The 115343-nt window shown below is 36.2% G+C and carries 117 protein-coding genes, 5 pseudogenes and 5 other annotated features (1 of these 127 running past the window's edge); of the genes and pseudogenes, 92 read left to right on the top strand and 30 right to left on the bottom strand.

The window, feature by feature from the left end; all coding sequences use genetic code 11:
• From thiI to BAQ49_RS30425, 5 genes are all read left to right on the top strand, one after another.
• Positions 1-1119: the 3' portion of a tRNA uracil 4-sulfurtransferase ThiI gene (thiI, locus tag BAQ49_RS30445; protein ID WP_071748325.1), read on the top strand. The gene continues 96 nt to the left of window position 1, outside the view; 1119 of the gene's 1215 nt are visible here — the last part of the coding sequence; the start codon falls outside the window, past its left edge; the stop codon is at positions 1117-1119.
• A 79-nt stretch (positions 1120-1198) separates the two neighbouring features.
• Positions 1199-1393 carry an alpha/beta-type small acid-soluble spore protein gene (locus BAQ49_RS30440; protein WP_000168891.1) on the top strand — a complete coding sequence of 65 codons (195 nt, stop codon included), beginning with the start codon at positions 1199-1201 and terminating at the stop codon, positions 1391-1393.
• A gap of 192 nt (positions 1394-1585) precedes the next feature.
• Complete coding sequence (mbcS, locus tag BAQ49_RS30435; RefSeq protein WP_071748324.1) at positions 1586-3172, top strand: acyl-CoA synthetase MbcS; 1587 nt, start codon at positions 1586-1588, stop codon at positions 3170-3172.
• A gap of 105 nt (positions 3173-3277) precedes the next feature.
• On the top strand, positions 3278-3709 hold the full coding sequence (locus tag BAQ49_RS30430; protein WP_071748323.1) for a VOC family protein: 432 nt from the start codon (positions 3278-3280) through the stop codon (positions 3707-3709).
• A gap of 87 nt (positions 3710-3796) precedes the next feature.
• Positions 3797-5365 (top strand): amidohydrolase, encoded by a 1569-nt coding sequence (locus BAQ49_RS30425; RefSeq protein ID WP_071748322.1) that lies wholly within the window; start codon positions 3797-3799, stop codon positions 5363-5365.
• 274 nt (positions 5366-5639) lie between these two features.
• Here BAQ49_RS30425 and BAQ49_RS30420 read toward each other — a convergent pair whose 3' ends face one another.
• Positions 5640-6443: an NAD kinase gene (locus BAQ49_RS30420; protein WP_071748321.1), complete on the bottom strand. Its 804-nt coding sequence runs from the start codon at positions 6441-6443 to the stop codon at positions 5640-5642.
• A gap of 204 nt (positions 6444-6647) precedes the next feature.
• Here BAQ49_RS30420 and BAQ49_RS30415 point away from each other — a divergent pair, with 204 nt between their 5' ends.
• From BAQ49_RS30415 to ackA, 5 genes are all read left to right on the top strand, one after another.
• Positions 6648-7286, top strand: a complete 639-nt coding sequence (locus tag BAQ49_RS30415) for a DUF2953 domain-containing protein (RefSeq protein WP_071748320.1) — start codon at positions 6648-6650, stop codon at positions 7284-7286.
• Between the two features lie 12 nt (positions 7287-7298).
• A complete protein-coding gene (gene ytfJ, locus BAQ49_RS30410) occupies positions 7299-7694 on the top strand; it encodes a GerW family sporulation protein (RefSeq protein WP_000350005.1) in 396 nt (131 codons plus the stop codon).
• A 133-nt stretch (positions 7695-7827) separates the two neighbouring features.
• The gene (gene tpx, locus BAQ49_RS30405; protein WP_071748319.1) at positions 7828-8328 is read left to right on the top strand and encodes a thiol peroxidase; all 501 of its coding nucleotides are present in this window, start codon (positions 7828-7830) and stop codon (positions 8326-8328) included.
• 199 nt (positions 8329-8527) lie between these two features.
• Positions 8528-9514, top strand: a complete 987-nt coding sequence (locus BAQ49_RS30400) for a class I SAM-dependent methyltransferase (RefSeq protein WP_071748318.1) — start codon at positions 8528-8530, stop codon at positions 9512-9514.
• Positions 9515-9813: 299 nt separating this feature from the next.
• Positions 9814-11007, top strand: a complete 1194-nt coding sequence (gene ackA, locus BAQ49_RS30395; protein WP_071748317.1) for an acetate kinase — start codon at positions 9814-9816, stop codon at positions 11005-11007.
• A 23-nt stretch (positions 11008-11030) separates the two neighbouring features.
• Here the strand turns inward: ackA and BAQ49_RS30390 are convergent, their stop codons facing one another.
• Complete coding sequence (locus BAQ49_RS30390; protein WP_071748316.1) at positions 11031-11465, bottom strand: NUDIX hydrolase; 435 nt, start codon at positions 11463-11465, stop codon at positions 11031-11033.
• A 180-nt stretch (positions 11466-11645) separates the two neighbouring features.
• Between BAQ49_RS30390 and BAQ49_RS30385 the strand changes: the two genes are divergently transcribed.
• Entirely contained in the window at positions 11646-12479 is an 834-nt protein-coding gene (locus BAQ49_RS30385; protein ID WP_071748315.1) for an EcsC family protein, read from the top strand.
• Between the two features lie 30 nt (positions 12480-12509).
• Here the strand turns inward: BAQ49_RS30385 and BAQ49_RS30380 are convergent, their stop codons facing one another.
• A complete protein-coding gene (locus BAQ49_RS30380) occupies positions 12510-13172 on the bottom strand; it encodes a YitT family protein (protein WP_071748314.1) in 663 nt (220 codons plus the stop codon).
• Positions 13173-14026: 854 nt separating this feature from the next.
• On the opposite strand from BAQ49_RS30380, the gene BAQ49_RS30375 reads away from it, so the two are divergent.
• The gene (locus BAQ49_RS30375) at positions 14027-14221 is read left to right on the top strand and encodes a hypothetical protein (protein WP_071748313.1); all 195 of its coding nucleotides are present in this window, start codon (positions 14027-14029) and stop codon (positions 14219-14221) included.
• 28 nt (positions 14222-14249) lie between these two features.
• On the opposite strand, the gene BAQ49_RS30370 is transcribed toward BAQ49_RS30375, so the two are convergent.
• Positions 14250-14567, bottom strand: coding sequence for a radical SAM protein (locus BAQ49_RS30370; RefSeq protein WP_071748312.1), 318 nt, complete (start codon positions 14565-14567; stop codon positions 14250-14252).
• A 166-nt stretch (positions 14568-14733) separates the two neighbouring features.
• Here BAQ49_RS30370 and BAQ49_RS30365 point away from each other — a divergent pair, with 166 nt between their 5' ends.
• Together BAQ49_RS30365 and argH are read left to right on the top strand one after the other, a co-directional pair.
• Entirely contained in the window at positions 14734-15939 is a 1206-nt protein-coding gene (locus BAQ49_RS30365) for an argininosuccinate synthase (protein WP_071748311.1), read from the top strand.
• Entirely contained in the window at positions 15936-17324 is a 1389-nt protein-coding gene (gene argH / locus BAQ49_RS30360; protein ID WP_071748310.1) for an argininosuccinate lyase, read from the top strand. The genes BAQ49_RS30365 and argH overlap by 4 nt, the downstream gene beginning before the upstream one ends.
• A 57-nt stretch (positions 17325-17381) precedes the next feature.
• On the opposite strand, the gene BAQ49_RS30355 is transcribed toward argH, so the two are convergent.
• Complete coding sequence (locus BAQ49_RS30355) at positions 17382-17948, bottom strand: DinB family protein (protein ID WP_071748309.1); 567 nt, start codon at positions 17946-17948, stop codon at positions 17382-17384.
• A 101-nt stretch (positions 17949-18049) separates the two neighbouring features.
• Complete coding sequence (locus BAQ49_RS30350; protein ID WP_070145106.1) at positions 18050-18229, bottom strand: ProA domain protein; 180 nt, start codon at positions 18227-18229, stop codon at positions 18050-18052.
• A gap of 94 nt (positions 18230-18323) precedes the next feature.
• Here BAQ49_RS30350 and BAQ49_RS30345 point away from each other — a divergent pair, with 94 nt between their 5' ends.
• Positions 18324-19028: a hypothetical protein gene (locus BAQ49_RS30345; RefSeq protein ID WP_071748308.1), complete on the top strand. Its 705-nt coding sequence runs from the start codon at positions 18324-18326 to the stop codon at positions 19026-19028.
• Positions 19029-19071: 43 nt separating this feature from the next.
• On the opposite strand, the gene BAQ49_RS30340 is transcribed toward BAQ49_RS30345, so the two are convergent.
• Positions 19072-19530 carry a universal stress protein gene (locus BAQ49_RS30340; RefSeq protein ID WP_001066672.1) on the bottom strand — a complete coding sequence of 153 codons (459 nt, stop codon included), beginning with the start codon at positions 19528-19530 and terminating at the stop codon, positions 19072-19074.
• Between the two features lie 147 nt (positions 19531-19677).
• Between BAQ49_RS30340 and BAQ49_RS30335 the strand changes: the two genes are divergently transcribed.
• The 8 genes and pseudogenes from BAQ49_RS30335 (at position 19678) to BAQ49_RS30300 (ending at position 24614) form a co-directional block, all read left to right on the top strand.
• Positions 19678-20469, top strand: a complete 792-nt coding sequence (locus BAQ49_RS30335; RefSeq protein ID WP_071748307.1) for an SDR family oxidoreductase — start codon at positions 19678-19680, stop codon at positions 20467-20469.
• A gap of 214 nt (positions 20470-20683) precedes the next feature.
• The gene (gene ald / locus BAQ49_RS30330; RefSeq protein ID WP_071748306.1) at positions 20684-21817 is read left to right on the top strand and encodes an alanine dehydrogenase; all 1134 of its coding nucleotides are present in this window, start codon (positions 20684-20686) and stop codon (positions 21815-21817) included.
• A 138-nt stretch (positions 21818-21955) separates the two neighbouring features.
• Positions 21956-22380: pseudogene (locus BAQ49_RS30325) on the top strand (hypothetical protein).
• 44 nt (positions 22381-22424) lie between these two features.
• Positions 22425-22757: a cupin domain-containing protein gene (locus BAQ49_RS30320; RefSeq protein ID WP_071748305.1), complete on the top strand. Its 333-nt coding sequence runs from the start codon at positions 22425-22427 to the stop codon at positions 22755-22757.
• On the top strand, positions 22754-23542 hold the full coding sequence (locus tag BAQ49_RS30315) for a GNAT family N-acetyltransferase (RefSeq protein WP_071748304.1): 789 nt from the start codon (positions 22754-22756) through the stop codon (positions 23540-23542). Before BAQ49_RS30320 ends, BAQ49_RS30315 begins: the two co-directional genes overlap by 4 nt.
• Before the next feature lie 2 nt (positions 23543-23544).
• Positions 23545-23889: a DUF6176 family protein gene (locus BAQ49_RS30310; RefSeq protein WP_071748303.1), complete on the top strand. Its 345-nt coding sequence runs from the start codon at positions 23545-23547 to the stop codon at positions 23887-23889.
• Between the two features lie 161 nt (positions 23890-24050).
• Positions 24051-24344, top strand: a pseudogene (locus BAQ49_RS30305) (anti sigma factor C-terminal domain-containing protein); the annotation flags it as partial.
• 63 nt (positions 24345-24407) lie between these two features.
• Positions 24408-24614, top strand: coding sequence for a hypothetical protein (locus BAQ49_RS30300; protein ID WP_071748301.1), 207 nt, complete (start codon positions 24408-24410; stop codon positions 24612-24614).
• Positions 24615-24627: 13 nt separating this feature from the next.
• Here BAQ49_RS30300 and BAQ49_RS30295 read toward each other — a convergent pair whose 3' ends face one another.
• A complete protein-coding gene (locus tag BAQ49_RS30295) occupies positions 24628-25455 on the bottom strand; it encodes a DUF2785 domain-containing protein (protein ID WP_071748300.1) in 828 nt (275 codons plus the stop codon).
• Positions 25456-25545: 90 nt separating this feature from the next.
• On the opposite strand from BAQ49_RS30295, the gene BAQ49_RS30290 reads away from it, so the two are divergent.
• Both BAQ49_RS30290 and BAQ49_RS30285 read left to right on the top strand, forming a co-directional pair.
• The gene (locus tag BAQ49_RS30290; protein WP_084667625.1) at positions 25546-25923 is read left to right on the top strand and encodes a hypothetical protein; all 378 of its coding nucleotides are present in this window, start codon (positions 25546-25548) and stop codon (positions 25921-25923) included.
• 20 nt (positions 25924-25943) lie between these two features.
• Positions 25944-26306 (top strand): DUF3221 domain-containing protein, encoded by a 363-nt coding sequence (locus BAQ49_RS30285; protein WP_071748298.1) that lies wholly within the window; start codon positions 25944-25946, stop codon positions 26304-26306.
• A gap of 29 nt (positions 26307-26335) precedes the next feature.
• On the opposite strand, the gene pepQ is transcribed toward BAQ49_RS30285, so the two are convergent.
• Complete coding sequence (pepQ, locus tag BAQ49_RS30280; protein ID WP_071748297.1) at positions 26336-27433, bottom strand: Xaa-Pro dipeptidase; 1098 nt, start codon at positions 27431-27433, stop codon at positions 26336-26338.
• A 149-nt stretch (positions 27434-27582) separates the two neighbouring features.
• Here pepQ and BAQ49_RS30275 point away from each other — a divergent pair, with 149 nt between their 5' ends.
• Positions 27583-28266 carry a metal-dependent hydrolase gene (locus tag BAQ49_RS30275; protein WP_071748296.1) on the top strand — a complete coding sequence of 228 codons (684 nt, stop codon included), beginning with the start codon at positions 27583-27585 and terminating at the stop codon, positions 28264-28266.
• Positions 28267-28304: 38 nt separating this feature from the next.
• On the opposite strand, the gene BAQ49_RS33210 is transcribed toward BAQ49_RS30275, so the two are convergent.
• Positions 28305-28466: a hypothetical protein gene (locus BAQ49_RS33210; protein WP_071748295.1), complete on the bottom strand. Its 162-nt coding sequence runs from the start codon at positions 28464-28466 to the stop codon at positions 28305-28307.
• A gap of 244 nt (positions 28467-28710) precedes the next feature.
• Here BAQ49_RS33210 and BAQ49_RS30265 point away from each other — a divergent pair, with 244 nt between their 5' ends.
• The 3 genes from BAQ49_RS30265 to BAQ49_RS30255 all read left to right on the top strand — a co-directional run bounded on the left by BAQ49_RS30265 (position 28711) and on the right by BAQ49_RS30255 (position 30886).
• Entirely contained in the window at positions 28711-30024 is a 1314-nt protein-coding gene (locus tag BAQ49_RS30265) for a CBS domain-containing protein (RefSeq protein WP_071748294.1), read from the top strand.
• 154 nt (positions 30025-30178) lie between these two features.
• On the top strand, positions 30179-30502 hold the full coding sequence (locus BAQ49_RS30260; RefSeq protein WP_071748293.1) for a hypothetical protein: 324 nt from the start codon (positions 30179-30181) through the stop codon (positions 30500-30502).
• A 120-nt stretch (positions 30503-30622) separates the two neighbouring features.
• On the top strand, positions 30623-30886 hold the full coding sequence (locus BAQ49_RS30255; protein ID WP_071748292.1) for a DUF3949 domain-containing protein: 264 nt from the start codon (positions 30623-30625) through the stop codon (positions 30884-30886).
• A gap of 7 nt (positions 30887-30893) precedes the next feature.
• Here the strand turns inward: BAQ49_RS30255 and BAQ49_RS30250 are convergent, their stop codons facing one another.
• Positions 30894-31199, bottom strand: a complete 306-nt coding sequence (locus BAQ49_RS30250; RefSeq protein WP_071748291.1) for a YtpI family protein — start codon at positions 31197-31199, stop codon at positions 30894-30896.
• Between the two features lie 314 nt (positions 31200-31513).
• Between BAQ49_RS30250 and BAQ49_RS30245 the strand changes: the two genes are divergently transcribed.
• Positions 31514-32446: a DHH family phosphoesterase gene (locus BAQ49_RS30245; protein WP_071748290.1), complete on the top strand. Its 933-nt coding sequence runs from the start codon at positions 31514-31516 to the stop codon at positions 32444-32446.
• 49 nt (positions 32447-32495) lie between these two features.
• Here BAQ49_RS30245 and ytrI read toward each other — a convergent pair whose 3' ends face one another.
• A complete protein-coding gene (gene ytrI, locus BAQ49_RS30240; protein ID WP_071748289.1) occupies positions 32496-32999 on the bottom strand; it encodes a sporulation membrane protein YtrI in 504 nt (167 codons plus the stop codon).
• Positions 32996-33409 carry a YtrH family sporulation protein gene (locus tag BAQ49_RS30235; protein WP_002034291.1) on the bottom strand — a complete coding sequence of 138 codons (414 nt, stop codon included), beginning with the start codon at positions 33407-33409 and terminating at the stop codon, positions 32996-32998. The genes ytrI and BAQ49_RS30235 overlap by 4 nt, the downstream gene beginning before the upstream one ends.
• A gap of 42 nt (positions 33410-33451) precedes the next feature.
• Here BAQ49_RS30235 and dnaE point away from each other — a divergent pair, with 42 nt between their 5' ends.
• The 8 genes from dnaE (at position 33452) to BAQ49_RS30195 (ending at position 44319) form a co-directional block, all read left to right on the top strand.
• The gene (dnaE, locus tag BAQ49_RS30230) at positions 33452-36778 is read left to right on the top strand and encodes a DNA polymerase III subunit alpha (RefSeq protein ID WP_071748288.1); all 3327 of its coding nucleotides are present in this window, start codon (positions 33452-33454) and stop codon (positions 36776-36778) included.
• 133 nt (positions 36779-36911) lie between these two features.
• Positions 36912-38120, top strand: coding sequence for an NADP-dependent malic enzyme (ystJ, locus tag BAQ49_RS30225; protein ID WP_165444500.1), 1209 nt, complete (start codon positions 36912-36914; stop codon positions 38118-38120).
• Positions 38121-38134: 14 nt separating this feature from the next.
• Complete coding sequence (locus BAQ49_RS30220) at positions 38135-38779, top strand: FadR/GntR family transcriptional regulator (protein WP_071748287.1); 645 nt, start codon at positions 38135-38137, stop codon at positions 38777-38779.
• Positions 38780-38964: 185 nt separating this feature from the next.
• Complete coding sequence (gene accD, locus BAQ49_RS30215; protein WP_071748286.1) at positions 38965-39834, top strand: acetyl-CoA carboxylase, carboxyltransferase subunit beta; 870 nt, start codon at positions 38965-38967, stop codon at positions 39832-39834.
• On the top strand, positions 39822-40796 hold the full coding sequence (gene accA, locus BAQ49_RS30210; RefSeq protein ID WP_000818790.1) for an acetyl-CoA carboxylase carboxyl transferase subunit alpha: 975 nt from the start codon (positions 39822-39824) through the stop codon (positions 40794-40796). Before accD ends, accA begins: the two co-directional genes overlap by 13 nt.
• A gap of 128 nt (positions 40797-40924) precedes the next feature.
• On the top strand, positions 40925-41884 hold the full coding sequence (pfkA, locus tag BAQ49_RS30205; protein WP_071748285.1) for a 6-phosphofructokinase: 960 nt from the start codon (positions 40925-40927) through the stop codon (positions 41882-41884).
• A gap of 53 nt (positions 41885-41937) precedes the next feature.
• The gene (gene pyk, locus BAQ49_RS30200; RefSeq protein ID WP_071748284.1) at positions 41938-43695 is read left to right on the top strand and encodes a pyruvate kinase; all 1758 of its coding nucleotides are present in this window, start codon (positions 41938-41940) and stop codon (positions 43693-43695) included.
• 234 nt (positions 43696-43929) lie between these two features.
• A complete protein-coding gene (locus tag BAQ49_RS30195; RefSeq protein WP_000871641.1) occupies positions 43930-44319 on the top strand; it encodes an FxsA family protein in 390 nt (129 codons plus the stop codon).
• 439 nt (positions 44320-44758) lie between these two features.
• On the opposite strand, the gene ytvI is transcribed toward BAQ49_RS30195, so the two are convergent.
• On the bottom strand, positions 44759-45877 hold the full coding sequence (gene ytvI, locus BAQ49_RS30190; RefSeq protein WP_071748283.1) for a sporulation integral membrane protein YtvI: 1119 nt from the start codon (positions 45875-45877) through the stop codon (positions 44759-44761).
• A 432-nt stretch (positions 45878-46309) separates the two neighbouring features.
• On the opposite strand from ytvI, the gene BAQ49_RS30185 reads away from it, so the two are divergent.
• The 24 genes from BAQ49_RS30185 (at position 46310) to BAQ49_RS30065 (ending at position 71861) form a co-directional block, all read left to right on the top strand.
• Entirely contained in the window at positions 46310-46771 is a 462-nt protein-coding gene (locus tag BAQ49_RS30185; protein WP_002112200.1) for a DUF441 domain-containing protein, read from the top strand.
• Positions 46772-47156: 385 nt separating this feature from the next.
• Positions 47157-48305: a citrate synthase gene (gene citZ, locus BAQ49_RS30175; protein WP_116733522.1), complete on the top strand. Its 1149-nt coding sequence runs from the start codon at positions 47157-47159 to the stop codon at positions 48303-48305.
• Between the two features lie 160 nt (positions 48306-48465).
• A complete protein-coding gene (gene icd / locus BAQ49_RS30170; RefSeq protein ID WP_071748281.1) occupies positions 48466-49758 on the top strand; it encodes an NADP-dependent isocitrate dehydrogenase in 1293 nt (430 codons plus the stop codon).
• A gap of 19 nt (positions 49759-49777) precedes the next feature.
• Entirely contained in the window at positions 49778-50716 is a 939-nt protein-coding gene (gene mdh, locus BAQ49_RS30165; protein WP_070145081.1) for a malate dehydrogenase, read from the top strand.
• Positions 50717-50932: 216 nt separating this feature from the next.
• On the top strand, positions 50933-51406 hold the full coding sequence (locus tag BAQ49_RS30160) for a MaoC/PaaZ C-terminal domain-containing protein (RefSeq protein ID WP_070145080.1): 474 nt from the start codon (positions 50933-50935) through the stop codon (positions 51404-51406).
• Positions 51407-51505: 99 nt separating this feature from the next.
• Entirely contained in the window at positions 51506-51739 is a 234-nt protein-coding gene (locus BAQ49_RS30155; protein WP_071748387.1) for a hypothetical protein, read from the top strand.
• A gap of 157 nt (positions 51740-51896) precedes the next feature.
• Positions 51897-52616: a two-component system response regulator PhoP gene (gene phoP / locus BAQ49_RS30150; RefSeq protein WP_071748280.1), complete on the top strand. Its 720-nt coding sequence runs from the start codon at positions 51897-51899 to the stop codon at positions 52614-52616.
• Positions 52609-54372 (top strand): sensory box histidine kinase PhoR, encoded by a 1764-nt coding sequence (phoR, locus tag BAQ49_RS30145; RefSeq protein WP_071748279.1) that lies wholly within the window; start codon positions 52609-52611, stop codon positions 54370-54372. Before phoP ends, phoR begins: the two co-directional genes overlap by 8 nt.
• A gap of 284 nt (positions 54373-54656) precedes the next feature.
• Entirely contained in the window at positions 54657-57290 is a 2634-nt protein-coding gene (gene polA / locus BAQ49_RS30140; protein WP_071748278.1) for a DNA polymerase I, read from the top strand.
• 12 nt (positions 57291-57302) lie between these two features.
• The gene (gene mutM / locus BAQ49_RS30135) at positions 57303-58133 is read left to right on the top strand and encodes a DNA-formamidopyrimidine glycosylase (protein WP_071748277.1); all 831 of its coding nucleotides are present in this window, start codon (positions 57303-57305) and stop codon (positions 58131-58133) included.
• Between the two features lie 72 nt (positions 58134-58205).
• Positions 58206-58838 carry a sporulation membrane protein YtaF gene (gene ytaF, locus BAQ49_RS30130; protein WP_071748276.1) on the top strand — a complete coding sequence of 211 codons (633 nt, stop codon included), beginning with the start codon at positions 58206-58208 and terminating at the stop codon, positions 58836-58838.
• 51 nt (positions 58839-58889) lie between these two features.
• A complete protein-coding gene (gene coaE / locus BAQ49_RS30125; RefSeq protein ID WP_071748275.1) occupies positions 58890-59492 on the top strand; it encodes a dephospho-CoA kinase in 603 nt (200 codons plus the stop codon).
• Positions 59493-59601: 109 nt separating this feature from the next.
• A complete protein-coding gene (locus BAQ49_RS30120) occupies positions 59602-60630 on the top strand; it encodes a glyceraldehyde-3-phosphate dehydrogenase (protein WP_071748274.1) in 1029 nt (342 codons plus the stop codon).
• A 388-nt stretch (positions 60631-61018) separates the two neighbouring features.
• On the top strand, positions 61019-61402 hold the full coding sequence (gene speD / locus BAQ49_RS30115) for an adenosylmethionine decarboxylase (RefSeq protein WP_002003660.1): 384 nt from the start codon (positions 61019-61021) through the stop codon (positions 61400-61402).
• 196 nt (positions 61403-61598) lie between these two features.
• Positions 61599-62060: a transcriptional regulator NrdR gene (gene nrdR / locus BAQ49_RS30110; RefSeq protein WP_001203686.1), complete on the top strand. Its 462-nt coding sequence runs from the start codon at positions 61599-61601 to the stop codon at positions 62058-62060.
• A 152-nt stretch (positions 62061-62212) separates the two neighbouring features.
• Positions 62213-63619: a replication initiation and membrane attachment family protein gene (locus BAQ49_RS30105; RefSeq protein WP_071748273.1), complete on the top strand. Its 1407-nt coding sequence runs from the start codon at positions 62213-62215 to the stop codon at positions 63617-63619.
• A 33-nt stretch (positions 63620-63652) separates the two neighbouring features.
• Positions 63653-64591 carry a primosomal protein DnaI gene (dnaI, locus tag BAQ49_RS30100; RefSeq protein WP_071748272.1) on the top strand — a complete coding sequence of 313 codons (939 nt, stop codon included), beginning with the start codon at positions 63653-63655 and terminating at the stop codon, positions 64589-64591.
• Positions 64592-65073: 482 nt separating this feature from the next.
• On the top strand, positions 65074-65955 hold the full coding sequence (gene ytxC, locus BAQ49_RS30095; protein ID WP_071748271.1) for a putative sporulation protein YtxC: 882 nt from the start codon (positions 65074-65076) through the stop codon (positions 65953-65955).
• A 31-nt stretch (positions 65956-65986) separates the two neighbouring features.
• Positions 65987-66215 (top strand) — a binding site (T-box leader).
• A gap of 47 nt (positions 66216-66262) precedes the next feature.
• Positions 66263-68200 carry a threonine--tRNA ligase gene (gene thrS, locus BAQ49_RS30090; protein WP_071748270.1) on the top strand — a complete coding sequence of 646 codons (1938 nt, stop codon included), beginning with the start codon at positions 66263-66265 and terminating at the stop codon, positions 68198-68200.
• A gap of 208 nt (positions 68201-68408) precedes the next feature.
• Positions 68409-68529: a sequence feature (ribosomal protein L20 leader region), on the top strand.
• A gap of 63 nt (positions 68530-68592) precedes the next feature.
• A complete protein-coding gene (infC, locus tag BAQ49_RS30085; protein WP_000973214.1) occupies positions 68593-69096 on the top strand; it encodes a translation initiation factor IF-3 in 504 nt (167 codons plus the stop codon).
• 21 nt (positions 69097-69117) lie between these two features.
• Positions 69118-69318 carry a 50S ribosomal protein L35 gene (rpmI, locus tag BAQ49_RS30080; protein ID WP_001125945.1) on the top strand — a complete coding sequence of 67 codons (201 nt, stop codon included), beginning with the start codon at positions 69118-69120 and terminating at the stop codon, positions 69316-69318.
• A gap of 38 nt (positions 69319-69356) precedes the next feature.
• Entirely contained in the window at positions 69357-69713 is a 357-nt protein-coding gene (gene rplT / locus BAQ49_RS30075; protein ID WP_001138362.1) for a 50S ribosomal protein L20, read from the top strand.
• A gap of 501 nt (positions 69714-70214) precedes the next feature.
• The gene (locus tag BAQ49_RS30070; protein ID WP_000365057.1) at positions 70215-70706 is read left to right on the top strand and encodes a dUTP diphosphatase; all 492 of its coding nucleotides are present in this window, start codon (positions 70215-70217) and stop codon (positions 70704-70706) included.
• Positions 70707-70775: 69 nt separating this feature from the next.
• The gene (locus tag BAQ49_RS30065; RefSeq protein ID WP_000163562.1) at positions 70776-71861 is read left to right on the top strand and encodes a M42 family metallopeptidase; all 1086 of its coding nucleotides are present in this window, start codon (positions 70776-70778) and stop codon (positions 71859-71861) included.
• A 40-nt stretch (positions 71862-71901) separates the two neighbouring features.
• On the opposite strand, the gene BAQ49_RS30060 is transcribed toward BAQ49_RS30065, so the two are convergent.
• On the bottom strand, positions 71902-72519 hold the full coding sequence (locus BAQ49_RS30060; RefSeq protein ID WP_071748269.1) for a TetR/AcrR family transcriptional regulator: 618 nt from the start codon (positions 72517-72519) through the stop codon (positions 71902-71904).
• A 296-nt stretch (positions 72520-72815) separates the two neighbouring features.
• Here BAQ49_RS30060 and BAQ49_RS30055 point away from each other — a divergent pair, with 296 nt between their 5' ends.
• A complete protein-coding gene (locus BAQ49_RS30055) occupies positions 72816-73469 on the top strand; it encodes an HlyD family secretion protein (RefSeq protein WP_071748268.1) in 654 nt (217 codons plus the stop codon).
• Positions 73470-73481: 12 nt separating this feature from the next.
• Positions 73482-75266: a DHA2 family efflux MFS transporter permease subunit gene (locus tag BAQ49_RS30050; protein ID WP_071748267.1), complete on the top strand. Its 1785-nt coding sequence runs from the start codon at positions 73482-73484 to the stop codon at positions 75264-75266.
• 21 nt (positions 75267-75287) lie between these two features.
• On the opposite strand, the gene BAQ49_RS30045 is transcribed toward BAQ49_RS30050, so the two are convergent.
• The 5 genes from BAQ49_RS30045 to sspI form a co-directional block, all read right to left on the bottom strand.
• A complete protein-coding gene (locus tag BAQ49_RS30045) occupies positions 75288-75650 on the bottom strand; it encodes an ammonia permease (protein ID WP_071748266.1) in 363 nt (120 codons plus the stop codon).
• Between the two features lie 13 nt (positions 75651-75663).
• Entirely contained in the window at positions 75664-76038 is a 375-nt protein-coding gene (locus tag BAQ49_RS30040; protein ID WP_071748265.1) for an ammonia permease, read from the bottom strand.
• Positions 76039-76241: 203 nt separating this feature from the next.
• On the bottom strand, positions 76242-76955 hold the full coding sequence (locus BAQ49_RS30035; protein ID WP_071748264.1) for a CPBP family intramembrane glutamic endopeptidase: 714 nt from the start codon (positions 76953-76955) through the stop codon (positions 76242-76244).
• Positions 76956-77117: 162 nt separating this feature from the next.
• Positions 77118-77675: an HD domain-containing protein gene (locus BAQ49_RS30030; protein ID WP_071748263.1), complete on the bottom strand. Its 558-nt coding sequence runs from the start codon at positions 77673-77675 to the stop codon at positions 77118-77120.
• Positions 77676-78005: 330 nt separating this feature from the next.
• Entirely contained in the window at positions 78006-78215 is a 210-nt protein-coding gene (sspI, locus tag BAQ49_RS30025) for a small acid-soluble spore protein SspI (protein ID WP_071748262.1), read from the bottom strand.
• An 82-nt stretch (positions 78216-78297) separates the two neighbouring features.
• Between sspI and BAQ49_RS30020 the strand changes: the two genes are divergently transcribed.
• From BAQ49_RS30020 to BAQ49_RS30000, 5 genes are all read left to right on the top strand, one after another.
• On the top strand, positions 78298-79095 hold the full coding sequence (locus BAQ49_RS30020) for a TrmH family RNA methyltransferase (protein ID WP_071748261.1): 798 nt from the start codon (positions 78298-78300) through the stop codon (positions 79093-79095).
• Positions 79096-79157: 62 nt separating this feature from the next.
• Positions 79158-79386: a binding site (T-box leader), on the top strand.
• 43 nt (positions 79387-79429) lie between these two features.
• Positions 79430-80464 carry a phenylalanine--tRNA ligase subunit alpha gene (gene pheS, locus BAQ49_RS30015; protein WP_000388217.1) on the top strand — a complete coding sequence of 345 codons (1035 nt, stop codon included), beginning with the start codon at positions 79430-79432 and terminating at the stop codon, positions 80462-80464.
• Between the two features lie 18 nt (positions 80465-80482).
• Complete coding sequence (pheT, locus tag BAQ49_RS30010; protein ID WP_071748260.1) at positions 80483-82903, top strand: phenylalanine--tRNA ligase subunit beta; 2421 nt, start codon at positions 80483-80485, stop codon at positions 82901-82903.
• A gap of 276 nt (positions 82904-83179) precedes the next feature.
• Positions 83180-83431, top strand: a binding site (T-box leader).
• 52 nt (positions 83432-83483) lie between these two features.
• Positions 83484-84875 (top strand): asparagine--tRNA ligase, encoded by a 1392-nt coding sequence (gene asnS / locus BAQ49_RS30005; RefSeq protein ID WP_000432181.1) that lies wholly within the window; start codon positions 83484-83486, stop codon positions 84873-84875.
• Positions 84876-84966: 91 nt separating this feature from the next.
• On the top strand, positions 84967-85101 hold the full coding sequence (locus BAQ49_RS30000; protein ID WP_000039594.1) for a YuzL family protein: 135 nt from the start codon (positions 84967-84969) through the stop codon (positions 85099-85101).
• Between the two features lie 215 nt (positions 85102-85316).
• On the opposite strand, the gene BAQ49_RS29990 is transcribed toward BAQ49_RS30000, so the two are convergent.
• The 3 genes from BAQ49_RS29990 to rnhC all read right to left on the bottom strand — a co-directional run bounded on the left by BAQ49_RS29990 (position 85317) and on the right by rnhC (position 86873).
• The gene (locus BAQ49_RS29990) at positions 85317-85499 is read right to left on the bottom strand and encodes a hypothetical protein (RefSeq protein ID WP_083595983.1); all 183 of its coding nucleotides are present in this window, start codon (positions 85497-85499) and stop codon (positions 85317-85319) included.
• Positions 85500-85552: 53 nt separating this feature from the next.
• Positions 85553-85822, bottom strand: a complete 270-nt coding sequence (locus tag BAQ49_RS29985; protein ID WP_071748259.1) for a hypothetical protein — start codon at positions 85820-85822, stop codon at positions 85553-85555.
• Between the two features lie 115 nt (positions 85823-85937).
• Positions 85938-86873 carry a ribonuclease HIII gene (rnhC, locus tag BAQ49_RS29980; protein ID WP_071748258.1) on the bottom strand — a complete coding sequence of 312 codons (936 nt, stop codon included), beginning with the start codon at positions 86871-86873 and terminating at the stop codon, positions 85938-85940.
• Between the two features lie 124 nt (positions 86874-86997).
• Between rnhC and zapA the strand changes: the two genes are divergently transcribed.
• The 12 genes from zapA (at position 86998) to srtB (ending at position 102172) form a co-directional block, all read left to right on the top strand.
• A complete protein-coding gene (zapA, locus tag BAQ49_RS29975; RefSeq protein ID WP_071748257.1) occupies positions 86998-87267 on the top strand; it encodes a cell division protein ZapA in 270 nt (89 codons plus the stop codon).
• Position 87268: 1 nt separating this feature from the next.
• Positions 87269-87808, top strand: a complete 540-nt coding sequence (locus tag BAQ49_RS29970) for a CvpA family protein (RefSeq protein ID WP_071748256.1) — start codon at positions 87269-87271, stop codon at positions 87806-87808.
• A 55-nt stretch (positions 87809-87863) separates the two neighbouring features.
• The gene (polX, locus tag BAQ49_RS29965) at positions 87864-89582 is read left to right on the top strand and encodes a DNA polymerase/3'-5' exonuclease PolX (protein ID WP_071748255.1); all 1719 of its coding nucleotides are present in this window, start codon (positions 87864-87866) and stop codon (positions 89580-89582) included.
• A gap of 19 nt (positions 89583-89601) precedes the next feature.
• Positions 89602-91962, top strand: coding sequence for an endonuclease MutS2 (locus tag BAQ49_RS29960; protein WP_071748254.1), 2361 nt, complete (start codon positions 89602-89604; stop codon positions 91960-91962).
• 196 nt (positions 91963-92158) lie between these two features.
• Positions 92159-92848 (top strand): 23S rRNA pseudouridine(2604) synthase RluF, encoded by a 690-nt coding sequence (locus BAQ49_RS29955; protein ID WP_071748253.1) that lies wholly within the window; start codon positions 92159-92161, stop codon positions 92846-92848.
• A 107-nt stretch (positions 92849-92955) separates the two neighbouring features.
• Positions 92956-93207: a binding site (T-box leader), on the top strand.
• Between the two features lie 118 nt (positions 93208-93325).
• Positions 93326-94651: a branched-chain amino acid transport system II carrier protein BrnQ6 gene (gene brnQ6 / locus BAQ49_RS29950; protein WP_071748252.1), complete on the top strand. Its 1326-nt coding sequence runs from the start codon at positions 93326-93328 to the stop codon at positions 94649-94651.
• Between the two features lie 489 nt (positions 94652-95140).
• Entirely contained in the window at positions 95141-95851 is a 711-nt protein-coding gene (isdC, locus tag BAQ49_RS29945) for a heme uptake protein IsdC (protein ID WP_071748251.1), read from the top strand.
• A gap of 55 nt (positions 95852-95906) precedes the next feature.
• Positions 95907-98654 (top strand): NEAT domain-containing hemophore IsdX2, encoded by a 2748-nt coding sequence (locus BAQ49_RS29940; protein WP_071748386.1) that lies wholly within the window; start codon positions 95907-95909, stop codon positions 98652-98654.
• Between the two features lie 69 nt (positions 98655-98723).
• The gene (gene isdE / locus BAQ49_RS29935; protein ID WP_071748250.1) at positions 98724-99605 is read left to right on the top strand and encodes a heme ABC transporter substrate-binding protein IsdE; all 882 of its coding nucleotides are present in this window, start codon (positions 98724-98726) and stop codon (positions 99603-99605) included.
• A 27-nt stretch (positions 99606-99632) separates the two neighbouring features.
• Positions 99633-100616 carry a FecCD family ABC transporter permease gene (locus tag BAQ49_RS29930; RefSeq protein ID WP_071748249.1) on the top strand — a complete coding sequence of 328 codons (984 nt, stop codon included), beginning with the start codon at positions 99633-99635 and terminating at the stop codon, positions 100614-100616.
• Complete coding sequence (locus BAQ49_RS29925; RefSeq protein WP_071748248.1) at positions 100606-101376, top strand: ABC transporter ATP-binding protein; 771 nt, start codon at positions 100606-100608, stop codon at positions 101374-101376. Before BAQ49_RS29930 ends, BAQ49_RS29925 begins: the two co-directional genes overlap by 11 nt.
• Before the next feature lie 31 nt (positions 101377-101407).
• Entirely contained in the window at positions 101408-102172 is a 765-nt protein-coding gene (srtB, locus tag BAQ49_RS29920) for a class B sortase (RefSeq protein WP_071748247.1), read from the top strand.
• Between the two features lie 73 nt (positions 102173-102245).
• On the opposite strand, the gene isdG is transcribed toward srtB, so the two are convergent.
• Positions 102246-102569 (bottom strand): heme oxygenase, encoded by a 324-nt coding sequence (gene isdG, locus BAQ49_RS29915; protein WP_000587825.1) that lies wholly within the window; start codon positions 102567-102569, stop codon positions 102246-102248.
• 259 nt (positions 102570-102828) lie between these two features.
• On the opposite strand from isdG, the pseudogene BAQ49_RS29910 reads away from it, so the two are divergent.
• Positions 102829-104612, top strand: a pseudogene (locus BAQ49_RS29910) (cation:proton antiporter).
• A gap of 90 nt (positions 104613-104702) precedes the next feature.
• Complete coding sequence (locus BAQ49_RS29905) at positions 104703-105902, top strand: class I SAM-dependent rRNA methyltransferase (RefSeq protein ID WP_071748246.1); 1200 nt, start codon at positions 104703-104705, stop codon at positions 105900-105902.
• Between the two features lie 39 nt (positions 105903-105941).
• Here BAQ49_RS29905 and BAQ49_RS29900 read toward each other — a convergent pair whose 3' ends face one another.
• Both BAQ49_RS29900 and BAQ49_RS33205 read right to left on the bottom strand, forming a co-directional pair.
• Complete coding sequence (locus BAQ49_RS29900) at positions 105942-106136, bottom strand: YwbE family protein (protein WP_071748245.1); 195 nt, start codon at positions 106134-106136, stop codon at positions 105942-105944.
• Complete coding sequence (locus tag BAQ49_RS33205; RefSeq protein WP_071748244.1) at positions 106137-106310, bottom strand: hypothetical protein; 174 nt, start codon at positions 106308-106310, stop codon at positions 106137-106139.
• Positions 106311-106479: 169 nt separating this feature from the next.
• On the opposite strand from BAQ49_RS33205, the gene BAQ49_RS29890 reads away from it, so the two are divergent.
• From BAQ49_RS29890 to BAQ49_RS29865, 6 genes are all read left to right on the top strand, one after another.
• The gene (locus BAQ49_RS29890; protein ID WP_071748243.1) at positions 106480-107172 is read left to right on the top strand and encodes a response regulator transcription factor; all 693 of its coding nucleotides are present in this window, start codon (positions 106480-106482) and stop codon (positions 107170-107172) included.
• A gap of 1 nt (position 107173) precedes the next feature.
• Positions 107174-108109 carry a HAMP domain-containing histidine kinase gene (locus BAQ49_RS29885; RefSeq protein ID WP_071748242.1) on the top strand — a complete coding sequence of 312 codons (936 nt, stop codon included), beginning with the start codon at positions 107174-107176 and terminating at the stop codon, positions 108107-108109.
• Positions 108110-108234: 125 nt separating this feature from the next.
• Positions 108235-109158 (top strand): ABC transporter ATP-binding protein, encoded by a 924-nt coding sequence (locus BAQ49_RS29880; RefSeq protein WP_071748241.1) that lies wholly within the window; start codon positions 108235-108237, stop codon positions 109156-109158.
• Positions 109159-109172: 14 nt separating this feature from the next.
• A complete protein-coding gene (locus BAQ49_RS29875; protein ID WP_071748240.1) occupies positions 109173-109871 on the top strand; it encodes an ABC transporter permease in 699 nt (232 codons plus the stop codon).
• 30 nt (positions 109872-109901) lie between these two features.
• Positions 109902-110777 (top strand): DUF4097 family beta strand repeat-containing protein, encoded by an 876-nt coding sequence (locus BAQ49_RS29870; RefSeq protein WP_071748239.1) that lies wholly within the window; start codon positions 109902-109904, stop codon positions 110775-110777.
• 24 nt (positions 110778-110801) lie between these two features.
• Positions 110802-111497 (top strand): ABC transporter permease, encoded by a 696-nt coding sequence (locus BAQ49_RS29865; protein ID WP_071748238.1) that lies wholly within the window; start codon positions 110802-110804, stop codon positions 111495-111497.
• 63 nt (positions 111498-111560) lie between these two features.
• Here BAQ49_RS29865 and BAQ49_RS29860 read toward each other — a convergent pair whose 3' ends face one another.
• The gene (locus tag BAQ49_RS29860) at positions 111561-111893 is read right to left on the bottom strand and encodes a YfjL-like protein (protein ID WP_071748237.1); all 333 of its coding nucleotides are present in this window, start codon (positions 111891-111893) and stop codon (positions 111561-111563) included.
• 138 nt (positions 111894-112031) lie between these two features.
• On the bottom strand, positions 112032-112535 hold the full coding sequence (locus BAQ49_RS29855; protein WP_071748236.1) for a DinB family protein: 504 nt from the start codon (positions 112533-112535) through the stop codon (positions 112032-112034).
• 208 nt (positions 112536-112743) lie between these two features.
• Between BAQ49_RS29855 and BAQ49_RS29850 the strand changes: the two genes are divergently transcribed.
• Positions 112744-113295 carry a sigma-70 family RNA polymerase sigma factor gene (locus BAQ49_RS29850; protein ID WP_071748385.1) on the top strand — a complete coding sequence of 184 codons (552 nt, stop codon included), beginning with the start codon at positions 112744-112746 and terminating at the stop codon, positions 113293-113295.
• A complete protein-coding gene (locus BAQ49_RS29845) occupies positions 113292-113960 on the top strand; it encodes a septation ring formation regulator EzrA (RefSeq protein WP_071748235.1) in 669 nt (222 codons plus the stop codon). The genes BAQ49_RS29850 and BAQ49_RS29845 overlap by 4 nt, the downstream gene beginning before the upstream one ends.
• A 35-nt stretch (positions 113961-113995) precedes the next feature.
• On the opposite strand, the pseudogene BAQ49_RS29840 reads toward BAQ49_RS29845, so the two are convergent.
• Together BAQ49_RS29840 and BAQ49_RS32615 are read right to left on the bottom strand one after the other, a co-directional pair.
• Positions 113996-114355: pseudogene (locus BAQ49_RS29840) on the bottom strand (FecCD family ABC transporter permease); the annotation flags it as partial.
• A 9-nt stretch (positions 114356-114364) separates the two neighbouring features.
• A pseudogene (locus BAQ49_RS32615) lies at positions 114365-114616 on the bottom strand (ABC transporter substrate-binding protein); the annotation flags it as partial.
• Between the two features lie 407 nt (positions 114617-115023).
• Between BAQ49_RS32615 and BAQ49_RS29835 the strand changes: the two are divergent.
• A partial coding sequence (locus tag BAQ49_RS29835; RefSeq protein WP_131802737.1) for a collagen-like triple helix repeat-containing protein occupies positions 115024-115343 on the top strand: 320 nt, incomplete at its 3' end.

Below are 115343 nucleotides of genomic sequence, written 5' to 3'. Positions count from 1 at the left end.
AAGTTCAAACTGAAAAAATTCCCAAATATTAAAATCGATGCAACGCATGATCGTATGTACATCCAATTAAATGGTGAAGATCATGAAGCAATTTCTGAAAGATTGAAAGATGTATTCGGTATTCATAAGTTTAACTTAGCGATGAAAGTACCATCAGAATTAGAAGATATTAAAAAAGGTGCATTAGCAGCTTTCTTACAAGTAAAAGGCGATGTGAAAACATTTAAAATTACAGTGCACCGTTCTGATAAGCGATTCCCAATGAAGACGATGGAATTACTTCCAGAAATCGGTGGGCACATTTTAGAAAATACAGAGGATATCACAGTAGATGTTCATAATCCAGATGTGAATGTACGTATAGAAATTCGCAGTGGTTACAGCTATATTATGTGTGGTGAGCACATGGGAGCTGGTGGTTTACCAGTTGGCGTTGGCGGAAAAGTAATGGTACTACTTTCTGGTGGTATTGATAGCCCGGTAGCAACTTACTTAACGATGAAACGCGGCGTATCTGTGGAAGCAGTTCACTTCCATAGCCCACCTTTCACAAGTGAGCGCGCGAAACAAAAAGTAATCGATTTAGCACAAGAGTTAACGAAATACTGTAAACGCGTAACACTTCACCTTGTTCCATTTACTGAAGTGCAAAAAACGATTAATAAAGAAATTCCATCTAGCTATTCTATGACGGTTATGCGTCGTATGATGATGCGTATTACAGAGCGTATCGCAGAGGAGCGTAACGCACTTGCGATTACAACTGGTGAAAGTCTTGGACAAGTAGCGAGCCAAACGTTAGATAGTATGCATACGATTAATGAAGTAACAAACTATCCTGTTATTCGTCCGCTTATTACGATGGATAAATTAGAGATTATTAAAATTGCAGAAGAAATCGGAACGTACGATATTTCAATTCGTCCATATGAAGATTGCTGTACAGTATTTACACCAGCAAGTCCATCGACGAAGCCGAAGCGTGAGAAAGCAAATCGTTTTGAAGCGAAGTACGATTTCGCGCCGTTAATTGAAGAGGCTGTAGCGAACAAAGAAACAATGGTATTACAAACAATAGAAGTAGTGGCGGAAGAAGAAAAATTCGAAGAACTTTTCTAAACCCATAAATTACCACATTCAAATGTGTATGAAGTCATGTTGTTTATCACACTCTATACTCACAAGGAGGTGATACAACATGGCAAGCACAAATAAATTAGCAGTGTCTGGTGCTCAAGCAGCATTAGATCAAATGAAATACGAAATCGCTCAAGAGTTTGGTGTTCAACTTGGAGCTGATGCAACATCTCGCGCTAACGGTTCTGTTGGTGGCGAAATCACTAAACGTCTAGTTTCACTAGCTGAGCAACAATTAGGCGGTTACCAAAAATAATCCCATATACGATGGCTTAGAAAGAGCGGGTTCTCCCGCTCTTTCTTTTTTGTCATTATTTATCAATAAATCGATATAAATTTATTCAACGGTTCGACATAAATATAAAAAAATTGTCAAAAGAAGAGGGTTCAAAATTTACTGAAAATTCTTTATTATATAAGGGAGGCATAGAAATAAAGGAGGATGTTTATGAAGAGAGAGGAATTGTTGGCGCCGCAGTCTTATAATTTAGTTTCGGAAATAGAGAAATATACGAATGATAAAGAAAAGCTTGCTTTAATTTGGCAAGATGATAAAGGGAATAGACGAGAGATTACATATTTTGAATTAATGCAAGGTGCGAATAGAATTGGAAATGCTTTTATAAAAAGTGGCTTACAAAAAGGGGACAAGCTCCTTATTATGATGCCGCGCTTAATTGAAGCTTACATGACGTATATTGCTGCGATTAAAGCAGGATTTGTCGTTATTCCAAGCTCAGAAATGTTGCGTAAAAAAGATATTGAGTATCGTATTGGGCACGGAGAAGTAAAGGCTATCGTAAGTTACGAACCGTATATTGGACAATTTGACGGCGTAGAAGCGGTGGAATCTCTTCAAAAATTCGTCTTGAGCGAGCGTTCAGTAGATGGTTGGACGAATTTAAAAACAGCATTAGAAACAGAAAGTGACATGTTAGAAATGGCGAAGACAGATAAAGAAGATATGGTCTTTTTATCTTACACGTCAGGGACGACAGGAAATCCGAAAGGTGTCGTTCATACGCATGCGTGGGCATACGCTCATTTACGTACGAGCGCCCCAAATTGGCTCGGAATTGAAGAGAATGATGTTGTATGGGCAACAGCTAGTCCTGGCTGGCAAAAGTGGATTTGGAGCCCGTTTGTAGCAACTCTCGGTTCAGGTGCAACTGGATTTGTATATCATGGTAAATTTGAACCGAAAACGTATTTGAGTTTATTAGGCGATAATAAGGTGAATGTGCTTTGTTGTACGCCGACTGAGTATAGATTAATGGCAAAGGTAGAAAACTTAAATGAGTATAATTTAGAAGCGTTACATAGCGCTGTATCAGCTGGTGAGCCGTTAAACAGAGAAGTCATTGAAACGTTCCAAAGGCATTTTGATATTACGGTAAGAGACGGTTATGGGCAAACGGAAAACACATTGCTCGTTGGGATAATGAAAGGGATGGATATTAGACCAGGATCAATGGGAAAACCAACGCCAGGAAACCATGTTGATATCGTAAATGAAGAAGGTATTCCGGTACAGGTAGGAGAAGTTGGTGATATTGCAGTTCACATTGAAACACCAGCCCTCTTTAAGCAATATTATAAAGACGATGAGCGTACAGCGATGCAATTCCGCGGTGATTATTATATTACCGGTGATAAGGCGAAAAAAGATGAAGACGGCTATTTCTGGTTTGAAGGACGCGGAGATGATATCATTATTAGCTCTGGTTATACAATCGGGCCGTTTGAAGTAGAAGATGCACTTGTAAAACATCCATACGTAAGAGAATGTGCGGTTGTCGCAAGTCCAGATGAAATTCGCGGAAGTGTCGTGAAGGCATTTATCGTATTAAGAGAGAATATAGAAAAGAACGAAGAAACATTAATTCCAGTGCTCCAACAACACGTCAAAGAACTGACTGCACCATATAAATACCCTCGCAAAATTGAATTTGTAGATGAACTACCAAAAACGATTTCTGGAAAAATTCGCCGTATTGAACTTAGAAAACAAGAGATGGAACTACCTTCAAAATAATTTTGAAAATAGTGAAGTAAATAGTTGAATGAAATGTTACATGTATGATATTATAAAAAACGAACGTAAGTTCGATTTTTATAAATTAAAAAAAGAGGTGTCCGTATGATTTTAGGTATTAATCCGTACTTAGTTTTAGATGGTAGTGGGCAAGAAGCTGTACAGTTTTATAAAGAGGCGTTAGATGCAAAAGTAGAAGTAATGCAAACTTTTGGTGATATGCCTGAAAATCCAGAATACCCGATTCCAGCTGAAGCGAAAGAGCGCGTTGCACATGCTACTTTAAAAGTTGGTAATACGGAACTTATGATTTCTGATACATTCCCAGGTCAAGGGCATGCGATCGGATCTCAAGTAACAATCGCAATTCAAATTAGTAATGCAGAAAAAGCAAAAGAAGTATTCGATAAGTTACAAGAAGGTGGAGAAGTTATTATGCCACTTCAAGAAACTTTCTGGAGCCCAGCATACGGACAAGTAAAAGATAAATTTAGCATTGAATGGCAAATTACAACGAATCCTACTGAACAAAAATAATTTTTGGAAAAGCACCATTTTTAATCGAAATGGTGCTTTTTTTATACGCTCTAATTTCGTAGACTAAAGGAAAAAGGGGATGAGTATATGGGAGAAATTTGGTATGGCGGCACCATTTACACTATGCGAGAAGAGAATGAAAAAGTAGAAGCTATTTACGTTGAAAATGGCGTCATTGTTGATATGGGGAATAAAGAAGAGTTAGAAAATCGATATTCAGAAGTGAAGTTATATGCCCTAAAAGGGAAAACGATGATTCCAGGGCTGGTTGATAGCCATATGCACCTTATTGGCCATGGGGAGAGGTTACTTCGTCTAGATCTATCAAATTGCAAATCTTATAGCGAAGTGCTGACTCTCGTTCGGAAACGAGTAGAAGCAGCACCAAAAGGTTCTTGGATTATCGGAGAAGGCTGGAATGAAAATAATTTTACAGATACGAAACAAGTTCATGTACGTGACCTAGATGAAATCTCTAAAGAACATCCGATTTTATTAAAGCGCGTTTGTCGCCACGTTACATGGGTGAACTCATACATACTGCAAGAAGCGAACATAACAGAAATGACGCAAGACCCGAAAGGCGGAAAAGTCGGCCGGGACTCATTAAATAAATTAACAGGGCTTTTATATGAACAAGGACAAGAGTTAATTAAACATGTTCAACCTGAAATAGATGGAGCGTATTTGCAAAGAGCATTACAAACAGCTATTTCAGACTGCTGGCAATACGGATTAGTTGGCGGACATACGGAAGACTTAAATTATTATGGTGGCTTTAAAAAAACGTACAATGCGTTTTCGCACGTTATAAAAGAAATGCCATTTAAAGCGCATTTACTCGTTCACCATGAAGTAGCGAATGAGCGAAAGGAATATGAAAATGAGCACTATATTGAATTTGGAGCGATGAAAATTTTTTCTGATGGATCTTTTGGCGGAAGAACAGCTTTATTAAGTGAACCGTATGAAGATGCGAAGGAAACAAATGGAGTTGCGATTTTTTCACGTGAAGAGCTTGCAGGTTTAGTGAAGAAAGCACGAGACTTACATATGCCAGTTGCGATTCATACAATCGGTGACTTATCACTAGAACATGTCATTGATGCGCTTGAATTATATCCACCAGCAGAAGGGTTACGTGACCGTATTATTCATTGTCAGCTAGCTCGTGAAGAGTTGATTGAAAGAATGAAACATTTGCCAGCTATTATTGATATTCAACCGGTCTTTGTTTCATCAGATTTTCCGTCAGTCATTGAAAAACTAGGAAAGCATCGTCTTCGTTACGCATACGCTTGGAAGACATTGCTGGACGCAGGGTTACATTGCAATGGTGGATCTGATGCTCCAATTGAACAAGTGAATCCGTTTTTAGGTATATATAGTGCTGTTACACGTAGAAGTTTTATTGATGGCGTATGTTATATGCCAGAAGAAAGATTAACGGTATATGAGGCTGTTTCTTTATTTACAACAGGAAGTGCGTATGCAATTGGAAAAGAAGCAAAGCGAGGACAAATTATAAAAGGATATGAAGCAGACTTTACGATATTAGACCGCGATGTTTTTGAAATTGAGGCGGAAGAAATAAAAGAAGTACAGGCCGAAATGACCGTCATTGATGGGGAGATTGTTTATAGAAAAAACGTCTAAAAGTTTGAGGGAGCGGCTACGAAAATACATTTTGGTGATGCTTCCTCTTTTTAGATAAGTTGATGATGTAGTCACTTTTTGTCGGTAAATCGATATTTCGGATGGAATCGTTGATATATTATGAGTTGTGATAGATATATTCGGAAAATCGTTAATATAATTTCATATACTGTTGTCTTGTTCCAAAAAAATTGTGAAACATCGTTAAGCTTCAGCTGAGAAATAAATAACCGCCGAATTATGGGGATCCCATAATTCGGCGGTTATTTTAATACTATAAAAATGTTCTCTGTACTTTTTCCCAGAAAGAGTTGTTTTTTAATTTAACAGTTTTAATTTGTTTATCGCTTAAACGAACAACGGCTTTCTCCACTTGCTTAATGCTAAGTGCTTCGTTATCCATTCCGATAACAGGGTAATCATTACCATCTGGTTTAAGTGTTAAAGTTAACGTGCGCTCGTGATTTAAAAGAAACGGTGATCCGAGTGTACGGTATGTGTTGTTATTTAAAGATGCTAGTTCGCTTACTTGGAAACATGGGATAAGTGGATCGACAACTGCGCCATGTAATGATTTATTGTAAGCGGTACTTCCTGTTGGTGTGGAGATAACTAATCCATCACCTCTAAATGTTTCAAAATGTAAATTGTCGACGTGTACATCTACGACAAATGTTTTAATGATGCTAGAGCGTAATGAGAACTCATTTAAACAATGGAATGATGTACCGTGATCTACATCAACTTTAATTGTTGGATACTTTCGCACTTCAATTTCGTTTTTTGTAATTTCTTGAAGGGCTGTATCAACGTGATCGATGTGGAAATCGCAGTAGAAAGAAATTTCATCTTTCGTAGAAATACCTGCGTATAAGCAATCTTCTCTAAAACCAGTTTTACGAACGGCTTGTAAGAAAGTTCCATCATCTCCAACGCTGACGATAGCGTTTGCATTTTTTGGATGATCTAATATGGTAAATCCATTCTCCTCTAAAATACGATATATTGGTTTCATTTTTTCAACGAGTGTTACTTTGTCATCACCATAAAAGAAAAATAAATTGCGACGATTTGCCATTATGTATCCCTCCACTGCAGTTAAATTTTCTAGTCTTAGTGCTGCATACCATCAGAGTGTGTTCTGAATGATATGCTCAAATAGTATATTTCGATATAAAATGTCAAAATTCCTTTTTATTTTTAGAAAAATTTTTATATTCAATTTTATAAAAGGTTGTTTAATGATGAATAAACTTGTCGATAATGGGTATGGAGTGAAAGGATGGTACGAATGAAATGGCTCGTAATTGGAATGATAATTCTTCTACTTTTTATTTTGCTAATACTATTATCGAAAATATCGCTTAAGGTGACGTTTTTATATTCAGAAATGGAAAAGCAATGTTTATTTCAAGTGAAAATATGGATGATTCGATATACGTTTGATGTATTGGAAAGAATTGAAAAACAACAGAAAAAAACGGGGCAGAAAATCGAAAAAGCTGAGAAAGATGGCGGAATAGATAATAAAATTATGGCACAACTTGATAGCATTGGAGAACTGATAAAAAAGCTTCAAGAAGTTCATACTATTGTTAAAGATTTTCTCAAACGAGTGAAAATCAATGGTTGGAAGTGGCATTCACAAATTGGAGCAGGCGATGCGGCTAGTACTGGAATTGTCACTGGGTATGCATGGGGGACAAAAGGAATGGCTGCTGGAGTTGTAGGACAATATATGCATATTGTCGACGTACCAGAATTTGAAATTACACCTGTTTTTCAAGGGAAGGGATTTGCATCAAGATGTGAATTAACAGCTTCCTTTCATATATTTCGTACTGTGAAAACAGCGGTAAAACTACTCATGTTTATGAGAAAACAAAAGTCTGGTATGACAGATAAATCTGTTCAAGCATAGGGGGGATATAGAATGGACCATCCAATTCAAGGTTTAATGACAACCGCAATGCAGCATTTAAAACAAATGACTGATGTAAATACAATTGTTGGTGACCCGATTAAAGCAGCAGATGGAAGTGTAATTCTTACCGTTTCGAAAGTAAGTTTTGGCTTTGCTGCTGGTGGAAGTGAATTTGGCAAGGTAGAGCATTCAGGTCGTCATCCATTTGGAGGAGGTAGCGGTGGTGGAGTTTCCATTAATCCTGTTGCCTTTCTCGTTATAAATGGAGAAGGTGTGAAAGTTTTACATTTAGATAAACAAACACATGTCATTGACAAAATAATTGAATTAGCACCACAAGCTGTTGATAAAGTGAAAGAAATGATGGATAAACGAAAAGAAGATGATCCGGAATTTCAAATTTAACGAGTAAAGAAGCTAATCAATGGATTAGCTTCTTTATTTTTTTGTAAATAAAGCGATTTTATTTGCATTATCGATAGGGACAAACTATCATTTACATTGTACATATTTTGTTTAAATAAGGGAGGATTTTTAAGTGGCAAATGTAACTTTTAAAGGTAACCCAATGACTTTAGTTGGAACAGAAGTTAAAGTTGGCGATCAAGCGCCTAACTTCCAAGTGTTAGCAAATGACTTATCTCCAGTAAGTTTAGAAACATACAAAGGTGAAGTGAAATTAATTAGTGTTATACCTTCAATCGACACAGGTGTATGTGATGCACAAACTCGTCGTTTTAATCAAGATGCAGCAGGTATTGAAAACGCGAAAGTATTAACAATTAGCGCTGATTTACCATTCGCTCAAAAACGCTGGTGTGCAGCAAACGGTTTAGAAAACGTTGCGACACTTTCTGATCACCGTGACCTTTCATTCGGTGAAGCTTACGGCCTAGTAATGAAAGAACTTCGTTTACTTGCTCGTGCAGTATTCGTAGTAGATAGCAATGACAAAGTAGTTTACGCAGAATACGTAGGCGAAGGTACAAGCCATCCAAACTATGAAGCAGCATTAGAAGCAGCTAAATCTGCGAAGTAATGTGAAGGAAATGACCTCTTATAAAGAGGTCGTTTTTTCTCATATATTGCTGCACAATGGTACTAATATATGAGAAAAGACGTTACATCATAAACAACTTGAAGGGGAGCTCTTTACAAGAGGTCGCTTTTTCTTTTTGGAAAAAATCACTTTGTGGTATGATATAAGTTATGTGTAAAAGAGAGAAGGAGGAATGTACGTGAGTCAGGCAGTAGAAACATTATTTTCTATTTTTGATTCTTCTACGGTAGTTTTACGTAAAGAATTAGATGTAACATATTTAGAGGCGCTTGTAGAAACAGGTGATAACTTGTTTGAGGGAGCGATTTTACAAGAGGAATTATCCGAATCAACAATTGAAAGGTTGAATCGTGAATATAGTACGTTTAATGAAGAAACATATAAAGGGGAAGAAATTCGTAAAGCATTTCAGCTAGCCATTTTAAAAGGAATGAAAGAAGGCGTGCAAGCGAATCATGAAATGACGCCTGATGCAGTTGGAATGTTCATGAGCTACTTATTCCATAAATTTATGCAAGGTCAAAGAGAAATTACTGTTTTAGACCCTGCAATTGGAACAGGTAACTTAATGACTACAGTGTTTAATGGCGCCAAAGAAGAAATAGCAATGAGTGGATTTGGTGTAGAAGTGGATGAAGTGCTAATTAAACTTGCTTTAGTAAATGCGAATTTACAAAAGCATGCAATTGAATTCTTCCACCAAGATGGATTAGCACCACTTTATATTGATCCAGTTGATGCAGTCGTTTCAGATTTACCAATTGGTTACTATCCAAACGAAATCGGTGCAAGTGAATATACGTTAAAAGCAAATGAAGGAATGTCATATGCGCATCACTTATTTATTGAACAAAGTGTGAAACATACGAAAGAAGGTGGGTATTTATTCTTCTTAGTACCAAACTTCATTTTTGAAAGTGATCAAGCGCCGAAACTACATGCATTTATTAAAGAAACATGCTTTATCCAAGGTTTGTTACAGCTACCTGTTTCCATGTTTAAAAACGAGAAAAATGCAAAAAGTATATTTGTTCTCCAAAAGAAAGGCCAAGGTGTAACAATGCCGAAACAGGCACTACTAGTGGAATTACCTAAATTCTCTAACATGAAGGCTATGGAGAACATTATGGATCAATTGAATACTTGGTTTGCAACACATAAATAATACGATATATATGTAACAGGGTTAGTAATTAATGTAGTACAGTTATATAAGATTTGTCATATTTTTTAATATATACAAGATTTAACTGAATTTTTTTGAAATCTGTAATATATTTTTTTTCTTGGTGTTACAATTTTTTCACTTGAAATATATGTCGGACGATGTTTAAATTAAAACCGTGAGTATAAAATTTACTGATGATGAAACGTTTTCATAATAAGTGAATTTAATTAGATAAAATCGAGCGGTTTGTGGAATGATCCACACAACTACCAAGAGAAAAAGGGGCGAAAGACTAGATGTCAAAAATCATCGCGATTAACGCAGGAAGCTCTTCCTTAAAATTCCAATTATTTGAAATGCCAAGTGAAACAGTATTAACAAAAGGTTTAGTAGAACGTATCGGTTTAGAAGATAGTATCTTCACTATTACTGTAGATGGCGAAAAACAAAAAGAAATTACAAACATCCCAGATCACGCAGTAGCAGTTAATATGCTTCTTAAGAAATTAACTGAAAACGGAATCGTAAAATCTCTTGATGAGATTGGCGGTATCGGTCACCGTGTTGTACACGGCGGCGAAAAATTTGCTGATTCTGTTTTAATTAATGATGAAGTATTAGCTGATATCGAAGAATTAAGCGATTTAGCACCACTTCACAACCCAGCAAACCTTGTTGGTATTAAAGCATTCCAAGAAGTATTACCAAACGTACCAGCAGTAGCAGTATTTGATACAGCATTCCACCAAACAATGCCGGAATCTGCATTCCTATACAGCTTACCATATGAGTACTACGAGAAATTTGGCATCCGTAAATACGGTTTCCACGGAACTTCTCATAAATATGTAACTGAGCGTGCGGCTGAATTATTAGGTCGTCCACTTGAAAGCTTAAGCCTACTTTCTTGTCACTTAGGTAACGGTGCAAGTATTGCAGCAGTAGAAGGCGGAAAATCTATCGATACTTCTATGGGCTTCACTCCACTTGCTGGTGTAACAATGGGTACACGTTCTGGTAACATTGACCCTGCGTTAATTCCATACATCATGGAAAAAACAGGCCAAACAGTAGAAGAAGTAGTTAACGTATTAAACAAGAAGAGTGGTATGTTAGGTCTTACTGGTTACTCTAGTGACCTACGTGATATCATCACGAAAGAAGAAGAAGGCGACCACCGTGCGAAAGTAGCACTTGATGTGTTCGTAAGCCGTATCCATAAATACATCGGTTCTTACACAGCTCGTATGAAAGGTGTAGACGCAATCATCTTCACAGCTGGTATCGGTGAAAACAGTGCAGTTATTCGTGAGCGCGTATTAGAAGGCCTTGAGTACATGGGCGTATACTTCGACGTAAAACGCAATAACATCTTTGGTGAAGAAGCATTCATCAGCTTCCCGCACTCTCCAGTAAAAATTATCGTAATCCCAACTGACGAAGAAGTTATGATCGCTCGTGACGTACTACGTCTTGGAGACATTGGTTAATATATGAAAAGAAAGACGAGACCCTATAGGATCTCGTCTTTTTTCTTTTGTATATATTTTAAAATTCCATCCGGATATAGTATTTTTTCCTTTTGAATGAAGGCAGTAATGGGAATCCATTTTGCATAGGATACTGTTTGCTCATCTTGTATATTCATTATTTCCATTTCATATAGTGATGTGTCTAATAAGCGTAATGAATATAGTTGGATGATTTCATGACCAATTTCTCCATCTAGAGGAAAGATGTTTTCTAAGCAACCTAAATAATCGATAATTTTCACTTCTGTATGAAGTTCTTCTTTAAATTCACGAATAACAGTATGTGCTGATTTTTCACCAAGTTCAATTGATCCACCAAGAGGTCGGTAATATGTTTCATCGCCTGTATGATATTCTTGTACGAGAAGGCGACTGTGATGTATAGCAATGCCAAAAGCTTTTGCACGTGGATACATATGTATAATCGCTCCTTATTTGTTTCGTATAAGGACGATTATACTGTAGCTAAGTAGAAATTAGTAACATGTATTCGGATAGATTATTGCAACTTATGCCGTAAATAAAGAACATGTAATGTACAAGCATATTTGCAAATATGTTACAATGGAAAAAAATCAAACGAGGTGGTTGTTACGGTGCAATCGAAGCGAGAACAAGCCATTTTAGACAATATAAAGGAATGGGAAGCGCAATTAGTTGAGCAAGAATCGACCGATTTTCAAAAAATGTTTGATAAGTGGTTGCATACTACAATTGCGAAATTACCTGAGAAAAAACGAAAAGATTTCTTTACGAAAGCAGATGGATGGCTCTTTCATTTGCATGCGCTTATTCAAAGTTCACAATCACAGCTAGATGCACGTAATCGTATTTTAGGAACGTCGAGATTATTTGATGAATCAATTGAGCAACTTGAAGATTTGAAATCATTATCTATTGATCAATTAACATACATAGCAGAGCAGCAAACAGCACGTCATCGCCTATATTCATTCGTACAAGGCGGAGCAACGGGTGCTGGTGGTTTATTATTATTAACAGCTGATTTTCCGGTTATGATTGCGTTAAATGTAAAGGCTGTACAACTTATTGCGACATCATTTGGGCATGATGTGAACAAGCCTTATGAAATGATGCTTGCGTTAAAGGTGTTTCATGCGTCATTACTACCAGGAAGACTTCAGCAGTACGCATGGTACAATTTATTGCAAGAACTGGAGCAAGAAGATTCGTTCTTTTATGAAGGAGACGAAGCGGTGTTACAACCAGCTTCTACTGAGGTTGTGTTAAAGCAAATTTTGAAGACATTTTCGATTTATGCGCTTCGTCGTAAGCTATTCCAAGGTATTCCGGTAATTGGAATGGCGATCGGATCTACAGTGAACTATCGTTTAACAAGAAATGTTACTGAATTTGCGAATCGATTTTATCAAGTGCGCCACATAGTCGAAAAAGAAAAAAGAGCGTAAAAAAAGCGAGAGGCCGAAGCCTTTCGCTTTTTAGTTTGTTGCATGTTTTTTGGACATTGGAATTGATACTGGTTGCTTTGTTGCTTTCTTTGCTGCTTTTGGATAGTAAATTAAATCCAATGTTTTTGCCTGGACGGCAATCGAAAGAATAGTAAAAGCAATTTCTGTCCAATTTAAATAATATAATGAAAGCGCAAGAACAATCGCGTCAAAGACGAAGAAAATTTGCCCAATTGTAAAACGAGTTCGTTTACTTAATACAATTGTTAAAATATCGTCTCCACCGGTTGCACCGCCAAATCGCAATATAAAACCGAGTCCAATACCAGCTAACGCACCGCCAACTACTGCAGCTATAAATAAATTATTTGATAAATCTACCGTAAAAGGAGAATAATTTTCCATAAGGGAATAAAATGCTCCGAATGAAAGTGAACCTAAGAATGAATAGCCAACCATTTTTCTACCTAAAAATGAAGCACATAGTAAAATAATAGGGATATCCATTAATACAGTTGAAATAGATGGTGAAATATCATAAAAATTTTGGATAAATAGTGCAATACCTACAAAGCCACCTTCTGTTAAGTGGTTTTGGAAGTGAATGTGATATAGCGCTGCTGCTAAAATAAATGAACCGATTAAAACCATAAAAATTTCTTTAATAATTTGTCGACTTTGGATGTTCCTCATCGTTATTCCTTCTTTCCGTAGTTAGTAGTCCTTTTGGTGTTGTAAACTAACTACGAGCTCACATGTAGCTTTCAGTTAGTTTACGTAAAACTAACTACGCTATATGTCGCTGAAGAAATAACGAATAATCCTCTCGTCCATCAATTTTCCCTACCTTCGTTTTAGTTTAAGTCTTAAAGCGACTAAACAAAACGTGGAGTAGGATTCGTCATTTAGCAATCCTGCTCTTCTTTGTTTTGTTTAGCTAGTAACAATTAAGTCCTAAACAAAACGCTATGTGTAAGAAGAGTCTTTTTTTTGCCAAATTATCCTTCGGGCAATCATAATTTCCCCACTCTCGTATTTTTTTCGCTAGACTAAAGTATCTGAGCTGAAAAATACGCTACGTGTATGATTCATCAATACGATGCCACATGCTCCTTCGAGCGATCATGATATCAAAATCCCTTCCTTCAAGATTTATATTATTATATCATACTTTCAAAAAATGTATGCGGATGGAAACCGACAATAAGCGGAGGGAATCTACAAAAATTGTTATGTTTAAATATTTTTGTAGAAAAGCCTAAGCTGTTCGGTAAGATTGGACAGTTTTTTAAAGTTTGTCCAATAAGTAAGAAAAGATGGGTTTTTATTCAGTTGTATTGTTCTTATCACTTTTATCTTTAAAAAATGCATCCCAGCTAATGACACTTAAAAAAGTTAAAGTGATAATAATGAAAGCTCGCATAAGTTTGAGACCTCCTTGTGTACATAGTATATGAATCAGTCACTTTTGGATGTGTCATTTTTTTACAAATATTAACCATTATGAGATTATATTAATATAGATAGATAAAAGGGAGAGTGAAGATATGCTAAAAGACATGTTCAAAAGAAAAGAATTAATATGCGTTTCATGTCAGAAAAAGATTCAATATGAAGAAGAGCTAGTTGCTTTTGTAAAGTTGCCAAAAGAAAGAAGTATATTAGTTGGTCCGTTTGATGTGTGTTTGGTGAAAACAGCACAAGAAATATATTGTAAATCGTGTTACGACAAAAAAGCATGACCCAAAGTAATTGAGGGGCATGCTTTTTTCATTGGTGTGCTTTTCCCTCAGATACATTTTGAGTGAGTCGATACCAAAGCCAAAGGTCATTAATGATGGAAGCGAGATCGGCAATTTCTAAATTAAGCTTGCAAGAAATTTCGAAGTCTTCTTCGTTATTTAAATGATGCTGTTTTGCGTTAATAGAGTGTTCGAGTTCTTTTATGCGATCAGGAATCTTTCCACGAACTTGCTCCCATTTTAATAAAATAGAATGCTGCGCTTGTTCAGAGATGTCTTCCCATTCGTCTTGTATGTTCGGCACTTCAATTCCTAGATGTTCATTGTATATAAAATACTTTTTCATAGACATCCCTCCATTTTCCTGCCTCTATTTTACATAAAAACAGAAAGAAGTTCGATGAAATTGTTTGAAAAAATTTGAAAATGACCCTTGATACATTTTGTAAAAGGTGTTAAAGTGTGAATTATTATAAAAGAAAATGAATATTTATTCTTTAGGGGGATGCAAAATGGAGAAGAAAAAAGTTGTGTTAGCATATTCTGGAGGTCTTGATACTTCCGTTGCAATTAAATGGTTACAAGAGAAGAATTATGATATCATCGCGCTTTGCTTGGATCTAGGGGAAGGTAAAGACTTAGCGTTTGTAAAAGAAAAAGCACTTTCAGTAGGTGCAATTAAATCGTATATGGTGGATGTTCAAGAAGAATTCGCGAATGAATATGCATTGATGGCGATGCAAGCACACACATTATACGAAGGGAAATATCCTCTTGTCTCTGCATTATCTCGTCCGCTTATTGCGAAAAAGTTAGTGGAAATTGCAGAACAAGAAGGTGCGACTGCAGTTGCACACGGATGTACAGGAAAAGGGAATGACCAAGTTCGTTTTGAAGTTTCTATTCAAGCATTAAATCCTTACTTAGAAGTGATTGCACCTGTGCGTGAATGGAAATGGTCACGTGAAGAAGAAATTGCATATGCAAAAGAAAACGATGTACCAATTCCAATTAATTTAGATAGCCCATTCTCAATCGATCAAAACTTATGGGGACGCAGCAACGAATGTGGAATTTTAGAAGATCCATGGGCAGCGCCGCCAGAAGATGCATACGAAATGACATTAGCATTAGAAGATACACCGAATAAACCAGAGTTTGTAGAAATTGGATTTGAAGCAGGAGTACCGACGACTTTAAATGGCACTTCATATTCACTGTCAGAACTAATTAAAACGTTAAATGCCCTTGCCGGAAAACATGGCGTTGGACGTATTGATCACGTAGAAAATCGTCTTGTCGGTATTAAATCTCGTGAAGTATACGAATGCCCAGCAGCAATGACGTTAATCACAGCACATAAAGAGCTAGAAGATTTAACACACGTAAAAGAAGTAGCACATTTTAAACCGGTGATTGAGCAGAAAATAACAGAACTTATTTATAACGGTTTATGGTTCTCTCCTTTAAAACAAGCGCTTCATGCATTTTTACAAGAAACGCAAAAGAATGTAACAGGTACAGTGCGTGTGAAATTATTTAAAGGTCATGCGATTGTAGAAGGGCGTAAATCTGAGTACTCTTTATACGATGAAAAGCTAGCAACGTATACTGCCCAGGATGAATTTAATCATGATGCAGCAGTCGGATTCATTTCATTATTTGGTTTACCTACGAAAGTATACAGCCAAGTGAATCAAAAGAAGGTGGAAGCGTGAGCAAACTTTGGGGCGGACGTTTTACAGAAGAAGCGGAAGCGTGGGTAGAAGAATTCGGAGCTTCTATTTCCTTTGATAAGCAATTGGTTAACCAAGATATAAAAGGGAGTATCGCACACGTAACGATGTTAGCAAAGCAAGGCATCGTTACGAAAGATGAAGCGGAGAAAATAAAGATAGGTCTTCAATATTTATTAGAAGAAGCGAAACAAAATAAGTTACATTTCTCAGTTGAAGCTGAGGACATTCATTTAAACATTGAAAAGATGTTAATCGAAAAGATCGGTGAAGTGGGAGGGAAACTTCATACAGGCAGAAGCCGTAACGACCAAGTAGCGACAGATATGCACTTGTATTTAAATGAAAAAGTAGAACATATTATAAAAGCTACAAAACAATTGCAAACTGTTCTTGTTCATCAAGCAGAAAATAATATTGAAACAATTATGCCTGGCTATACGCACTTACAGCGTGCACAGCCTATATCATTTGCACATCATATTCTTGCTTACTTTTGGATGTTAGAGCGCGATGTGAATCGTTATGAAGATTCATTAAAACGCATTAACATTTCGCCATTAGGAGCAGGGGCGCTAGCTGGGACAACATTCCCGATTGACCGAGAATATAGTGCGGAGCTTCTTGGATTTCATGGCATCTATGAAAATAGTTTAGATGCAGTAAGCGATCGTGATTTCATACTGGAGTTTTTAAGTAACTCATCTATGCTCATGATGCACTTATCACGCTTTTGCGAAGAACTTATTTTATGGAGTAGCCAAGAGTTTCAATTTATTGAAATGAGTGATCAATACGCAACAGGAAGCAGTATTATGCCGCAAAAGAAAAATCCGGATATGGTGGAACTAATCCGTGGTAAAACAGGCAGAGTATACGGTAATTTATTCAGTTTACTTACAGTAATGAAAGGATTACCGCTCGCGTACAATAAAGACTTACAAGAAGATAAAGAAGGAATGTTTGATACAGTAAAAACAGTAGAAGGATGCCTTCATATCATGGCAGGCATGCTTGAAACGATGACTGTAAACAAAGAAAAAATGGGGCAAGCTGTAACGCAAGATTTCTCTAACGCAACAGAAATTGCTGACTATTTAGCAAGCAAAGGACTACCATTCCGTCAAGCTCATGAAATTGTTGGGAAACTAGTTCTTCATTGTACGCAAAAAGGAATTTATTTATTAGATGTACCACTGGAAACATATAAAGAAATGAGCTCGTTATTTGAAGAAGATTTATATGAAGTTCTTTCACCTTACGCAGCTGTGAAACGTCGTAATAGTGCTGGCGGGACAGGGTTTAAGCAAATTGAAAAAGCTTTGGAGAAGGCGAAGGGGTTAACTATAGAGTTTGTTGGAAGTTAAATGATGTATGATATAAAAGGGAAGGTGCTTTTTTAGAAGTACCTTCCCTTTTTGTGTTTAGATTTTTAGGTATGTATCTATCATTTCATAATTGTTTTTCATAATCATAAAATGATGCCTCTCATGTATCGCTAATAGCTGAATAGATTGAATAAGGTTAGGGTAGTGAGCAATTGGATCTAAAAATACGATATGTCCTGCAATATTTTCTTCTATATTTTGAACTAGCTTTTTTATTTCATCTGTTTCATGTGAAAGTAAGTCTTCTAATTCTGTTACATTCATAGAATCATAAACTTTTTTTGAAGGGATTAAAATCCAAGGTGCTTTCATTCCTCTGCCATGCTTCTCCGTGTATTCGGCATAAATGTCATGAATTTCAGTTGCGAATGGGGTGTTTCTTCTTAGTTTGGCATAGGGGATAAGAGTGAAAGAGAATTTAATCGCTACTTTTAGCATCCTTGTAATTAAATATAAGTGATAAAAGTGTTCACCAATAGACCATTTTTTGTCCTCTTTCCTATACCATAGTTGTTCATGTGATAGTGAATGGAGCTTAGGTAGGAACTGGTTTCTTTGCACATGTAATGTGTGAAAATGTTTTGAGATATTTTCAGATTTCATAGTAGAGCATCCTCCGTACCTGTTTTTTCCTAATTATAACATTTTTCGTGTAGATTTAATTAAGCCTAGAACAGTATGTTCTAGGCTTAAAGCTTCATTGATTAATCATACTTATGTCGATCTTCTGTGATACGAATATACTCAATATCCATTAAATCTCGAAACAGCGCACCATGACTTAGTTCAACGCCATGTTTTTCTTTAAAATGTGAGCATATTGTATTTAACATTTCAATCTCTTGCTCGTTGACATCCAAAATAATACGTTCATGATCTCCCATATAAATCCTCCTTTTCTAAACACATATATTTTGTCCGTCTATTTCTAAAAAATGTATGTTAACCTAATGTTAGGAAATAAGAAAGGAATGGAAGATGAGACGTATTTATTTCATAGGGTTAATTTTGTACACATTAATTGTGCTACATGTGGCATTCCTATCAATATTTTCATTTGAGAATGTAGAAACAGTGCATGTTGCGATATTTATCTTTACTCTATTTGTAGTAGATTGCTGTATTTCTTTATGGCTTTCGAGAAAAAAGAAAGTACAAGGTGCAAAAGATAAAAAAGAAATTGAACGAAAAAAGAGAAAACGTTCATTTTGGATGACAACGTATTGTTTTTCATTAGTAATCACGGCTGCTTTTGCAAGTGAGCATATTCCGCTAGAAAGGTTAAATATCGAATTTTGGGCAATTGTATTTGCATGTTATTTTTTCATGCATTTTCTTCCTTATATGAAAGAAAAGCGAGGAGAAGAGGAAGATCCGATTGAAGAAGAAGTGAGAGAACAAAAGAGTAAGAGGATAGAAGAAGATCTAAAGAAACTCGGAGAACAAAAGTGGTATTTAAAATCAAAAATCATATATGTTCTTTGTTTTATTACGCCGCCAATTGGTTATTTGTATGTTTTTTTGCTTCGCAAAAAAATGACAGAAGATGCAAAGCAAACGTACTTAACGGTTGCGTCGTTAATGATGGCGTTATGGTCTTTGAAGTTCCTTCCGCCTTATGTGTTTGCGGTTGTCATTGTTGTTCTAGCTTGTCTCGTATTTGTAGTGAAATATGTGAAATGAAAAACACCAAGCCCATGTGGACTTGGTGTTTTTTTATTATAAATTAAAGATCACCTTGCTCCTCATCACCACGAACAACAAGGACATCGCATTTCGCGTAGCGAATAATATGTTCAGAGACGCTACCAATTAGGAAACGTTCAACAGCATTTAAACCAGTCGCACCACACATAATTAAATCTACTTTATGGTTTGGAGCGATTTCTTTTGAAATTTTAGATTTAGGATTACCAAATTCTAATACAGTTTCAATTTTTTCAAGACCAGCTTCAAGCGCAGTTTTTTTGTAGTCTTCTAATAAGTCTTCTGCAAATAGATTTGCACGTTCAGCAATTGCGCGGCTATAAGCTTCTACTGCTGAGTATGCTTTTACATCAACGATATGAGCAATTGTTAATGTTGCATTGTTGCGTTTTGCAACTTGAATTGCTTTTTTAAAGGCTTTTTCTGCTTCTTTAGAACCGTCCACCGCAATTAAAATATTTGTATATGTATTATTCATAGTAAATTCCTCCCAATCATTTTTATAACTATTTACAACTTAATTATAAAACAAATTTTGGTAATGTGCTTGTCGGAAACGTTACAGAATTTTGAAAACTTTGCTTTAATTCATTTTAGTTGTAATTGAAGCGAGAACTTGTTACATATGGAGTATAGCAATTTAAAAGGAGGCATGTTTGTGAGACACGCGCTCATTACAGCCGGTACGAAAGGTTTAGGAAAGCAAGTAACAGAAAAGTTATTGGCTAAAGGATATTCAGTAACAGTAACATACCATAGCGATATAGCTGCTATGGAAACGATGAAAGAAACATATAAAAATATGGAAGAGCGTCTACAATTCGTGCAAGCTGATGTCACGAAAAAGGAATATTTACATAAAATGGTAGAAGAAGCGATGAGCCGTTTTGGCAAAATTGACTTCTTAATTAATAATGCTGGTCCTTACGTATTTGAAAGGAAAAAATTAGTCGATTACGAAGAAGACGAATGGAATGAAATGATCCAGGGTAATTTAACAGCGGTGTTTCATTTATTAAAACTTGTCGTACCGATTATGAGAAACCAGCAATTTGGCCGTATTATTAACTATGGATTTCAAGGGGCAGATAGCGCGCCTGGATGGATTTATCGTTCAGCCTTTGCAGCTGCGAAAGTCGGACTTGTTTCTTTAACGAAAACAGTCGCATACGAAGAAGCTGAATACGGTATTACTGCGAATATGGTATGTCCTGGTGATATAATTGGTGAAATGAAAGAGGCAACGATTGAAGAAGCACGAAATCTGAAAGGTAGTAACACACCAATTGGTAGATCTGGAACAGGTGAAGATATCGCAAGAACCATTTCGTTTTTATGTGAGGACGATTCTGATATGATTACGGGCACGATTATTGAAGTAACAGGTGCTGTTGATGTTATTCATAGACATCGATAGAATTAAATAAAGTGAAGTTTCGAATAATTGGACAGTTTATCCTTTATACTCAGAGGTACGGATAATACTGTCCTTTCATATAAGATTAAATCTATCGGAAAACTTGTATTATTTTTTTGTCAAATATTGAGATATTATGTTAGAATATAAGAGCGTAGAAAGCGCTTTAAAAAATGATTCAGGGGTCATTTCATAACTCAAGGGGGAACTAATAATGCGTATCGGTATTCCAACAGAAATTAAAAACAATGAAAACCGTGTGGCAATGACGCCAGCGGGAGCTGTACATTTAGTACAAAATGGTCATGAAGTTTTTGTTCAAAAAGGAGCAGGTATAGGATCAGGCTTTACAGATGAAGAATACGTACAAGCTGGTGCGAAACTTGTTGAAACTGCTGAAGAAGCATGGAATCAAGATATGGTTATGAAGGTAAAAGAGCCAGTTGCAAGTGAATACGGCTATTTCCGCGAAGGTTTAATTTTATTCACATACTTACACTTAGCTCCAGAACCAGAATTAACGAAAGCATTAATTGATAACAAAGTCGCATCAATCGCATACGAAACAGTACAATTAGACAATCGTTCTTTACCGTTACTTGCACCAATGAGTGAAGTAGCTGGTCGTATGTCTGCACAAATCGGTGCACAATTCCTTGAGAAAAACAAAGGCGGTAAAGGTATCTTGCTTGCAGGCGTTCCAGGGGTGAAACGCGGCAAAGTAACAATTATCGGCGGTGGTCAAGCTGGTACAAACGCAGCGAAGATTGCAGTAGGTTTAGGTGCAGATGTAACAATCATCGACTTAAGTGCAGAACGTCTTCGTCAGTTAGATGACATTTTCGGAAACCAAGTAAAAACTTTAATGTCTAACCCGTACAACATTGCAGAAGCTGTAAAAGAATCTGATCTTGTAATCGGTGCGGTATTAATCCCAGGTGCAAAAGCGCCAAAACTTGTAACAGAAGAAATGATTCAATCAATGGAACCAGGTTCTGTCGTTGTAGATATCGCGATTGACCAAGGTGGTATTTTCGAAACAACTGACCGTATTACAACTCATGACAACCCAACTTACGAAAAACATGGCGTTGTTCATTATGCAGTTGCAAATATGCCAGGTGCGGTTCCACGTACATCAACTCTTGCATTAACAAACGTAACAGTGCCATATGCAGTACAAATTGCTAACAAAGGCTACAAAGCTGCTTGCCTAGGCAACACTGCATTATTAAAAGGTATTAACACATTAGATGGCTATGTAACATTCGAAGCAGTGGCAGAAGCGCACGGCTTACAATACGCTGATGCAAAAGAGCTTCTTGAAAAAGCTCCTGCTTTATCATAATAGAGATATGTTCAGGACCTTCCTTTTTAGGAGGGTCTTTTTTTATGGGGAATAACATGTAAAAAATTGTTATTTTTTAATGTTAACAGACCTTTATTGTGATAATTTAGAATTATACAATATAAAAGAGGGGATTCAATGGGGAGCAAAAATAGGAAGAAAAAGCAAGCTAGGAGACAGAAATACATAAAGAAGAAACAGGAACAGAACATACCCACTTCAAAAAAAGTAGTCATTATGATAGAAAAAACATTTCGGTATATTTGTATGGCTCTGTATGTAATTTTGTGTATGTATTCACTTGGGGTGTTTTACAGTTTTGGGATAACTCCCAATATTATTGAGAGTATTCTAGAATTTATACTTGTCGTAATAGAATTAGCCTTATTCGTTATACTCTTTGCTACAGTATGGCCTAGTCATGAAAGTAAGAGAGATAGGAAAAAAAGAGAAAAAAATCTTCATACGCTTCAAACTCATCAAGTGGATTTGGTTACGACAGTAACAATGATTGTAGCAGCTCAAGTGATAGTGGAGGCGACTGCGGGGGTGGCGGAGACTAAGTTAGTTTTTCAGGAGAACGACTAATGAAAGGGTGGGACGAAATATGGAAACTGTGAACTTAATAGAATTAACGAAGGACATTCAAGATCAACATAAAAACTTCGTCGTTTCAAATGTAAATAGTCATTGCTTACGAATCGCTGTATTTACTGGTGAATATGATTGGCACTATCATTCTAATTCGGATGAATTATTTATTGTGTTAGAGGGAGAATTACTTATCGATTTTGAAGATGGAGAAACGGCGGTATTAAAGCCAAATGATTCTATTTTAATTCCAGCATGTACGATTCATAGAACAAGAGCATTAAAGAGAACGGTAAATCTTTGTTTTGAAAATATAGAGGCTGATACGATTAAAGTAGAGCAAGTATGAAAAAATTATCTGTAGCCGAGTATAGAAAAATCCTTCCGATTTTAGAAAGTCATACAAAAACGACGACGTTTGCTTATGCGGTATGTGATCAAATGATAGATGGTGAGGTTTTTGCAAACGAGAAGTTAACAGCAGGACTAATTAGTACAGCTAACGGTATCTATTATTTATTTGGTGATACTGATGATCAAAATTATAACGAAGATTTATTTTCGTATATAAAAACGGCTATTGAAAAAATAGAGAAGAGATTTACACTCTTCACTTCGAGTGAAGAATGGGAAATGATGATTGAAGAGCGTTTTAGTAATGTACTTCGGAACATCCCGCGAATGAAATTTCAAAGAGTAACTTATGAAGAGAGAAAACGAGGTTGTAACAAAAATACATATGAAGTGAAGCGTATTGATAGAAAAGATATAGCACAAAGCAATGAATTTACAGAGGAATATTATAAAGAATATTGGGGATCAATTGAAGCGTTTTTGAATGATGGTTTTGGATTTTGTATAGAACAAGAAGGAATGATTGTAGCGGAATGTGTTTCGATATTTAGTGGGAATGAGTTTGCTGAAATCGATATTGCAACGCATGAAGCGCATCAAGGGAAAGGGTTAGCTCAAGCTGTTGCAACGCGGTTCATTGAACATTGCATAAAAAATGATATTACACCGTGCTGGGATTGTTATGTAGATAATATTCCTTCGCAAAAATTAGCTAGTAAATTAAGTTTTAATAATCCAATAGAATATAGATTGTTTGTACGTAAGAAAACGGGGGAATAAAAATGAATGTGGAGTTAACAAGATTTAAAGTGAAACAAGGTAAAAGTCATCGTGTAGATGAATGGATGCAGCTTCTTAATGACAATATGAAAGAAGTGCTTTTGACACTAAACGACGAAAAGATGTACGTTGAGACAATTTTCCGGGAAATAAGAGATGGAGAAGAGTACTTATATTGGTATTCTGTGCAAGGAGAAGGCGGGGCTCTTGTCGAAAATTCTCATCATGAAATTGATAAAAAGCACTTAGCGTTTTGGTATGAGTGTATTGATGAAGAAGTGCCGGCTTTTGATATGAAAACAGAAGTCGTTATGATTCAAGATGTTGTGAAGGAAGCGATGAAATAATAGAATAGTATTTTTGTGAGAAGTGCATCAAAATGGATGTGCTTTTTATTATGAAAAATTTTTCGGAAAGGCTGTATACATGTTGTGCTTTCAAACGTTGAGTATATAGAAAGGAGAGCTAGATGAGTCATGAGACGTTTGAATCATTATCAATAGAGAAATCAAAAGCTGTGTTTGGATTTCAGAGGAGTTATGCTGATAGAAAGAAAGATGAGTACGAGGATATTAAAATAAACTCTATGGAGTTTATTAAATCTATGAAATCTTTAAGTGAAAATAAAGGGGGATATCAAGAAGGTTTTAGGATAAACTATAATGAGATCAAAAACTTCAAATCAGAAGACTTACCAACATACGGTGTAGTTGTAACAGGCAAAAGAGAGGATTTACAAAGTTTACAAGGAGCACCATATATTAAGGCTGCTGTTAGAGGTGTAACAGTTGAGAAATATTGATTACAAGTAATTAATGTGAATAATCAGAAAATTTATGTTATAATATGGGAAAAGGAGGTTTATATGAGGCAAATACATGGAGCAATATATATTTACATAACATTGTTTTTCGTAGGAGCGTCTTATGGGTTGGGGCATGTGTATTCGCATCCTATATTAACCTTTTTGAGTGGAGCATGTATGGCGTTTGCGATTCTTGTCCATCTTTTCTCAGTCTGGATTGTGAAATTTCAATTAAATATTAGTGAAATAGAAGAAGGTACTTTTTAAAGTGCCTTCTTTTTTAATAATATTTTGGAAGCTCTTGGAGCAATTTTTCAATTTCGTATTCGGTTTTATCACATATAGAAAGCGTGCGTAGTCTGAAAAATAAGCTACGTAAGAAAGATTTTATATTTCCGTATAGAAACTCGTACGATTTAATATGTAGTGTTTGTTTTTTGACGGGTAATTGAGCTACTAAGTCATGAAGGGCTAATATGAGTACTTCTTCCTTTAGACCATTTTGTAGCATTGCGACAATTGGATAAACGAGACGCTCGTCTTCTTCATATTTGTAGTAAATAGAATGGACACAAACTTTGTGTAATAAAGTTTGTAATATCTCTTCGTAATGTAAAATTTCCAGTTTAGGACTATGAACAATCGCCTCAAATGTATCAGAAGCATGAGCGATGCTATGTGCCCAGCCGTAGTCTTTCACATATCCACGGAAATCATGTTCATTGTTCATATATAGAATTAATTGATCTTTTACATGTAAAAGATCAGTCTGTGATAAGAAATTATGATTTGTATCAGCATCAATAATGAGTGCGATTAATAATGTTGTAAATGCACGGGTAAATACAGCATCTTCGTCATCTGAATGAATTTTATACAATAAATATTTTTCACTGATGCTTTCTAATAAAAGTTTCTGTAATTGTGTGTGTGATAGGTAGTCCCTTTTGATGAGATGATAAAAAGTAGAGTAAATAAGTTTGTCCCTTAAATAGCTATCAGTAACACCGATATGTTCAAGCATACTGGAACTTAAAGAATCAATGTTAAGGGTGTTATTAATTATGTAATTATTATTACGAATTTCTTCTAACTGTTGTTGTAACATATAAACCTCTTGTTTTAGAAAATTCTGTATTTTAATAGTATAATAAGAGGAAGAAATAGACAATAAATAAGTGCTTTTGAATGGAGGGGCATTGTGAAGAGAGCATTATTCTTTTTTATTAGTATTTTCTTTTTAGGAAGTTGCTCAATTTCATATGTTACTTTTTCTAGCGAGAGTAAAAGTTGGAAGGGGCAATATAAAGGCCATATTAAGGATGACAGTGAAGATGGCATGTTTACGTTTCAATATAAAGGCGGAGATGGAAATACAGAATTGAAAAATTTAGAGATTGCTATTAATGGAGCCTTTAGTACAATGACACAAACGTCAGAAAATCATAAAGGAGCAAAGGTTGAAATGAAGTCTTCTTGTGTAAGTTGCGCGCCTTTATCTGAAGATGAACCGATAGAGATTGTGATTAAATGGGATGATAAGTATGAAGAGAAGATGGTGTTAAAGCGGAAATAGTGTAGGATAAGGAGTTAGGAATGAATAGGTATATGAAAATTTCTATGTATATATTTTTAAGTGTATTTCTACTCGTATTATCAGCGTGTACTACAAAACAAGTAGCGGTAAAAGTAATACCTAAAGAAGGATATATTGTATTAAGAAATGACACGGTGTTTTTTGTCGGTGATAAAACGTTTGAAACAAAAGTAGAGTTGCAACATTATATAGAACAACAAATGAAGAAAGAACATCCATCAGATATAGTGTTGAGCTTTAAGGATAAAGACGCATATAATCAATTAAAAACAGGGGATAAAATAAAAGTATGGTCTTCTAAAATACTTGAAAGTTATCCAGCGAAAATGATAGTAGAGAAATTTGAAATAGTAGAGAAATAAAAAAAGGCAGCAATTACGCTGCCTTTTTCTTATTTCACAAATTGTAATTCTTTCGGGAATTTCGTTAAAATTTCTGATCCGTCTTTTGTGATGTAAATATCATCTTCAATACGAACGCCACCTACGTTTGGTACGTAAATACCTGGTTCGATTGTGAAGACCATACCTTCTTTTAATAGAGAATTGTTGCCTTCTTTTACATCTGGATATTCGTGAACGCTAATTCCAAGTCCGTGACCAAGTCGGTGTGGGAAGAAGTCTCCGTAACCTGCATCTGCGATAACAGAACGAGCAGCATTATCGATTGCGCCAAGTGTAACGCCTGGTTTACATGCTTCAACTGCTTGTAGTTGTCCAGCAAGTACAGTGTTATAAATACGAGTTTGTTCTTCAGAAAGTTCACCGAATGCTACTGTACGTGTAATGTCAGAGCAATAGCCTTCAATGATTACACCTAAATCAAATAGTACGAAATCGCCACGTTTCATTTTGTTCGCACCTGGAATACCGTGTGGAAGGGCAGAGTTTGCACCTGCTAATACCATCGTATCGAATGACATTTTATGGATGCCTTTTGTTTTTAATTCGTGTTCAATAATTGCTAATACTTCTAGCTCGCTGCGATCTTCTTTAATTGCATTTACACCCACTTCAACAGCATAGTCTGCCATTTTAGCTGCTTCGCGTAAAATAGAAAGTTCTTTTTCATCTTTAATTAAGCGAAGCTCGCGAACTTTCTCTTCGGCTGATTTGAAAGCTGCATTTGGGAATAATTTTGTTAATTCCTCGTAACGTTCTACGTTTAAATGTTCTTTTTCAATTGCAACTGCAGTTGCATTGATACCGCGGTCTTTAATTGCTTTTGCAATCATATCCCATGGTTTGTCAGTATCGGTAAATCCGATGATTTCATGTGCCCAGCCAGCGTTACGGGCTTGACCTTCTTCCATTTTAGGACAAATTAAAATAGGTTCTTTTTCTTGGAATACAAACATACCAAGTAGTCTTTCATGTGGTTCGCAGTGGAAGTTCGTCATGTAGAAAACGTTTGGTGTAGAAGTTAAGAACGCAGCTTCTACGTTTTTTTCTTTTAGCCATTGCATTAAATTTTCTAATCTAGCATTCATCGATTGGCACCCCCGAGATATTTAATTACAAATATAACTTTACATCGGATGAAAGCGTTATGACAAGTAAATAGATGTTAGAAAAGACAGGGAATTAAGAAATTATGTAGAATAAAAAGTGTGAATGTGAATAGGGGAGGAATGTAATAATGAAAGTATCTTATCACGGGCATTCAGTTGTAAAGATTGAAACGAATGGAAAAGTTATTTTAATTGATCCATTTTTAACGGGAAATCCGAAAACAGATTTAAAGGCTGAAGATGTAAAGGTTGATGCGATTCTTTTATCGCATGGACATGGTGATCATGTTGGAGATACAGTAGAGCTTGCGAAGAAAAATAATGCGGTTGTTGTAGCACCATTTGAATTAGCGACATTTTTAAGTTGGCAGGGTGTAAATACACATCCGATGCATATTGGTGGCTCGCATGAATTTGACTTCGGCAAAGTGAAGTTTACACAAGCATTCCACGGTTCTAGTTATATTGATGAAGAAAATAAGACGATTACATATACAGGTATGCCAGCGGGTATTTTATTTACAGCAGAAGAGAAAACTTTGTACCATGCAGGAGATACCGCTCTATTCTCTGATATGAAATTAATTGGAGAACTGAATAACATTGATGTAGCATTTTTACCAATTGGCGATAATTTCACAATGGGACCAGAAGACGCTGTTTTAGCTGCAAAATGGATTGGTGCGAAAACAGTTGTACCGATGCATTACAATACGTTCCCAGTTATCGAACAAGATCCATATCAATTTGTAGAAAAACTACAAAATTGTACAGGGAAAGTATTAGAAGCTGGAGAAAGTATTACATTATAAAAAGAAACCCTTCATTTGAAAAGACAAGTGAAGGGTTTTTACGTGTTCAGTATAGCTTTGAAAGCTTGTGGTTGCTTTGGTGATTCTTTTCTTTTTGGAAGTGATTGTTCAGGTGTTTCATTCAATTCCATCGCAACTTTTTTTCCATCCACGAAAGCTAAAAATACAGCACCTATAACCTCTAAAAATTTTCTCATCATTTATCCGCTCCTTTGTTTCATTTCTTGTCTTAATTGTATATTGAAGCGTCTGGACAAACTATCGAACGAGATGACAATACCATTACATTGTTGTAATAGAACGACTGGTGTAATGTAAGGAGCATTTTGTTATAAAAAAAATAGTACAGGTATAGAAAGAGAGAGTGTAACAGTTTTGAAAATATAGTATACTGAAAATACAACACATGAAGAATTTAGGGAAAAGAAAGTATGGTGAAACCATTTGGCTACCAAACATAATCAAATTTTAGAACATATTAATAGCCTGCCAGTAGGGCATAAAATTTCTGTGAGGCAAATTGCAAAAGATTTAGGTGTAAGTGAAGGGACAGCTTACCGTGCAATTAAAGACGCAGAAAATAAAGGGTATGTTAGTACAATTGAACGTGTCGGAACAATTCGAATTGAACAAAAGAAGAAAGAAAATATCGAAAAACTGACATATGCAGAAGTCGTTAACATTGTCGATGGTCAAGTACTTGGAGGCAGAGAAGGACTACATAAAACATTAAATAAATTCGTAATCGGGGCTATGAAATTAGAAGCGATGATGCGCTATACAGAAGCAGGGAATTTACTTATCATCGGTAACCGTACGAACGCACATCAATTAGCACTAGAAGCTGGGGCAGCAGTGTTAATTACGGGCGGATTTGATACGGAAGATCATGTGAAGAAATTAGCAGATGAATTAAAACTGCCGATTATTTCAAGTAGTTACGATACATTTACGGTCGCAACGCTAATTAACCGTGCGATTTACGATCAGCTTATTAAGAAAGAAATTGTACTCGTTGAAGATATTTTAACGCCAATTGAAGAAACGTTATATTTAAAACCAAATGATACAGTGCAGCAATGGCATGCGTATAACGAAGAGACGATGCACGGAAGATATCCGATTGTTGATGAAAATAAAAAGGTATTAGGTATTGTAACTTCTAAGGATATGATTGGTGTTGCAAAAGAAACGCCAATTGATAAAGTAATGACAAAGCATCCAATTACGGTGAATGGAAAAATGTCCGTCGCAGCTGCGGCGCGTATGATGGTGTGGGAGGGTATTGAGTTACTTCCAGTTGTTGATGAAGGAAATAAACTACAAGGGATTATTAGCCGTCAAGATGTACTTCAGGCGTTGCAAATGATTCAGCGTCAACCGCAAGTCGGTGAAACAATCGATGATATTGTAACGAATCAATTTATGACGCCGAAAGAAGCGAAAAATGAGCATTTATATCAATTTTCAGTGACACCGCAAATGACAAATTCAATCGGAACGCTATCTTACGGTGTATTCGCAACGATTGTGACGGAAGCAACGAATCGCGTTATTCGTGCGCAAAAGAAGAGCGATTTAATTGTTGAGAACTTAACAATTTATTTCGTAAAACCAGTTCAAATTGATAATGTTGTATCTGTTCATCCGAAAGTATTAGAAATTGGACGTAAATTTGGTAAGGTTGATGTAGAAGTGCATCATGAAGGTAATGTTGTCGGGAAAGCGTTACTTATGGTGCAGTTAATCGATAAATAAAAAGATGGAACAAATCGTTTTGATTTGTTCCATCTTTTTTTGTTGAAAGGATAGAATTAAAAAAGAAAATAAATTGCGTATTATTTCATATTCATAGTAGAAATAATACGCAATTTGAAGTTGGGGAAATGTCGTACCGATAAGGGGGTGCTGAATGGGAGGGGTAATTTTCTTTTTAGTTGTCGTATGTATCATAATTGTTCATGTATTAACACATAGAAGAATGAGTGTTATTAAAAAGAAATTGTATTTTGTAAGTTTGATTTTCGCAAGTATTGGCGCCTTTATTCCTATAGCAGGAGAAAATGAGTCTGATTTTCTTTATTTTGGTGTACCAGCTGAAACGTTTGTTTATTATAGTGGTTGGGAAGTCTGGTTTAATCCATTAGGGTTTTTCTTTAACTTTATTTTGTTTTATTGGGTTTTGAAGCTGTTGCTAAAGATATGGGAGGATTTTAGCTGGAAGACAAAGAAGTAGCAGGATACATATGTGGGGAAGTAATTATATGGTTAAAAAACAGAATATTAATTTAATTGGAGTTTATACTATGTTATGATTGTATTGTAAGATAATGGGTTTCGAAAGGTGGTATGCCTTATGTCATCAGAATTACTCTTTTTTGGTGGAATCGCACTATTTTACTTTCTTGTGATGATACCGCTTCAGTATTTATACTTACAAGGTTTACATGAAAAAAAGAAACGAACAGGATTATCTCAGCGAGAACTATATGAAAAAATGTCTTTTGAGGAAGAACAATTACATTTTCACGTACAAGGCAATCCCTTTAATATACCATCTGCGTTTGTTGCATATATGATTTTGAAAGTTAAGGGACGTAAAAAAGCATCACAATATTGATGCTTTTTTACGTTGTTTTATAAGATTCGGCTTCTTTGACTGCCAATGGTAGAAAGTGTTTATATTGGCGGAATCCATTAAATGTACTCACGCTGCCAAATAAAATAAACAAAATACCAACAATAATACGGGCAGTTGAAAGTTCTAAAAAGAATTGGTTTATCCCGAAAAATAGGACGAATAAGCCGAGTGCCATTGCGGATTTTCCGGAGAGCCACCCTTTCTCCATCGGACGGTTTGTACGAAAGAATTTTGTTTTATAGAAAAGATACAACATAAATGAGACGATAATACAAAAGACTAATACTGGCATAATGCACACTCCCATCACTTCGTATAAAATGGCAAAGAAAAAGAAATATCTAAACTTTCTAACTTTTATTATAAAGCAATTGTTCGCATGTATGAAATATTTTCCGTTATAATGGGGGATAAAGTGAAACTTTAATTAGTGTGGGGGGATATTTCCCCCACACTAATTATTAGTTGAACCAATCGGGCTTTTACGTGCAGTGGATCTCCAACTTAACTTTGTCTCATTGTTTTCGATATGTTTGGAGGTGGGAGTCTTACTGCACGTTAATGCGGGATAAAGTGAAGAAGTTGAATAAAAAGGAGATTATACATATGCATGAGCAAATTTTAGGAGCAATTAAAGAGTTTGATACGATTATTATTCATCGTCACGTACGTCCGGATCCAGATGCATTAGGTTCACAGGGCGGTCTTAGTACAATTCTACAAGAATCGTTTCCAGAGAAAAATATTTATACGGTTGGGTACAATGAACCGTCATTAGCATATTTACGAGTAATGGATGATATTGAAGATAGTGTATACGAAAATGCGCTTGTTATCGTTTGTGATACAGCAAACCAAGAACGTGTTGATGATCAACGCTATACAAAAGGGAAGATGTTAATTAAAATTGATCATCATCCAAATGAAGATCCGTACGGAGATATTACGTGGGTAGATACGACAGCGAGTTCTACAAGTGAAATGATCTATGAGTTTTATAACTATGGAAAAGATAAAGGATTAAAAATAACAAAAGAAGCAGCCCGCCTTATTTTAGCAGGAATTGTTGGAGATACAGGTCGTTTCTTATTCCCGAATACAACAGCAAAAACACTTCGTTACGTAAGTGAGCTTGTTGATATGGATGTGAAATTCACAGATTTATACAATGAAATGTATAAGACGAAAGAAAAGATTGCTCGTTTAAACGGTTATATTTTACAAAACTTTACGATGGTAGAAGAAGGGGCAGCTTACATTAAATTAACGAAAGAAGTATTAGAAAAGTTTGATGTACTTCCTTCTGAGGCATCCGGCGTTGTTGGAGCACTTGGTAATATTGACGGATTAAAGGCATGGGTTCTATTTTTAGAGGAAGACGATGTGATTCGTGTTCGTCTTCGCTCAAAAGGACCAGTGATAAATAAATTAGCAATGCAATATAATGGCGGAGGACATCCGATGGCTTCTGGTGCAAAAGCATCTTCTTGGGAAGAAGCGGATCGTCTTTTTGCTGATTTACGTGAGCTGTGTAGATAAAAATTGGATGTTGGACGAAAGAGAAGGAGGGCGCTGAGGCCCTCCTTCTTTATTTTTCTTTCTCTATAACAATACTAATTTCCAGTACGGTATCAAAAGAGACTGTGTCTACTTTAAAGCGATATATACGATCGTAATGTTTGTACGTTTTATTTTCGATCACTTTTTTGAGTAGGTCCTTATTTTTTGCGATGCTTTGAATGTTTTTCGTTAAAAGATGCTGGAGATCATTATGGATAGAAGTGGTCATGTTTTCGAGTGTAAGGTTGTCTAAATCATATTTTTCTCGATTTATAATTTTTATTTTAATTTCTTGAATTGTTAAGAGTCGCTTATTTTCTGTATTCAATTTCTCTTGATCTTCGAGAAGGACGTGGAGTTTTGCTTCTTGCTTTTCTATAATTTCTCTTTGTTCTGCTATTTTACTAGCTTGTTCCTGCTGAAAAACACCATATATGTACAAAAAAATAAACCAGCTCAAAACGCCTCCAACAGCAGCACCTGCTAAAACTAAATACCATCTTTTGGCTGTATTGGCACTTGGTACTCTCATACATGTTCCTGCGTCAGCCATTTAATAATAATAAGACCAGTTTGCATACCACCAGTTGCAAAAAAAATAAGGAGAATTTGTTTTACGATATCTTTCATATCTCCGCCAAAGAAGCTTCTTTCAAAGCTATAAAAGGTATCGAACGTTCCACCAATCGCTGCAACGAGTGCCCAAATTCTTAAATTTTGGGCAAATTGATTAATATAAGTTAGAGCTGGTTTTCCAATGAGAAATGCACCAAATCCGCCAATTAATGAACCCCCAAGTATAACTCCAAAGGCAATAAAGTAACTAATAATAAGCAGAGAGAAAAAAGTATGTTCTCTTACATCCATCGTCATTCCCCTTTCTTCTTCATATATATGGACAAAGTATGAGAAGTATGTTTTGATTTCCGCTTTCCTCATCACCTATAATAAAAGTAGTCAAATAGGTAAAGAGAGGGTACAACAGTGAAGTTTGTGCATTTACAATGTCAAACCGTTTTTAGTTTGTTAAAAAGTGCTTGTAAAATTGATGAGCTTGTCATTCGGGCGAAAGATCTTGGATTTTCATCGCTGGCCATTACAGATGAAAATGTTATGTATGGAGTTATTCCATTTTATAAAGCATGCAAGAAAAATGGTATACAGCCTATTATCGGCTTAACAGCTTCTATTTTTAGTGAAGAAGAAGAAAAGTCTTATCCACTCGTCTTACTTGCTGAGAATGAAATAGGCTATCAAAATTTATTGAAAATTTCTAGCAGCATTATGACGAAGTCAAAAGAGGGTATTCCAAAGAAATGGCTGGCTCATTATGCGAAAGGATTAATTGCAATTTCACCAGGGAAAGACGGAGAGATTGAACAGTTATTATTAGAAGACAAAGAGAGTCAGGCTGAAGAAGTAGCTCATACGTATCAAAATATGTTCAGCAATTTTTATATAAGTTTGCAGCATCATGCGATTCAAGATGAACTGCTTTTACAAGAAAAGCTGCCTGAATTTATTAATAAGGTAAACGTTCCAGTCGTTGCAACAAATGATGTGCGCTACATTAATCAAAGCGATGCACTCGTTCATGAATGTTTATTGTCTGTTGAAGGCGGAACAAAAATGACTGATCCAGATAGGCCGAGAATGAAAACGGATCAGTATTATTTAAAGTCATCGGATGAAATGGAAGCACTATTTTCTCATGCTGAGGAAGCGATTCAAAATACAATAAAAATCGCGGAGCGTTGCCGAGTAGAAATTCCTTTCCATGTAAATCAATTACCGAAATTTCCTGTTCCATCTAACGAGACGAATGATACGTATTTGCGCCGTATTTGTGAAGAAGGTTTGCGTAAGCGATATGGTACGCCGAAAGAAGTACATATACAGCGTTTGAATCATGAATTACATGTGATTTCTAGTATGGGATTTAGTGACTATTTCCTCATCGTATGGGACTTTATGAAATACGCACATGAAAATCATATTTTAACAGGACCAGGACGTGGATCGGCAGCTGGTTCACTCGTTTCTTACGTATTAGAAATTACAGATATTGATCCGATTGAATATGACTTACTATTTGAAAGGTTTTTAAATCCTGAACGTGTGACACTTCCAGATATTGATATTGATTTTCCAGATATAAGACGTGATGAGATGATTCGATATGTGAAAGATAAATATGGTCAGCTTCGTGTTGCTCAAATTGTAACGTTCGGAACTCTTGCAGCGAAAGCCGCAATTAGGGACATCGCTCGTGTAATGGGGCTTCCGCCAAGAGATATTGATATATTTTCAAAACTTATCCCATCAAAGCTTGGTATAACGTTAAAAGATGCATATGAGGAATCTCAGTCACTCCGCGAGTTTATACAAGGGAATCTTTTGCATGAGCGTGTGTTTGAAATCGCAAAACGTGTAGAGGGATTACCGCGTCATACGTCTATTCATGCAGCCGGCGTTATTATGAGTCAAGAACCGTTAACGGGAAGTGTAGCAATTCAAGAAGGGCATAACGATGTTTATGTTACGCAATATCCAGCTGATGTATTAGAAGAGCTTGGGTTGCTCAAGATGGATTTTTTAGGATTACGTAATTTAACGTTACTTGAAAATATTATAAAGTTTATTGTGAAAAAAACGGGGAAACACATTGATATAAGAAATTTACCTCTTCAAGATGAAAAAACGTTTCAATTGTTAGGAAGAGGGGATACAACAGGTGTGTTCCAGCTTGAATCAGGTGGTATGCGAAATGTGCTTCGTGGGTTAAAACCGAATGAATTTGAAGATATAATTGCTGTTAACTCGTTATACAGACCGGGACCGATGGAACAAATTCCAACCTTTATTGAATCGAAGCACGGAAAACGACGAATTGAATATTTACATCCAGACTTAAAGCCGATTTTAGAAAGAACATATGGCGTAATTGTATATCAAGAGCAAATTATGCAAATTGCATCGAAGTTAGCCGGGTTTTCGCTTGGAGAAGCGGATTTACTGCGCCGTGCAGTGAGTAAAAAGAATCGTGATATTTTAGATCAAGAACGTAAGCATTTTGTTCAAGGGTGTTTGAAAAATGGATACGATGAGACGGCTTCAGAACAAATTTACGATTTAATTGTAAGATTTGCGAATTACGGTTTTAACCGAAGTCACGCTGTAGCTTACAGTATGATCGGATATCAGCTTGCCTACTTAAAAGCGAATTATACGCTGGAATTTATGACAGCACTATTATCAAGTGCAATTGGAAATGAAGATAAGATTGTGCAGTATATACGAGAAACGAAACGAAAAGGGTTTCATGTTTTGCCGCCGTCTCTTCAGAGAAGTGGTTATAACTTCCAAATAGAAGGGAATGCGATACGTTACAGCTTACTTTCAATTCGAAATATCGGGATGGCTACAGTGACGGCGTTACTCGAAGAACGTGAGGGGAAAATGTTCGAAGATTTATTTGAATTTTGTCTTCGTATGCCATCAAAGTTTGTAACGGAGCGAAATTTAGAAGCGTTTGTTTGGTCGGGATGTTTTGACGATTTTGGTGTTTCGAGAACGAATTTATGGAAAAGTCTTAAAGGAGCGCTAGAGTACGCGAACCTTGCACGTGATTTAGGAGATGCTGTTCCAAAATCAAAATATGTACAAGGAGAAGAGCTATCCTTTATTGAACAGTTAAATAAAGAGAAAGAAGCCCTCGGTTTTTATTTATCTAGCTACCCGACAGCGCAGTATGCGAAGTTAGGAAAAGAATTAGAAATCCCATCTCTCGCTCAGGCGATGCGACATAAGAAAAAAGTACAAAGAGCGATCGTATATATAACAAGTGTAAAAGTGATTCGTACGAAAAAGTTGCAAAAGATGGCGTTTATTACATTCTGTGATCAAAATGATGAAATGGAAGCCGTTATTTTTCCGGAAACGTATATACATTTTTCGGACAGGTTACAAGAAGGGGCAATTGTTTTAGTTGATGGTACGATCGAGAACAGAAACCATAAGTTGCAATGGATTGTGAATGGAGTATATCCGCTGGAAGAAATGGATGTTTATGAAGAAATGAAATACGCATCTGTTTACGTGAAATTGCCGTCTCAATATGAAAAAAAGCTTGTAAATCAAGTTACAAAAATATTGTTTGACTATTCAGGTTTTGCGAAAGTACTAATTTATTATGAAAAGGAACATAAAATGGTACAATTATCTCGAAGTTTATCAATTCATCCGAGTGAAAAATGTCTGGGAGCACTTCGTGAAATTGTCGGCGACGAAAATGTCGTTGTGAAAATGTAATGGACAATTTCCCTACACTTCGATTATTATAGTAGTAGTGTTCGTGGTCAGACCACTTGGAGAAATTGATATCAGCAAGAATAATTTGAGGAGAGTGGATAGTTTGTCAACACTTCGTGAAGAAGCACTTCACATGCATAAAGTGCATCAAGGAAAATTAGAAACTGTATCAAAAGTAAAAGTAGAAAATGCAAAAGATTTAAGTCTTGCATATTCTCCAGGGGTTGCAGAGCCTTGTAAAGAAATTTATGACGATAAAAGTAAGGTATATGAATATACAATGAAGGGAAATATGGTAGCAGTTGTTACAGATGGAACGGCTGTACTTGGTCTTGGTAACATTGGACCTGAAGCATCTCTTCCAGTAATGGAAGGTAAAGCTGTATTATTCAAGAGCTTTGCTGGTGTAGATGCATTCCCGATTGCCTTAAATACAAACGATGTAGATAAAATTGTTGAAACTGTAAAATTAATGGAGCCAACTTTTGGCGGTGTAAACTTAGAAGATATTGCAGCACCAAACTGCTTCGTTATTGAAGAACGTTTGAAAAAAGAAACAAATATTCCTATCTTCCATGATGATCAACACGGAACAGCTATCGTAACAGTAGCGGGCCTTGTGAACGCGCTGAAATTAGTTGGAAAGAAAATGTCTGACATTAAAGTTGTCGCAAATGGCGCAGGTGCAGCGGGTATTGCAATCATTAAACTTTTATATCGCTATGGTGTACGTGACGTTATTATGTGTGACCGTAAAGGCGCAATCTATGAAGGTCGCCCTACAGGTATGAATCCGGTGAAAGATGAAGTTGCAAAATATACAAATAAGAATCGTATTGAAGGTTCTTTAGCTGACGTTTTACAAGGTGCGGACGTATTCATTGGTGTATCTGCAGCAGGTGCATTAACTGAAGAGATGGTTCGTACAATGAATGACGATGCAATTATTTTTGCAATGGCGAATCCGGTTCCAGAAATTATGCCAGAATTGGCAAAAGCAGCGGGCGCAGCTGTTGTTGGAACAGGTCGTTCTGACTTCCCGAACCAAGTAAATAATGTACTAGCGTTCCCTGGTATTTTCCGCGGTGCACTTGATGTACATGCGACACAAATTAATGAAGAAATGAAGATGGCAGCTGTACAAGCTATTGCAGAGCTTGTATCAGAGGATGAGTTGAATGCGGACCATATCATTCCGGCGCCATTTGACGCGCGTGTAGCGCCTCAAGTAGCGGCTTACGTTGCGAAAGCAGCAATGGAGACAGGAGTAGCTCGCCGTCAAGTAGATCCAAATGAAGTCGCTGAGAAAACAAAACAATTAGCGCTGATTGGTAAAGAATAAGCGAGGAATTTCCATTGACATCATCAAATACAAAAGTATATCTCGAAATTGTAAAAAAAATCCGTTCCATAATGGAAGAGGATGGTTTAGTAGCGGGGGATCGTTTGCCATCTGAGCGTGAGTTAAGTTCACGCTTAAACGTTGGACGTTCCTCTGTAAGAGAAGCATTGCGTGCTTTAGAACTTGTAGGGTTAATTGAAACGAGACGTGGTGAGGGGACGTTTATTCGAAACTTTTACGATAACGGCCTTGTACAATTAATTGCTCCGTTCTTGCTGCAAGATGAGAAAACAATTCGTGATTTATTACAAACAAAACGATTGCTTGAGAAAGATATGATTCGAATTGTATGTAATTTGCCGAAAGAAACGTTTTCTAAAGTGCTAAGTAAATTACACCAAGTGCTTGAAGAAAATGAAAGCTCAATTCCAATGCTCCATCAAACGTTCTTTAAAACACTTATTGAACAATTCGATAATTATTTACTTTATCGCATTTGGATGATCGTAAATGATTACGTTGCAACGCTTTCTTGTGAAATTTCAGGAGATTCTATCGAAATATATAGAAAGCTTTATGCTGCTTTGAAAGAGCAACAAGAAAATGATGCACTAAAAATTTACGATGAATTAGTAGAGAATATACAGTTTCACTCGTAATGTATAAAATTTGTCGAAATGACCATGACACGTTATGACAAACATTCTACCGCATAGCGGTTAAAGTTAAACGTAAAGAGAGAGGTTATTAGACAGATTGAGAAGATAAGGCTAACATCAAACTTTGGTGTTAGCCCCATTTTCTTCTTACGCTAACCTTAGCTCTCAACGAAGGGGGTCAAATTGTGCTAAGAGATTTATTCGTGAAAAAGAAAAAGTACGCTGCAATACCTTCAGAACAAGTACGGAAAGATGTACCGGATGGCGTTATGACAAAATGTCCGAAATGTAAAAAAATCATGTATACGAAAGAAGTTCTAAAAAATTTAAAAGTATGTGTGAACTGTGGATATCATCATCCTATGAATGCATGGGAACGCCTTAATAGTATATTGGACGAAGGCTCATTTCGTGAGTATGACAAAGAGATGGTTTCATTAAATCCACTTGAGTTTCCAGGATATGAAGAGAAACTAGAAAACGATCGTAAGAAGACTGAGTTGAATGAAGCGGTTGTAACTGGTGAAGGAACAATTGATGACATGCTTGTTGTTATTGCAGTAATGGATTCTCGTTTTCGAATGGGGAGCATGGGCTCTGTTGTAGGAGAAAAAATTGCCCGTGCGGTTGAAAAGGCATACGACTTACAAGTTCCATTTATTATCTTTACTGCTTCGGGTGGTGCCCGTATGCAAGAGGGGATATTAAGTTTAATGCAAATGGCAAAAACAAGCGTAGCTTTGAAAAAGCATAGTAATGCAGGAGGACTATTTATTTCTGTTATGACTCACCCGACGACGGGCGGGGTTTCAGCGAGTTTCGCTTCACTTGGTGATTATAATCTTGCAGAGCCAGGTGCACTTATCGGATTTGCTGGTAGACGTGTAATTGAACAAACGGTGCGTGAGAAGCTACCAGAGGATTTCCAAACGGCAGAATTTTTACTAGACCATGGTCAATTAGATGCGGTTGTGCATCGTGATGATATGAAAGAATCACTTCGCAAGATTTTAGAAGTTCATCAAGGAGGGGAAATGGCTGTATGGCAGAGCTAGAATTTGAAAAACCAGTTGTTGAGCTAAGAAATAAGATTCGTGAACTGAAAGACTATACGAAAAACAGCCAGATGGACTTCAGTGAGGAGATTCGTATTTTGGAAGACAAGCTAGAAAATTTAGAGGAAGATATATACGGCAATATGAAAGTATGGGACCGTGTTCAAATTGCTCGTCATGCAGAACGACCGACAACGCTCGATTATATTGAGCACTTATTTACTGATTTTTTTGAATGTCATGGAGATCGCCTATTTGGTGATGATGCAGCGATTGTCGGCGGCATTGCGAAATATAAGGGGATGCCTGTAACTGTAATTGGGCATCAACGCGGAAAAGATACGAAAGAAAATATTCGTCGTAATTTTGGGATGCCTCATCCAGAAGGATATCGAAAAGCACTGCGTCTCATGAAACAAGCGGAAAAGTTTAATCGTCCTATTATTTGTTTCATCGATACGAAGGGAGCTTATCCTGGTAAAGCAGCTGAAGAACGTGGACAAAGTGAAGCAATTGCCCGCAATCTATTTGAGATGGCAGGTTTAACGGTACCTGTTATTTGTATCGTTATCGGTGAAGGTGGTAGCGGTGGTGCGCTAGGTCTTGGAGTAGGAGATTACATTCATATGCTAGAAAATTCCACTTATTCTGTTATTACACCAGAGGGTGCAGCGGCAATTCTTTGGAAAGATGCGGGGAAAGCGAAGGAAGCTGCAGAAGCAATGAAAATTACGGCAGCAGATTTGAAAGAATTAGGTGTAATTGATGAAATTATTCCAGAGGCAAAAGGTGGAGCTCACCGTAATCTTTTAAAACAGTCAGAAAATATAGACTTAATGATTAGAAAAACTTTTGAACAATTAAACGGAATTTCGAAAGATGAATTAATCGAAAAACGTTATGAAAAATATATGAAAATTGGGCAAGTTTCGTTTTCAAACGCTTCCATTGGGATAAAATAAGAAAAGCGTGCGTTCCTCTTCGCGAATGCACGTTTTTATTATGAAAAGACACATCTTCTCCATTGTGTTTTTATATTTTTTCGTGTTATTTTATTATAAGGCAAATAATCTTTATGAGGTGAGTACAAATGAAACGTATTGGTGTATTAACAAGTGGTGGAGATTCACCTGGTATGAATGCTGCCATTCGTGCAGTTGTTCGTAAAGCGATTTTCCATGATATTGAAGTATATGGTATTTACCATGGATACGCTGGTTTAATTTCTGGTCATATTGAAAAATTAGAACTTGGTTCTGTTGGCGATATTATCCACCGTGGTGGTACAAAATTATATACAGCAAGATGTCCTGAGTTTAAAGACCCAGAAGTACGACTAAAAGGAATCGAGCAATTAAAGAAACATGGTATTGAAGGACTTGTTGTTATTGGTGGAGATGGTTCTTACCAAGGCGCAAAAAAATTAACTGAGCAAGGATTCCCATGTGTAGGTGTACCAGGTACAATCGACAATGATATCCCTGGAACAGACTTCACAATTGGTTTCGATACAGCTTTAAATACTGTTATTGATGCAATTGATAAAATTCGTGACACAGCTACATCTCATGAACGTACATATGTTATCGAAGTAATGGGACGTCATGCTGGAGATATCGCATTATGGGCTGGTTTAGCTGATGGTGCAGAAACAATCTTAATTCCAGAAGAAGAGTATGACATGGAAGATGTTATCGCTCGTCTGAAACGCGGTAGTGAACGTGGCAAAAAGCACAGTATTATCGTTGTAGCTGAAGGTGTTGGAAGTGCAATTGACATCGGTAAGCACATTGAAGAAGCAACAAGCTTTGATACTCGTGTAACTGTATTAGGTCACGTACAACGTGGTGGATCACCAAGTGCACAAGACCGTGTATTAGCAAGTCGCCTTGGCGCGCGCGCAGTTGAATTGCTAATTGATGGCAGAGGTGGACGCTGTGTAGGTATCCAAAACAATAAACTTGTTGATCATGACATTATCGAAGCGTTAGCTCAAAAGCATACAATCGATAAAGATATGTATCAATTATCTAAAGAATTATCCATCTAATCGGCTTAATGCCTTGTATTTGGGAACGGTTTCATAATTTTCGGAGGTGCAATATGCGTAAAACTAAAATTGTATGTACTATAGGTCCTGCTAGTGAAAGTATTGAGAAATTAGAGCAATTAATTGAAGCGGGTATGAACGTTGCTCGTTTAAACTTCTCTCATGGTAGCCATGAAGAGCACGGCGCTCGTATTAAAAACATTCGTGAAGCTTCAAAGAAAACTGGTAAAACAGTTGGTATCTTACTTGATACAAAAGGTCCAGAAATCCGTACTCATGACTTCGTAGACGGACAAGCTGAGCTTGTAACAGGTGCAGAAGTAGTTCTTTCTACTGAGCAAGTATTAGGTACTGCAGAGAAATTCTCTGTATCTTATGCTGGTCTTTATGATGATGTTGACCCAGGTTCTCGTATTCTAATCGATGACGGTCTTATCGAACTAGAAGTAATCGAAAAAGCTGACGGAAACATCCGCACAAAAGTATTAAACAGCGGAACTGTAAAAAATAAAAAAGGTGTTAACGTACCAAACGTAAGCATTAAGCTTCCTGGTATCACTGAAAAAGACGTAAAAGATATCGTTTTCGGTATCGAGCAAAAAGTTGATTTCATCGCAGCATCTTTCGTGCGTAAAGCATCTGACGTATTAGAAATTCGTGAATTATTAGAAGGACATGACGCTCAATACATCCAAATCGTACCGAAAATCGAAAACCAAGAAGGTATCGACAATATCGATTCAATCTTAGAAGTTTCTGACGGTTTAATGGTTGCTCGTGGTGATATGGGTGTAGAAATTCCACCAGAAGAAGTACCATTAGTGCAAAAACGTCTAATCAAAAAATGTAACGTATTAGGCAAACCAGTTATTACTGCAACGCAAATGTTAGATTCTATGCAACGTAACCCACGTCCAACTCGTGCGGAAGCAAGTGACGTAGCTAACGCAATCTTCGATGGTACAGATGCAATTATGCTTTCAGGTGAAACTGCTGCGGGTCAATACCCAGTAGAAGCTGTAACAATGATGGCTAACATTGCAGTGCGTGTTGAAAAATCATTACAATATGAAGATATGTTCAAAAAACGTATTAAAGAGTTCACTCCAACAATTACAGATGCAATTAGTCAATCTGTTGCGCACACAGCACTTGCTCTTGATGTAGCTGCAATCGTAGCTCCAACAGAAAGTGGATATACTGCGAAAATGATCTCTAAATACCGTCCGAAATCTCCAATCGTAGCTGTAACAACTGATGAGCAAGTAGGACGTCGTCTTGCACTTGTTTGGGGTGTACAAGCATTTATGGCTGGAAAACGTGCAGCGTCTACTGATGAAATGTTAGATACTGCAATTCAAACAGGTATGGATGCAGGTCTAATTGGACTTGGAGATACTGTAGTAATCACTGCTGGTGTTCCAGTTGCTGAAACTGGTACAACAAACTTAATGAAGATCCACGTTGTTGGTGAAGAAGTTGCTAAAGGACAAGGAATTGGTCGTAAAGCTGCAAAAGGTAAAGTAGTTGTAGCAAAAACAGCTGCTGAAGCTGTAGCGAACGTAAACAAAGGTGATATCCTTGTTACAACAAGCACTGATAAAGATATGATTCCTGCAATTGAAAAAGCTGCTGCTTTAGTTGTTGAAGAAGGTGGCTTAACAAGCCATGCGGCTGTTGTAGGTGTATCTATCGGTATTCCTGTTATCGTTGGTGTAAACAGCGTAACAACAACTTTAAAAAATGGCCAAGAAGTAACAGTTGATGCAGCACGCGGAATTGTTTATAATGGACATGCGGAAGTGCTATAAGAAGTAATACGGAGAGAAGGAGCGGAGTCCTTCTCTTTTTTTTACACAAAAAAGGATAGAGATAGCTTTAAACGCCTGAAATCACTCCAGGAAACGCTTGTTATAACGTTCATTGGAAGAGTTGTTTATCTTTTATGAGGCTTATATGGGCGTTGTAAGGGGCTTAGAAGAGGGTTGGTAAGGTGAAAGGAAGATACTTAAACCTTTGAAATGAAATATGAAGGAGTGCGAGCTATGAAGTGGTTACTATTCTTGCTTATTTTAATACCGGCGATTGAAATTACAGTCTTAATTGGATCAAGTCATGTAATAGGTTTATGGTCTACGTTCGCTATGATTGTATTTACAGGTATTGTAGGCGTGTATTTGGCGAAACGACAAGGGTTTAAAATAGTTAGAGAGATTCAATTTAGGTTAAATAGAGGAGAAATGCCGGGTGATGCCGTCCTGGATGGTATTTTCGTCTTTATAGGAGGTATTCTTTTAGTACTTCCTGGATATGTGACGGATATAATAGGTTTTATCTTTGTTATCCCAGTAACGAGGGCTTTATTGAAGCCAATTGTTATGAAATGGATTGATTGGAAATTGAGAAAGAAGGCTACTATTATTGTTCAGAAATAACACTTAGATTATAGCGATCTAAGTGTTATTTTTTTATTGTATTTTCTATTTATACCTCTGGTAGTTAATGCTAGGTAGAATACAGGGATTACGGATTGGAAGTTTTACATCAGGGTAATATTTTTTTGTGTTGTTAGTGTGAAAAAGTTAGATGAGAGAAAAAAACTACTGATTAAAGGAGTATTTCGCTCTGTTTTGTATATTTATTCATTTACATAAAAAGTAATAAATGTAAGTAATAATTATAAATTAAATAGAATAAAAATGTAAAAATACCGCGAAATATGCGTTTTTCATGAAAAAAACAAGAAAATTATCCTTTTTTAGGAAATCCTCTCGTTTGAAATGTAGTTAGTATAAAAATAAGTACAATGAATAATCAGTGGGAAATTCCCACTGATTACAGTTAAGTTTTTTGTTGTATGTGAATTAGAAAATATTATTTTGATGGTGAGCCTTTAATGAATTTCCATAAGTCATGGAAAACGTGGGCTTTGTGTAATGTGTTAAGTAGTACTAATGTGACTGGACCGATGATTAATCCTAAAAAACCAAAGAGCTTAAAGCCGACAAATAAAGCGATGAGTGTCGCTAATGGATCAAGTCCAATATTAGATGAAAGTACTTTCGGCTCCATGATTTGTCTTTGGACAATCACGACGATGTATAAGATGAGAAGACCGATGGCGAATGCGGTGTCGCCTGTGAAAAATACGTATATAACCCAAGGGACGAAGACGGCTCCAGTTCCTAAGTATGGGAGTAAATCTACAACTCCTGTAATAATCGCGATAGTAATTGCGTATGGCACGCGTAATATTAAAAGGCCGATTAGTACAATGACAGTTGTCATAGATACGAGTGTAAGTTGTGCTTTAACAAAACCAAACAAAGCTTTTCTTAAATCGACAAAAATAGTTTTTCCGTATCCGTGTACACGATTAGGTAAAAGTTTTCTTACTTTATGAGCAAGATGGTGCCAATCGTAACTAATGAAGAAAGTTGCCAATAAAATGAATACAAGGACAGTTAAAGTTGTTGGTAATGCGCTAATGAAATTTGTTAATCCACTTATAATAGCGGTTAAAAGTTCTTTCATTTGTGTCGTTGCTTCAGTGCCTAAGTTTTGAATGTTTTGTGTAATAGTATATCGTTGTGGTTCGCCGAGATGATTAAATTTAGAGATTAAATCATCGTAGAGAGGCATAATATGATTAAGCGCAAATTGTTGAGCGAATGCAACGATATCTGGGAACTTCACTGTAACAATTTGAAGTAAGTATGTTGTGGCGGATATTGCTTCAGTTACAAGGTATGTAACAAGTCCGACGATAGCCCCGAATACGAGAATTAAGCTAACGAGTACTGCTAATGCACGAGGGAATTGTAGTTTTTGATTAAGGAAATTGACGACAGGATTAATCAAATAAGCGAATGCAAAAGCAATAATAAAAGGATAGATAAGTCCTGACATGTACAGTAATACATAGAACCCAACTACCGTTGCTACAATGACAAATATGAGTCGCAATATCATATATAGTAAGTTTCGATTCAAAGATGTGTACCTCCCATTCCAATTTGTATTATCCTAATTCGTTCAACTTATAACGAGTGAGATTCACTGATTAAAGTTTCGCTTTATGTTATAGTGGAATGATGGATTTTTCCTGCTTTTTCAGTACATGAACGACTGTAAAAGCTTGTTGATGATGCTTCTACTATATGGTAAAAACTTCATTTTCTCTTCTTTTTATTTTACCTGTTTCTTGTTAGAAAAGAAAGGAGAGACCATCGTTTTCAAAAATGTATATATGCTTTGATTTTTTTTGGTTACAGTCTCATTTTGTAAGTTAAAAATGCATACAAAAATGAAATTGTTGGCTTATTCTCATTGGCAAATAGACATCGATATGACATGTATAACGATAGGTTTAAAGGTATTTTGGTTTGGAAACAAGTTCATTATTTTCAGAAAGGAAGTGCAATCATGATTAGTCAGTCAACGTTATTTTTATTCATACTACTTATTATAGGATTAATTGCTAAAAACCAATCGCTTACCGTAGCTGTTGGAGTTTTATTTTTATTGAAGTTTACGTTTTTAGGTGATAAAGTCTTTCCTTATTTACAAACGAAAGGAATTAACCTTGGTGTGACGGTTATTACAATTGCGGTGCTCGTCCCAATTGCGACGGGGGAAATAGGGTTTAAACAACTCGGAGAAGCGGCGAAATCATACTATGCATGGATTGCTTTAGCCTCAGGAGTGGCAGTTGCTTTGTTGGCGAAAGGTGGGGTGCAATTATTAACGACGGATCCTCATATTACAACTGCACTTGTTTTTGGGACAATTATAGCTGTAGCTTTATTTAATGGAGTCGCTGTAGGTCCATTAATTGGGGCTGGAATTGCCTATGCAGTTATGAGTATTATACAAATGTTTAAATAAGGAATTTTATAGTAATATAAAATTTTTGAATTCTTTCTGTTCACAAAAGTCAGATAATTGTTTATAATAGGATTAGAAACTTTGAAAAGTTACATAACAGCAGAGACTATACACCAGATAAAATAAAAACAACATAAAACAATTTTATAATGATATTGTTTTATGTTGTTTTTATCATAAACTCTTCGGGATTCATTTTCCTCACTAACTTGTTGTTCTGAGCGTGAGGATTCGGGGAGACATTCACGCTCATGCTTTCCATGTAGCAATGGACAATAAGAGGGGAACATCGCAACAAATTTGCATGAACGTGCATTTTGCTTGCCTAAAGAGTGAACGAGCGTTCATAATTTATAAGGGGAGCAAATAGATATAAGGAGCAAGGTTGGGAGAATTTTCAGGAAAAGGAGAGAATGTCATGACTGTTATTCGAGGTTTAGAAGGGGTAGTAGCAACAACATCATCTGTGAGCTCTATTATTGATGATACATTAACTTATGTTGGGTATAATATTGATGATTTAGCTGAGAATGCTACATTTGAAGAAGTAGTGTACTTATTATGGCACCGCAAGCTTCCTAACGAAAAAGAACTAGCGGAATTTAGTGCAACTGTATCTGAATACTATAAAGTACCAGGTGAAATTTTAACATATTTGAAACAAGTAGATTTAAAAATCGCGCATCCGATGTCTGTTTTACGAACTGCGATTTCCATGCTATCATTATACGATGAGAGCGCTGAAATTATGGATGAGAAGTCCAATTATTTGAAAGCGGTTAAATTACAGGCTCAAGTAGGAACTTTAATTGCTGCTTATGCAAGAATTCGCAAAGGTTTAGATGTTGTTGAGCCAAGAAAAGATCTATCGTTAGCTGGAAACTTCTTGTACATGTTAAATGATCGTGAGCCAAATGAAGTTGAAATTGAGGCTTTTGATAAGGCGCTTGTACTTCATGCAGATCATGAGTTAAACGCTTCTACATTTACTGCACGTGTTTGCGTAGCTACACTTTCAGATGTGTATTCTGGTATTACAGCAGCAATCGGCGCATTAAAAGGTCCTCTTCACGGCGGGGCAAATGAAAATGTAATGAAGATGTTAACTGAAATTGGCGAAGAAGAAAATGTAGAATCATATATTCATAATGCTCTTCAAAATAAAGTGAAAATTATGGGATTTGGCCATCGCGTATATGAGCATGGTGATCCACGCGCGAAACACTTACGCGAAATGTCTAAGAGATTATGCGTGCTTTTAGGAGAAGACAAATGGTATAATATGTCTATCAAAATTGAAGACATTGTAACAAAAGAAAAAGGTCTTCCACCAAATGTTGATTTCTATTCAGCTTCTGTATACCACTGTTTAGGAGTTGACCATGACTTATTTACACCTATCTTTGCGATTAGCCGTATGTCAGGCTGGTTAGCTCATATTCTAGAACAATATGAAAACAACCGTTTAATTCGTCCGCGTGCTGATTATAATGGACCTACGCATCAAGTATATGTTCCAATCGCACAACGATAAGCGAAAAACACTATTTTGATAGTGAAAATACGCTTTCAAAAGTCTGATTTTTTTGGGAAGATGTAATGATTAGAATATTTTAATTTGACTAACGGTTTGAACTGAGGGGTTATTCCCTCAGTTTCATACATATGAAATTTCAAACATGGGGGTTATCACATTGACGACAGGTGAAAAAATTACTGTAACTAATGGTGTTATGAATGTACCAAACAATCCGATTATTCCATTTATCGAAGGAGATGGAATTGGTCCTGATATTTGGGCAGCAGCATCTCGCGTACTAGAAGCAGCAGTTGAGAAAGCATATGATGGTGAGAAGAAAATCGTTTGGAAAGAAGTGCTTGCAGGGGAAAAAGCATTCAACCAAACAGGCGAGTGGTTACCTGAAGAGACTTTAAATTTAATTCGCGAATATTTAATCGCAATTAAAGGTCCACTTACAACTCCAGTTGGCGGTGGTATTCGTTCTCTAAACGTAGCACTTCGTCAAGAATTAGATTTATATGTATGTCTACGTCCAGTTCGTTACTTTGAAGGTGTTCCTTCACCTGTAAAACGTCCGGAAGATACTGATATGGTTATTTTCCGTGAAAATACAGAAGACATTTATGCTGGAATTGAATATGCACAAGGTTCTCCAGAAGCAGAAAAAGTTCTTGCTTTCTTAAAAGAAGCAATGGGTGTTAATAAAATCCGCTTCCCAGAAACATCTGGCATTGGTATTAAACCAATCTCAGAAGAAGGGACAAAGCGTCTTGTTCGTGCTGCAATTCAATATGCAATTAACGAAAAACGCTCTTCTGTTACATTAGTTCATAAAGGAAACATTATGAAATTTACAGAAGGTGCTTTCAAAAACTGGGGTTACGAAGTAGCGGAACAAGAATTCGGCGACAAAGTATTTACTTGGGCTGAATATGATCGTATCGTTGAAAAAGATGGAAAAGATGCAGCGAATAAAGCGATGGCAGACGCAGAAGTGGCTGGGAAAATCATCGTAAAAGATTCTATTGCAGATATCTTCTTACAACAAATTTTAACTCGTCCACGTGAGTTTGATGTTGTTGCAACAATGAACTTAAACGGAGACTACATCTCTGATGCACTTGCTGCACAAGTAGGTGGAATTGGTATTGCACCTGGTGCAAACATTAACTATGTGACTGGACATGCTATCTTTGAAGCTACACATGGTACAGCTCCAAAATATGCAGGTTTAGATAAAGTAAACCCATCTTCAGTTCTTCTTTCAGGTGTACTATTATTAGAGCACTTAGGATGGAACAAAGCTGCGAATTTAGTAACTGATTCAGTTGAGAAAACAATTGCTTCAAAAGTAGTAACATATGATTTCGCACGCTTAATGGAAGGTGCAACAGAAGTGAAATGTTCTGAGTTCGCTAATGAACTTATTAAAAACATGGATGTAGCGATAATCAAAAACGCATAATTAAAGCGGGGGGTAAATTATGACAATCAAACGCAAGAAAGTTTCAGTCATCGGTGCAGGATTTACAGGAGCAACAACGGCATTCTTATTAGCACAAAAAGAACTTGCAGATGTTGTATTAGTGGACATTCCACAGCTGGAAAATCCAACAAAAGGGAAAGCGTTAGATATGTTAGAAGCGAGCCCAGTACAAGGTTTTGATGCTAACATTATTGGTACATCTGATTACGCAGATACTGCTGATTCTGACGTTGTCGTTATTACAGCTGGTATTGCGCGTAAGCCTGGTATGAGCCGTGATGATTTAGTAGCAACAAACTCTAAAATTATGAAAAGTATTACGCGCGACATTGCAAAACATTCACCAAATGCGATTATTGTTGTATTAACAAATCCGGTTGATGCAATGACATATTCTGTATTTAAAGAAGCAGGATTCCCGAAAGAGCGTGTTATCGGTCAATCGGGCGTATTAGATACAGCTCGTTTCCGTACATTCATTTCACAAGAATTAAATCTTTCTGTAAAAGACATTACAGGATTTGTTCTTGGTGGACATGGTGACGATATGGTACCTCTTGTACGCTATTCCTATGCAGGTGGCATTCCGTTAGAAACATTAATTCCAAAAGAGCGTTTAGAAGCAATCGTAGAACGTACACGTAAAGGTGGCGGTGAAATTGTAGGCTTATTAGGAAACGGTAGTGCATATTATGCGCCAGCAGCTTCTTTAGTTGAAATGACAGAAGCAATCTTGAAAGATCAACGCCGTGTATTACCTGCTATTGCATACCTTGAAGGTGAGTATGGTTATAGTGACCTTTACTTAGGGGTACCAGTAATTCTAGGTGGTAACGGAATTGAAAAAATTATTGAATTAGAACTTCTTGAAGATGAAAAAGAAGCGTTAGATCGCTCTGTAGAATCTGTACGTAACGTTATGAAAGTTCTTGTTTAATAATTAAATATAAGCGGAAAAAGATTCGGGGCCCCGAATCTTTTTCTACTATTTATTGAAATGTTTTTTTGAAATAATATGAAAACGCTATCATTTAGTGTGTCCTATAATGAAACTATAGACTTATACTATATATTGCCCTCATCATAGTAAATTTCGGATAAGGTATCGCTTTTAGTAGGATAATAAGGTGAAAAAATCGGAGGGGGTTGTAACATGTTAAAGAAAAAAGTTCAAATTGGTCGTAGAATGGATGAAATTACAGTAGGAGAGAAATTATCTATCACTGAAAAAATTGAGGATAAAGATTTGTTATTGTACTTAGGTTTAACGAATGATGCCAATCCATTATATATTCAGCATGATTACGCATCCCAAACTCCGTATGAAAAGCCGATTGTACCAAGCATTATGCTAACAGGGCTGATTACAACGGCGGTTACGAAATATTTACCAGGTCCAGGTAGTCATATTACTAGGAAGGATCTTACGTTCGTGAAACATGTTCACCATTATGAAACGTTACAAATCCACTTTGAAGTTGTGGCTGTTTCAGAGGAGGAACATACAATTGATATGCTTGTATCTGCTCATGATGAAAAAGGAGATACTGTTGTGAAAGGCTCATTAACAGTAACACCGCCTTTTAAATCTGTTTCTATTATGGAAAAAGCATTAGATAATTTTTAAAAATGAAAGTTAGAATGATATAAAAGTAGCGCTGGTCATATTCTTATTAAGGGTATGCTAGCGCTACTTTTTGTTTAAACGGGGGTGAACAGTATGACTGTGAAATGGAAAAGAGAAGACATAATCTTTGAAACGATAAGAGAAGCTGAGGTGTGGGCCGATTCAATCGCGAATGAAATGTACGGGAGAGTATTTGATGGATATGAAACACCGGATTATAAAATAGCGTATGCTCTTGCATTTTTCTTAGGACAAGAGAGAGAATTTATAGTTCATACGGAAAAAGACTTTAAAAAGGATAGATGTATCTATAAAGTCTGGGTAACCACTTGATAACTGAGGGGAACGCGATTATGGAATAAAGATAGCACAATCTGAATCCATGAATAGACAATTATATTGAGAGGGACCTTGTTTTCTAGTATGATGAGAATAACGGGGAAAATACTAGGATGAAGAAGGTTTCAAGTCTATAACTTGGAGGAAAAGAATGAACAATCGTATTTTAGTAGTTGATGATGAGGAATTTATCTTAACTTTAATTGAATTTAATTTACAACAAGCTGGGTTTGAAGTTATAACAGCGATGGATGGAGAAATGGCGCTTCAAAAAGCGACAACAGAACGTCCAGATTTAATTATATTAGATTTAATGCTTCCGAAAATGGATGGTATGGAAGTTTGTAAAGAATTACGATTGCAACGTGTCATGACACCGATTTTAATGTTAACAGCAAAAGATGATGAATTTGATAAGGTACTCGGTCTTGAACTTGGGGCGGATGATTATATGACGAAGCCGTTTAGTCCAAGGGAAGTTGTTGCTCGTGTGAAGGCGATTTTGCGCCGTACGAAATTACAACAAGAAGAACAAGTTGCAGAAGCACCAGATGAAGATAGCATCATAATTGCAGAACTTAAAATTTTACCGGAGTTTTATGAGGCTTATTTCCAAGGAAGAAAGCTTGAATTAACACCAAAAGAATTTGAACTACTTGTGTATCTCGCGAAAAATAAAAGTCGTGTATTAACTCGTGACCAATTATTGAGTGCTGTATGGAATTATGATTTTGCCGGTGATACTCGAATTGTTGATGTCCATATTAGCCATTTGCGCGATAAAATTGAACAAAATACGAAAAAACCGACGTACATTAAAACGATACGTGGTTTAGGTTATAAATTAGAGGAGCCAAAAGGGGATGAATAAATTTCGCTCCAGGCTTCTTTTTACATTTGTTTCTCTTATCGTTTTTATTTTAGTTGGACTAGGTGTATTATTAGAAACTGTATTTGAAAATTACTATATAGATCATGCTAAAGAGAGAATGGTAAAAGAGACAAGATATGTTGCTGTATTAGCAGAGGAGCAAGGGTTTGAATCTGTTTTAAAAAAGCCGTATGTATTTGAAAAGTTAGAAGAACAAATACCAGCTTCTATTATATTTGTTGATGAAAAAAATAAAGTTCAATATAGCGGAGGGCAACAATCTGCATTTAGTCAAGAGATGATTAAAGAACTTTCTTCTGAAACGGCAAAACAAAGAAATAAAGTTATTACGAAAGAAACGGATCAAAAGAATGAATTTTATCATGCTGTGTTCGTTCAGGATGTAGCAGGGAAACAAGGATATATTTTGGTGAAAAGTACAATCGATACTTTGAGGGACGTTCACCAAAAAACGTGGGGATTATTAATTATCGGATTTGTTATCGCGTGTCTCGTTGTCGTATTTTTAGGTATGAAAATTACAGGGCAATATATTAGGCCGATTGAATCCGTTACGAAAGTGGCTATTGAATTAGCGAAGGGAAATTATAAAGCACGCGCTTATGAAAGTCATTCGGATGAAACAGGAATGCTAAGTAAAGCAATTAATATTTTAGCACGTAATTTACAAGAGATGACACTTGAGCAAGAAATGCAACAAGATCGTTTGCATACATTAATTGAAAATATGGGAAGTGGAATGATTTTAATTGATAGTCGTGGTTATATAAACCTTGTAAACCGTTCTTATAAGGAGACCTTCCACGTAACAGACGAAGAATATTTAGACCGTTTATACTATGAGTCGTTTCATCATACGGAAATTATTGAGCTCGTAGAAGAAATCTTTATGACAGAAGTGAAAGTGCGTAAACAAATGTTATTGCCGCTTGGAATTGAGCGAAAGCATTTCGAAGTATATGGAGCACCGATTATCGGGACGAACCATGAATGGAAAGGGATTGTCCTTGTATTCCATGACATTACTGAGCTAAAGAAATTAGAACAAATGAGAAAAGACTTTTTAGCGAATGTTTCTCATGAACTAAAGACACCGATTACTTCTATTAAAGGTTTTTCAGAAACACTCTTGGACGGAGCGATGGATAATAAAAAATTCTGCGAACATTTCTTACATATTATTTTAAAAGAAAGTGAGCGCATGCAAGGATTAATTGAAGATTTATTAGATTTATCAAAAATCGAGCAGCAAGGGTTTAGACTAAATATGGGTACGGTTGATATGAAGGGGATTCTTGAAGACATTCACATGGTGCTCGATAATAAAGCGGGAGAAAAAGAAATCTCTTTACAAGTGAATGTATTGAAACGAGTTTCCGTTATTGGAGATCCGAGCCGCTTAAAACAAATCTTTATTAATTTAATTAATAATGCAATCGTATATACGCCGGCTGGCGGCGTTGTTTCAGTTGAATTATTAGAGGATAAATATAATGCGTATATAAAGGTGTCGGATACTGGAATTGGTATTAGTAAAGAAGAAATCCCTCGTATATTTGAACGTTTTTATCGAGTTGATAAAGCGAGAAGTAGGAATACGGGTGGAACGGGTCTTGGTTTATCAATTGTGAAACATTTAGTTGAAGCACATCAAGGTACGATTACGGTGGATAGTGAGGTTGGGGAAGGAACGACATTTACAGTTGTTTTACCAAAATCAGCTACTGAAAAATAGGATGAAGGATATTTACAATATATTAACATTGGCTTAATTAAATATTAATAAAGCTCTGTTAATATAATAGATGAAAACCCCTTCATCCAAGGAGTAATTTTGGACGAGAATAGTTATGCTGTTCTCGTCACTTCCCTTTTATGTTAGTAAACGTTTGTATATATGATAGAAAATAGCCGTTATTTTTCTTCTCTCTATTAGTCATGTTAATATAGAGAGAGGACAGGAACGGTTTTTTTTCTGTGGAAAAAATCGTTTCAAATATGTATGGGGAGGTTTGTAGTTTGGAAAAAAAAGTCGTATTAGTAGATGGTAATAATATCGCGTATCGTGCTTTCTTTGCACTACCGCTTTTAAATAACGACAAAGGTATACATACGAACGCAATTTATGGTTTTACAATGATGTTAATGAGGATACTAGAGGAAGAAAAACCGACACATATGCTTGTGGCGTTTGATGCGGGGAAAACAACATTCCGTCATAAAACGTATAGTGATTACAAGGGAGGACGTCAAAAGACTCCACCAGAGTTATCAGAGCAATTCCCGTTTATTCGTGAGATGCTTGATGCATTTAATGTTCCGCGCTATGAATTAGAAAACTATGAAGCGGATGACATTATGGGAACGCTAGCGAAGGAAGCGAGTGAGCAAGGGGCTTATGTAAAAGTTATTTCAGGAGATAAAGACTTACTTCAACTTGTTTCCGATAATACACTTGTATGTATTCCGCGCAAAGGGATTACAGAAGTAGATGAATATACGACAGAAGCTTTATTTGAGAAATATAGCTTATCACCAAAGCAAATTATCGATATGAAAGGTTTAATGGGAGACCAGTCAGATAACATTCCAGGTGTACCAGGTGTTGGTGAGAAGACAGCCATTAAATTATTAACGCAATTTGAAACGGTTGAAGCAGTATATGAAAACTTAGATCAAGTGAGTGGAAAGAAATTAAAAGAAAAGTTAGAAGCAAATAAAGAACAAGCTCTTATGAGTAAAGAACTTGCGACTATTATTACAGATGCACCAATTACTGTGCATGTAGATGATATGGAATATAAAGGGTATGAACCAAGTGATGTTATTCCAATGTTTGAGAATTTAGGATTTACATCTCTTTTAAATAAGTTAGGCGTTACGCCTGAAGAAACAGCTCCAGCTGAATTAGATGATATTACATTTGATATTGTGGAAGAAGTTACAGAAGAAATGCTTCAGCAAGATAGTGCGCTTATTGTAGAAGTGCAAGAAGATAACTATCATAAAGCGGATATTCAAGGTTTTGGTATTCAAAATGAAAATGGTTGTTACTTTATTTCGGCAGACATTGCTCTTAAATCAGATGCTTTCAAAGCATGGCTTGCAAATGGAGAAATGAGAAAGCATACATTTGATGCGAAGCGAGCTATCGTTGCTCTTAAGTGGAAAGGTGTAGATATTCAAGGAATTGATTTTGATTTATTAATTGCTGCTTATCTACTTGATCCAGCTGATACAGATAAAGATTTTCGTGCCGTAGCAAAAATGAAAGAAACACATGCCGTGAAATCTGATGAAGAAGTTTACGGAAAAGGTGCGAAGCGTGCAGTTCCAGAGTTAGATGTAGTAGCGGAGCATGTAGCTCGTAAAGTGCATGTATTATATGATGTAAAGCAAACATTCATTGAAGAGTTAAAAAAGAATGAGCAATATGAACTGTTTACAGAGTTAGAATTACCACTTGCACGTGTATTAGCTGATATGGAAGTAAAAGGTGTAAAAGTTGATACGGAGCGTCTTCGTAATATGGGAGAAGAACTTGCAGGTAGATTAAAGGAAATGGAACAGGAAATTTATAAGCTTGCAGGAACGGAATTTAACATTAATTCACCGAAGCAACTTGGAGTTATTCTGTTTGAGAACTTAAACTTACCAGTTATTAAAAAGACGAAAACAGGTTATTCTACGTCAGCGGATGTATTAGATAAACTTATGGATCATCATGAAATTATCCCTAATATTTTACATTATCGTCAATTAGGGAAGCTAAATTCAACTTACATTGAAGGTTTATTGAAAGTTGTACATGAAGATTCATCTAAAATCCATACTCGTTTCAATCAAGTGTTAACGCAAACAGGTCGATTAAGTTCAACAGATCCGAACTTACAAAATATCCCGATTCGATTAGAAGAAGGAAGAAAGATTCGTCAGGCATTCGTTCCATCAGAAGAAGGATGGATCATGTACGCGGCTGATTATTCACAAATCGAACTTCGTGTGCTTGCTCATATTGCAAATGATCCTGGGTTAGTTGAAGCGTTCCAACATGACATGGATATTCATACGAAAACAGCTATGGATGTATTTGGTGTTGGGAAAGATGAAGTAACATCTAACATGAGACGACAAGCAAAAGCAGTTAACTTCGGAATTGTGTATGGGATTAGTGATTATGGTCTTTCGCAAAACTTAGGAATTACAAGAAAAGCAGCAGCGGAATTTATTGAAAAGTATTTAGAAAGTTTCCCTGGTGTACAAGAATACATGGATGAAATCGTAAAAGATGCGAAACAAAAAGGGTATGTGGTTACATTATTAAATCGTCGCCGTTATATTCCGGAAATTACGAGTCGTAATTTCAATTTACGTAGCTTTGCTGAGCGTACAGCTATGAATACACCAATTCAAGGTAGTGCGGCTGATATTATTAAAAAAGCGATGATTATTATGGCAGATCGTCTAGAAGAAGAAGGATTACAAGCACGTCTTCTTCTGCAAGTACACGATGAATTGATATTTGAAGCACCAAAAGAAGAAATTGAAATATTAGAGAAGCTTGTACCTGAAGTAATGGAGCATGCAATTGAACTAGCAGTTCCATTGAAAGTTGATTATTCTTACGGTCCAACTTGGTACGACGCGAAATAAGGACGTGATGAAATGCCTGAATTACCAGAGGTTGAAAATGTTAGACGGACGCTTGAAAATCTTGTAACAGGAAAAACGATTGAAGATGTTGTTATTACTTATCCTAAAATAGTAAAACGACCGGATGATGCAGAAATCTTTAAAGAAATGCTAAGAGGCGAGACAATTGAAAATATAAAGCGAAGAGGAAAGTTTTTGCTTTTATATGTAACGAATTATGTCATTGTTTCACATTTGCGTATGGAAGGTAAGTTTTTACTTCATCAAGAGGATGAGCCAATTGATAAACATACGCACGTCCGTTTCTTATTTACAGATGGAACTGAATTGCATTATAAAGATGTGAGAAAGTTTGGTACGATGCATCTCTTTAAGAAAGGTGAAGAGTTGAATCAAATGCCTCTTGCTGACTTAGGCCCGGAGCCATTTGATGCTGAATTGACACCGCGGTATTTACAAGAAAGATTGCAAAAAACAAACCGTAAAATAAAAGTTGTATTATTAGATCAGCGTCTTTTAGTGGGGCTTGGAAATATATATGTAGATGAAGTGTTATTCCGTTCTCAAATTCACCCAGAACGAGAAGCTGCGTCTTTAACAGAAGAAGAAATAGAAAGAGTGTACGAAGCAATTGTTACAACGCTAGGCGAAGCAGTAAAGCGAGGCGGAAGTACAATTAGAACGTATATCAATTCGCAAGGGCAAATTGGTTCGTTCCAAGAACTCCTAAATGTATACGGAAAAAAAGGAGAACCGTGTGTAACTTGCGGTACGATACTAGAAAAAACAGTTGTTGGCGGAAGAGGAACGCATTACTGCCCAATTTGTCAGCCAAGAATATAGAAAAGAGATAACATCGGATAGGCATTTGTCATATACATACAGCAGAGCTATGTATAAGGGAGGAGTTTACCGATGTACCTTTATTTATCTCTTATTTTATTAGCTTTTACATTAAGCTTGGATAGCTGTAGTGTAGGGCTAACATATGGTTTAAGAAGCGTAAGAATTCCACTAAGATCAATTGTAATTATCGGAATGTGTTCAGCGGCTGTTATGCTCGTTTCAATGGGAATTGGACATATGATCGCGAAAATATTTTCACCTGTTATCGCAACGCGTATCGGTGGGCTTGTTCTTATTGGAATAGGGATTTGGGTATTATATCAATTTTTTCGAAGTGAGAAAAAAGAAGAACCGAAGCAAGAGGAGAAGGTCTGGAAATTAGAGATTGCCTCGCTTGGGCTAGTGATTCAAATTTTACGGAAACCGACTGTAGCAGATTTTGATAAATCAGGCACCATTTCTGCAGGAGAAGCATTGCTTCTTGGTATAGCTCTTTCTGTAGATTCATTCGGTGCTGGAATTGGTGCATCTTTATTAGGGTATGCACCCGCTATGATGGCGATATTAGTCGCGGTTATGAGTTCTTTATTTTTATTTCTTGGAATGAAACTTGGTACGGTTTTATCGAATATGAAATGGTTACAAAAATTTACATTCCTGCCTGGGGTATTACTCATTATTATTGGAATTTGGAAAATGTAAGTATGGGCGTGGAACATTAGTTTCGCGCCTTTTAATATGAGGAGGATTATTATGACAGTAGTAATTGGATTAACGGGAGGCATTGCAAGCGGAAAAAGTACGGTATCAGAAATGTTTCGTGAACTAAATATACCAGTTATTGATGCTGATATTATTGCGCGAGAAGTTGTAGAACGAGGAAAGCCAGCATATAACAAAATTGTAGAGGTGTTTGGAACGGAAGTGTTACAAGAAGATGGGGAGCTTGATCGACCTAAATTAGGAAGTGTCGTTTTTTATAATGAAGAAAAACGATTGCAGTTAAACAAAATTGTGCATCCTGCGGTACGTGAAGAAATGAATGCGCAAAAGGAGATGTACATAAAAGAAGGTATGCAAGCGGTTGTGTTAGACATCCCTCTTTTATTTGAAAGTAAATTAACAAATCTCGTTGATTGTGTTTTAGTTGTAGCAGTTATGCCGAGTACGCAATTAGAACGTTTAATGAAACGTAATAATTTTTCAGAAGAAGAAGCAACGGCACGTATTCAATCTCAAATGCCATTAGAAGAAAAAGTAAAGCGTGCAGATGAAGTGATAAATAATGATGGCACAATTATGGGAACGAAAACACAATTACAGGTGATTTTAAAGAATTGGAACATTATTAACTAAAAAATTGTGAAATTAATGAAAATGCTTAGTGACATTCCTCCTTTTTGTGTTATACTATTATTGGGATTAGAGATAAATAGTATAACGCATTCAAGGGGGATAACATATTATGACTCGTGTGGCAATTAATGGATTTGGACGTATTGGGAGAATGGTGTTTCGTCAAGCAATAAAAGAAAGCGCATTCGAAATTGTAGCAATCAATGCAAGCTATCCGTCCGAAACGTTAGCACATTTAATTAAATATGATACAGTACACGGTAAGTTTGCCGGAACAGTGGAAGCATTTGAAGATCACTTATTAGTAGATGGGAAAATGATTCGTCTTTTAAACAACCGTGATCCAAAGGAATTGCCTTGGACAGATCTAGGTGTTGAAGTTGTAATTGAAGCAACTGGTAAATTTAATTCAAAAGAAAAAGCAATTCTTCACGTTGAAGCTGGAGCGAAAAAAGTTATTTTAACAGCGCCTGGTAAAAATGAAGATGTAACAATTGTAGTTGGTGTGAACGAAGATCAATTAGATATTACAAAACATACCGTTATTTCAAATGCATCTTGTACAACAAACTGTTTAGCACCTGTTGTAAAGGTGTTAGATGAGCAGTTCGGAATTGAAAACGGTTTAATGACAACTGTTCACGCTTATACAAATGACCAAAAAAATATTGATAACCCACATAAAGATTTAAGAAGAGCACGTGCTTGCGGACAGTCAATCATTCCGACAACGACGGGCGCTGCGAAAGCGCTTGCAAAAGTTCTTCCGCATTTAGATGGAAAACTTCATGGTATGGCACTTCGTGTACCAACACCAAACGTGTCTCTTGTTGACTTAGTAGTAGATGTAAAACGTGATGTAACAGTTGAAGATATTAATGAAGCATTCAAAACTGTTGCAAACGGTGAGTTAAAAGGAATTGTAGAATTCAGTGAAGAGCCTTTAGTGTCTATCGACTTTAATACAAATACACACTCAGCTATTATTGATGGTTTATCTACAATGGTAATGGGTGATCGTAAAGTGAAAGTACTTGCTTGGTATGATAACGAGTGGGGCTACTCTCGTCGTGTTGTAGATCTTGTAACGTTAGTTGTTGATGAATTAGCGAAACAAAAAAATGTGCAACATATTTAAGTGAACGAGGGAGAGGGCAAGTGGAAATTTGCCCTCTTTTTTTATTTTTTTCTGAAAAGGATAAAAATTATATGAGTATATCTTCAAATAGTGGACATACCACGAAACGTTGGGATTACTGTATTTGTGAATCAATAATTTTTTTTAGGGAAAAGTAAAGAGGAAAATATGACAGAAAATCGAAAAAACTGTTGTTGCAAAATGAAAATAAACAAAGTATACTAACACTCGTAAACTTAAGAGCTGAGGTACGTAGTCACTACTTAAAGGGTTAGGACCTCTCTGGACTAACTTTCCCCCGTGGTAGTGGAGCAAGCCAAATTGCAAATTAGTTTTCAATTCGAACAGTTAGAATAAATTTACAAGGGGGAACTGTAGAATGGATACTATGGATACGATGGGTCGTCACGTGATCGCTGAACTTTGGGATTGCGATTTCGACAAGCTTAATGACATGCCGTATATTGAACAATTATTTGTGGATGCAGCACTAAGAGCTGGTGCTGAAGTACGTGAGGTTGCTTTTCATAAATTTGCACCACAAGGTGTAAGTGGAGTAGTAATTATCTCGGAATCACATTTAACAATTCATAGCTTTCCGGAGCACGGTTACGCAAGTATTGATGTTTATACTTGTGGGGATCGTATTGATCCAAATGTTGCTGCAGAATATATTGCAGAAGGTTTAAACGCGAAAACGCGTGAGAGCATCGAGCTTCCTCGAGGCACTGGTAGCTTCGAAATTAAGCAGAGAGAAACAAAAGCTCTTTAAAAAAGAACATAATTGATTTAAAATGTAAAGAGGTGTATAATGCACCTCTTTTTTAGTTTATATAAAATAGGATCATGATATGTAATAACTTAGAGTGGTCAGTGTATAAGAATGAGTTATATAATATTGTATATATATTTTCACATGTAGGTGAGTAGCGAAAAAATAAAGATTATAGTGTAAAGGAGTGAATGAATTGCGTTGTCCATCCTGTTTTCATAATGGCACAAGAGTGTTAGATTCGCGTCCGGTAGACGAGGGGCGCTCTATTCGAAGAAGAAGAGAGTGTGAAAGCTGTTTAAGTCGCTTTACAACATTTGAAAGAGTAGAAGAATCACCTCTTATCGTTGTTAAAAAAGAAGGAACACGAGAAGAGTTTAATAAAGAGAAGATTTTACGCGGTTTAATTAAAGCGTGTGAAAAAAGACCTGTATCTTTAAGGCAGTTAGAAGAAGTGACACAAAGTGTGGAGCGTGAACTTCGTAACTTAGGTATTTCAGAAGTGAAAAGTGATATGATTGGTGAAATTGTTATGGAAGAACTTCGTGATATTGATGATGTTGCTTATGTACGTTTTGCTTCTGTGTATCGTCAATTTAAAGATTTAAATGTATTTATTGAAGAATTAAAAGATATACTGCAAAAAGAGAGAGAGTAGAAGGTGTAGTATATTCTCTTTATATACTGTAAGTAAATGAGATAAGAGAGCTAGAAGCGGAAGCTAATAGCTCTTTTTCGCTAAGAAATTATATAATAAAGATGAACGAGTGAAATATAGGTTAGATTGGATGAGAGAAAGGGAAAGCAAGAATGGAAAAACAGTCATGGATGGAGCTATTGCCGATTGATCGTTATAAGGTAAGTGCGAAAGGGTTGTTACATAATTACGACCGGAAAGTTTTAACAATGTTGTATCAGCCGTTAATAGGTAGTAGAGCTTTTAGCTTATACATGACGCTATGGGGGGAGCTTGAGCAAGATCGTGTATTTGGAAAAGAGAATACACATCACTCCCTTATGGTGACCATGCAAATGCAACTTCCTGAAATATATGAGGAACGAGTAAAGTTAGAGGCGATTGGGCTTTTAAATGTATATATTAAAAAAGAAAAAGACATTCGAATGTTTATATATGAGTTGCAACCACCGTTATCTCCGAAGCAGTTTTTTGATGATATTGTTTTAAGTATCTTTTTATACAATCGATTGAGTCGGACAAAATATAACCAAGTAAAGCAATATTTCTTAGAAGAAGAATTCGATTTTGCTTCTTATGAAAATGTTACGCGCTCCTTCAATGATGTATTTGATTCATTTAACCCAGGTCAGTTTGAGCATGCGCAAGAAGAACTTCGTATCCCCAAAACGACAACTATGCCAAGTAACGAGAAGGGGGATGTTCCGAAAGTTTGGAATGATTTCTTTGATTTCTCTTTATTTATGGAAGGATTATCAGCGCTAGTTCCTAAAAAGGCAATTACAGATCAAGTACGAGAGTGTATCATTACACTTGCTTATGTGTATGGTGTGGATGTGTTATCAATGCAAAATATCGTTCTTGGTACGGTGACAGAGGTGCAAACAATTGATATTGAAAGACTTCGAAAAGGAGCTCGTGATTGGTATCAATTTGAAAATGGTCAAGCATTACCAGTATTAAGTGAAAGAGTGCAACCTCATGCTGCACGTACTATGAAAGAGAAAGAGCCATCTACGCAAGAAGAAATGCTAATGAAGCAGTTAGAGGAAATATCGCCAAAACAACTATTGAAAGAAATTTCAGGTGGTGCAGAAGCAACGAAAGCAGACTTGCAAATTGTTGAGGATGTAATGATAAACCAAAAGTTAACGCCAGGGGTTGTGAATGTACTTATTTATTATGTTATGCTACGCTCAGATATGAAACTTGCGAAAACGTATGTTGAGAAGATTGCTGGACATTGGGCACGAAAAAAGGTCGGTACAGTAGCTGAAGCGATGGCGTTAGCGAAAGAAGAAAACCGTCAATATCAAGAGTGGGCTGAGACGAAGAAAAAAGGTCGTACGGCGAAGAAAACAGTGCGAAGAGAAATGGTGCCAGATTGGCTTAAAGAAGAGCCAAAAGAAGAAGTGAAAGAAACTGTGAAAACGGACGTGAGTGTTGAGAAAAATACAAGTTCGTTAGAAGATGAACGGAAGCGATTAGAAGAAGTGTTGAAAAAATATAAGCGTGATTAATAAAAGAGAATGAACGCTCTTTGAGGTGAGGAAATGGAGCATATTCAAAATTCATTTACGAAATTAATGGAAAATAAAAATTTTAAAAATAGATATGAAGTCTTAAAGACAGAAGTGATGGCGCATCCGCGTGTGAAAGCATTTATAGACGAACATAAAGGTGAAGTAACGACTTCTATGATTGAGCGTAGCCTTGTGAAGTTGTATGAATATATTGGACAAAGTGTAGGGTGTGCGGATTGTCCGGATTTAGGGTCATGTAAAAACATGCTACAAGGATATGAGCCGAAGCTCGTCATCCAAGGTAAGATGATTGATATTCAATACGATCGTTGCATTAGAAAAGTAGCGTATGATGAGAGAAAAAAATATGAAAAACTTGTTCAAAGTGTATATATGCCAGCTGACATTTTACAGGCAACTATGGAAAATTTAGACCCTTCAGAGTTAGATGCACGTATTGATGCAATAGGTGCAGCGAATGAATTTTTAAACACATACGAACCGGGTAAAAAAGTACAAGGTTTATATTTGTACGGTAAATTTGGTGTAGGGAAAACGTATCTTTTAGGCGCAATTGCAAATGAGCTTGCTCGAAAGAAAATTAGTTCGATGCTCGTATACTTCCCTGAATTTCTACGTGAAATTAAAAGTTCGATTCAAGATAATTCGATTGGTGAAAAGATTGATGCAGTTAAACGCGTACAAGTATTAATGTTAGATGATATCGGAGCAGAAGCGATGTCAAGTTTTGTGCGTGATGATGTGCTTGGCGCAATCTTGCAGTTCCGTATGTTAGAAAACTTACCGACGTTCTTTACGTCTAACTTTGATTTCAAGGAGTTGGAACATCATTTGACGTATACACAGCGCGGTGAAGCAGAACAAATGAAAGCAGCACGTATTATGGAACGAATTAAATATTTAGCGAAGCCAATTCCAATTGGTGGGAAGAACCGTCGTCATAAGTAAAAGAGCAAGCTGAGAAGCTTGCTCTTTTTTTGTTATAGTGATGATTTTTGGGAGATAAGATCAAAGTATTCAAGGTGTCTAAAACTAACGCTTTCTTCATAACAATGTAGTAACTCTTAAGCGGTTTACATATGAAGAAGAAACCTTTCGATTTAATTTTTATAATGTATATACTCAAACATCTGAATACCGTCCGTTTATCCTAATTCGTGAGGGCTGATAATCAGTGGGGATGAACAAAAACCCGACCGTTTAAAGTTTCACTTTATCATAATGGTCAAATTGTTGAAAATTCATAGTAGCTTGTATCATTTTTTTCTCTCCCCCTTAATATATATAAAATTAGCAAGCCATATCGAGTGGATTTTCTAACGATGGGAGATATATTTCTACTAAGAGTGAACTTCCACAGATCGGACTCTTATAGGATTTGTAACGTATAGATGCAATCCTTTAGAGCGGGGATAAAAGGGGGGACAAAAGTGATTGAAATTTGCTTCGAAGAAAAAAATGATGCTGCGCACGTATACAGACAACTAAAGAAAAGAACGGAATCTTTATACAAGGAAACAAGTGTATATTTAGATGGGAAAAAGGTTATTATTCATATACCATTATGTGAATCGAATTATATTGAAAAGATTTTATTGCCAGTACTACTATATTTCATTATGAATGTGAAACAAAATGAATGGATTCATACCATTTTAAAGGAAAAGTTTTTTTACGAAGAACAAGAAGAGTGTCATCAAATCTTGCATATGGCACAGGAGATATTAAAAGAAAGAAGAAAAGGAGTGGCTCGTGATTTAACGCGTCATAAGTTTGAGACCTATATTATGTCATCTTTAAATGATTGGCTTTGTGATCCGCTTTCATTCTCGTTTTCATCATATGTTCGTTTTCGCCTTCGTACATATAGGGAAATGGTAGCCAGACTTGCTGAAGTTGCAATTGATGAGTACAAAATGGAGCAAGAATATCAAATGTTCATTGAGACCCTTCGTCAACAAGTAAGTGGCCGGAAATCACGGTTGTCCTGTGTGCATCTTATTTTCGATGAAAGTTTTATTTTCTATGATGATAAAGGTAGACGTTTAAAACAGGAGAGGTTGGTCCAATATATAGATGAGGAATTATTAAAGCAAAAGGATGTATATATTGATACGAAAGTAATTGCACCGCTTCTTTCTATTTCGCCGAAAAAGATTTACTTATATACGAAAGAACAAGATCATAACATGATTGTTACTTTGCGAAATGTATTTCAAGAACGGGTCCAATTACATGGATTACATGAGTTTGAGCGCAATGTGAAAAATTTTAAAAATAAAGGTAACGCCCTTGATTTTCTAAGTTTTTGAGCATATAATTACCTACATAAATGAAATATATTGAAATGTCATGATGAGGACATGAGTAGTTATCTACGATTTTCAGAGAGGGAAGCCTTAGGGTGTGAGCTTCCTAGTACGGGATTATTACTTACCACCTCTAAACTTTAGCAGTGAACGATTTTTCTAGTAATTGCTAACGGACAACACCGTTATGTTGAACTTGAGCAATTAACAATCATGTTAATTGGAACAAGGGTGGAACCACGAATTCAACACTCGTCCCTTTTTACGGGATGAGTGTTTTTTATTTTGAGAAAAAGAGGAGTGACCAGTGATGGCAGATGTAGTTAAAATTACTTTCCCTGATGGAGCTGTGAAGGAGTTTCCAAAAGGCGTAACAACTGAAGAAATCGCAGCTTCTATTAGCCCAGGCTTAAAGAAAAAAGCTGTGGCTGGAAAATTAAACGATGAGATGATCGATCTTGTTACACCAATCGAAGAAGATGGTGCAGTTTCTATTATTACATTAGATTCTGAAGATGGCTTATATATTTTACGCCATTCAACAGCTCACCTTTTAGCACAAGCGTTAAAACGTTTATATAAAGATGTTAAGCTTGAGCTTGGCATTGGTCCAGTAATCGAAAATGGCTTCTACTACGATATTGATATGGAAGAAGCAATTACAGTTGAAGACTTCAAGAAAATCGAAAAAGAAATGCAAAAAATCGTGAACGAGAACTTAGAAATCGTTCGTCATGAAGTACCACGTGCAGAAGCGCTTCGTCGCTTTGAAGAAATCGGCGATGAGTTAAAATTAGATTTAATTAACGATCTTCCAGAAGATGCAGTTATTTCAATCTATGAGCAAGGCGAATTCTTCGACCTTTGCCGTGGTGTTCACCTTCCATCTACAGGAAAGATTAAAGTATTTAAATTATTAAGCGTTGCAGGTGCTTACTGGCGCGGCGATAGCAATAATAAAATGTTACAACGTATTTACGGTACTGCATTCGTTAAGAAAGCAGAATTAGATGAGCACTTACGTATGCTTGAAGAAGCAAAAGAGCGCGATCACCGTAAATTAGGTAAAGAATTAAAACTATTTACTAATAGCCAAAAAGTAGGACAAGGTTTACCGCTTTGGTTACCAAAAGGTGCAACAATTCGCCGTATTATCGAGCGTTATATCGTTGATAAAGAAGCAAGCTTAGGTTATGATCACGTATACACTCCAGTACTAGGAAGCAGAGAGCTATATGAAACTTCTGGTCACTGGAATCACTACCGTGACGGCATGTTCCCATCAATGGAAATGGATAATGAAGAATTAGTTCTTCGTCCAATGAACTGCCCTCACCATATGATGGTTTATAAAAATGATATTCACAGCTATCGTGAATTACCAATCCGTATTGCGGAACTTGGAACAATGCACCGTTACGAAATGTCAGGTGCGTTATCTGGACTACAACGTGTACGCGGAATGACTTTAAACGATGCGCACATTTTCGTTCGCCCAGATCAAATTAAAGAAGAGTTAAAACGTGTTGTAAACTTAACTTTAGAAGTGTACAAAGATTTCGGCTTAGAAAACTATTCATTCCGTCTATCTTATCGCGACCCAGCAGATACTAAAAAGTATTATGCTGATGATGAGATGTGGGAAAAAGCACAAGGTATGTTAAAAGAAGCTATGGATGAAATGGGTCTTGATTACTATGAAGCTGAAGGTGAAGCGGCATTCTACGGTCCAAAACTTGACGTTCAAGTTCGTACTGCTCTTGGAAAAGACGAAACACTTTCAACTGTACAATTAGACTTCTTACTTCCGGAACGCTTTGAATTAACTTACGTTGGTGAAGACGGTAAACAACATCGTCCAGTTGTAATCCACCGTGGTGTTGTATCAACTATGGAACGTTTCGTAGCCTTCTTAATTGAAGAATACAAAGGCGCATTCCCAACTTGGTTAGCTCCAGTTCAGGCGCAAGTAATTCCTGTTTCTCCGCAAGTGCATTTAGACTATGCGAAGAAAGTACAAGATGAATTACGACGTGCTGGTATCCGTGTTGAATTAGACACTCGTGAAGAGAAAATTGGTTACAAAATCCGTGAAGCACAAATGCAAAAAATCCCGTACATGCTTGTAGTAGGTGACAATGAAGTGGCTGAAAACGGCGTAAACGTACGTAAATATGGTGAACAAAAATCAGAAACAATTGCATTAGATGCTTTTGTTGACATGATTAAAGTAGAAGGAAAACGATAAGAAAGAGCCGCGGTATACCGCGGCTTTTCTATGTAATATAAGTGAAGAGAATTAGAAAAAATAACCATGTAACACTTATCATAAAAAAGTATTGCAAGTATGTTAGTTGTTTGTTACAATATTTCTTGTTGTTAGTAAAACACATCGCGTCTTCTTGACAGACGTCATGTCCTATGATAAACTCATCAAGGATAATAGAATATGGTTTTGGAACAAGTAGAAGCACCCGCTTCTCACCTGATGGACGCATTCGCAGTTAGCAGGTAAATGTATTTCTTACTTAAGATATTACAAGTGTGGGTGCCGTATGCCCGCACTTTTTTTGTTCGGGTTCTACAATTACAAAACATATTCTGAAAAAACCTTGGAGGTGGCTTACTATTAGCAAGGATATGATGATTAACGAGCAAATTCGTGCACGTGAAGTACGTTTAGTTGGTGCAAATGGCGATCAACTTGGAATCAAGTCTCGTAATGACGCTTTAGACTTAGCTGCAAATCTTAATCTTGATTTAGTATTAGTTGCTCCAAATGCGAAACCGCCAGTATGCCGCATTATGGACTACGGTAAATTCCGCTTTGAGCAACAGAAGAAAGAAAAAGAACAGCGCAAAAATCAAAAAGTAATCAGCATGAAAGAAGTTCGTTTAAGTCCAACAATTGATGAACACGACTTTAACACAAAACTTCGTAATGCTATCAAGTTTTTAGAGAAAGGCGACAAGGTTAAAGCGTCAATTCGCTTTAAAGGACGTGCCATTACTCATAAAGAAATCGGTCAACGTGTTTTAGATCGCTTCTCAGAAGCTTGTGCTGAAGTTAGTACAATTGAATCTAAGCCTAAAATGGAAGGACGTAGTATGTTCTTAGTTTTAGCACCGAAAAACGATAAGTAATAGATAGAGGAGGAAATACCTATGCCTAAACAAAAAACTCATCGCGGCGCTGCAAAGCGTTTCAAAAAGACTGGATCAGGTAAACTGAAACGTTCTCACGCTTACACAAGCCATTTATTCGCTAACAAATCTACAAAAGCTAAACGTAAACTACGTAAAGCTGGTGTAGTAAGCGCTGGTGACTTCAAACGCATTCGTCAAATGCTTGACAACTTAAAATAAGTTCGGCTGATATATAGAACAAACTAGGAGGTAATATTATGCCAAGAGTAAAAGGTGGTACAGTTACTCGTCAACGTCGTAAAAAAGTAATAAAATTAGCAAAAGGTTATTACGGTTCTAAAAATACATTATTCAAGGTTGCTAACCAACAGGTTATGAAATCTCTAATGTATGCATTCCGTGACCGCCGCCAAAAGAAACGTGACTTCCGTAAATTATGGATTACACGTATCAACGCAGCAGCTCGTATGAATGGTCTTTCTTACAGCCGCTTAATGCACGGTCTTAAAAATGCTGGCATCGAAGTTAACCGCAAGATGCTTGCTGACTTAGCTGTTCATGACGAAAAAGCTTTCGCTGAATTAGCAACAGTTGCAAAAAACAACATTAACTAATTAATTAGTTGAAACCTTAGAAGATTTTTCTTCTAAGGTTTTTTTATTTACATTCCTTGCAAATATTCAATGATTTGCAAAATCCTTTACTTATTATCGTTATCGATATGACAAAATCAATGCGAAAACTATAGTGATATAGAAGAATATGTGTATAAAGTCGGGAGAATCCTCCTGGCTTTTTTTATTTATGTTCCTTTGGAAAGAAGAGTATCTTTCCTAGCAGAAACGACACTGCTATAATGGAAAGATGATATGGAACTTTCATCAGATAAAGTAAAACTTTAATCAGTGGGGTGTTATCCTCGGCTAAGTATTAGCCATCACCAATGAGGTGAACAATCGAATAGCGATGATTGAAACGTATTTGCGAATTAAGGACAAGCTATTTTATAAAGAGTTAGGTAGCTGACTTGTTAATAAGAACTGAAAAATTATAATGAACTTTGAGATGAAACAACATTGTTACGTAAAAATGCGATGTTGGAGGAGGACAATAGAATGGACTTACTACAACTATTTAAATTACAAAAAGAATTAGATGACCGTATTGTGAAAGAACATGACTTACAACCGAAAAAGTTGTTAAAAGAAAAAATGTTAGCTCTACTTGTAGAAATTGGAGAACTTGCAAATGAAACACGTTGTTTTAAATATTGGAGCAATAAACCAGCATCAGAGCGTGAAGTAATATTAGAAGAATACGTAGATGGTTTGCATTTTATCTTATCAATCGGAATCGATTTAGGAATTGATAAAAACTTCTTATTCTATAAATGTGCGCAAACGAATAAAACACAAGTGGAAATTTTCTTAGACACATATGCGAAAGTGATTCGTTTTACAGATCAACCATCTATTACAAACTATATTGAATTATTTACAAGCTACCTTCGACTTGGACAAGCACTTGAGTTTGAACAAGAGGAGATTGAAAAAGCGTATTTAGACAAAAATGAAGTAAATCATCAGCGTCAAACACAAGGATACTAAGTTAATTTTTGAATATTTCAATTTCCTTTTGTATAATAAAGTGACTGAAGAAAAAGGAGGGTGTTGGCAATGACAAAATTAGACGCGACATTGACAATGCTAAAAGAATTAACAGACGCACGCGGTATTGCGGGTAATGAGCGCGAACCACGTGAAGTAATGAAGAAATATATTGAGCCGTTTGCAGATGAACTTTCTACTGATAATTTAGGAAGTTTAGTTGCGAAAAAAGTTGGGGAAGAAAATGGCCCGAAAATTATGGTTGCAGGTCATTTAGATGAAGTTGGCTTTATGCTTACGCAAATTGATGACAAAGGCTTCCTTCGTTTCCAAACGGTTGGTGGCTGGTGGTCGCAAGTTATGCTTGCACAGCGCGTAACAATTGTAACGCGTAAAGGAGATATAACAGGTGTGATTGGCTCGAAACCACCGCACATTTTACCTCCAGAAGCTCGTAAAAAGCCAGTTGACATTAAAGACATGTTCATCGATATTGGTGCTTCTAGCCAAGAAGAGGCAATGGAGTGGGGCGTAAGACCAGGGGATCAAGTTGTACCTTACTTTGAATTCCAAGTAATGAAGAACGAAAAGATGTTACTTGCAAAAGCATGGGATAACCGAATCGGTTGTGCGATTGCAATTGACGTATTAAAACAATTAAAAGATGAAAAACATCCAAACGTTGTATACGGCGTTGGAACTGTACAAGAAGAGGTTGGTCTTCGTGGTGCAAAAACATCTGCGAATTATATCAAACCAGATATCGCGTTCGCAGTAGATGTTGGTATCGCTGGAGATACACCGGGTGTAACGTCAAAAGAAGCGCAAAGTAAAATGGGCGATGGACCGCAGATCATTTTATATGATGCTTCTGTTATTGGCCATACAGGTTTACGTGATTTCGTTGTTGATGTTGCTGATGAATTACAAATTCCGTATCAGTATGATTCTGTAGCGGGCGGGGGAACAGATGCAGGAGCAATTCACATTTCTGTAAACGGTATTCCGTCTATGGCAATTACGATTGCGACACGCTACATTCATTCTCATGCGGCAATGTTACACCGTGATGACTATGAAAATGCCGTGAAGTTAATTGTAGAAGTTATTAAACGTCTTGATAAAGAGGCTGTACATAACATTACTTTTAATTAATAGAGAAAGCGAAGGGAAAAATCCCTTCGCTTTTTGCATTTTAAAATGGTCTTTCTAACCCTGCTGCAGTGTGAGCTCCTAAAATAATTAAGCGAGTTAATTGCATTGCCATGAAATGAGGGGTATAAATCATGCCTCTTTTTAACCATGACATAATCATTCCGATGTGAGCACCGGTAACGTAACTAATAAGAATGTCACGGGGAACCATAAGTTCTTCATCATCTGGCTGTGAAATAGATAAACTCAATGTTAAATGTGTTTGGATTGTTTTCATCATTTTATAAGAGTAATTTCCAGCTGCTTTATCACCAAGCATAACGTTATAGAAATTTACATTTGCTGCAATATGTTCGAATAAAGCTAAAAAGGTTGGATTTGGAGAATCAAATGTAAGTTGAAACTCTTCTTTATTTTTATTTTTCGGTTTAATTACTTCCGTTAAGCTCTCTAACATTTCTTCAATGCTTTTGTCTAATAAATCATATTTATCATGGTAATGGCTATAAAATGTAGCGCGATTTACAGGAGCACGTTCCGCGATATGTTGCACAGTTACATTTTCGAAGCCCTTTTCGCCTACTAAAGCGACAAAAGCATCCTGTATGAGTTGTCTCGTTCGTTTTACACGTGGATCATTTGTATTTTTAATAGACATTTTTACTTCACCCCGTTTATTTTTTTTAACTTAAACAACACATATATAGTGTAATGTTGCTTAAACAACATATAGGTTTAAATTGTTGGTTGTAGATTCGGCATAATTATTTATAATTATAAACGATAGTCCTTCAGAAATCAGCACCGCTCGCAGACAGACGAAATAAGGTTTGTACTGCAAAGGGTGTGATTTTTTTGTTTAAAAGTTAATATAATTAACAATTAAACAATATAAACAATAAGGATGTAAATAGTTTAGAAAAAAATTATATGCGATATAAGGAGAGGAATGCAATGAATCAGTTTCGAAGAATGGTAATTATCAACATTATCACATTAATTGTATTAGTTGGCGGCGGTATTGGCGGTTATTACTATTACAATCAAACGGAAAACTATTTAAAAACAGACAATGCAAAAATTGACGGAAAGGTAATTCCAATTGCGTCACCAGTAGCGGGTAAATTAACCGACTGGAAAGCTGAAGTAGGCAAAAATTACAATGAGAACGATAAATTAGGTGCTGTTACTGTAGCGGCAGCAAATGGAGAACAAACAGTAGACGTAATAATTCCGCAAAATGCTACGGTTGTACAATCAAACACAACAACAAATGCATTCGTTGGAGCGGGAAGCCCAATTGCTTACGCATTTGATATGAATAATTTATGGGTAACAGCCAACATTGAAGAGACAACTATTGATGATGTTCAAAAAGGTCAAACAGTAGATGTATATGTGGATGCATACCCAGATACAACGTTAACAGGAAAAGTAGAACAAGTTGGATTAACAACAGCGAATACATTCTCGATGTTACCATCAAGTAACGCAACAGCGAACTATACGAAAGTAAAGCAAGTTGTACCAGTTAAAATTTCTTTAGACCATAGTAAATCAGTAAATATTGTTCCTGGAATGAATGTGTCAGTTCGTATTCATAAGTAAGGGGGAGATGAGATGTCCTCAATTGCAATTGTAGGATATGCACTATTTTGTATAATCGTCTTCTTCCTTGTAAATCGTCTTTTACGAAAGAAAAAAACGAATATGGGAGAAGAACAAGTCCCAGCCGTAAGTAAAATAGAGGTAACTAAAGCAGAAACAGAACTTGAACAAAAACAAGAAACAGAAGCTTCTAACGTAGTGGAATTAGAAACAGGGAAGCAAGAGCAAGTGAAACAGGAAAAAGAAATGCTGAAGAGACAATTGCCGGTAGAGAATGTGAATGTAAAGGCAGTTGTAACTGTATTAATTCTTGGTATGTTCATTTCTATTTTAAATCAAACGATCATTAATGTTGCATTACCTCCATTAATGAATGAATTTAACGTATCAACTTCAACGGCCCAATGGTTAATTACAGGCTTCATGCTTGTAAACGGAATTTTAGTACCGATTAGTGCCTTTTTAGTTTCACGATTTACGTATCGTAAATTATTCGTAGCGGCAATGTTATTCTTCACAGTAGGATCTATCATTTGTGCTACATCAGGTAACTTTACAATGATGATGACGGGCCGTATTATTCAAGCGGTCGGTGCAGGTATTTTAATGCCGGTTGGTATGAATATCTTCATGACATTATTCCCGCCTCATAAGCGCGGAGCAGCGATGGGATTACTAGGGGTAGCAATGATTTTAGCGCCAGCTATCGGACCAACTATAACAGGTTGGGTGATTGAAAATTATAGCTGGAACTTAATGTTCTACGGTATGTTTGTGATCGGTTTAATTATTACGTTCTTATCTTTAAAATTCTTCACACTGGCACAGCCGGTGTCTAAAACAAAGTTAGATGTATTTGGTGTTATTAGTTCAAGTATTGGACTAGGAAGCTTACTGTACGGATTTAGTGAGGCTGGAAATAATGGCTGGACTAGTGCAGAAGTTATTATAACACTTATCATCGGTGTCATTGGTTTAACAGTATTTATTTGGAGAGAGTTAACAACGGACAATAAAATGCTTGATTTGCAAGTATTTAAATATCCAACGTTCACTTTCACATTAGTAATTAACGCAATCGTAACGATGGCATTATTCGGAGGTATGTTATTACTTCCAGTATACTTGCAAAACATTCGCGGTTTTACACCGATGGAATCAGGTTTATTATTACTTCCAGGATCATTAATTATGGGGATTATGGGACCAGTTGCAGGTAAACTATTTGATAAGTATGGTATTCGTCCGTTAGCAATTGTTGGATTAGCCATTACAACATTTGCGACATATAAATTTACAACGTTATCGATGGATACACCGTATAGCGTTATTATGACAGATTATATTATACGTTCAATTGGTATGTCATTCATTATGATGCCAATTATGACAGCTGGTATGAACGCGTTACCGATGAAATTAATTTCTCACGGTACAGCAACGCAAAATACGTCAAGACAAGTAGCTGGTTCAATTGGAACAGCGATATTAATCACGCTTATGACGCAACAAACTACTGCTCACGTAGCGGATTACGGCAATATGTTAACAACGTCAAACCCAATTTTAGTTGATAAAGTACACGGTATGGGTCAAAGCTTAGCGGCATTAGCCGGGTCAGCTCAAGCAGGAGATGCGATGAGCACGCAACTATTATTCGGACAAATTTCAAAGCTATCTGCAATTAACGGCATTAACGATGCCTTCTTAATTGCAACAATATTAGCAGGTATTGCTTGGGTGTTATCGTTCTTCTTACCATCAGGCAATAAACGAAATAGAAAAGCAGGGAATTAATTTCCCTGCTTTTCTATGTTTTTATGTAGTTAAATATAAAAGGTGATAAGCAGTCAAAGAGCATAATCCCGTTATAAACAAAATTATCCCCATAGAACGAATATGTGTGAATTGTCTCCCGCTTATAATAGCTAATAGTCCGGCTAAAGGGAAGAAGCTCCAATATAAAGTTCCTGAAATTGGGAGCATCCGCTCTAAATCTATTCCATAGCCTATACAAATGATAGGAACAACGATAAGCAATATACTAATCAATCCCGCTATAAAGGTAAGTAATTTTCGGTATTTAATTCCGGCAGCAATTAAAAAAATACCCACGATGAATTCGCATAGCATCAAAATAGGGCCTAAGATAATCCAAACTAACAATCCGGTAACTTCCATGTGTAATAACTCCTTAACGAATGAAATATGAATCAGGCATAGACATGAGCTGATAACAAATAGCTGCGAACAGTCCTAACGAGAAAATAATGAATCCCATATTACGTATACTTTTAATTTTTGAACGTGCCCCATTAATCCCTGCTAATAAACCAGCTAGAGAGAAAAGCATCCAATATAGAACCGCTGGAATATGAAGAACATCCTCTCCGTTTATACCTTTGTTCAAAAAAATAAAAGGCATTATAACGAATGAGCAGCAAATAATCCCCATTAAAATAGCAAGGAATTTACGATGAATAATTCCGGTTACCACTAAAAAAATACCACCAGCAATTCCGCACAACATGAGAAGTGGCATGAAAAGCATCCAAATAATACTGAACATATGTAAACTCCTTTTATGTTAATTAAGTAATATTTTACTACATGAGGTTTATTTTGGATATTATTAATGAAAATGAATAATTTGATAGGAATGTATGGATGATGTGTTATTGGCTCTTAGAAAAGCTAGGGGATAGTGTGACGGGAGCAGCGTTTGAAGTTGTTATAAAAGAGTGAAAGAGGTATCGTGATGATACCTCTTTTTTACGTTGAAAAGGCGATTATATTAGTTAAAATATGTAATAGTATAGCTGGAATAACAGATTTAGTTTGTTTGTACAATAAACAAGCAAATATTCCCGTCATAAATGCGCTAACCATAATTCCCACAGAGTACGTATGAGCAATACCGAAAATTAAACTTGAGAGAATTACAGCTGGCCAAAAGGTAAACTTCTCTTCGAAAAAACGAAGAAGAATACCTCTGCATACAAGCTCTTCAAAAATAGGTGCAAAAATCCCACCAGCTAGAAGTAAGAGAAGTGGATAGTGCTCTAGTGTTGAAAGTTGCAATGCATCAGACTGTTCTTGTACGGATGAAGGGAATAATTTATCTAACACAAGCATATCTACAAATAGGGTGAGTACATAATAAATGAGAACATAGATGTACATCTGAAAAGATTTTAAAACTCGAAAATCAAATATAGGTAATACTAGTTCTTTCAGTGGTTTATATTTCGTGATAAATACGATTAGTAAAAGTAAGGCAACTAATTCATAACTTACATTTTCTATAGAATCAAGCAAAAATTTATTTGTATCTGGGTTAATGTATCCATATAACTCAATAGGTAAAAGTGTAAGGAGTATATTTATTAATGAGAGACATGGGAAGAGAATGAATAAAACTCCAAGAAATTGTAACCATGACATGGAGTTGTTCTGTTCGTGTGGAATTTGTGTAGCGGGTTGCATATGTTCAAATCACCTCTTTATATTTATATATAAAATTATAATTGATTTGAATTTGGAATGTTACGTTTAAATATTACATACAAGATTCAAATTTGAAATATTCCGTGTATTTTTTAGGGGAAAATAATAAAAGAGGTATCACACTGTAGTGATGCCTCTTTCTCATTGGTAAATGCGTTCTGCCTTGTTATTCGATTTCGATTGCTCTATTTGCAATTCACGCTCTACCAACCGGTCTAATTGTTGAATTGCTTTCAATGCTTTGTCATAAGAAATCGTTCTATAATGATGTGCCCCGCCCGGTTCTTCATCGGCTTCATCCGCCCACTTAATAACGTTTTGTAGAGGGGTTCTTTCAAGCGTTTGTTCTAGTAGGAAAGAATCGGTGTGCAGAAGAATGGCAACGGAAATTTCTTTTGCTAGTTTCGGATGTTCTCCTAATCTAATAAGCAATTTATGAGCTCTTTCTGCTCCTTTAATTGCATGTATATCATTCTTTTTATACAAATCATAGTCCCATTCGCCCCCTGTGTACCACGTATGGTGTCCGATATCATGAAGGAAACCAGCCTTTGTCGCAGCATCGACTGAGGCGTGATGCTTTTTAGCTAGGTGAAACGCATGGTAAGCGACAGCAATCGCGTGGACCATTCCAGAACGGTTTACATATTTTTGTGTAATGTGATGTTTAAAAACTTGTTCAAGCGTAATACGATGCATAAAACATTCACTCCTTTTATCCCGCTTTAACGGGCAGTAAGATTCCTACTTCAAAATTCGGCGAATACGAGGAAGTTAGGTGGGGAATCAACTGCCCGTAAAAGCCCGATTGGTGAAGGCTAATAATTAGTGGGGATTAACACCCCTCCCCACTAATTAAAGTTTCACTTTATCTAATGGTGTCTATAAAGAAAATCGATCGGTTTAAATGTATTTTGAACATTGTACTCCATCAATCAGCGTTAGTAAAGTAGAAATGTTTAGGAGAAGAAAAAAATTTTTTTCGTAAAAAAATCACCTCGGCTTATGCTAAGGTGATTTTCAAATTACTTATTTTTTTAATCCTTGCTCCAGTGTTTCTAGCATTTCGTGTTTTTCATTTTCACCAGCATTTTTCCAAATGACTTCGAATAAAACGCCAAGACCTGGAAGCATTTTTTCTTCACCGCTTTGAATTGCATCGACAATCGTTTCTTGTAATTGGTCTTGTGAATTTCCAGTCACATTCGCTAATACAGCGCCGCGTAAATTAAAACTCATGATTTTCACCTCTTCTTCAGAATTGAAACTGACGTTAGTTTTTGTTCTTTTTTATGTAAATATGTATGAAAAATAGGCTATAATGATAAGACAAGAAGAGAGGGAAATACATATTATGAAAAACATTGATTCAGTACAAAATCCGCGTGTGAAGCAGTGGAAGAAGCTGCAGACGAAAAAAGAGCGCGATAAAAAAGGTTTATTTTTTGTAGAAGGATTCCATTTAGTAGAGGAAGCTTTAAAGGCGGGAGTTGTAACGGAACTTATCGTTTCAGATCAGACAGATCTTCCGAAAGATTGGACAGTTAATGATGTTGAAATGTATATCGTGCCTGAAGCAATTGTAAAAGTACTTCGCGAAACAGAAACAACGCAAGGAGTATTTGCTGTTTGTGAGAAACATGAGAAAGAAGTAGCTCTTATTGATGGGAAATTTCTTTTATTAGACGGCCTTCAAGACCCAGGTAATTTAGGAACAATTATTCGTACAGCTGATGCAGCTGGTATTCATGCCGTTGTGCTTGGAGAAGGGTGCGTTGATGTTTATAATAGTAAAGTACTACGATCTACACAAGGTTCTATTTTCCACTTACCGGTTGTAAAAGGGAACTTAGAAGAATGGGTAGACAAGTTAAAAGAAAATAACGTTCCTGTATATGGAACAGCTCTTGAAAATGGAGTTCCGCACGTTGAAGTAACACCGGCCGGAAGTTTTGCATTAATTGTAGGAAATGAAGGAAGCGGCGTACGCCAAGAAATTCTTGCAAAAACTGATCAAAACTTGTATATTCCGATTTATGGCGGGGCAGAATCATTAAATGTTGCGGTTGCAGCAGGGATTTTAACATATTATTTACAAAGCCCAGTTGCGAACAAATAAAAAACTTCTTATAATAAGTTGAAGTATACGTTCGTAATGAACATACAATAAAAGTTAAATAACGAAAAACGTTGATAGAGAAGAGTAGCTTACAAAATCGCCATATAGGGAGAGAGTGCCGTAGACTGAAAGCATTCTTATGGTAGACGGAAGTGAATTCACCTCTGGAGTTGACGCCAGGACCATTTATATGTAAAGGCGTTCCGGTCAGAATTGATCGTTATAACTAATGAGTGGGCAGACTTGTTCTGTCAATTTAGGGTGGTACCGCGAATTTACCTCGTCCCTTTTTGGGAGCGAGGTTTTTTTATTTTTAAAATTAGGAGGGTTCCAAATGGAAGCACGTTTAAAAGAGCTAAAGCAAAAAGCGTTAGAGCTTATTGAAGAAGCGAAAGAGCTAAAAGGCTTAAACGATGTACGCGTAGCGTATTTAGGGAAGAAAGGCCCAATTACAGAAGTATTACGCGGCATGGGAAAATTATCAGCAGAAGAGCGTCCACGTATGGGAGCATTAGTAAATGAAGTACGTGAAGCGATTCAAACGCGTCTAGACGACAAAATTGGTAACTTAGAAAAAGCAGTAATTGAAGCGAAATTGGCTACTGAAACAATTGATGTTACCTTGCCAGGTCGTCCTGTTGAAACAGGTTGTCACCATCCGTTAACAGCTGTTGTTGAACAAATTGAAGATGTATTTATCGGTATGGGTTATGAAGTAGCTGAAGGAACAGAAGTAGAAAAAGACTACTACAACTTCGAAGCATTAAACTTACCGAAAGATCACCCAGCGCGTGATATGCAAGATACATTCTACATTACAGAAGAAACGTTACTACGTACACATACATCTTCTGTGCAAGCACGTACGATGGAAAATAATAAAGAAAAAGGCCCGATCAAAATTATTTGTCCTGGTAAAGTGTATCGCCGCGATGACGATGATGCGACGCATTCACACCAGTTCATGCAAATTGAAGGTCTTGTAATTGATAAAAACATTCGCATGAGTGACTTAAAAGGTACACTGCAAGTATTCGTGAAAAAGATGTTCGGTGAAGATCGTGAAATCCGTCTTCGTCCAAGTTTCTTCCCATTCACAGAGCCATCTGTAGAGATGGATATTTCTTGTATGATGTGTCACGGTAAAGGTTGCGGCACATGTAAAGGAACTGGCTGGATTGAAATTTTAGGCGCGGGTATGGTTCACCCGAACGTACTTGAAATGGCTGGTTATGATTCAAAAGAATATCAAGGTTTCGCATTCGGTATGGGCGCAGAGCGTATCGCAATGTTGAAATACGGCGTAGATGACATTCGTCATTTCTATACAAATGATGTACGTTTCCTACAACAATTCAAACGAGCGTAAGGGAAGGAGAGGATAAATATGTTCGTATCATATCGTTGGTTACAAGAGTATGTAGATATTAAAGATGTAACAGCACAAGAACTAGCAGACAAAATCACGAAAAGTGGTATTGAAGTAGAAGGTGTTGAAGTATTAAATAAAGGTGTAAAAGGTGTTGTAGTTGGTCACGTATTAGAATGTGAAAAACACCCAGAAGCTGATAAATTAAGCAAATGCTTAATCGATATCGGTGAAGAAGAGCCAGTACAAATTATTTGTGGAGCTGCTAATATTGCAAAAGGTTTAAAAGTACCGGTTGCAAAAGTTGGCGCTGTACTTCCTGGTAACTTCAAAATTAAAAAAGCAAAACTACGTGGTGAAGCTTCTCACGGTATGGTTTGTGCGCTTCAAGAGCTTGGTATTGATGGAAAGTTAGTTTCAAAAGAATATGCAGATGGTATCTTCATCTTCCCGAGTGACGCTGAAGTTGGTGCAGATGCACTTGAAATTTTAAACTTACACGATGAAGTACTTGAGCTTGGTTTAACACCAAACCGTGCAGATTGCTTAAACATGTTAGGTGTTGCATATGAAGTAGCTGCTATTTACGGCCGTGAAGTGAAACTTCCAGCTATCGACTTACAAGAAACAGCAGAAAAAACTTCTGATTACATTTCTGTAAGTGTAGAAGCGAAAGAAGAAAACCCATTATATATTGCAAAAATGGTTAAAAACGTAAAGATTGGTCCATCACCAATCTGGATGCAAACTCGTCTTATGGCAGCTGGCATTCGTCCAATTAGCAACGTAGTTGATATTACAAACTACATTTTAATGGAATACGGTCAACCGTTACATGCATTTGATTACGATAAATTAGGTTCAAAAGAAATCGTTGTTCGTCTTGCAAAAGAAGGCGAAAAAATTGAAACGTTAGATGATCAAGAACGTACATTACAAAGCCACCACCTTGTAATTACAAACGGCACAAAAGCTTTAGCTGTTGCTGGTGTAATGGGCGGAGCTGATTCTGAAGTTACAAATGACACAGTAAACGTTCTAATCGAGTCTGCATACTTTGCAGGACAAACTGTGCGCCGTACATCAAAAGACTTAGGTCTTCGTAGTGAATCAAGTGCACGTTTCGAAAAAGGGATTGACCCAACACGCACATTTGAAGCGATTCAACATGCAGCTGCTTTAATGGCAAAATACGCTGGCGGTGAAGCACTTGAAGGTGTAGTAGAAGCTGATAACTTACAAGTAGAAGAGCGTACAGTATCTGTTACAGCTGAGAAAGTCAACCGTGTATTAGGAACAGATATTTCTGCAAGTGAAATGGGTACAATGTTCACAAACTTAAAATTCCCATTCACAGAAGTAGAAGGAACATTCCTTGTAAATGTACCAGCACGTCGTCCTGACATTACAATTTCAGAAGACTTAGTAGAAGAAGTAGGTCGTCTGTACGGTTATGATCACATTCCAGTTACATTACCTTCTGGAACGATGACACGTGGTAAATTAACATCAGCACAGACGAAACGTCGTAAAGTACGCCGCTTCCTAGAAGGCGCTGGTTTATATGAAGCAATCACGTACTCATTAACAAGCGCTGACAAAGCGAAACAATATATGGTTGAGCCAAACGAAAAAGCTCCTGTAAATCTTGCACTTCCAATGAGCGAAGAGCGTAGCCAACTTCGTTTAAGCTTAGTGCCACAATTGTTAGAAGCAGTTTCATACAATGTTGCACGTAAAAACGATAGCGTTGCTTTATACGAAGTAGGTTCTGTCTTCTTACCAACAGAAGCAGGAGAACTTCCGAAAGAAGAACAACATCTTGCAGGTGTTATGACAGGTCTGGCTCTTCACCATGCATGGCAAGGTGAGAAGAAAGTTGTAGACTTCTTCGTTGTGAAAGGTGTGCTAGAAGGATTATTCGACGTACTAGGCGTTGCAAACCAAATCACATATGCACCAGCAAAACGTGAAGGTATGCACCCAGGTCGTACAGCTGACATCGTATTAGATGGCGAAGTAATCGGATTCATCGGTCAATTGCACCCAGAAACAGAAAAACAATTAGATGTGAAAAATACATTCGTATTCGAACTATCTCTTGTAAAAGTATTCGGTGCAGACGCAGAGGAAACTTACTACTCAGCAATTCCACGTTTCCCATCTATGACACGTGATATGGCTGTTGTCGTAACAACAGAAACAAAAGCTGGTGAAATGAAGCAAGTCATTGCTGAAGCTGGCGGAGAACTTCTGAAAGACGTAACACTATTCGACTTATATGAAGGTGAGAAAATGGAAGAAGGCAAGAAATCACTTGCATTCTCTATGAACTACTTCGATGCAGAACGTACATTAACAGATGAAGAAGTAACAGAAGCACATAACCGTGTATTAACAGCGGTAGAAGAGAAATTTGGTGCGGAGTTACGTAAGTAATAAAAGATTGCCGGATTAATTCCGGCAATTTTTTTTATGATGCGAATGTCGAAAGTTGTCGGTAAGTCGATATATTATAAAAATCGCTGATATATTTGAAGTTACGGTCGATATATTATAAAAATCGCCGATATATTTGAAGTTGCGATCGATACATTGCAAAAATCGCCGATATATTTGAAGTTGCGATCGATATATTGCAAAAATCGCTGATATATTTTCTGGCATCTTGCATCTTTCTCTCGAATGTAGTACATTAATTTTAGTTTAACAAAATGAAAGACGATGATAAGGAAAAGTAGTATATACTATAATCCATAGCGAGTCAGGGACGGTGAGAGCCTGATGAGGCGGTATATATGAAGAACACCTTGGAGTTGCTAACCGAAATTGGATCTTGTATTCAAGAGTAGACTTAGACGGGAATCCGGCCTGTTACAAACCGGGAAGTATGTATTACATACGAGTTAAAGTTGGTCTTTATGACAAATTGGGTGGTACCGCGAAGTTTAACCTTTCGTCCCTTTATGGATGAAAGGTTTTTTTGTATTTAAATATATCAGCAAAGGAGAATTTCACTATGGAAAACACATTAGTAAAAAGTCTGTATAGAGATACAGAAAAGTATGCAGATCAAACAGTACAAGTATCAGGGTGGATTCGTAACTTACGTGATTCAAAAGCATTTGGTTTCATCGAATTAAACGATGGTAGCTTCTTCAAAAGCGTTCAAATCGTTTTCGATACAGAATTAGAGAACTTCAAAGAGATTGCAAAACTTCCACTTAGCTCTTCAGTTAAAGTAGAAGGTAAAGTAATTGCAACGCCTGGAGCGAAGCAACCATTTGAAATTAAAGCAGAAAAAATTGATATCGAGGGCTTATCAGATTCTGATTACCCACTTCAAAAGAAGCGTCATACGTTTGAATACTTACGTACAATCGCTCACTTACGTCCAAGAACAAATGCATTCTCTGCAACGTTCCGTGTACGTTCTATCGCAGCATTTGCGATTCACCAATTCTTCCAAGAGCGTGGATTCGTACATGTTCACACACCAATCATCACTGGTAGTGATACAGAAGGTGCTGGCGAAATGTTCCGCGTAACAACGCAAGATTTAAACAACGTACCAAAAGGTGAAGACGGACAAGTTGATGAATCAAAAGACTTCTTCGGTAAAGAAACAAACTTAACAGTAAGTGGACAGCTGAACGCTGAAGCTTATGCATTAGCATTCCGTGATGTATACACATTCGGACCTACATTCCGTGCGGAGAACTCAAACACAACTCGCCATGCAGCTGAGTTCTGGATGGTTGAGCCTGAGATTGCATTTGCTGAATTAGGCGATGTAATGGATCTTACAGAAGATATGCTGAAATATGCAATGAAATATGTATTAGAACATGCACCAGAAGAAATGGACTTCTTCAACAGCTTCGTTGATAAAACAGTTCTAGAGCGCATGAACAACGTAATTAACTCTGACTTCGGTCGTATCACTTATACAGAAGCAATTAAAGTACTTCAAGAATCAGGTGCTGACTTTAAATACCCAGTAGAATGGGGTATTGACTTACAAACAGAGCACGAAAGATACTTATCAGAAGAAATCTTCAAACGCCCTGTATTCGTAACAGACTATCCGAAAGACATTAAAGCATTCTACATGCGTATGAACGAAGATGGTAAAACAGTAGCTGCTACTGACCTTCTAGTTCCTGGCATCGGCGAATTAATCGGCGGTAGCCAACGTGAAGAAAGAATGGACGTTTTAGTAGACAGAATTAAAGAATTAGGTATGAACGAAGAGGACTACTGGTGGTACTTAGAACTTAGAAAATACGGCGGTACAAAACACGCTGGATTCGGTCTAGGTTTCGAGCGCTTCCTAATGTACATCACTGGTATGGCTAACATCCGTGACGTAATTCCATTCCCAAGAACTCCAGGTTCTTCTGAATTCTAAAATATACAAAAGCGAGAGGATTTCCTCTCGCTTTTTATTTTGAATAGTTTATTACCTCGTAGCAAAAAGTAACGCGAAGGGGTGAATATAAATGAGTAAAAAAGTGAAAAAAGATCATTCAAGATCGAGCCTAGGTTCTCCAGAAGTAGAAGGACAAGGAACGACGACACATGAAACAGGTTCTCATAAAGTATCTTCATCAAATAAGAAGCAGAAACGAAGCTAACATAAAAAGGGAGAGTCTTGGCGGCTCTCCTTTTTTATGTATTACATCTTATTATCATGAATCTCTTTTGTAATTTTATCCCGCATTAGCGGGCAGTAAGACCCCCACCTCAAAATTCAGCGAAAGCGAAGAAGTTAGGTGGGGGATCAACTGCTCGTAAAAGCCCGATTGGTGTGGGCTAATAATCAGTGGGGGATGAACAAAACCCCCACTGATTAAAGTTTCACTTTATCTACATCTTTGTCTAATCGATCTAAATAGAAAAACCACATTAAGCTCATGAGCACGTAATAGATGGCCATCACACAAAGACTATCAGATATATTTTCGAATGTGGATTTAGTAGTGAAAAAAGCTCCCCAAATGATAGAAATAGTGAGGAAAGAAAGCGGGCCCACGAGGTGTACTAGAACATATAATAACTTTTACAGCGTTCATATGAATTCCCTCCTTATGCAAACAATCCTTTTCTTCTAATCATAAATTCGAGTTCCTCACAGAAGTGTTGTAGTTTTGCTGGATTATGTATTAACAAGCGGGCATCGTGTTTCCCGATAAATCTTCGAATCCGAAAGTTTAATAAGAAAGATCGGCCATAGCGCTCTATTAAATCGTTGAAGGCTGGTTGTTCACTTAGTAGCTGAATGTTTTCTCTAATTTCGAACTGTCTTTCGTGTGGATCGCCTAGTAAAATATTTAGAATCATTTGTAGAAGTAGCAATGGGACCCTCTCCTTAGTTTGAATAATCTGTATATTTATATTGTAACAAAAATATAAGGGTGATAGTAGGGTGAAACAAAAAACAGGAGTTTGTAGGCTCCTGTTTTTGTCGATACTATTTTAATAAGCGAAACGCCTTCTCCGTATTAGCAAAATGCAGTTTCACAAACTCAGGTAATCTTTCTTTACCAAGCCTTTGGATTAATTTAGCGGCTGCAATATCAACTTGTTTACCAGCACCTTTTGGAAGCGGCATACCAGCTTTTTTACTTAGTTCGTCAAATTGTTTTACGAATGAGTAACGAGCTAAAATAGAAGCAGCGGCTACTGCTAAATGGACGCTTTCGCCTTTCGTCGCGAAGTAAACATTTTCACGCTGAACCTGCTTTTGTTTTGCTAAATATTTGTAGTATGTATCAGGTTGTGTGAATTGATCGATTAAGACGCCTTCAGGTTTTGTAGGGGCAATTTTAGCTAATAAGTTTGTAATAGCTTTATTGTGTAGTAAAGCTTTTAGCTTACCTTGGTTGTTTCCTTTATCAAATAGCTCGTTATATTTTTCATTATGAAGGACAAGAGAGCTGTAAGGAACAACGTGTAGAAGTTGTTTCGCAATAGCGGTAATTTGATCATCATTTAAGTTTTTAGAGTCTTTTACACCAAGCTCTTTTAAAAGTGGAATTTGCTTTGCGTCAACATATACAGCAACTACTGTCATCGGTCCGAAGAAATCACCAGTACCAACTTCATCTGACCCTACGATAGACATTGTACCGATGGAAGCAGGTGGTGCATAACGGTGTGAATCGACCGATTTTTTTACAGCTGTTTTCGGTGTTTGAGAGACAGTTTGCCAACGAGAAGCTTCTGCTTCAGCACGTCCACCTTGGAACATTACTTTTCCAGATTTATACGCTGTAATCGTGCAAGATGGCACCTTTGCCATAAAGATACCGCCTTGTGGAATTTTCGGGCTTAGTGCTTGTTTATATTGTTGTTTCATGTCTTCAATTACTGTAGAACTGGTTTGTATTACGATAGAATTTGACAATATGTTCGCTCCTTTTTTTATATTGTTATTTTTATCATATCGGATTGTTCTTTCTGTTTCCATATTATGATGGTTCATGGTATTATAAACTTTAGGATTCTGTACGTGATTGGAGGCCGGTGAGTTGTCACAACAAAAGGGAAAAAAAAGTCGAATTAATGTAGAAATATATGGCCAACAGTATTCAGTTGTTGGCGATGAAAGTACAAGTCATATCCGCATGGTAGCAGCGATTGTGGATGATAAAATGCGCGAACTCAATGCCAAGAATCCTTCGCTTGATACGAGTAGACTAGCGGTATTGACGGCGGTAAACGTCATACACGATTACATAAAATTAAAAGAAGAACATGAGAAATTGAAAGAAAGTATGACACAAAAAGGAATGGAATAACATGATTGATATTATTATCATTTTACTGCTTGTTATGGGATTTTTCCTTGGCTTACGCAGAGGGTTTATTCTGCAACTTGTAAAGTTAACAAGCTTTATTATCGCATACCTTGTTGCATACTGGTACTGTAAAGATTTAGCGCCAGCACTAGCGAAATTTATTCCGTATCCATTTGATAAAAATGTATCTGTTCCAGAATGGATTGATGCAAATAATATTGAAACAGTATTTTATCAAGCAATTGCGTTTATCTTATTATTTATTATTACAAAAATCGCACTTTCATTACTTGGTAATTTGTTAAATATGTTTGCAGAAATACCGGTTTTAAAGCAAGTGAATGCGTTTGCGGGGGCAATCCTCGGATTTTTAGAAGTGTATATTATTTTATTTGTCTTAATTATCGTTGGAAACATTCTTCCGATTGAGCAAATACAAACACCATTACAAAAATCATCAATTAGCAAAATAATTGTAGACGATACACCGATTCTTTCTGAAAAGGTGAAGGAACTATGGCAGACAGGTAGCAAAGTATAACTTCTCTTTTTTCGGAAAGAGAAGTTTTTTTCTATGAAAGAAAGGCGGGACAATGATGAAAGTAAATAAAAAACAAGTTATTAAATTACTAGAGACAATCGGGCTTTTTATGGAATTAAAGGGGACGAATCCATTTAAAATATCTGCATTCCGTAAAGCAGCAGCAGCACTAGAAAGTGATGATCGTAGTCTTTCTGAAATTGAAGATTTCACAAAGATTCCCGGCATCGGAAAAGGAACGGCAGCAGTTATTCAAGAATATATAGAATCGGGAACATCTGAAGTATTACAGGAACTTGAAAAAGAAGTACCAAGCAGTTTATTACCGTTATTAAAACTTCCGGGCCTTGGTGGTAAGAAGGTAGCTAAGTTATACAAAGAACTTGGTGTTGTTGATATGGAATCGCTAAAAGCTGTTTGCGAGGAAAATAAAGTACAAGCTTTAGCAGGTTTCGGTAAGAAAACAGAAGAGAAAATATTAGAAGCAATTGATCAAGTGGGATCTCGTCCAGAGCGTTTACCAATTGCAATGGTATTGCCTATTGCCGGGGAAATAGAGGAGAAATTGTCGAATATTGCTGAAGTGATTCGTTTCTCTCGCGCTGGTAGCTTACGCCGTGTTCGTGAGACAGTGAAAGATTTAGATTTCATTATTGCAACGACGGAGCCAGCAGTAGTACGTGAACATTTATTACAGTTTGATAATATGATTGAAGTGATTGCAAGTGGAGATACGAAAGTCTCTGTTCGTCTTCAATATGAATACGATATTTCAATTGATTTCCGCTTAGTAAAACCAGAAGAGTTTATTACAACTCTTCACCATTTCACAGGATCAAAAGACCATAACGTAAAAATGCGCCAAATCGCCAAAGATAAAGGCGAGAAAATTAGTGAGTACGGTGTAGAGAATCTGGAAACAGGTGAAGTAAAAACATTTGAAACAGAAGAGGAGTTCTTTGCTCATTTCGGCCTTCCGTTTATTCCGCCAGAAGTACGTGAAGATGGAAAGGAAATTGAATTAATTAAAGAGTATCCGCACTTAATTCAGTTCTCTGACATACAAGGTGATTTACATATGCATACAACATGGAGTGACGGTGCCTTTTCAATTGAAGAAATGGTACAAGCATGCCGTGCTCGTGGATATAAGTTTATGGCGATTACGGACCACTCGCAATACTTGAAAGTAGCGAATGGTTTAACGAAAGAGCGTCTTCGCGAGCAAGCGAAAGAAATTGAGCGTATGAATGAAAAGTATCCAGACATTACAATTTTACGCGGAATTGAAATGGACATTTTACCAGATGCCTCGCTTGATTTTGATGATGAAGTATTAGCAGAATTAGATTATGTCATTGGAGCGATTCACTCTAGCTTCTCACAAGACCGTGAAACGATTATGAAACGTCTTCGCACTGCGCTTGAGAATAAGCATGTCACAATGATTGCCCATCCGACAGGTCGTCTTCCTGGGCGCCGCGAGGGTTACGATGTAGATACAGATTTATTAATCCAGCTCGCAAAAGAAACAAATACAGTTTTAGAATTAAATGCAAACCCAAACCGTCTAGATTTAAGCGCGAAATTATTAAAACAAGCACAAGATGCTGGTGTAAAAGTAGCGATTAATACGGATGCTCATACACTTGAAATGTTAGAAGATATGGAAACAGGTGTAGCAGCAGCACGTAAAGGTTGGATTCAAAAAGATAACGTAATTAACACATGGGATATTGAACGTTTATTAGACTATATTAAACGTAATAAGTAACACAAGGGGGACCTGCAACATGTTAGAAAGAACGTTGCGTGTATTAGAATACAATAAAGTAAAAGAACAATTACTTGAACATACAGCCTCTTCACTTGGCCGTGACAAGGTGAAGAATTTAGTACCAAGCACAGATTTTGAAGAAATTGTAGAACTGCAAGATACGACGGATGAAGCTGCGAAAGTCATTCGTTTAAAAGGTAGTGCACCATTAGGTGGTATTACGGATATTCGCTCAAATGTGAAGCGTGCAAAGATTGGAAGTATGTTAAGCCCAAATGAACTACTTGATATTGCCAATACGATGTATGGTAGTCGCAATATGAAACGTTTCATTGAAGATATGGTTGATAATGGTGTCGAGTTGCCAATTTTAGAAACTCATGTCGCTCAAATTGTATCTTTATATGATTTAGAAAAGAAAATTACAAATTGCATTGGTGACGGTGGAGAAGTAGTCGATAGTGCGAGTGATAAACTACGTGGTATTCGTACTCAAATTCGTACTGCGGAAAGCCGTATTCGTGAAAAGTTAGAAAATATGACGCGTTCTTCAAACGCGCAAAAGATGCTATCTGACGCGATTGTAACGATTCGTAACGAACGTTACGTAATCCCAGTAAAACAAGAATACCGCAGCGTATATGGCGGTATTGTTCACGATCAATCAGCTTCTGGGCAAACGTTATTTATTGAACCACAAGTCATTGTAGAGTTAAATAATGCGCTTCAAGAAGCACGAGTGAAAGAAAAACAAGAAATTGAACGCATCTTATTGATGTTAACAGAAGAAGTGGCAGTAGAAGCGGATATCGTTTTATCTAACGTAGAAGTAGTTGCTAATCTTGACTTTATATTTGCGAAAGCTTTTTATGCGAAGCGAATTAAAGCAACGAAGCCAATCGTAAATAACGAGCGTTACATGGATTTAAGACAAGCACGTCATCCGCTTATTGATCCGGAAATTATCGTGCCAAATAATATTATGCTCGGTAAAGACTTCACAACAATTGTTATTACAGGGCCGAATACAGGTGGTAAAACAGTTACGCTGAAAACCGTTGGTATTTGTGTATTAATGGCGCAATCTGGTCTTCACATTCCAGTGATGGACGAGTCAGAGATTTGTGTATTTAAAAATATCTTTGCTGATATCGGTGATGAGCAATCGATTGAACAAAGTTTAAGTACATTCTCCTCACATATGGTGAACATTGTAGATATTTTAGAAAAAGCTGATTTTGAAAGCTTAGTTTTATTCGATGAATTAGGTGCTGGAACAGATCCACAAGAAGGGGCTGCACTAGCAATTTCAATTTTGGATGAAGTATGTAACCGCGGTGCTCGCGTTGTTGCAACAACGCATTATCCAGAGTTAAAAGCATATGGATATAACCGTGAGCAAGTTATTAATGCGAGTGTTGAGTTTGATGTGAACACATTAAGCCCAACGTACAAATTATTAATCGGTGTACCAGGACGTAGTAATGCCTTTGAAATTTCGAAACGTCTTGGATTATCTGATCGAGTTATCGATCAAGCACGTAACCATATTAGTACAGATACAAATAAAATTGAAAATATGATTGCGAAGTTAGAAGAAAGTCAAAAGAACGCAGAGCGTGACTGGAACGAAGCAGAAGCACTTCGCAAGCAATCTGAAAAACTTCATCGCGAATTACAGCGTCAAATTATTGAATTTAACGATGAGCGCGATGAAAAATTATTAAAAGCGCAAAAAGAAGGGGAAGAAAAAGTCGAAGCTGCAAAGAAAGAAGCAGAAGGCATTATTCAAGAACTTCGTCAATTGCGTAAAGCACAGCTTGTAAACGTGAAAGACCATGAGCTTATTGAAGCGAAGAGCCGTCTAGAAGGAGCAGCGCCAGAGCTTGTGAAGAAACAAAAAGTAAACGTGAAAAACACTGCGCCGAAACAACAATTACGAGCAGGCGATGAAGTAAAAGTGTTAACGTTCGGTCAAAAAGGTCAACTACTTGAAAAAGTAAGTGATACAGAGTGGAGCGTACAAATTGGTATTCTGAAGATGAAAGTGAAAGAATCCAATATGGAATACATTAATACACCGAAACAAACAGAGAAAAAAGCAGTCGCAAGTGTGAAGGGTAGAGATTATCACGTTTCGTTAGAGCTCGATCTTCGCGGTGAACGTTATGAAGATGCAATGATGCGCGTTGAAAAATATTTAGATGATGCACAGCTTGCAAGCTATCCACGCGTATCAATTATTCACGGTAAAGGAACTGGAGCGCTTCGCCAAGGTGTACAAGATTACTTGAAGAAACATCGCGGCGTGAAAAACTACCGCTACGGTGACATGGGCGAGGGAGGCCTAGGCGTAACAGTTGTCGAATTAAAATAGCAAACAACCAAACAAAAGGGGAAACCATTATATGTTTATGGACAAACTTGCAAAAGTATTGTTAGCTTGTTGCGGAATATTTTTGGTGATTGGGGTTATTTATTTAGTTGTTTTTGCGAAGTGAAAGAGCGTCAATCGTGGCAGAGTGATATTGCCATAGATTGACGCTTTTAATATATACGAAAAGGAATAAGCTATGAAAATCAACCAATACATAAGCGAAGCAAAATCCTGCTCAAGACGAGAAACAGACCGCCTTATTAAAGCGGGACGCGTGGCTATTAACGGTGAAATATGTACGCACGGTGCACTCGTGAGCGATGGTGATGTAGTAACGATTGATGGACAGGTTATTGCAAAAGAAGAGAAAGAAAAGGTGTATATTGCCTTCCATAAACCAGTCGGAATTACTTGTACAGCCGCCGATCATATTGAAGATAATATTATTGATTATATCAATTATCCAGAGCGAATCTTTCCTGTTGGGCGATTAGATAAGGCATCGGAAGGACTTATTTTATTAACGAATGATGGCTCTATTGCTAACCAGATTTTGCATGGTGATCATGAGCATGAGAAGGAATATGTTGTTACGGTCGATAAGCCTTTTACTGATTGGTTTATTGATGAGATGTCCAGCGGTGTAAAGATTAAAGATGGTATGACGAAGCCATGTAAAGTGATGAGAGTCGATCAATCTACATTTCGCATCGTCTTAACGCAAGGAATGAATAGACAAATTCGTAGAATGAGCCGTGCTTTCGGGTATACAGTAACAAAGCTAAAGCGAGTTCGCATTATGAATATAGAGCTAAATGAGCTTGGAGTAGGAAAATGGCGAGACATTACAGCTGGGGAATTAGAAATATTAATAGGGCAGTTATAGGGAGAAAAGTTTTCTCCCTATATTTTTTTGTCAGAAAAAATAAAACTATTGATTTTTTTGAAAATAGCCCATATAATAAAAAACAACAAGTTTCGACAAGATATTTAATAAAAGTAATGATGAGGACATGAGTTGTTTTTTACGATTTTCAGAGAGGGAAGCCTTAGGCTGTGAGCTTCCTAATACGGAAAGATATACTTACCACCTCTAAACTTCAAGAGTGAACTGCATGATGCATTGTAATTCTTGGCGGATAAAACCGTTATCAATTTACACGAGCTATAAAATGAGCTTATTTCGTTATAAATTCATTTTATTAGAATAAGGGTGGAACCACGATTTCAGCACTCGTCCCTTTGTTAGGGACGGGTGCTTTTTGCGTTCTTTTATAGGGAAGTATGTTTGAAAGAGGATATGTGACGGATTTAAATTCAGAATATTTTGTTAATTAAATGATTAATTAGGAGGTTAGTAGAAATGAAATCATCTTTAAAGTTTTCTGAGATGTTTGCAATAAGTTTAATGTTATTTGCACTATTTTTTGGCGCAGGCAATATGATTTTTCCACCAGCGTTAGGGCAAGGTGCTGGAACTGATGTATGGATCGCTTTGTTTGGTTTTATCGTAACAGGTGTTGGATTACCTTTATTAGGGGTAATTGTTATAGCTCTAAAGGGAGATATTAATGAGCTAGCGGGACGTGTACACCCTGTATTCGCACTAGTTTTTATCACTGCAATATATTTATGTTTAGGCGTATTTGTAAGTGTTCCGCGTACAGGAACAGTTGCCTATGAGATGAGTGTTGCACCGTTTTTACCAAGTGAGATAGCTGGTCAATCATATCCACTTGTTATCTTTACATTTATTTTCTTTGCAGTAACTTTCTATTTAGCTTTAAACCCATCGAAATTAGTGGGGCGCATTGGTAAAGTGTTAACTCCAATTTTATTAGCTGTTATTGCAATTATTGTAGCGAAAGCACTTATTCCACCAATTGGAGAGTTTGGTGCACCGACAGAAGCATATAGTGCTCCACTCTTTAAAGGTTTTATTGATGGATATTTAACTTTAGATGGACTTGCAGCACTTGTTTTCGGAAATGTTGTGATTAATGCTTTAAAAGCAAAAGGCATTACAAATAAGAACAGTATTGCGAAAGTAACAATCTTTGCAGGATTTATTGCAGCACTTGGTTTACTACTTGTGTATTTAGCGCTTGCGTATCTTGGAGCTTCTAGTGTTTCACTTGGAATGGGAGCAAACGGAGGAATTATTTTAACAAACGTTGTGAATCATTTATTTGGAAGTTACGGAACTTTATTATTAGGTATCGCGATTACAGCAGCATGTTTAACAACTTCTGTAGGTATTGTTGCAGCTTGTGGGGAATATTTCTCTTCGTTATTACCGAAGCTTTCTTATCAAAAAGTCATTTTTATTTTCTGTGTATTAGCATTTATGGTAGCAAATCTTGGTTTAACTCAGTTAAACGCATTAGCATTACCAATTTTAATTGCAATTTATCCAATTGGTATCGTACTTATCGTATTATCACTTGTTGAAAATTACGTTCGTCTTCCATTAGCAATGTATGTAGGCGGTATTGTAGGAGCGTTCGCAATCAGTTTCTTTGATGGATTGCACAATGCGAACCTTCAAATTGCAGCATTAGCACCTATTTTAGATAAGATACCATTATACAGTGTAGGAATTGGCTGGTTAATTCCCGCTATAGTTGGTGTAGCGATTGGCTATGTAATTTCTATGTTCAAGAAACAAGAAGTTGCTGTAGAAAAATAGAGAAAAGAGGCTTTCTATAATAGAAAGTCTCTTTTTTTGTAGAAAAAGTCATACATAGAGAAATTCAGATATTAAAAATTTCATACGTAATATAGTTGACAAAAAAATTAGCATTAGGCTAAGATTGACTTAGTTGTGGAAATATTGGAAGGGAAGTGACGGGAGCAAGGGAAGAGGTTTTCTATGACTATATCATTTTTGGAAGAAGGGGTGATAGAACAATAGAATAGGTAGTTTATTTTTTTTGTAGTCTGTTGAGAATGATAATCATTAAAGTAATTGAATTATTTTAGAGTGCTTTTTATAGGAAATATTGAGGGATATTATATTTTTTGACCTCTAGTGAGAATGATAATCAACGACACTTATATTACATAAAGTAATGACAATTAAATAAAGGTAGAAGAGATTATTTTTTTCTTATAAATTGAGAATAATTATCATTTTCAAATTATAAAACGAAAGATAAACAAGGAGGAAGTAAGCAAAATGAGAAAGTTTTCAGTAATACCTGCATTTATTATAACGTTAGTATGTATGCTAGCTTTTCTCGTAATGCCATCTGGACAAGCTTCAGCAAAATTAGCTGACGGTACTTACGATATTAACTACGTTATCAAAAAGGCGGAAGATGATTCAGCTTCAATGGCAAATGATTATTTTGAAAAACCAGCTAAGTTAATTGTAAAAAATGGTGAGATGAGAGTACAAGTTCCAATGAATCATAGTGCTTGGATTACAGAATTTAAAGCACCAGAGAATGGTAATTTCGTTGATTCAAAAGTAATTAGCAAGGACGAAGCAGCAGATAAAAGAACAGTTGAATTTAAAGTTGATGATCTATCTAAACCGTTAGGAGTAAAAATTCATGTTGTTGTACCAAGTGCAAACTACGACCATCATTACACAATTCGTTTTGCATTTGATGCAAACGTAAAAGCTGTAGGTGGCGATAACAATGCAGCTGGTGTAACAAAAACTGATGATCAAACTAAAAAAGATGGACAAGTAAAAGAAGAGCAAAAGAAAGAAGAGAGTAAAGAAACAAACAAAGATGTAAATAAAGGAACAAATGAGAGTAGCAAGGCCGAAAAAACAGATAACCCAAAAACAGGTGATGATGCACGCATTGGATTATTTGCAGCGTTAGTTCTTATCTCAGGTGTTTTCTTAGTCCGTAAAGTGAAGTTAAGTAAATAAAATTAAAAAAAGGAGAGTCATTCTATTGAACAGGTATTTGAAAATTGTTGTTGCAATGTTTCTAACGATATTCACATTCGTATCAACGCTACAACCACTTGCAGTTCAAGCAGCTACCCAATTAGCTGACGGTGAATATTCAATCGGTTTCAAAGTTTTGAAAGATACATCAGATGAAGAATCAATGATGAATCAATATTCTGTAAGCCCGGGGACTTTGAAAGTGAAGGATGGGAAAAAGAAAGTATCCTTTACGTTAACACATAGTTCATGGATTACGAAGTTTGAAACAGAAAAAGGTAGCCAATTCGTTGATGTAAATGTAGTGAGTGAAGATAAAGAAAACGATACAAGAGTAGTAGAATTTGATGTAGAAGATTTAGAAAAAATATTAAATGCAAAAGTAAAAGTTGATATTGATGCTTTTAATTATCATCATTACTATGATATTCGTATTTCATTCGATCAAAATAGCATTACACCAATTCATGTAGAAAAACCAGATGAAAAAGAGGACCCAGCTAATAAGCCAGATCCAAATGAAAATCCGGATCCAAGTCAGAAGCCCGACCAAAAGCCTGACTCAGATCAACAACCAAATTCTAACACAATTAAAGATGGTGCGTACAGCATTCCATTTAAAGTGTTAAAAGATAAAACAGATGAAGAATCTAAAATGAATACTTACATGGAAAATCCAGGGGTATTGAAAGTAGAAAATGGTAAGGAAAAAGCGATTGTAACGCTAAAAAGTAGCTCATTAATTAAAAATTTCCAAACGGAAAAAGATGGTGCATTTGTTGATGCAAAAGTAGTGAGTGAAGATAAAGAAAAAGATACAAGAGTAGTAGAGTTTGAAGTAGCTGATTTATCAAAAAAACTAAATACAAAAGTATTTATTGAGATGGCATCAAGAAATTACAAGCAAACTCATGACGTACAACTTGTATTTGATCAAGATAAACTTGAACCAATTAAAAGTGAAGACAAACAACCAGACGGAGACAAACAACCAGACGGAGACAAACAACCAGATGGAGATAAACAACCAGACGGAGACAAACAACCAGATGGAGACAAGCAACCGGATGCTGAAACAATTAAAGATGGTGAATACAGCATCAATTTTAAAACATTAAAAGATCAAACAGACGAAATTTCAATGATGAACACATATACAAAAAATCCAGGTGTATTAAAAGTAAAAGATGGTAAGAAGTATGTATCATTTACGTTAACGAATAGTGCTTGGATTACAAAGTTTGAATTTGAGAAAAATGGTTCGTTTGTTGATGCAAATGTAATAAGTGAAGATAAAAAAGCTGATACACGCGTAGTGGAAGTAGAAGTACCGGATTTATCGAAAAAGTTAAATGCAAAAGTAAAAGTAGATATCGATTCAATGAATTATCACCATTTTTACGATATTCAATTTGCATTTGATAAAGATAGCATTAAGCCGTTAGATAACCAAGGCGGAAATGACAACCAGGGTGGAAACGACAACCAAGGCGGAAACAACAACCAAGGTGGAAACGACAACCAAGGCGGAAACCACAACCAAGGTGGAAGTGACAACCAAGGCGGAAACAATAACCAAGGTGGAAACAACAACCAAGACAATAACACAACAATTGATCCAAATGCTCTTAAAGACGGTGAATACAGCATCGGTTTTAAAGTGTTAAAAGATAAAACCGAAGAAATTTCAATGATGAACACATATACGAAGAGTCCGGGCGTATTAAAAGTGAAAGATGGTAAGAAGTATGTATCCTTCACATTAACGAATAGCTCATGGATTACAAAGTTTGAGTTTGAAAAGAATGGCGCGTTCGTCGATGCAAAGGTATTAGGTACAAGTAAAGAGCAAGATACAAGAGTAGTAGAAGTGGAAGTAGATGATTTATCGAAAAAGCTAAATGCAAAAGTGAAAGTAGATATCGATGCAATGAACTATCATCATGTCTACGATATTCAATTTGCATTTGATAAAGGTAGTATTAAAGCTTTAGGTAATCAAGATGGAAACAACATTCCAGGCGGAAACGATAACCAAGATGGAAACAACATTCCAGGCGGAAACGATAACCAAGGCGGAAATGACAACCAAGGTGGAAACAATAACCAAGATGGAACGAATAATCTAAATGAAAACCCAACAGTTGATCCGAAAAATTTAAAAGACGGTCAGTACGATATTGCTTTTAAAGTGTTAAAAGATCAAACTGATGAGATTTCAATGATGAATCAATATGTTCTAAATCCAGCGAGATTAACAGTGAAAGATGGCAAAAAATATGTTGCGGTGACACTGAAAGATAGTGCATGGATTACGAAGTTCCAAACAGAAAACGCTGGTGCATTTGTTGATGCAAAAGTAGTAAGTGAAGATAAGGCTGCCAATACAAGGGTAGTAGAGTTTGAAGTAGCTGATTTATTTGCAAAATTAAATGCAAAAGTAAAAGTAGATATCGATTCAATGAACTACCATCACTTCTATGACGTACAAATTCAATTTGATACGACGAAGATCGGTACTATAGGAACGGTAAAAGAAGAGCCAAAGAATGAACCGAAAACCCCAGTGACTACACCGAAAGTAGATAATGTAAAAACAGTAAGTACTCCTGATTTCAACCGAAATGCGGATGATAAGAAGAAAAAAGAAGATCAAAAAAATGATTCAAAAAAAGAGAAAAACTCAAAAACTGCAGATACAGCACAACTTGGTTTATACATGGTGCTACTGCTAGGGTCACTTGCTTTATTAGTTCGTAAATATAGAGCTGGTAGATTGTAATTTTTGGAGTCTTGATGCGTGTTCGCGTGCATCAAGACTTGTTTCATATTGTATTGAAAGGAGTGGTGATTGAGAGTGAAGAAAATCGCAAGTGTACTAATGGCTATCATTCTGTTAATGAGTATAGCTGGGTGCTCATCACCAAAAAAAGAAACAGCGAAGCAGGTAAAGAGTGATAGTAAAGAGCGAATTGTTGCAACGACAGTTGCTGTTACTGAAATTATGGATGCGTTAGAAGTAGAGTTAGTTGGTGTCCCAACAAGTTCTAAAACTTTACCGAAGCGATATAAAGGTTTACCTGAAGTTGGGAATCCGATGAGTCCTGATATGGAAAAGGTAAAATCATTAAAGCCGTCAGAGGTGTTATCTGTGACAACACTTAAATATGAATTAAAGCCAGTTTTTGATGGTGTGGGTATGAAAGCAAACTTTTTAGATTTAACAAGCTTGAAAAATATGCAAAATTCCATTAGCGATTTAGGTAAGAAATATGGACGCGAAAAGCAGGCTGAAGAAGTTGTAACTAAGTTAGACAAAAAGGTTGCTAGCATTCAAAAAGAAGTAAAAGGAAAGAAAGAACCGACAGTGCTTATTTTATTAGGTGTGCCGGGGAGTTATTTAGTAGCAACAGAGCATTCTTATATTGGAGATTTAGTGAAACAACTAGGTGGTAAAAATATTGTGCAAGGTGAACAAGTAGAGTATTTAGCCTCTAATACAGAGTATTTAAAGAAAGCTGATCCAGATATTATTTTACGAGCAGCTCATGGTATGCCTGATGAAGTTGTAAAAATGTTTGATAAAGAATTTAAAACAAATGACATTTGGAAGCACTTCGCTGCAGTTAAAAATAACCGTGTTTACGATTTAGAAGAGCGTTTATTTGGAACGACAGGTAATTTAGCAGCAATTGAAGCGTTAGATGAATTGAAAAAAATGATGTATCAGTGATGCATTTTAATATAAAGGAAGAGTGGAATGAATAAAAAAACTTGGAGTTTCCTCATTGTTACTGCATTGCTTATTGTTATGACATCATTGTCAGCGATGAAAGGGAGTTTAGAAGTAGGTATTGTTGAGCTTGTACAAGGGGTATTTACAGGGGGAAATGAAGATGTTGAAGTGATTAAAGATTTACGTTTCCCACGTATTGTTATTGCACTATTTACTGGAGCAGCTCTGGCTGTTTCAGGTGTGCTTTTTCAAGCTGTTATGAAAAATCCACTTGCTGATGCTGGGGTAATCGGTATATCTTCTGGAGCAAGTTTTATGACACTCGTTATTATTACGTTGTTCCCGCAATTCTTTTTCTGGACACCAGTATTCGCCTTTTTAGGTGGTGCGTTTGCATGTTATCTCGTTTATGCATTTTCATGGAAGTCAGGATTAAGTCCACTACGCATTATTTTAATTGGTATTGCTATTAATGCGATGTTTACTGGATTAAATGAATCATTCGTTACGATTTGTGGATATTTTATTAAGAGTATTAAGCAAACGACGACTTCTAACATAACAATGAAGACGTGGGGCGATGTAGAAATAATGGTTACATATGGGACGATTGGCCTTATTCTCGCTCTGTTTGTAGGAGCATGGTGTAACTTATTATCACTACAAGATAAGACTGCGAAAAACTTAGGCTTGCACGTGACGAGAGTTCGTCTTATTATTTCTGCCATTGCAGTACTTTTAGCGGCAGTATCAACTGCGATTGCGGGCGTTATCGCTTTCGTTGGATTACTTATCCCGCATATTTCAAGGCAATTGGTTGGATCAGATCATAAAGTACTTATTCCGTTTTCAGCCCTTGCAGGTGCGTTATTAATTTTAACGGCAGACACAATCGGGAGGTTAATTGTGCCACCTAATGAAATTCCAGCAGCAACAATTATGGCGGTTATTGGTGGTCCATTCTTAATATTCTTGCTTAGAAAGAGTGATAAAGTTCATGGAAATTAAAAATGTAACCTTTTCGTATGACAATGTAACAGATCGTTTAAAGTCTGTTAGTAGTGAGATAGAGGTTGGAAAAATTACAACAATTATTGGCCCAAATGGTTGTGGGAAATCAACGTTACTAGGTGTTATGTCGCGAAATCATAATCCCCATAGCGGGGAAGTAATGCTAGATGGGAAAGCCATTAGCCAGTATAAGCCGAAAGAATTTGCTAGAAAGCTAGCGGTCGTTCATCAGCAAAATGAGGCGCCATCAGATATTACAGTTGAGAAATTAACGAGTTTTGGGCGTATGCCATATAAAAATATTTTTTCTACACAAACTGATGAGGATAGCGAAGCGATCGAAAGAGCATTGGCGTGTACGAGATTACAAGATAAGCGTGATAAGCCAATACATGCATTATCTGGTGGAGAAAGGCAACGTGTTTGGATTGCGATGACATTAGCGCAAAATACACCCATGCTGTTCTTAGACGAACCAACGACGTATTTAGATATCTATTATCAACTTGAAATATTAGAGTTAGTGAAAGAGTTAAATGAAGTACATGGTTTAACGATTGTTATGGTATTACATGACATTAATCAAGCAATCCGTTATAGCGATCATATTATCGTTATGAAAGATGGAGAAATTGTGATGAAGGGTAAGCCAGGTGAAGTCGTAACGGAAGGTATGATTAAAACGATATATGGTGTAGACGTTGTTGTAAAGCACGATAAGGATACAGGGTTGTATATGGTACCAATGGGTATTTAAATATATGAACAATCCATTTTGAGGTGATAATTTGAGTAGTAAAAAAGAAAAGAAAAAGAGTTCTTTTTTTCAACGAATACTTACAGTTGTCTTTTTAGGTATCTTTTTCTACTCTATGTATGAATTAGGCGGTATTTTTATGGACTACTATGAAAATCGTAAAGTACTGGCTGAAGCGCAAGAAATTTATGAGCGGAGTCCGATAGAGGAAAAGGCAAAAGACGGAGAAATACGAACACAGTTTCAAGCTTTACAAAAAATTAATCCAGAAATAGTTGGTTGGATTACGATGGATGATACGCAAATTAATTATCCGATTGTTCAAGCGAAAGATAATGATTACTATTTATACCGTAATTATAAAGGTGAAGATATGAGGGCAGGCAGTATTTTTATGGATCATCGTAACGATGTGAAATCTCAAAATCGAAATACAATTTTATACGGACATCGTATGAAAGACGGTTCTATGTTTGGGAGTCTTAAAAAAATGTTAGAAGAAGATTTCTTTATGTCTCATCGCAAATTGTATTACGATACTTTGTTTGAAGGATATGATGTAGAAGTATTTTCAGTATATACAACGACAACTGATTTCTATTATATTGAAACGGATTTTGGAAGCGATGAGGACTATGGATCTTTTCTAGAAAAAATTAAGGAAAGGTCACTCTATAAAACAGATACAAAAGTGACAGCGGATGATCAAATTTTAACACTTTCTACGTGTGATTATGCACTGGATCCAGAGGCTGGCAGACTAGTCGTTCATGCGAAGTTGGTGAAAAGAAGTTGAAAAAAAGAAAAGGTATAGAAGTTGAGAAGATACATTACTTCTCATACTTCTATACCAATTATTAAACCAAAAGTTATTGTGCTGCAGCCATTGGCATGCGTACAACTTCAACATTGTAGTAAGTGATTTTATTATCAAGAATATATTCTGGCATCCCGCCTTGATGTGAGTGAGCATCTTTAAATGCTGAGCTCTTCGTCCAACCTTGGAAATCTTCTTTTGCATTCCAGCGTGTGCTAATTGTTACTTCATCATAATCAACTGTATTTTGCGTTAAAAGAACCTCTAACCCTAAAAAGCCTGGCATCGTTTCGACTTGACCTACTTTATTAAAGCGCTCAATTAATTTATGTCCATTTCCCTTTGTAATTTTAGCTGTATTTGTAACAATAATCATGTTTTATTCCTCCTATAAATGTAGCCTTTATTTTCGAGAACTCATATACATTAAATGATAATGAAAATCATTATCATTGTCAATGATAATTTTAAATTATGATAATATTTTTTTATGTAAGTACGGTTTCCTCCTGTTGAATGTGTTGACTATATATTTAACTTGGTTATATATTATGTGAATATAATTAATTGAAAATATGTAGAAGTAAAGAATGTTTATACTTTGCTGTCGCAATACTATGAACAAGGAGGATATTATGGTCGAATCACTTTTACTTAGTATCGTTATTATTATTACACTGGGCATCGCCTCACAATGGACTGCATGGCGCTTCCAGCTATAGTTGTTATGGCCGTCGCTGGGTTATTAATTGGTCCCGTTTTCGGTATTATTAATCCAAAAGAGGTACTCGGAGATATTTTTAGTCCGCTCGTATCACTTTCTGTTGCCATTATATTATTTGAAGGTAGTTTAAGTTTAGATATACGTGAACTGAGAGGATTGTCAAAACCTGTATTTCGTATTGTTACGGTTGGTGCGTTTATTGCTTGGATTGCTGGATCACTTGCAGCTCATTTCGTCGCTGGATTGGATTGGGCGGTTGCATTTATTATTGGAGGACTTTTCATTGTGACGGGTCCAACGGTAATTATTCCGTTATTACGTCAAGCGCGATTAAAACCAAGAACAGCTGCCATTTTAAAGTGGGAAGGGATTATCGTTGATCCATTTGGAGCTTTACTTGCTGTATTTGCTTTTCAAATTGTAAATTTCTTAACGAAAGAAACTGTACAACTGCATACGTTACTATATTTCTTTGCTGGTTCATTATTCGCAATGGTGCTCGGATATGCATGTAGTATTTTTATGAGCTATATGATTTTAAAAGGAAAAGTACCAGAGTATTTAAAGGCGCCGCTTTTGCTCGTTACGGTATTATTATGTTTCGGTATTGCAGATGAAGTGATGCATGAAACAGGTATGTTAGCCGTAACGGTAATGGGGATTACGCTTGCTCGGATGAAGAAATATATTTCATCTATCGGTGATATTCGACATTTCAACGAAAATATTTCAGTACTATTAACGTCGACTGTTTTTATCATATTAACAGCTTCGCTTCCAAGGACGACTATTATGGAGATTTTTAGCTGGCCTATTATAAGTTTTGTACTTATGATGCTATTTGTTGTTCGTCCTTTATCGATTTGGGTATCGACAATTGGAACAGAGTTAACAAAATCAGAACGGGCTTTAGTTGGTTGGATTGCGCCGCGAGGTATTGTTGCATTAACTGTTTCTAGTTATTTTGCGACTGAGTTATTACAAGAAGGTTATAAAGATGCTTCAATATTAACGGCACTTACATTTGCGCTCGTTATTACGACAGTTTGCGCTCACGGATTCTCAATTAGGTTTTTAGCTAAGAAATTAGGATTGGCGAATACTGAGCCGCCAGGTATTTTAATTTCAGGCGCGAGTACATTCTCAGCTGCTTTTGCGTTGCATTGTAAAGAGATGAATATTCCGAGTTTAATTGTAGATGTATCAGAAGAACATTTGCAATGTGCGAAAGTAAAAGAACTTAATACTTATAATGGCCAAATACTCTCAGAACAGTTGCAATTTGAAGTTGATATGAATCAATATGAATACTTAATTGCAGTTACAGATACGGATTCATATAACGTATTGGTTGCCAATACGTATGTTCCGCAGTTTGGACATCATAATACATTTTTACTCCCAATTCATGATGTGGAAAAAATTGAACAAGAGCGCATTTCTCTTTCGAAAAAAGCGCATTTACTGTTTGGGAAAAATGAAATTTATGAAGAGTTAAATAGAAAGATTGAAGATGGTTATACATTTAAAACGATACAAGTTGAGAAAGAACAAAAAATTAATAAAGAAGAGGTCTATTCAGAGGATGTACTATTATTGATTCGTCACAATGACGGTAGTCTTACGTTTTCGACATTGTATAAATATATAACAGTTATGCCAGGAGATGAGCTAGTTGTACTAGCAAAGCAATAATATGGTATAGTGAAACGAGGCTGTTTTTTAGCCTCTTTTTTATATGCTTCCTACTAATAGAAAGCATTCAAATGGAAAGGAAGACATTACATGCGATCTGAAGTAACTATAAAAATAAAACCGAAATTTATAAAAGAAATTAAAAGTGGATATCCGCTTATTTTAAAAGATGCAATTCAAAACTTAAATGATGTTCGTGAAGAAGGAACAATCATCAAAGTAGTAGATGAAAAGAACCAATTTATCGGAAAAGGCTATTATGGAAAACAAAATAAAGGGTATGGCTGGATTTTAACGAGAAAAGAAAAAGAGCAAATTAATCAGGATTTCTTTGAAAGTAAAATCAAATCCGCGTTACATAAACGAAAGCAGTTCTATAAATCAAAGGATACAACGGCATTCCGTGCCCTAAATGGTGAGGGAGACGGTCTTGGCGGTTTAATCATCGATTATTATGACGGTTTTTACGTGGTGAGCTGGTATAGTGAGGGGATTTATACTTTCAGAGATGAAATTGTAGCAGCTCTTCAAAAAGTATCGAACTTTAAAGGTATCTATGAGAAAAAGCGTTTTGATACGAAAGGGAAATACATTGAAGATGATGATTTCGTAGCAGGAGAGCGCGGTGAGTTCCCACTTATCGTAAAAGAAAACGGTGTAAACTTTGCTGTATATTTAAATGACGGGGCGATGGTTGGTGTATTTTTAGATCAACGTAACGTTCGAAAACAAATTCGTGATAAATATGCACAAGGAAGAACTGTTTTAAATATGTTCTCTTATACAGGAGTGTTCTCTGTATTTGCAGCGCTTGGCGGCGCAAGTAAAACAACAAGTGTTGACCTTGCCAATCGTAGTTTAAGTAAAACGATTGAGCAGTTCAGTGTAAATGAAATTGATTACGAAGCACAAGACATTATTGTAGAAGATGTATTTTTATATTTCAAATATGCAGCTAAGAAAAAGATGAAATTTGATATGGTGGTACTTGATCCTCCAAGTTTTGCACGCTCTAAAAAATATACATTTAGCGCAGCGAAAGACTATAAAAACTTATTAAAAGAAACAATCGCGATTACAGAAAATAACGGTATTATCGTTGCTTCTACAAATTGTAGCGCGTTCGATATGAAAAAGTTTAAAGGTTTTATCGATACAGCATTTAAAGAAATGAATGGAAAATATAAAATATTAGAAGAACATTCTTTACCAGAAGATTTCCGTACAATTGATCAGTTTAAAGAGGGAGACTATTTAAAAGTAGTTTTCATCGAGAAAATTAAAGGTTAATACAGAAAAAGGAGCTCAAGTTTAAATGAGCTCCTTTTCTTATTGAACGATATTTTGTACTCTGCCAACTTGCCCATCCTGCAATCGTACTTTAATACCGTGCGGATGAGAGGGGGAGTTAGTTAGAATATCTTTTACAATTCCTCTTGTTAGCTTGCCTGTACGTTGATCTTGTTTTAATACAATATCAACTTCAAGACCTGATGAAATATTAGATCGTTTTTGTCCGCTCATTTACACACCTGTACGTCTACGTTGGTTGTTTGTTTTCTTCGTTTGTTGGTTTTGTAATTTTTTCGTTGCTTGGCTTTGATTCGTATTGTTTGCAGCATTTCCATTTCCTTGCTTTTTCTTTGCAAGTTGTTCGCGCATTAAATCAGCTAAGCTTACTTTTTTGTTTTCTGACATGATAAGTCTCCTTTATATAAAGTTAATTATGAACAATAGTAGTGAATTTTATCATATCATTGTTAAGGAAGGAAGGGAAGTTGGTTTGAAAATTCATATAATTCTTTCCAGCATTCCTTCGTTACGATACAATTAAAATGTTAATGTTTGTAAAAAAGGGGATAGAAATATGTCACATCATATTTTATTAGTTGAAGATGACATCTCAATTCAAGAGATGGTTGAAACATATTTAGTAAAAGAAGGTTTTCACGTTACAATCGCATCTGATGGAGAAGAAGGCGTTAACGCATTTTTAAAAGGTTCATTTGATTTGATTATCCTCGATATTATGATGCCAAAGCTAGATGGCTTAGAGGTTGTGCGAATCATTCGAGAAAAAAGTGCGGTGCCGATTTTAATGATGTCGGCAAAAGATACAGATGTTGATAAAGCTGTTGGGTTAGGACTTGGAGCAGATGATTACATTTGTAAGCCGTTTTCTATGATTGAATTGGTAGCACGTGTAAAAGCCGCTATTCGAAGGTCTACAAAGTATTCAGCTGTGGAATCGAAAGGTGAGGCCATTCAGATTGGTGATTTAATAATTGACCCAATTAATTTTACTGTGGAGAAAAAGGGAAGACAGCTTAAACTTACTTTAAAAGAATTTGAGATTTTAAAGCTATTCGTGAAGAATCAAAATCGTGTTTTTACGAAAGCACAAATATATACGCTTGTTTGGAATGAAGAATATTATGGTGATGATAATGTTATTAATGTTCATATGAGAAGATTACGTGAGAAAATTGAAAGTGATCCATCTAATCCGGAATATATTAAAACACTATGGGGCATCGGTTATAAGTTGGAAGTGATGTAATATGGTCAATCTGTTAATAGGCATTATTTTTATATTGTTATGTGTCATTTACATACAATATAAAATGAGAAAAAACAGTAGCGGGAATTTACGGTACACATATGAAAAGCTAGAAAGTATTGTAAATGAAAAAACAGGTGAGAAGTTACTCGTTATGACAGATGATCCAGAATTGCAAAGGTTATTAGTAGCAATTAATCAATTATTAGATGCAAAACAGAAAACGAATGCCGATCATGCGAAAGTAGAAATTTCGATGAGAAAAATGCTTTCAAATATTTCACATGATTTAAAGACGCCATTAACCGTTATTCTTGGATATACAGAAATGTTAAATGCGGATAAAACGATAAATGAAGAAGAACGGCGAATATTACTTGAAAAGGTGCATATGAAAACGCTGGAAGTGATGGAACTGATTCATAAGTTTTTTGATTTGGCGAAATTAGAATCTGGTGACAAGGCAATCGAGATGACAAAAGTAAATATGAATGAAGTTTGCCGCGAGAAGATTTTATCTTTTTATGATTTAGTGACGACGAAAGGTTTTCATGTTCATATTGATATACCAGAAAGAAATATATATGCACTTGGAAATGTAGAAGTATTAGGTAGAGTATTGAATAATTTAATATCAAATGCGATTACATATGGAGACGATGGAAAGACACTCGGTATGACGTTAAGAGATGATGAAACGAGTGTGTATATAGATGTATGGGATACAGGAAAAGGAATTGATGAATCTCATATTGATAAAGTGTTTGAGCGTATGTACACACTTGAAGATTCAAGAAATAGATTGTACCAAGGAAGCGGTCTAGGATTAACGATTACAAAAAGGCTTGTGGAAGCGATGGATGGAAAAATTCATCTTTCTAGTAGGCCGTATGAAAAAACAATTTTTACAGTTGTATTAACAAAGATGCAGTTTTAGCTTGTAGAGAAGTAGATTCTACAAGCTTTTTTTCAGCGTAAGAAATTTGTAAGGAACGGGTAAGAAAAAAGAGATTTTCGTTGTCTATTATAGAAATATAAAGTAGTGCGAAAGGAGACAGTGACATGACATATATATTAAAAACGAATCAGTTAACGAAAGTGCTTAAAGGAAAAGAAGTTATTTCTAGCGTTAACATGCATGTGAAAAAAGGAGAGATATACGGTTTCTTAGGACCGAACGGTGCAGGTAAAACAACGATTATGAAAATGATCACAAATTTAATCAAACCGACGAGCGGTGATATTGAAATTTTCGGTGAGAAGTTAACAGACACTTCTTATGAAGTATTAAAAAGAATGGGAACAATTATTGAATATCCGGTTTTTTATGAGAAGCTAACAGCAAAGGAAAACTTAGAATTACATTGTGAATATATGGGCTATTACGATAAAAATGCAATTGATCATGCTTTAAATTTAGTGAAACTGCACGGCATTGATAATAAAAAAGTAAAAGATTTTTCATTAGGGATGAAACAACGACTCGGTATTGCAAGAGCAATCATGACAAAACCAGAGCTTCTCATTTTAGATGAACCAATTAACGGTTTAGATCCAATTGGTATTAAAGAATTGCGAGATTTATTTAAAATGCTCTGCAAAGAATATGGCATTACTTTATTAGTTTCTAGTCATATTTTAGGCGAAATGGAACAAATGGCAGATACAATTGGTGTTATTCAAAATGGGAAACTAATAAAAGAAGTTTCAATGAAGAGTATTAATGGAAAACAAACAGAGTACATTGAAATCACTGTTCCTGATGTAAAACGTGCAGCTTATATTCTAGAAGATAAACTCGGTATAAAAAATTACAAAATAATGAGTGGAAACATGATTCGTGTTTATGAAGTGGCGGTGACGCAGCAAGCAATTTCAAAAGCACTCATTATGAATGATGTAGAAATTGAAAGTATTAATAAGAAGCATAGCTCCTTAGAAGAATATTTCTTGAATGTAATGGATAGAGAAGGCATTCATGCTTAATGGAGGTGGCTTATATGTTTAAACTAATGAAGCTCGAATGGAAGAAACATCAATTATCTAGTTACTTTAAAGGTGTAGCAATTTGTATTATAGTAATTTTTGCTGCGGTAAGTCTTATGGGGTTGGGAGCGAAATTGGAAGAAGATGCGGCGCTCACTGATTTTACAAAATATATGACCTTAGCAAACATCTTTATTAGGATGACATTTCTTATTTTTAGTTCGGTCATTTTATCACGTTTAGTAATTGATGAGTATAAGAACAAAACAATGCAACTATTGTTTATGTATCCATTGCGAAGGAAAATGTTAATGAGGGCGAAATTAACAATCGTTTTTAGTTTTTGTTTTGTGAGCATGATTATTGCTACTTTCACTATTAGTTTGCTCATACTTTTTATGAATCCAATGATGGGAGTAATTGAAACGCCTGTTACGATGGGGGAAATAATAGCTACCGTTCCAGCTACTTTTATAAATGCATTTATGATATCCGGTATAAGTTTAATTCCTTTATTTTTTGGGATGAGAAAGAAATCGACACCGACAACGATTACTTCTGCAGTAATAATTGGGATGATAATGAACAGTAACATTGGAAACAATCAAGTAAGTTTTTATAATTTTATAGCTATCCCAATAGTGCTCTGTTTATTAGGGATTTTTATTAGTTATCTTTCATATCGTAAAATCGACAAGGTTGATGTGGCGTAAAGTAAGTTTAAAACAACAACGAACTGGGGTATGAATGTTGAAAAAAAAATAGTAATTGCAATTTTATTTCTGACAATTGCTAGTGTGGTTTTTGGTTTTAAGACATTTCAGGGGAAAGATTTTAAGAAAGAAAAGTCTTTTGAGATAAATAATATAAAAGAAATAGAAGTGGATAATGAGAAATGGGATATTGAATTTAAAAGTACAGATGGTAACAAAATAGTAATTTCTGCTCAAGGTCAAAGAGTAGATAACGATTTAGAGCCTGTCAAAATAGAAAATGACGGAAAGAAAATTGTGATTAAACAAAAACAAAAGGCGATCAGATTTTTTAATGGTTTTACGTTTAGGAAGAAAAATAGTATATCTATAGCTATTCCGAAGAAAGAAATAGATAAAATTGTATTAAATAATAAATCTGGTGATGTGAAAATAAGCGATATAGTAGTAAAAAGTATCGTGACAAAAGGCAAATCTGGAGATGAAATGATTTTAGGACTATCGGCAGAGAAAGGCGAATTCATATCGCAAAGTGGAGAGTTAGTTGTAAAAGATAGTTCAGTACAAGAGTTAAACATAAAGTCTACGACTGGTGATAACTATATAACAAATGTAAACAACTTCAATATGAACATCAATTCAACATCCGGTGAAGTATTACTGAAAGATATGACAGAAGGAAAATCATTATTTGTAGAAACAAAGTCAGGAGATATTGGCGTAAGGTATAAAGGTGTTCCAGCTTCATTGAAACTTACAGCTAAAAGTAATTCGAATGACATAATGGTGAATGTAAACGGATTGAAGAAAGACAAGAATACTGAAAAGATAATAGAAGGAATCATTGGTGATGCAACAAATGAAGTGAAGATTTTAAGTGAAACAGGAGCAATTTATATTGATTAAGTCTTAAACGAGAGGAGGACCATCATGCTACGTCTTATGAAGCTAGAACTGAAGAAATTTAAACTTGGCTGGTACGTGAAGAGAGCAGTAATTGCAAATCTTGTTATACTGGCATTATTGATTTTTGTCAGCATCGTTTCTCAAATAGAGGGAGATCCAGAAATAAGAGATCCGCAGGCGATTTTGTTAATGGCTAGTGCAATAGTAAGAGCAACATTTATTATTTTTGGTGCTGTACTAATAGCTAAGTTAATAATTGATGAATATAAAAACAAAACAATATTACTCATGTTTTCTTATCCAATTAATCGAAAGAAAATAATGATTAGTAAGTTGGCTATTACAGCAATATTAACATTCATAACAGTTATTTTATCCAATATTTTTGTAGTAGGAATTTTCATTGGAGTAGATAGTTATTTTTCGATTCTTTCTAATCCATTTACAGTAGATCAATTGATTCAAGAAGGGATAAATCTCGTTCCTTTAGCCATTGCCACTGCTGGAATAAGCTTAATTCCTCTATACTTCGGAATGCGTAAACGTTCAGTGCCAACTACTATTGTTTCGTCTATTATCGTTGTACTAATTGCAATTAATAACCCACCAATATTTCCTATAGCGACCTTTCTTCCCCTTCAACTAGCATTTGCAGTGATTGGAGTTGCGATTGCATATTACGGAATTAAAAATATAGAGAGGGAAGATGTAACAGCGTGACAAGAATAAGAAAAAAGAGTTGGCGTTACACCAACTCTTTTTTTGTATATGTATGCTTTGTTACTATTCTGTAAATTTGTAGTGTTTACTCAAATACTCTTGCACTCCTGGAGAAATGTTAAAGTTATTAGGACTTTTATATTCGATAGTAAATTCTCCGTCTCCACTTGTTTCAAAGGAGACCGCATAGCTATCCATTTTAGCATCGTAAGAAGTATTTTTGACTTCCACATCTAGATTAAAGTATTTTGTAATATATTCTTTTGATTCCGTAATTGCTGTTTGTTTTTCCAAAGGGGTACCATAATATGTGAAATAAAGAGATACACTAATAACTCCAATAATAGAAGTTAGTAAAATAGTTCCCATAACTATTTTTTTATTTTTTGTATTCAATTTGGTTGCGCCTCCTTATAATATGTATTCATTTTAACGTGTTTTTTCCATAAAACAACCATTTAATAGAAAATAGTTTCACATGAAACAAGTTACAGAAAAAGACAAGGTTTGTAAACACCTTGTCTTTTTCTGTAGTTACATTTTAGGAGCTTCCATTCCAGCCGCAGCCCATTCTTCTTTTGCAGGACCATATACGCCAGGAACTGTTAAGCCAGCTTGGCGCATTAAAACTGTCATTTGTCCGCGGTGGTGATTTTGATGATTAATGAGCGTCATTAAAAATATAGAATTCGGCATAGGGCGACCAAAGAAATCATTAATAGTAGTTAAGTCTTTATTAGTCCATTCGCTTTGAAGTGCTTCAACAAAAGCCGCATTTACTTTACGATACCCATCTGCAATTGTTTTTGCTGAAGTTGGAACAGGATAATCTTTCGTTTCCCCTTCAAACTTAAGCCCTGTACCAGATAGCATAACAGGAAGTGCTGTAACGATATGCCAAGCGACTCTCCCTAACGTCCAGTGCCCAGGTGCAATTTCTTGTGATAAAGATTCATCTGTTAATGTATCGAGCATCTTTTGAGTAGACTCAGCCTCGTATGTCCATGATTGTAAGAAGCCTTCAATTGTTTGGTACATTGTTATCCCTCCTATTTTTGTTCATAGATTAAATTCGTGAGAGATAATATAATCCCTGTTCCACAAGAAATAATTAATTAAGCATTGCTACAATATGAAAATAATTAGAAAATATTTGTAAAAGTGTCAGAAAACGAATGTATTCATTCGTATATATAATGAATAAAGAATGGGATAAAGAATGGGATAAAGAATGGGATAAAGAGTGGTGATAAGGGTGAAGGATATAGAAATAGTAGAAGGTCTTCGAAAGCAAGATATGTTAGCATTACATACAGCAATTGATCGATATGGGGATTTAATTTATAAGGTGGTTCATAGTGTTTTAGATACGGCACAGAGTAAGGTGTTAGTGGACGAATGTGTTGATGATATTTTATTAATCGTTTGGTACAACATTAGTAGTTATGATGAAAATCGTGGGAAATTTAGAAACTGGCTTATATCTGTCGCTAAATTTAAAGCCATTGATTATAAACGAAAAAGTAATAAGGCTTATCAATTACAAGAGTTTCAGCAAGAAATATATGAAGATAGAAAAAATGTCAATTTAACAAAAGAAGAGCGAGATTATAATTTTTACGTTTTAATTAAAGAATTGAATGAAGAAGATAAGAAAATTTTTATAAAAAGGTATTTAGATGAATATAGCGTACAAGAAATAGCGCTTGAATTCGGTATGACACGAGATACGGTATATAGCAGGCTTTCAAGAGGGAGAAAAAAATTGAAGAAGATGTTGGGGGGGGAAAAGAAATGAATAAAGAAAAGTTACTTCAGGAATTAAATAACTTGCAGTATAGCGATAATTTTGTAGATGATTATAGAAATGATGAGAAAATAGATAAAAAGAAAATAGATCGTACAAAAGAAGTTGTAACAAAAACAATTTTAATGAAACGTTGTTATGAGGTTGTACAAGAAGAGTTACAGGGAAGCGAAGAGATTTTATATAGTATGTTTGCTGAAAATCCTCGCGTGAAAAATTGGCAGACAGGAACAGCGATGAGCTTAGGGGTAGGCGTTCTTGCAATGAACTTCGGTATTAATAATGTGTTAATCGTTACAAATAAACGGTTGTATATGTTTTTTATGGATCGTTATTATAATGAAGTTGATTTAAAAGTATGTGTATTGAATGAAGTAGCTTATATGAAAACAATATTAGTCCGTAAAGGTGGAAGTGAGTTTCTGCATATAAAGTATAAAAATGATAAGGAATACGTATTATTGGGAAATGCTGATGATTACAGAGAGTTATTTCAAATAGTAGGTAGATTGAAAATAGCAAACGGAATAGAACTAAGGTTACAGGATAAGAAATTAAAGAGACGGTTAACTTTAAAACGAAGTGTGTTTAATATAATCATGTACTCACTTGTTATATACTTTATGTACAAAGCTTATATTAATTTTATGCCATAATAAAAAAGACGGCTTCACATATATGAAGCCGTCTTTTAACTAACCTTCTTCCCACTCTTCCTCATCAACCATAAGAAATACGGTGCTCCAAGTACAGCAACAACAAGCCCAGAAGGAATTTCCTTCGGATATGCAATCGTTCGTCCGAGTAAGTCAGCAACGGAAAGAAGGATTGCTCCAAACAGTGCTGAACAAACGAATAGTCTTTGATGATTCATGCCAACAACGATTCGCGCTAAGTGCGGTGCAACAAGGCCTAAAAAGGCGATAGTACCGACAGCAGCAATATTAATTGATGCAAGTAGTGTCACTAACACAATTAGAGCAAGATGCGTTTTATTTACAGGCTGCCCGAGTCCGGTTGCTAAATCATCGCCAAGCACAAGAACGTCGAGTTATTTCATTTTATTATAATTCTTAATGTCTGCCATCCCTACTGGCTGAACACCAAGTGCTAATAAGTCTTCTGAATATACCCACTCAAGTACAACAACTTTTTTCGCTGGTTTATCTAACTTCGTTTCCCCTTCAGCGTGTTTAATTGCTATAGCTTGATTTTTATTGTCCGCTTTTGTTTCTTTTTTCTCCTCTTTTTGCTGACCACATCCAACATCGAATAGAAGAACTGCTATGAAAATACCGATAATTTTCTTCATCTTCTGCCCAAAAATAAAATGTTTTATTTGCAATATGTACGATGGTGAAAATCATTATCAATTAAAACATCCAAATCATACTATGAGGGCATTTTAAGTGTCAATATTTTTTGGGAATTTAGACTAAAAATAACGATTTATATAGATTTTAATATGTCATATTAAAATGCATACGTGTATCAAAGTTGAAGGAGCTGAAATTCCTTTAATGAGGAAGGCGAAAGTACAAGCGAAAGGAGAGCGTATTGCATGTAATATTTATTAGAATGTAAGGAAAAAAACTTTGTTTATAAAAGGTTTGTTCCAGAGCGGGTAGTTGATAAGGAAAATAAAAACTGATTTATATTAGAAAGATATTTTTAATTAGTGGGCTGTACTTAAACGATTGAACACGAAGGAGGGTCAACATGTCTTTATGGAGTAATAATGCAAATGGATATTGTGGATGTAATAATCAAAATGGTTTACATGTTGATTCGTGCTGTTTTAGTTGCGATGGGACAGTTCCTAAGCTTGGGCCAACAGGTCCAACGGGAGCAACAGGAGCAACGGGAGCAACAGGTCCAACGGGAGCGACAGGTTCAACAGGAGCAACGGGAGCGACAGGAGTAACGGGAGCAACGGGCTCAACAGGAGCAACGGGTCCAACGGGAGCAACAGGAGTAACGGGAGCAACGGGTCCGACGGGAGTGACAGGAGCAACGGGCTCAACGGGAGTGACGGGTTC

Origin of the sequence: Bacillus proteolyticus (genome assembly GCF_001884065.1) — a bacterium.
Taxonomy (GTDB): Bacteria; Bacillota; Bacilli; order Bacillales; family Bacillaceae_G; genus Bacillus_A; species Bacillus_A proteolyticus.
Note: the sequence above shows the minus strand (reverse complement) of the source record. Positions and strands in the feature narration are given on the sequence as shown.

Coding starts and splice junctions, on each gene's coding strand:
- BAQ49_RS30195 (WP_000871641.1), top strand. CDS start 43,930: ATGAAGTGGTTACTATTCTTGCTTATTTTAATACCGGCGATTGAAATT.
- ytaF (WP_071748276.1), top strand. CDS start 58,206: ATGTACCTTTATTTATCTCTTATTTTATTAGCTTTTACATTAAGCTTG.
- BAQ49_RS29955 (WP_071748253.1), top strand. CDS start 92,159: ATGAAAATCAACCAATACATAAGCGAAGCAAAATCCTGCTCAAGACGA.
- BAQ49_RS30375 (WP_071748313.1), top strand. CDS start 14,027: ATGCTAAAAGACATGTTCAAAAGAAAAGAATTAATATGCGTTTCATGT.
- BAQ49_RS29865 (WP_071748238.1), top strand. CDS start 110,802: ATGCTACGTCTTATGAAGCTAGAACTGAAGAAATTTAAACTTGGCTGG.
- pfkA (WP_071748285.1), top strand. CDS start 40,925: ATGAAACGTATTGGTGTATTAACAAGTGGTGGAGATTCACCTGGTATG.
- BAQ49_RS30340 (WP_001066672.1), bottom strand. CDS start 19,530: ATGAATAATACATATACAAATATTTTAATTGCGGTGGACGGTTCTAAA.
- isdG (WP_000587825.1), bottom strand. CDS start 102,569: ATGATTATTGTTACAAATACAGCTAAAATTACAAAGGGAAATGGACAT.
- BAQ49_RS29960 (WP_071748254.1), top strand. CDS start 89,602: ATGTTAGAAAGAACGTTGCGTGTATTAGAATACAATAAAGTAAAAGAA.
- pheT (WP_071748260.1), top strand. CDS start 80,483: ATGTTCGTATCATATCGTTGGTTACAAGAGTATGTAGATATTAAAGAT.
- BAQ49_RS30030 (WP_071748263.1), bottom strand. CDS start 77,675: ATGCATCGTATTACGCTTGAACAAGTTTTTAAACATCACATTACACAA.
- ystJ (WP_165444500.1), top strand. CDS start 36,912: ATGCATAAAGTGCATCAAGGAAAATTAGAAACTGTATCAAAAGTAAAA.
- BAQ49_RS29870 (WP_071748239.1), top strand. CDS start 109,902: ATGAATGTTGAAAAAAAAATAGTAATTGCAATTTTATTTCTGACAATT.
- thrS (WP_071748270.1), top strand. CDS start 66,263: ATGGCAGATGTAGTTAAAATTACTTTCCCTGATGGAGCTGTGAAGGAG.
- BAQ49_RS30020 (WP_071748261.1), top strand. CDS start 78,298: ATGATAAGACAAGAAGAGAGGGAAATACATATTATGAAAAACATTGAT.
- BAQ49_RS30310 (WP_071748303.1), top strand. CDS start 23,545: ATGAATGTGGAGTTAACAAGATTTAAAGTGAAACAAGGTAAAAGTCAT.
- BAQ49_RS30250 (WP_071748291.1), bottom strand. CDS start 31,199: ATGCCAGTATTAGTCTTTTGTATTATCGTCTCATTTATGTTGTATCTT.
- BAQ49_RS30370 (WP_071748312.1), bottom strand. CDS start 14,567: ATGAAAAAGTATTTTATATACAATGAACATCTAGGAATTGAAGTGCCG.
- BAQ49_RS30415 (WP_071748320.1), top strand. CDS start 6,648: ATGGTACGAATGAAATGGCTCGTAATTGGAATGATAATTCTTCTACTT.
- mbcS (WP_071748324.1), top strand. CDS start 1,586: ATGAAGAGAGAGGAATTGTTGGCGCCGCAGTCTTATAATTTAGTTTCG.
- mdh (WP_070145081.1), top strand. CDS start 49,778: ATGACAATCAAACGCAAGAAAGTTTCAGTCATCGGTGCAGGATTTACA.
- phoP (WP_071748280.1), top strand. CDS start 51,897: ATGAACAATCGTATTTTAGTAGTTGATGATGAGGAATTTATCTTAACT.
- BAQ49_RS30335 (WP_071748307.1), top strand. CDS start 19,678: ATGGAGTATAGCAATTTAAAAGGAGGCATGTTTGTGAGACACGCGCTC.
- BAQ49_RS30055 (WP_071748268.1), top strand. CDS start 72,816: ATGAATCAGTTTCGAAGAATGGTAATTATCAACATTATCACATTAATT.
- BAQ49_RS30345 (WP_071748308.1), top strand. CDS start 18,324: ATGAGACGTATTTATTTCATAGGGTTAATTTTGTACACATTAATTGTG.
- BAQ49_RS30060 (WP_071748269.1), bottom strand. CDS start 72,519: ATGTCTATTAAAAATACAAATGATCCACGTGTAAAACGAACGAGACAA.
- asnS (WP_000432181.1), top strand. CDS start 83,484: ATGGAAAACACATTAGTAAAAAGTCTGTATAGAGATACAGAAAAGTAT.
- BAQ49_RS30430 (WP_071748323.1), top strand. CDS start 3,278: ATGATTTTAGGTATTAATCCGTACTTAGTTTTAGATGGTAGTGGGCAA.
- BAQ49_RS33210 (WP_071748295.1), bottom strand. CDS start 28,466: ATGATGAGAAAATTTTTAGAGGTTATAGGTGCTGTATTTTTAGCTTTC.
- BAQ49_RS29890 (WP_071748243.1), top strand. CDS start 106,480: ATGTCACATCATATTTTATTAGTTGAAGATGACATCTCAATTCAAGAG.
- BAQ49_RS33205 (WP_071748244.1), bottom strand. CDS start 106,310: ATGTCAGAAAACAAAAAAGTAAGCTTAGCTGATTTAATGCGCGAACAA.
- isdC (WP_071748251.1), top strand. CDS start 95,141: ATGAGAAAGTTTTCAGTAATACCTGCATTTATTATAACGTTAGTATGT.
- infC (WP_000973214.1), top strand. CDS start 68,593: ATGATGATTAACGAGCAAATTCGTGCACGTGAAGTACGTTTAGTTGGT.
- pheS (WP_000388217.1), top strand. CDS start 79,430: ATGGAAGCACGTTTAAAAGAGCTAAAGCAAAAAGCGTTAGAGCTTATT.
- speD (WP_002003660.1), top strand. CDS start 61,019: ATGGATACGATGGGTCGTCACGTGATCGCTGAACTTTGGGATTGCGAT.
- BAQ49_RS29970 (WP_071748256.1), top strand. CDS start 87,269: ATGATTGATATTATTATCATTTTACTGCTTGTTATGGGATTTTTCCTT.
- ald (WP_071748306.1), top strand. CDS start 20,684: ATGCGTATCGGTATTCCAACAGAAATTAAAAACAATGAAAACCGTGTG.
- BAQ49_RS30355 (WP_071748309.1), bottom strand. CDS start 17,948: ATGAAATCTGAAAATATCTCAAAACATTTTCACACATTACATGTGCAA.
- BAQ49_RS30035 (WP_071748264.1), bottom strand. CDS start 76,955: ATGCAACCCGCTACACAAATTCCACACGAACAGAACAACTCCATGTCA.
- BAQ49_RS30380 (WP_071748314.1), bottom strand. CDS start 13,172: ATGAGGAACATCCAAAGTCGACAAATTATTAAAGAAATTTTTATGGTT.
- pepQ (WP_071748297.1), bottom strand. CDS start 27,433: ATGAATGCTAGATTAGAAAATTTAATGCAATGGCTAAAAGAAAAAAAC.
- BAQ49_RS29930 (WP_071748249.1), top strand. CDS start 99,633: ATGAATAAAAAAACTTGGAGTTTCCTCATTGTTACTGCATTGCTTATT.
- BAQ49_RS29905 (WP_071748246.1), top strand. CDS start 104,703: ATGCGATCTGAAGTAACTATAAAAATAAAACCGAAATTTATAAAAGAA.
- BAQ49_RS29875 (WP_071748240.1), top strand. CDS start 109,173: ATGTTTAAACTAATGAAGCTCGAATGGAAGAAACATCAATTATCTAGT.
- BAQ49_RS30185 (WP_002112200.1), top strand. CDS start 46,310: ATGATTAGTCAGTCAACGTTATTTTTATTCATACTACTTATTATAGGA.
- dnaI (WP_071748272.1), top strand. CDS start 63,653: ATGGAGCATATTCAAAATTCATTTACGAAATTAATGGAAAATAAAAAT.
- BAQ49_RS29925 (WP_071748248.1), top strand. CDS start 100,606: ATGGAAATTAAAAATGTAACCTTTTCGTATGACAATGTAACAGATCGT.
- BAQ49_RS30260 (WP_071748293.1), top strand. CDS start 30,179: ATGGGAGGGGTAATTTTCTTTTTAGTTGTCGTATGTATCATAATTGTT.
- sspI (WP_071748262.1), bottom strand. CDS start 78,215: ATGAGTTTTAATTTACGCGGCGCTGTATTAGCGAATGTGACTGGAAAT.
- BAQ49_RS30040 (WP_071748265.1), bottom strand. CDS start 76,038: ATGTTCAGTATTATTTGGATGCTTTTCATGCCACTTCTCATGTTGTGC.
- BAQ49_RS30285 (WP_071748298.1), top strand. CDS start 25,944: ATGAATAGGTATATGAAAATTTCTATGTATATATTTTTAAGTGTATTT.
- BAQ49_RS29855 (WP_071748236.1), bottom strand. CDS start 112,535: ATGTACCAAACAATTGAAGGCTTCTTACAATCATGGACATACGAGGCT.
- BAQ49_RS30000 (WP_000039594.1), top strand. CDS start 84,967: ATGAGTAAAAAAGTGAAAAAAGATCATTCAAGATCGAGCCTAGGTTCT.
- BAQ49_RS29885 (WP_071748242.1), top strand. CDS start 107,174: ATGGTCAATCTGTTAATAGGCATTATTTTTATATTGTTATGTGTCATT.
- BAQ49_RS30320 (WP_071748305.1), top strand. CDS start 22,425: ATGGAAACTGTGAACTTAATAGAATTAACGAAGGACATTCAAGATCAA.
- BAQ49_RS30300 (WP_071748301.1), top strand. CDS start 24,408: ATGAGGCAAATACATGGAGCAATATATATTTACATAACATTGTTTTTC.
- rpmI (WP_001125945.1), top strand. CDS start 69,118: ATGCCTAAACAAAAAACTCATCGCGGCGCTGCAAAGCGTTTCAAAAAG.
- BAQ49_RS30350 (WP_070145106.1), bottom strand. CDS start 18,229: ATGGGAGATCATGAACGTATTATTTTGGATGTCAACGAGCAAGAGATT.
- BAQ49_RS30070 (WP_000365057.1), top strand. CDS start 70,215: ATGGACTTACTACAACTATTTAAATTACAAAAAGAATTAGATGACCGT.
- BAQ49_RS30065 (WP_000163562.1), top strand. CDS start 70,776: ATGACAAAATTAGACGCGACATTGACAATGCTAAAAGAATTAACAGAC.
- BAQ49_RS30105 (WP_071748273.1), top strand. CDS start 62,213: ATGGAAAAACAGTCATGGATGGAGCTATTGCCGATTGATCGTTATAAG.
- ackA (WP_071748317.1), top strand. CDS start 9,814: ATGTCAAAAATCATCGCGATTAACGCAGGAAGCTCTTCCTTAAAATTC.
- BAQ49_RS30160 (WP_070145080.1), top strand. CDS start 50,933: ATGTTAAAGAAAAAAGTTCAAATTGGTCGTAGAATGGATGAAATTACA.
- BAQ49_RS29940 (WP_071748386.1), top strand. CDS start 95,907: ATGTTTCTAACGATATTCACATTCGTATCAACGCTACAACCACTTGCA.
- BAQ49_RS29900 (WP_071748245.1), bottom strand. CDS start 106,136: ATGAGCGGACAAAAACGATCTAATATTTCATCAGGTCTTGAAGTTGAT.
- BAQ49_RS30255 (WP_071748292.1), top strand. CDS start 30,623: ATGTCATCAGAATTACTCTTTTTTGGTGGAATCGCACTATTTTACTTT.
- BAQ49_RS30425 (WP_071748322.1), top strand. CDS start 3,797: ATGGGAGAAATTTGGTATGGCGGCACCATTTACACTATGCGAGAAGAG.
- BAQ49_RS29845 (WP_071748235.1), top strand. CDS start 113,292: ATGAATAAAGAAAAGTTACTTCAGGAATTAAATAACTTGCAGTATAGC.
- BAQ49_RS30050 (WP_071748267.1), top strand. CDS start 73,482: ATGTCCTCAATTGCAATTGTAGGATATGCACTATTTTGTATAATCGTC.
- mutM (WP_071748277.1), top strand. CDS start 57,303: ATGCCTGAATTACCAGAGGTTGAAAATGTTAGACGGACGCTTGAAAAT.
- polX (WP_071748255.1), top strand. CDS start 87,864: ATGAAAGTAAATAAAAAACAAGTTATTAAATTACTAGAGACAATCGGG.
- BAQ49_RS30245 (WP_071748290.1), top strand. CDS start 31,514: ATGCATGAGCAAATTTTAGGAGCAATTAAAGAGTTTGATACGATTATT.
- BAQ49_RS30295 (WP_071748300.1), bottom strand. CDS start 25,455: ATGTTACAACAACAGTTAGAAGAAATTCGTAATAATAATTACATAATT.
- BAQ49_RS30120 (WP_071748274.1), top strand. CDS start 59,602: ATGACTCGTGTGGCAATTAATGGATTTGGACGTATTGGGAGAATGGTG.
- ytrI (WP_071748289.1), bottom strand. CDS start 32,999: ATGAGAGTACCAAGTGCCAATACAGCCAAAAGATGGTATTTAGTTTTA.
- BAQ49_RS30275 (WP_071748296.1), top strand. CDS start 27,583: ATGAAAGTATCTTATCACGGGCATTCAGTTGTAAAGATTGAAACGAAT.
- BAQ49_RS29880 (WP_071748241.1), top strand. CDS start 108,235: ATGACATATATATTAAAAACGAATCAGTTAACGAAAGTGCTTAAAGGA.
- BAQ49_RS30045 (WP_071748266.1), bottom strand. CDS start 75,650: ATGGAAGTTACCGGATTGTTAGTTTGGATTATCTTAGGCCCTATTTTG.
- BAQ49_RS30420 (WP_071748321.1), bottom strand. CDS start 6,443: ATGGCAAATCGTCGCAATTTATTTTTCTTTTATGGTGATGACAAAGTA.
- BAQ49_RS30315 (WP_071748304.1), top strand. CDS start 22,754: ATGAAAAAATTATCTGTAGCCGAGTATAGAAAAATCCTTCCGATTTTA.
- BAQ49_RS30390 (WP_071748316.1), bottom strand. CDS start 11,465: ATGTATCCACGTGCAAAAGCTTTTGGCATTGCTATACATCACAGTCGC.
- rplT (WP_001138362.1), top strand. CDS start 69,357: ATGCCAAGAGTAAAAGGTGGTACAGTTACTCGTCAACGTCGTAAAAAA.
- phoR (WP_071748279.1), top strand. CDS start 52,609: ATGAATAAATTTCGCTCCAGGCTTCTTTTTACATTTGTTTCTCTTATC.
- coaE (WP_071748275.1), top strand. CDS start 58,890: ATGACAGTAGTAATTGGATTAACGGGAGGCATTGCAAGCGGAAAAAGT.
- pyk (WP_071748284.1), top strand. CDS start 41,938: ATGCGTAAAACTAAAATTGTATGTACTATAGGTCCTGCTAGTGAAAGT.
- BAQ49_RS30365 (WP_071748311.1), top strand. CDS start 14,734: ATGGAGAAGAAAAAAGTTGTGTTAGCATATTCTGGAGGTCTTGATACT.
- BAQ49_RS30440 (WP_000168891.1), top strand. CDS start 1,199: ATGGCAAGCACAAATAAATTAGCAGTGTCTGGTGCTCAAGCAGCATTA.
- accA (WP_000818790.1), top strand. CDS start 39,822: ATGGCAGAGCTAGAATTTGAAAAACCAGTTGTTGAGCTAAGAAATAAG.
- brnQ6 (WP_071748252.1), top strand. CDS start 93,326: ATGAAATCATCTTTAAAGTTTTCTGAGATGTTTGCAATAAGTTTAATG.
- ytfJ (WP_000350005.1), top strand. CDS start 7,299: ATGGACCATCCAATTCAAGGTTTAATGACAACCGCAATGCAGCATTTA.